Raw genomic sequence first — 113,109 nt, 5'->3', positions numbered from 1 at the left:
AGGGCGGGAAGGGCATCGGGGAGGTAGGCCTGCAGCACGATCCCGGCCTCGAGATCGGCCAGGCGGGGATCCTCGAGGATGCGGGTGAACACCGCGATCGTCAGATCGAGGTCGCGGTACTCCTCCATGTCGAGATTGAGGAACGTGGGGAGGGTCGACGACGCGGCGTCGAGGTACAGCGGGAGAAACCGCTCGACGACCCGGTCGACGACGTCGTCGAACGCCCACATCGAGATGTGCGAGGCGATGGCCGAGACCTTGACCGAGACGTAGTCGACGTCGGGCCGGCGGACGAGTTCGTGGATGCCCTTCAGCCGGCGCTCCGCCTCCGCCTCGCCGAGCACCGCCTCGCCCAGCAGGTTGAGGTTGAGCCGCGCGCCGTTCTCGCGGAGAGCGGCGATGGCCGGTCCGAGCTTGTCGGAGCGCGCGTCGACGACGAGGTGCCCGACCATCTCGCGGAGGGCCCGGCGCGCGATCGGTACGACCGGCGTCGGCAGCACCTGCGCGACCGCTCCCCCGACGTGCACGGCTCCGCGGAGGTACCAGGGGAGGAAGTCGGGCACGAGGGGCGCGATCCGGTGCAGCTGCGCCGCGGCGGCCGCGAGGCTCTCGGGGCGCATCACGCCGTCCACGAAGCCGATCGTGAAGGGGAGGCCCTGCGGGTCGCGCAGCACTCCGGCGAGACGCTCCGCCGCCGCATCCGTCGGCTCTTCGGCCGCCGCGGACACCCAACGCCCGGCAAGGGCGACCGCCCGATCGGCGAGGTCGCTGCCGGTCGCGGATTCGGTCGGAGTAGTCATGCGCACAGCCTAGGCTCGCCGGTTACGCGCGTTCCGGCGGCCCGCCGGGGCGATCCGCACAGTTCGCGCGGCCGTGCGCGGGCCACCCCGCCCTATGCTGTGCTCGTGACCGAGCCGTCATCCGCAACGACACCGCCTGAGGGCGCGATCGAGCCGGATGCTGCGGGCCGCCGTCGCTACCGATGGATCCACGCTGTGACGGACCGGGTTCCCACGGGGTGGTTCGCCGGCATCCTCACCGCGGCATTCCTCGGCGTCACCGCCGCCTTCGGCGGCCTGTCGGCCGTCGCGGCCCCTCCCGTCGCGCAGTTGCGCGCGGGAGACGCCCACGAGAACGACCAGTTCGCCATCACGATCGAACGCGCGGTGCTCATCGACGACCTGGCGGAGGCGGGGATCACCGTCGAACCCGGCGAGCGCGTGCTCGCCGTGATCCTGACGGCCGAGAACGTCTGGACGCGGGCCCTGCCTTCCACGGGCACCTCGGGCGTGCAGGCGGCCGTGCGGGCCCGGTCGATCGGGGAGGACGGCGCCGCCGCATCCGTCGCGCGCCTGGACGACGCGGTCGGCTCTCCCTGGCTCCAGCCGCGGGTCCCGGCCGAGCTCGTTCTGACCTGGGCCGTCGCCGACGACGCTCTCGCCGGCGGCGACGAGATCACCCTCGACCTGCGCGATCTGACGCTGCGGGAGGGGGCCCTCGTGATCGACGGCGAGTACTGGGACTCCCCGATCACCGCGGCGCACCTCACGGTCGAGGTGCGCGACGTCGGGTCGGGCGTGACCGACGAGACGGCGGGCGAACGATGAGGCCCTGGCTCGTCTGGACGGTCGGGCTCGCGCTCGTCGTCGTCGCCTGGGGGATCGTGCAGCTCACCCCCGATGAAGACATCGCGACGTCGCCCTTCGTCGTCACCGCACCGATCGGCGAGGAGGCCGCGCTGACCACCTTCACCGTGGCCGTGACGGACGCCCGGATCGGGGAGGCGGCCGTCGCCCGCGGGTGGCGGGCCGACGGCACGTGGCTCGTCGTCGACCTGGAGATGACGGGGCGCGGGCAGGAACGCGACGCGCTGATGCGCCCTGCCGCGCTCCTCAACGCGACGTTCATCGTCGACGGGCTGACCTACCGGGCGAGCGAGCGCCCCGCGTCGCTGATCGGCACCCAGCCGGTCGTGGACATCGCCCGCGTGGGCAGCCTGGCGTTCGAACTGCCCCCCGACGTGGTGGGGCAGACCGGGATGCTGCGGATCTCCGGCGATAGCGACACCCGTCTGGCACAGGTCGTCGAGGTGCCGATAGACCTCGCGTCGCTCGATGAGGAGCCGGAGGTCGAGCTGCTGCGCGACGGGTGGGCCGAGCGATGACCCGCCGATGGTGGCGCCGCAACGCGCTCGCCCTCGCCGTCGTCGCCGTGCTGGCCCCCGCGACGGGTCTCGTGATCATCGGGAACGAGTGGTGGGGCACCTATCAGGCGGCGCCCGTCTTCCCCACGACCGTCGACCCGGGAGAGGAGATCTCGCACGCCGGCGCGACCTGGGGGCCGGCGACCGTTCGCGTGCGACCGGGCGATCCCGACGTCGACCTCCCGGAGGGGACGACGGCGTACGTCGTGGAGGTCCCCGTCGACCCCGACTCCGCACCGGTGGCGTGCTCGACGCCGACGCTCCGGGAACTCCAGGGCCCCCGGAGGCAGTGGGACGACGCCGTCTCGTACGTCGACTGGGACTACGAACGGCCGACGCTATGCGATTCCGAGGCGGTCGGGCCGTTCACCATCGCCGTCCCGTTCCTCGTACCCGACGATGCCGTCGGTCCGTTCGGCGTCGACGTCGTGCTGGCGGACGAGCTCCTGGGCTTCCTCCGATTCGTCGTCTCGCCCTGACGCGACGACGGGCGCACCGATGAGGGCGCCGATCGTGGCATCGTAGGCGGAGGCGACCAGAGCCGCGCGCACCGTCTCCACGATGAGAACGACGACCGTGAACACGGTCGACGCGGCGATCACCCAGAAGGCGTCGAAGTCCTGGGGGCCGACCGCTCTGGTGATCCCGAACCGCAGCCAGCGCTCACCGAGGATGAGCACCGCGTAGGCGAGCACGTAGCCGCCGATGAGGATCGGACCGCTGCGCCACATCACCACGACCGCGCGCCAGAGCGGGCGGAAGCGGTCGCCGACCCCCGCCCCGATGTCGGTGAGACGCCGGCGCAGGCGCTGAGGCACCGTGACGTACCGCGTGCGCGCCCGCTCGATCAGTCGTCCCCGCCAGGCGATGCCCTGCGGAGAGACGGCCTGGCCGTAGATCACGCCCGCGATCGTGAGCCAGGCGAGCGGTACGAGCAGCACGGCCCCCGCCTGTCCGATCAGCCACTCGACGCCGTCCCAGGCCCAGCCGAGCGGCGCGAAGAGATCACCGAGCCACCCGCGCAGATCGCCGAGCCAGGCGATGGCCTGGCGCGAATCGACCCAGCCCGAGAACTGCGCCAGAGCCTCGCCCACGAAGTAGACGGCGAGGAACACCCACAGGGCCTCGAGGTACGCCGCCGCGACCGAGGTCCACCGCGGCAGCCTGTGCTGCCAGCGCTTCCATGCCCAGCGGGCCGCGAAGGCGGTCACGACGACCGCGATCGTCCACGGTTCCCACGTGAGCTGGTCGACCGTGCCGGAGGTGTCGACCTCGACCGCCGCCCCGGTGCCGAGCAACGATTCGGCGAGGCCGACCATCTCTCGTGAGCTCTTCACGGCGAGCGCCGATTGCAGATAGGTCGCGACGTCGTCGCGGAGGAACCCGAGCACCGCGTACACCGCGAAGAACGGCAGGATCGACGCCAGCAGCGCATCGCGGAACGATCTCAGCCGCGCCGCGCGCTCGACGGGTGCCGGGGCTATCGCGCCCAGCCGGGGCAGCCCGTCCCTGAGCACGAGGAACATCGCGACGACGCTGACGAGCTTGGCGAGGATGGCCACCGGCAGCAGCAGCAATCCGCCCAGGGCGCTGTATCCGCCGACGAAGCCGGCGACCTCGAGCCCGATGTAGCGCCCGAGCGTGCCGGCCAGGAACCAGGCGACCAGCGCCGGCCAGTGGGCGAGGAGGAGCCTCCCGGTGAGGACCACGACCTGGCGCACGGTCTCACCGTAGCCGTCAGGGAGGGTTCGGTCCCAGATGCGCGGGGCGGACGTTTCGTCACGGGGACGCGGTCGTCTCTATCCTGGGTCTCGGTTATCAGGTGTCGGGTGCCCGACGCCGCTCGAGGATTCTTCTTGGGGGTCGCGTGTTCGCGCTCGTTCTTTCGTGGGGCGGGGCCGTTCTGGCCCTCCTCGTCTTCATCGTCGCCGTCCTACTGCTGGTTCTCGGGTTTCGGCGCCTGCGCGCCCGCCGCGACCCGGATGCCTCGACGACTGCGGCAGACCCGGAGGTGCTCCCGAGCCCGGAGCACCCGCAGTACGACCCGGCGAACCCCCACTACCGCGACGGCCACCAGTACGTCGACGGCGCGTGGGTGCAGGTGCAGGCGTGGGATTCCGCATCCCGCCAGTGGTTCGTCCACGGCGTGGACAGCGCCGGCGCCCCCACCGCGCGGGCGGTGGGGGTGACCGCGGATGCTCCTTCTCGCGCCCACGGTCGCGGCGCCGTCGCGATGCTCACGATCGGCGGACTGCTCGCCGTCGCCGCCGTGCCCCTCGGGCTCGTCAGCGTGTCCCCACTCGTCGGATCCGTCGCCGCAGCGGGAGGACTCCCCACCGAGATCGTCCACGAGGACGCCGCCTACAGGTACACCGCCCCCACCGAGATCGACGCCGACCAATCCCTGCGTTACGAGTTCCGCGTCGACGACGACGCCTTCGCGGAGGAGGCGTACGAGAACAACGTCATCAACAACGGCATGGTGGCCGCCTTCTTCGACTCGGGCCTGACGTTGCTCGCCGACTACCGCGCCGACTCCGACTTCGTCGACAACTCGGTCACACTCGTCCCCAAGGAGCCCGGCAACATCGACGACAGCGCCACGCTCTTCGGAGGGGCGACCGGTTCCTGGGCCCCGCTGGACGCCCTCTACCTCGTCCAGTACATCGACCGCGACGGGAACGCCTACGACAAACCGATCGTGACACGCGCGCAGATCCGCAAGCACGACACCGCCCCCGCGACACCCGAGGTGCAGTACGCCCCCACGGCGGACGGCTACCTCGACCTGACCTGGACGGCGGTCCCCGGCGCGGAGTCGTACTCGATCGTCTTCACGCGGCAGAGCGACCGCGGCGGGAACACCTACACGGTGCTCGGCACGGTCGACGCGTCGGCCACGACCTGGTCCAGCCGCGGAGCGGTGCCGGAGGACTGCTACTTCGTCGGCGCCGCCGACACCGTGCAGAACTGCGCACTGGCCCCCGTGTACCAGGCCGCGAGCGAGGGTCTCGCAACCGGCTACGGGGTGGTCGCCCTCGCCGCCGACGGAACCCCCTCGTTCATGCAGCGGTTCGACGCCACGGCTCTGAACGACTCCCTCCCCGGCGAGGTGGCGATCGAGCGGCCCGTCGGCACGACGACGTGGTACAGCGGCGCCCCCGAGTCGTTCCCCACTCGCGCGCGGGCGGTGACGGTGGGCGGCACGCAGGCCCAGGTCCCGCTCCAGTTCGACCGAGCCGAGCGGAACGAGTCGGGGACGACCGGGTGGATCTACGCCCGCGCGGCCGGCACGGCGGCCACCGTGCGACTCGGCTGGGACGGCATCGACGGCTCGTGGGACGCATTCGTCGAGGGGGTGCGCTCCCGTCTGGACTCCGCGACGCCCGAGAAGGCGGGTCTCGTGAACGCGTCGTTCCTGGAGGTCGCCGAACCCCTCCCCGCCGACATCCCGATCTCGCGCGAGCGTCCGGTCGTCGACTTCCCGGTTCCGGACGAGTTCGGCGAGATCGGCGAGTACGTGGCAGCGAACCTCATCGCGGGGAACCGGCGCATCGACATGGACGCGGTCGCCAACCCGTTCTCGGACCGCGAGCTCGTGGAGGCCGTGATCTCGCAGACGCCGTACGCCTACGTCGGGCAGTACTCCTTCGCGTCGGTCGACGGCCGCACCGTGCTCGAGGTGAGTTACGACCTCGAGCCCGATGCGATGCGCGACCTGCAGGAACGCACGCGCGAGAAGGCGAGGGCCGTGGTGGCCGAGGTGGTCCGCGAGGGGATGAGCGAGCGCGACATCGCCCTCGCCCTGAACGACTGGATGACCGGGAACGCCGTCTACGATTACGCGGCGTTCGAGAACGTCGCTCCCAACCCGTCCCTGGCGCGCGATCCCGAGTACGCGCACGCATGGCGCCCGGACGGCGTACTCCTCGCGGGCACCGCGGTGTGCGGCGGGTACGCCGAGACGTTCAAGGTGCTCTCGGACGAAGCCGGCCTCGACACCGTCTACGTGCTGGGGATGGTCGGAACGGTCGGCCACGCGTGGAACAAGACGTACTGGGACGGGCAGTGGTGGGTCATCGACACGACCTGGAACGACACCACCCCGGCCAACGAGCTGTTCGCGATCTCCGACGCGGAAGCTCTGGACCGCTGGGAGCACGAACTGTCCCCGTCACGATGGACGATCCCCTCGATGGTCGCCCAGTACGCGACCCCGTAACCGGCGGCGGGGGTTCAGTCCCAGACGCTGGGGGCGGGGCGCTTCGTGGAGGGCAGAGCGGATGCTGCGGCCCACTCGTGCAGCCAGGGCGCGACCTCGGGGAGCCCCTCCGGGCGTCCGATGGCGGCGAACAGCTCCTCGTGGGGAACGGTGCCGCCCGAGCGACGCAGCATCCGTGCCCGGATGATCGCCTGCGCGTAGATCTCACCGTCGACGACCGCGCGGTGCTCGAGGAAGAAGGCACGGTCGTCGTGCCCGATGAAGCGGGTCTCGATGATGAAGCTCTGCCAGAGGTTCAGCGACTTCCGGAAGGTGATCGTCTCGTTCGACACGACCGCGTACCACCCCTGCGCGCGGGTCGCGTCGGCCAGGCCCGTGCGGATGAGGAGATCCCAGCGTCCGAGGTCGAACAGCGAGAGATAGCGGCCGTTGTTCATGTGGCGCAGCAGGTCGATGTCGGTCGGGAGCGTGCGTACGCGGATGCGGCTGATCGCCGTGGCGGCCAGGGGGCGCCGCAGCCGGTGCAGCCGCGCGCGGAGGATGACGATGAGGGTGCGCCAGAGGACATTCACGAGGCGCGATCGTACCGACCCGACGGCGATCTCGCGCTCTCGTTCGTGGATGACCTACAAAGCGCAGGCCTTTTCGTCGGCGAACTCCGCCAGGGCGCGCGGGCTTTCGATCGACGCGAGGGCCCCCGCGCGCACGAAGCCCGCGCCCGGACGGAAAGCCCGCGTCCGGCCGATTTCCGAGCCTTCGGGCTCACGCGTAGAGTCTGCTCATGGCACCCGAAACACCTATCGAGATCCAGCGCGACATCGTCGTCCGCCCGGTTCGCGACGTGGACGCCGAGGCCCTCGGGCGCGTCCACGCGACGTGCTGGCACGAGACCTACGACCACCTGATCAGCAAGGCCGCGCTCGAGCGCGTGTCGGCTCGCCGCATGGCCGAGCTCTGGACGCACTGGGCGTCGCAGGGCGAGGACTACCGCATGCGCGCAGCCCTCGTCGACGGCGTCATCGTCGGATTCGTCGGCTCCGGTCCGTCGCGCGACGAGGATGCACCCCGCGCCCGCGAGTTGTTCTTCATCTACCTGCTCGACGCCTGGCACGGCACCGGCATCGGACAGCAGCTGTTCGACGCCGCCGTCGAGCCCGGCGAGGAGCTCTACCTCTGGGTCGCCGAAGACAATCCCCGCGCCCACCGCTTCTGGGTCCGCAACGGCTTCACCCTCGACGGCGCCTCGCACACCGAGCCCTTCCTCGGCGAGACGCTCACCGAGGTGCGCTTCGTCCGCTGACGTGCTGCAGCTCTGGGCCCTCGACGGCATCGGCGAGATCACGCCGGGAGTCGACCTCGTCGACGTGATCGCCGCCGCCGCCGGCGGCGAGCTGCGCGACGGCGACATCCTCGTCGTGACGAGCAAGATCGTCTCGAAGGCGGAGGGCCGCATCATCGACGCCGACGATCGCGAAGACGCGATCACCGCCGAGACGGTCAGGGTCGTCGCGACCCGCACCTCGGCGACCGGGCACACCACCCGCATCGTCGAGAACCGCCTCGGCATGGTCTCGGCCGCGGCCGGGGTCGACGCGAGCAACACTCCCGCGGGCACGGTGCTGCTCCTCCCCGAAGATCCGGATGCGTCGGCCCGGCGTCTGGCCGAGGGACTGCGCGCACGCACCGGCGCGCTCGTCGGCGTGCTGGTCTCCGACACGCTCGGACGCGCGTGGCGGGAGGGGCAGACCGACTCCGCGATCGGCGCCGGCGGCGTGCACGTCTTCGAAGACCTCCGCGGACAGACGGATGCCGAGGGCCGGTCGCTCGTGGTGACGATGCCCTGCGTCGCCGACGAGATCGCCGCCGCCGCGGATCTCGTCAAGGGCAAGGCATCGCGCCGCCCCGTGGCCGTGGTGCGGGGGCGCGCCGATCTCGTGGGCGGGCTCGACCTCCCGGGCGCGCGGTCGATCGTGCGCCCCGGCGAACGCGACATGTTCCGCCAGGGCGCCGACGAGGCCTACGCCGACGGATTCGCCGCGGGCGCCGCATCCGTCCCGCAACCCTGAGCGCGAGACCGCTGCACCGCGGCGAGACCCCCGCAGAATGTCGGGGTCTCGGCGGGCGGATCGGGTCTCGCGGTCAGCTCAGCGCCCGGCGGCGTAGCCCTGCATGCCGCGCGGGTTCGCCGCGGCGATCAGCATGCCGTCCTCGCGGATGCCGGCGGCGCTGAGACGACCGAGCGACCACGGCCCCGACACGGTCACGTCGTGGCCGCGCTCGCGCAGCTCGGCCACCACGGCGTCGCCGACGCGGTCCTCGACCACGACACCGCGCGGCTCCGAGTCCCGCGGGTAGAACGACGACGGCATGTGCGTCGAGTGCCAGTTCGCCGCGTCGATCGACTCCTGGAGATTCATGCCGTGCACGAGGTGGTTCAGCAGGAACGCCACCGGCCACTGGTCCTGCTGGTCTCCGCCGGGGGTTCCGAACGCCAGGTACGGACGCCCGTCGCGCAGCAGCAGCCCGGGGCTCAGGGTCGTGCGCGGGCGCTTGCGCGGCGCGATGGAGTTCGCCAGACCCTGCTCGATCCAGAACATCTGGGCGCGTGTCGGCAACGAGAACCCGAGACCGGGGATGACCGGGGAGCTCTGCAGCCATCCCCCGCTCGGCGTCGCGGCGACGACGTTGCCCCACCGGTCGACGACGTCGAGGTGGCAGGTGTCGCCGCGGGTGAGGCCGTCGCGGGCGACGGTCGGCTCGCCGATACCGGCCGTTCCGGTCTGCGGGGCCGCCACCTCGCGCGGCAGAACCGGCGTGCGTCCGCCCGGCCTCCCCGGGTGCTGGCCGTCCGCCGCTCGTGGTCCGACGAGCCCGGCACGTTCACGGGCGTAGCCGTCGGAGAGGAGGGCGGCCAGCGGAACATCGACGAAGTCGGGGTCGCCGTAGTAGGCCTCGCGATCGGCGAACGCGAGCTTCGCCGTCTCGATCACCGCGTGCACCGTCTGCGCCGAACCGGGCGCGCCGAGGTCTTGGTGGGCGAGCATCGCGAGCTGCTGGAGCAGCACGGGGCCCTGCCCCCAGGGGCCTGTCTTCGCGACGGTGACGCCGGCGAACTCGATGGTCGCCGGGGCCTCCCAGGTCGGCTCCCACGATGCGAGGTCGTCGGCGCGAAGCAGGCCCGCGTGGTCGCGGCCGCTCGAATCGCGCACCGGGTGCCGCATCCAGGCGTCGACCGCGTCGGCGACGAAGCCTCGGTAGAACGTGTCGCGCGCTCGCGCGATCACGCGCTCGCGCGACCCGCCGCCGGCGCTCGCCTCGCGCACGATGCGTTCGAGCGTGTCGGCGAGAGCGGGATTGCGGAACCGGGCGCGCGGCGACGGGGGCATCCCGCCGGCAAGGTAGATCTCGGCCGACGTCGGCCAGTGCGCAGCGAACAGCTCGGCGACCGTGCCGATGGTGGCGACCGCCTGCGGGATGAGCGGGTACCCCTCGCGCGCGTAGCCGATCGCGAATCGCGTGATGCGCTCGAGGGGCAGCGATCCGTGGCGCTCGAGCATCGACATCCAGGCCCCGAACGCGCCGGGGACGACCGCCGCCAGGTGCCCGGTGCCCGGAACCACGCCGAGTCCGAGCGCGGTGAAGGCCGAGTGGTCGGCCGCCGCCGGCGCCGTGCCCTGCCCGCACAGCACCCAGGGTCGGCCGGAGGCGACGTCGAAGCCGATGATGGGCGCGTCGCCGCCGAGTCCGTTCAAGTGCGGCTCGACCACGTGCAGAACCAGGCCGGCCGCCGCGGCCGCGTCGAAGGCGTTGCCGCCCTCCTCGAGCACGGCCATGCCGGCCGCCGACGCCAGCCAGTGCGTCGAGGCCACCATGCCGAACGTGCCGACGAGCTCGGGCCGTGTCGTGAGCGTCATCGGGCGCGCCCCTGCGTCGGCACCGGCACGACCCGCACGTCGCCGAAGAGGCGAGCGATCGGAACGAGCACCGCCGGGCGGGCAGCGACCCACCCCGCTGCCAGCGCCACCAGGGATGCGACGAAGATCGCGAAGCCCGTCCAATTCACCGTGTCCTGTGACGCGTACATGTGGTTCAGGTTACGCAGCGCACCGGTGGCGAAGACCAGCGCGACGTGGACGGCGATGAAGATGAGGAAGTAGATCATCGTCCAGACGTGCACCCGCCGCGCCGCATCGAACGGGAGCAGCCGGTTCAGTCGATCGGCGGTGCGGGGCCAGAACATGCTCAGACGCGCCCCGGTGACGATGGCCGCGGGGGCGGCGATGAATACGGTCGTGAAGTAGAAGAGCTGCTGCAGGCTGTTGTAGTTCACCCAGCCGTTATGGGTCGGCCAGTCGAGGGCGGCGTACTGCAGGCCCGCGGCGAGCGCATTCGGGAAGACCTCCCACGAGGTCGGCACGATCTTCATCCACTGACCGGTGGCGAACAGGAGAACGACGTACAGCACGCCGTTGGCGATCCAGAGCACGTCGAGCGCGAGATGGAACCACACCGTCAGGCTCATCTTGCGCCGCTTCTCGCCGCGCGGCGACCAGAAGGCGATGGGCCGCTTCTGCCTGCGCACCTGCCAGCCCGAACGGATGATGAGCACGATCAGGAACGTGTTGAAGAAGTGCTGCCAGCCCAGCCAGGCCGGAATGCCGACCGGCGCGCCGTCGGGCAGTGGGTACTCGCCGGGATGCTGCGTCACGAACGCCCGCACGGGATCGAGCGAGACCAGCGCGCGGGCGCCGACGACGACCAGCGCCGCCAGCACGACGAGGCCGATGATCCCGACGACGCTCGCGCCGACCCACTGCCGCCGGGTGAAGCGCATCCGGCGCGCGCCGGGGGGAGCATTCACCCCCGGACGATCAGCCGCTGCCACAGTCCGATTCTAGGAAAGGTGGATGCTGCGCCCGACCGGATGCGCCCCCGATCGAACGACCGTCGCCGGCCGCGGACTACCGGCGGATGCCGTCCAGGGCGAGGCCGAGCAGCCTCTCGGCGTACTCGACGGGGTCGGGCGCGGTCCGGGAGCCGAGCGACAGGGAGTTCACGAGTGCGAGGAGGTCGAGAGCCGACACCGTGGCGGAGACCTCACCGCTCTCGAGCGCGCGCGCGTGCAGGGAACCGGCCGTGGAGATCAGCATCGTCTCGCACGCACTCGTCGCCGGGTCGGGTACGGTGCCGAGGATGAGGGCATCCGCGACGCCCCGGGTCGAAGCACTGAACCGCGCCAGTTCGCGAAGCCATGCTTCCAGCGCCTCGCCCGCCCCCATGCGGGCGCTGAGCACATCGGCGTGCTCGCAGATCGTCGTGATGCGGTCGACGAAGACGGCTTGGAGAAGCGCGCGGCGGGTGCGGAACCGCCGATGCAGGGTGGCCGATCCCACGCCGGCGTTACGGGCGATGTCCTCGAGCGAGGCGTCTGCACCGACGCGCTCCACCTCGACCGCGGCCGCTCGAACGATCGCGTCGTAGTTGCGTTGGGCGTCAGCTCGCATGGGGCTCCTTCGCGCCGTCCCGACGGAGACGTTGACAAGTGGGGGCATCCACCACTTATATTAATGGGGTGATACCCCATTTTAGCGATGACGACGAGACCGGCAAGACGCGCGGCGGCCCCGCGATCAGGATCGAGGTGTGGTCGGACGTGCAGTGCGTCTGGTGCTACGTCGGCGACGCCCGCCTCCGACGCGCCGTGGAGGCGTTCCCCGGAGAGGTCGAGATAGTGCATCGGTCCTTCGAACTCCAGCCCGGCTTCCCCTCCGAGGTCGACGCGACGGAGTATCTGCGAGAGAACCGCGGCATGGACGCGGCCGAACAGGAACGGGTCTTCTCGCAGATGAAAGCCGTCGCCGCCGCCGAGGGCCTGCGGTACGAGCCGCAGTCGATCCGGCCCACGAACTCGCACCTGGCTCTGGAGATGCTCCACTACGCACAGGCCCAGGGTGTCCGCCGACGAATGAGCGACCGCCTCTACCGCGCGTATTTCGTCGAGGGGCGCCACCTCGGGTCGGTCGATGCGCTCGTCGAGCTGGCCGGCGATGCGGGCCTGGACCCCGAGAGGGCGCGCGCTGCTCTGACGGCCGGCACCTACCGGGCCGCCGTCGACCTCGACGCCGAGACCGGGCGCGCACTCGGCGCCCGAGGCGTACCTTTCATGGTCGTCGACGACCGGTTCGCCGTCCCGGGCGCGCTCGGCACCGAGGAGCTCACGCAACTCCTCACCCGCGTCGCCGCGGCATGACCGGCTCGATCCCCCTCGCTCTCGTCCCGCAGGCCGCGGCCTGCGTCGATGGCGTCTGCAGAGTCCCCACCCCACCCGAAGACAGAACGGAACACCCTCTCATGAACACGATCACCCCCACCCCGCACGAACGGTTCGAGATCCTCGACCTCGTCCACCGCTATTCGACCGGGATCGACACTCGCGACTGGGCGCTCTTCGCGTCCACGTTCACCGACGACGCCCACGTGGACTTCGGTTTCGCGCAGTGGGAGGGCGCCTCGTCGTTCACCGCCTTCATGCGAGAGACCCACGACCCCGCCGGACGCACGCTCCACCGCATGACGAACACGGTGGTGACCGGGACCGACCCCCTGACCGTCCGCACCTACGGTGATGCCGTCGTCCTGCAACCCGACAACGTCCACGGCACGATCGCCAACGCCTGGTACGACGACGAGATCGTGCGCACCCCCGACGGCCTTCGAATCCGGCGCCGCGTCGTGCACATGATCTCGATGCGCGCCATCGGGCCCAATCTGGTCGCCGAGATGTGACCCGATCAGCGGTGACGGAAGCGCGCCTCGCGCTTCTCGCGGAACGCGGCCATCCCCTCCTTCTGGTCGTCGGTCGCGAACAACGCCGCGAACGCCTGCTTCTCGAAGCGGAGCCCCTCGGCGAGCGGTGTCTCCAGGGCCGCGTCGAGCGCCGCCGTCGCCGCGTACAGGGCGGGGAGGGGCTTGGCCGCGATGCCCTCGGCGATGCCGGCGACCTCGTCGAGCAGCCGGTCGGCCGGCAGCACGCGCGACACGATCCCCGCGCGCTCGGCCTCGGCAGCATCCATGGTCCGCCCGGTGAGGATCAGGTCGGCCGTCTTGTACGACCCAATCGCCCGCGCCAGTCGTTGCGACCCTCCCATGCCGGGAATGACCCCGAGCGTGATCTCGGGCTGGCCGAAGCGCGCGGAGTCGGCGGCGATGACGAGGTCGCACATGAGCGCGAGCTCGCAGCCGCCGCCGAGGGCGTAGCCGGCGACCGCGGCGATCGTGGGCGTGCGCACGGCGGCGAACCGGCTCCACGCCCCGAAGTGGTCGTCCACGATCATCTCGACGGAGGTCTTCGCCTCCATCTCCTTGATGTCGGCACCGGCGGCGAAGGCTTTCGCCGACCCGGTGACGACGATCGCACCGATCCCGGGGTCGGCGTCGAACGCCTCGGCCGCGTCGACGACCTCACGCATGAGCGTCGTGTTCAGGGCGTTGAGGGCGTGAGGACGGTTCAGCGTGATCCAGCCCACGCGTCCGCGGGTCTCGGTGAGGATCGTCTCGTACGTCATGGGGTCCCTTCCGAAGAGCGGATGCTGCGCGCCAGCCCTCCGATCCTCCCCCGGCGCGCTCGCGGAGTCGACCGTCGCCGGATGGTCGTCTCTCGTTCACCTCGCGGTCACCGCGACCGGCGAGGGTCGACGAGACCGGTCTGGAGTTCCACGGAACCGGTGCGTACCCCCGTCTCATCACCTACCCGAGGACACGCATGCCCACGCATTCCTTCCGCCGCGCCGTCGCGTTCACCGCGACCGCCGCAGCGGTGTGCGCGCTCGCCCTGTCGAGTGCCACCGCGGCTTCCGCCGCGATCGTCCCTGCTCCGATCACTCGCAGCGCCGACGGTGCCGCGCTCGCACTGAACCCGATCGGCACCTTCGAATCGGGCGTCTTCGACGAGTCGGCTGCCGAGATCGTGCAGACCTATCGCGACCGCGTCTTCGTCGTCAACGCGCAGGCGGGCTCGGTCAGCGTGCTCGACAACGCCGACCCGACGAAACCGGTCGAGCAGTTCGCTCTCACGTCGGAGGGTGTGGCCAACTCGCTCGCGATCCGTGACGACGGCCTCGGTGTCATCGCTTTCGAGGCGCCGGTGAAGACCGACCCGGGCCACGTCGTCTTCTTCGACGCGAATGCTGCGGATGCAGCATCCGCGGTCCTCGGTGAGATCACCGTCGGGGCCCTTCCCGACATGGTCACCATCTCGAAGGACGGCGCCTACGCCGTCGTCGCCAACGAGGGCGAGCCGGCCGACGACTTCACGACCGATCCCGAGGGATCCGTCGGAGTCATCAAGCTCCCCTCCACCGTCTCGCTGCCGTCGACCGCCGACGCGAAGACGGCGACCTTCCGCGCGTTCGAGCCCGGCGGCACCAAGTCCCTCGACCCGAAGGTGCGTGTCTTCGGCCCGGACGTCGCCGCTCCGGGCCAGGACCCGACGACGCTGTCGACCAACCGCGTGAGCCGCAACCTCGAGCCCGAGTACGTCGCCGTCTCCGGCACGACCGCGTATGTCGCGCTGCAGGAAGCCAACGCCATCGCGGTGGTCGACCTCACCAAGCCCGAGGTCACGAAGATCCTGCCGCTGGGCTTCAAGGACTACGCGAAGAACACCCTCGACGCGAGCGACCGCGACCCCGAAGGGGCCCCCACCTACAACCAGAAGAGCTATGCCGGCTTGTACGGCATGTACATGCCCGACGGCATCAGCTCGTACGTCGCCTCGGACGGCAAGACCTACCTGGTCACCGCCAACGAGGGCGACGGCCGCGAGTGGGGCGACTACAACGAGACCGTCCGGGTGAAGGACCTCGGCAAGAAGGGTCTCGCACCGGTCTGCGCCACCTCGCCCCTCGCATCGAAGCTCGGCGACGCCGATCTGGGTCGCTTGAACGTCACGACCTCGATGGGCCTGAACGCCGACGGCACCTGCTACTCCGAGCTCTATACCTTCGGAGGGCGCTCGTTCTCGGTCTGGTCGACCGACGGCGCGCTGGTCTTCGACTCGGGCAGCCAGTTCGAGCAGGTCACCCATGACGCGAACCCCGCCTTCTTCAACTCCAACCACACGGAGAACAACCTCGAGGGCCGCAGCGACGACAAGGGCCCCGAGCCCGAGAACCTGGTCGTCGGCGTCGTGGACGGCCGAACCTACGCCTTCGTCGGTCTTGAGCGCGTGGGCGGCGTGATGGTCTACGACATCACGACCGCGAGCGCCCCGACCTTCGTCACGTACGTCAACAACCGCGATTTCACCAAGACGCCGGGAACGCCCGGCGCGGGCGACCTCGGCCCCGAGGGTCTCGCCTTCACCTCGGCGCTGCGGTCTCCCACGGGCACGCCCCTGCTGACGATCGGCAACGAGGTCTCCGGAACGACGACGACCTTCGAGGTCGACACTCTCCTCACCGACGACGTGCAGCCCGACGTGCAGGTGCTCACGATCAATGACTTCCACGGCCGGATCGTGCAGGAGGCCGCCAACGGCTACGCCGGCGCGGCGGCACTCACCGGTGCCGTGGACGCGTACCGCGCGCAGAACCCGAACACGCTGTTCGTCTCCGCGGGGGACAACATCGGAGCCTCGGCCTTCGAGTCGTTCATCCAGGACGACCAGCCGACACTCGACGCGTTGAAGGCCGCGAAGCTCGACGTGAGCGCCGTGGGAAACCACGAGTTCGACCAGGGCTTCGATGACATCCAGCGCGTGATCGACACCCTCGGCGGCCCGCAGTACGCGCTCGGCGCCAACGTGTACGAGAAGGGCACCGACACCCCCGCGCTCGAGGAGTACACGGTCGAGACCACCGAGAGCGGCGCGCGCATCGCCTTCATCGGCGTCGTCACCCCGCAGACGCAGACGCTGGTCAACCCGGCCGGTATCGCCGACATCGAGTTCGGCGACATGGGAGAGGCCGTCGACCGTGTCACCGCCGAGATCGTCGCCGCCGATGCGGCCGACGTGGTCGTCGTGCTGGCGCACGACGGTGGAGCGAGCTCGAGCATCGAGGCGCTGCAGGCCGACACCACCTCCGACTTCGGCCGCCTGGTGCACAACCTGCCCGAGGGCGTCGATGCGGTGGTCTCGGGCCACACGCACCAGACGTACGCGGGCGAGGTCGACGGAGTCCCCGTCGTGCAGGCGAACCAGTACGGCACCCGCCTCGGAACCCTCGATATCGACCTCGCCGACGACAACACGCTGGTCTCGATCACTCCCGGCCTCGTGACGCTCTTCGACGCTCCGGTCTCGATGAGCGCTGCCTACCCGAACCTCGAGGTCAACGCGGTCGTCGCCGAGGCGAAAGCCGAAGCCGACATCCTCGGACGGGAGCAGGTCGGAACGATCACCGAGAGCATCAACCGCGCGAAGACGGCGGCCGGCGCCGAAGACCGCGGCGCGTACTCGACGCTCGGCAACACCGTCGCCGACGTGTACCTGTGGGCCACGAGCGAGAACCCCGAGTACGGCGGCACCGACGCCCAGATCGCGTTCATGAACCCGGGCGGCCTCCGCGCCGACCTGGTGCCGGGCGAGAACGGCGCCGTCACCTACCGCGCGGTCGCCAACGTGCAGCCTTTCGGCAACACCCTGGTGACCCTGGAGCTCACCGCCGCGCAGCTGAAGGCCGTGCTCGAAGAGCAGTGGCAGCCGGCGGACTCCAGTCGTCCGAAGCTCGCTCTCGGCGTCTCGGAGGGCTTCTCGTTCGAGTACCTCGAGACCGCGGAGCGCGGGTCGCACATCGGCGCCATCACGCTGAACGGCGAAGAGCTCGACGTGAAGGACACCGCCACGACCTACAAGATCGTGACCAACTCGTTCCTCGCGGCGGGCGGCGACAACTTCACCACGTTCAGGCAGGGCACGGGCGCGGCCGACTCCGGGCAGATCGACCTCGCCGCCACGGTGAACTTCTTCGAGGCGGCTGACGGCCCTGTCGCCCCGTCCCCGGCCGATCGCGCGGTGCTGGTCACCAGCATCGACCCGGTCGAGCCGACCGACCCCGGCACCGGCCCGGAGCTCCCGGGAACGGGCCCCGGCACCACGCCGCCGGCACCGACCAACCCGGGCGGCACTCCGCCCGCGACGGGAACGCAGGTCGGCGGCGACTGGGCCGACGTCACGCTGAGCAACGGCGGACGCGTCGAGCAGGGCCGCACCCTCACGGTGACGGTGTCGGGTCTCGAGCCCGGCCAGCAGATCGCGGCGACGCTGTTCAGCCAGCCGATCGTCGTCGCCGGCATCCCCGCCGCCAGCGCCCAGGGCGTCGCGACCTTCGCGGTCGCGATCCCGGCGGACTTCGACCTCGGGGCGCACCGCCTCGTGATCACGTCCGCGGGCCTGGCCGACATCTCCGTCGGCGTCACCGTCGTCGCACCCGGCGCCCTCGCGGCGACCGGTGCCGAGCTGCCGTGGGGCATCGCGCTGGGGGCGGGCTTCCTGCTGGTCGCCGGAGGCCTGGCCTTCGCCCTGCGTAAGCGCCGCACCGTCGTCGGCTGACACCGGCCGTCTGCCAAGAGGCCCTCACCCTTCGGGGTGGGGGCCTCTCGCGCAGCATCCGCATCGCCGAGGGTGCCCGAAACCGCCATCCGTGCCCGGAAAAGGAGGCACCCTTGGCCGTTTCTGGCACCTTCGGCGAGAGACGCGGGCTCAGCCGTCCCAGCGACGGAAGAGGGCGGCGAGCGCCTGGCCCCCGCCGATGCACATCGTCACCACCGCGTACTCGAGGTCGCGGCGGCGGAGGTCGATCGCCGCGCGCACCGACAGGATCGCGCCGGTCGCCCCGACCGGGTGGCCGAGCGCGATCGCCCCGCCGTACGGGTTCGTCTTCTCCGGGTCCAGGCCCGCATCGCGGATGACCGCGACCGCCTGGGCGGCGAACGCCTCGTTGAGCTCGACCACGTCGACGTCGGCGGGGGTGAGCCCGGTCTGCGCCCACAGCCGCTCGAGCGCGATCACCGGGGCGTAGCCCATGATCTCGGGGTCGACCCCGGCCGTGGCCACCGCTTCGAGCGTGGCGAGCCCCGCGAGACCCCGATCACGCGCGTCGGACTCCCGCATCAGCACGGTCGCGGCCGCCCCGTCGTTGATGCCCGAGGAGTTGCCCGCGGTGACCGATCCACCCTCGCGGAACGCGGCGCGCAGGCCCGCGAGCACCTCCAGGGAGGTGTCGGGGCGCGGATGCTGGTCGACCGCAACCTCGACGCCGGTGCGGCCCGGAGTCGTCACGGGCACGATCTCTTCCGCGAAGGCCGCCCGCGCAGCATCCGTCGCCGCCCGCCGCTGGCTCTCGAGCGCGAACTCGTCCTGTTCGCGTCGGGACACCCCGTAGCGCTCGGCGACGTTCTCGGCGGTCGTTCCCATGTGCTTGCCGCTGAAGGGGTCGGTCAGGATCGCGAGAGTGCCGTCGAGCAGCCGGCGGTCGCCGAGGCGCGCACCGTCGCGGGCGCCGAAGTCGAGGAACGGTGTGCGCGACATGCTCTCGTCGCCGCCCGCGACGACGACGTCGACCCCGCCCCACAGCAGCTCCTGCGCGCCCGACCAGATCGCCTGCAGCCCCGAGCCGCAGAGACGGTTGACGGTGAACGCGGGAACGCGGGTCGGCAGCCCTGCGGCGAGCGCCACCCGGCGGGCGTTGTAGGCGTCGGGTCCGTTCTGCGCGATGCAGCCCATAACGACCTCGTCGACGTCGGCGGGGGAAAGGCCCGCGCGCTCGAGAGCTGCGCCGACCGCCGCGGCGCCGAGCTCGTGAGCCGGAACCGTCGACAGCGACCCGGCGAAGCTCCCGATCGGCGTGCGCGCACCGGCGACGAGCACGACGCGCTCGCGGTCGGCCATCAGCCCGCCGCCTCCTCCGGGCGGTCGGCGGTATCGTCGGCGACGACGAAGTCCTCGTAGCCGTCGATGTGGCGCTCGTCGGGCCCGTTGTACTCCGACAGCGGACGGATGAGCGCGTTCGACGCCCGCTGCTCGCGGATGTGGGCGGTCCACCCCGTGACGCGCGCGGCGACGAACAGCGGGGTGAAGGTCTCGGTGTCGAAGCCCATCAGGTGGTACGCCGGGCCCGAGGGGTAGTCGAGGTTCGGGTAGATGCCCTTGCGGTCGACGAACTCCGTCTCGAGCGCGTCGTACAGGTCGAGCACGTCCCGCCGGTCGTAGTGCTCGACGAGCTCGACGAGAGCCGCGCGCATCGTCGGAACCCGGGAGTCGCCGCGCTTGTAGACGCGGTGCCCGAACCCCATGACCTTACGCTTCTCGGCGAGCGCGGCGTCGAGCCAGCGCGAGACGTTCGACGCGTCGCCGATCTCGTCGAAGACGTGCATGACCGCTTCGTTCGCGCCCCCGTGCAGGGGGCCCTTCAGCGCTCCGATGGCGCCCACGACGGCGGAGTACAGGTCGCTCAGGGTCGACGTGATCACCCGCGCGGTGAACGTGGAGGCGTTGAACGAGTGCTCGGCGTAGAGGATGAGCGAGACGTTGAACGCGTCGACAACGAGCGGCTCGGACTCCTCCTCGAACGTCATCCAGAGGAAGTTCGCGGCGTAATCGAGGTCGTCGCGGGGCTCGACCGGCTCGATCGGATCGTCGTCGCGACGACGGCGCTGGTCGTACGCGATGACGGCCGGAAGAGCGGAGAAGAGGCGGATGCTGCTGGCCAGCTCCGCCTCGGGGCTCGCGTCGTCGGCGTGCGGATCGGTCGCCCCGATCACGCTCACGGCCGTCCGCACGACGTCCATCGGGTGCGCGGTGGTCGGCACCAGGTCGATCGCCGCCCGTACGGCCGGCTGCAGCATCCGGTTCTCCCGCTCCGCGGCGCGCAGCTCGGCCAGCTGCTCGGAGGTGGGCAGCTCGCCGTGCCACAGGAGGTAGGCGACCGCCTCGAAAGGCTGGGAGGCGGCGAGCTCCTGCACGGGGTAGCCCCGGTAGAGGAGGCTGTTGGTGTCGGGGTTCACCTTGCTGATCGCGGTGTAGTCCACCACCACGCCGGCGAGGCCCTTCTTGATGTCGGTCATCTCTCTCCCTCGAGATCGGCGGATGCTGTGGTTCAGCGCTCCACGCGGAAGTCGAACACGTTCGTGTCGAAGCGGGTGTATCCCTCGTAGTCGATGAGGTCGTACAGGTCGGCGCGGTGCTGCATCTCGCCGAGTCTCGAGGTCAGGTGCCCCTCGTCGTCGAGCGTGTCGAGCGCGCGGTCGGCGGCGCCCATCGCGAGCCGCAGGAGCGAGACCGGCCAGATGACGATGTTCACGCCGGCGCTGCGCAGCTGCTCGGTGGAGAACAGCTCGCTCTTGCCGAACTCGGTCATGTTGGCCAGGATCGGCACGTCGAGCGCCGCGCGCATGGCCTCGAACTCGCCGAGGTCGCGCATCGCCTCGGGGAAGATCGCATCGGCGCCGGCGTCGACGAGCGCCTTCGCGCGGTCGATCGCCGCGTCGAGGCCGTCGATCGCGCGGATGTCGGTGCGCGCCATCACGAGGAAGTTGGGGTCACGCCGTGCGTCGACGGCGGCGCGGATGCGCTTGACGGCGGTGTCGCCGTCGACGACGCTCTTGCCGTCGAGGTGTCCGCAGCGCTTCGGGTTCACCTGGTCTTCGATGTGGGCGCCCGCGAGCCCCGCGTCTTCGAGGGTCTGGATCGTGCGAGCGACGTTCATCGGCTCGCCGAACCCGGTGTCGGCGTCGATGATCGCCGGGAGGTCGGTCATCCGCGCGATCTGCTGACCGCGCCCGGCGACCTCGGTGAGCGTCGTCAATCCGATGTCGGGGAGGCCGAGGTCTGCGGCCAGCACGGCACCGGAGATGTAGACCCCGTCGAAGCCCTTCCGCTCGATCAACCGCGCCGACAGCGGATTGAACGCGCCCGGGAAGCGCAGCAGCTCGCCCGATGCGAGGCGTTCGCGCAGCATCCGCCGCTTCTCGTGCGCCGGTGTCTGGGCGTACAGCATCAGCCGACCTCCGCCCCGCGTGCGCCCGTACTCAGGATGGATGCTGACGCCGCAGCCCGGCGGGGGCGTGTCGCGGCCGCCGCGGCGCAACCATCCTGAGTTCGTGCGCGAAGAGCGCGGGCACGCGCGGCGCGACCGAGCATCAGAACAGACCCTTGGGGGCCGGGGCGAGGGCGAGAACGCCGTGCTTGGCGACGATGTTGAGCTGCAGCACCTCCGCGGCCGTGAGCTCGGGCAGGCGCTCGGCGAGGTCGAGGAAGCGCTCGATCTCCTCCGGCAGCAGCACGGGCTCGGCCAGCAGGCGAAACTTGCGCACGTAATCCTCGCGCGCGAACGGGCGCGCGCCCAGCGGGTGGGCATCGGCGACGGCGATCTCGTCCTCGACGGTCGAGCCGTCGGCGAGGGTGATCACCACGCGGCCGCCGAAGGCCTTCTCGTTCGGGTCGTCGGAGTGGTAGCGGCGCGTCCACTCGGCGTCCTCCGCGGTGGTGACCTTGCGCCACAGCTCGACGGTGTCGGTACGGCCGGCGCGCTCGGGCGTATACGAGTCGACGTGGTGCCAGGCGCCGTCCTGCAGCGCGACGGCGAAGATGTACGGGATCGAGTGGTCGAGCGTCTCGCGCGAGGCCGTCGGGTCGTACTTCTGCGGGTCGTTCGCACCGGAGCCGATGACGAAGTGCGTGTGGTGACTCGTGTGCAGCACGATCGAGGCGATGTTCGCCGGGTCGCGCAGGTCGGGCCGCTCGGTGCCGAGACGACGGGCGAGGTCGATCCACGCCTGCGCCTGGTACTCGGCGGAGTGCTCCTTCGTGTACGAGTCGAGGATCGCGCGCTTGGACTCTCCGGCGGCCGGCAGCGGAACGTCGTACGAGGCCTCCTTGCCGTCGAGCATCCAGGCGACGACACCGTCCTCTCCCTCGTAGATCGGGGCGGGCGACGTCTCGCCGCGCATCGCGCGGTCGACCGCCTCGACGGCGAGCTTGCCCGCGAACGCCGGCGCGAACGCCTTCCACGTCGAGATCTCGCCCTTGCGCGACTGGCGCGTGGCGGTGGTGGTGTGCAGCGCCTGGCCGATCGCCTGCCGGATGGTCTCGGTGTCGAGGCCGAGCAGCGTGCCGATCCCCGCCGCGGCCGCGGGGCCGAGGTGGGCGACGTGGTCGATCTTGTGCTTGTGCAGCGAGATCGCCCGCACCAGGTCGATCTGGATCTCGTAGGCCGTGGCGAGCCCGCGCACGAGCGCCGCCCCGTCTCGGCCCGTGTGCTGGGCGACGGCCAGGATCGGGGGGATGTTGTCGCCCGGGTGGGAGTAATCGGCGGCGAGGAAGGTGTCGTGGTAGTCGAGCTCGCGCACCGCGACCCCGTTCGCCCATGCGGCCCACTCGGGGCTCGTGCGGCGTTCGAGGGCGCAGCCGAAGACCGTGGCGCCGGGGCCGCTGATCGAGACCGGGTGGTCGAGCGCCTGCTGACGGGCGGCGCTCACGGGGCGCCGGGTGAGGGATGCTGCTGCCACCGCGGCGTTGTCGATGACCCGGTTGACGATCATGTCGACGACGTCGTCGTCGACGCCCACCTGGTCGGTCGCGACCTCCGCGAGGTGCCACGCCAGCTCGCCTTCGCGGGGCAGGTGCTCGTCGCTGCGGTGGACTCGAAGATGATGGGAGATCGTCATGGGGGGCCTTTCGTGGGGCATTCCCTACCCATACTGCCTGCCCGGCGAGGCGAGGGTCTCCCCCTTCCGCTTTCGCCGGGCGTGCGGGTACCGGGGGTCAGCCGTGGACGGCGGACTGCCCGAGGTGGGTGACGAGTTCGTCGAGAGCGCTCGCCCAGCCGTCGTAGAAGCTGTCGTCGCCGGCCATGCCGTCGACGCCGCGCAGGTCGAAGGTGAGGCGGGTCAGGTCGCCCGCCGGTGCGATGGCGACGGTGACGACGGGGGTGTCATCGGGGTCGGCACCCGGCTCGCCCCAGGTGAAGACCAGACGCTCCTGCGGCACGACCTCCCGGTAGACGCCACCGGTGGGGTACTCCTCGCCGGAGGCGTCATCGACCATCGTGTAGGCGTAGCGACCGCCCTTCTTCGCGTCGATGGTCACCGTGTCGCGCGGTGTGGTCATGCCGACCGGGTGCCACCACCGGGCGGCGTCATCGGCGTCGGTCCACGCGTTCCAGATCTGCTCGGGGGTCGCATCGAGCAGGCGCTCGATGGTGAAGCCGCGGGAGGAATCGATCATGGAAGTACTCCTTGCCTGCCGCGGCGCGCGTCGTCGCGGTGTGAGCACCGTACGGCGCCGTCCGCGTTCCGTCGAGGCGGTTGCGCGAGCATCCGATCGCCGGTGTCGGGCCGGCAGCAGCTCACCGCCGCGGCCATCGGGCTCGGGGGCACCGGGAGGTCGTCGCCTACGGCACCGCCGTGAAGCCCACCTGAGCGACCGTCGGCTGCCAGGCCGCGAGAACGGCCGTGGCAGCATCCAGGCTCTCGGCGGCGGCCTCGTCGTCGGCGCGCGCCTGAGCCAGCGCGGCGAGCACGAGGGAGGAGCAGGTCACGGCGAGCGTGCGCTGCGATGCGTCGTCGAGGTCGGGTCGCCGCGCGGCGACACCCGCGCGCACCGCGCCGCGGATCTCGTCGGTGTACTCGGCGATGATCCTCCGCACGCCCTCGTCTTCGCTCGCCAGCGGCGTGCACGCCGCGTTCACCAGCAGACACCCCGACCTCGCCGAGGACGAGGGCGAGACGATCTCGGCCCGGAGCGCGCCCAGGTAGCGCTCCAGCGCCTCGGGGTCGGGGTCGCTCTGCCGCAGCGCCGCGAGGCGGGGGCGTGCCACGTGAGCGAGGTAGTCGACGACGACCGCCTCGAAGAGCCCCCGCTTGCTCCCGAAGGCGTGGTACAGGCTCGACCGCTTGAGAGAGGTCGCCTCCTCCAGCTCCCCGATCCCCGCTTCGGCGTACCCGCGCGACCAGAACAGGTCGCGCGCCGAGCGCACCACCTCGTCGTGGTCGAACGTTCGCTGTCGTCCCATCGGATTCCCTCCGTCGGGGTCTATATTAGACCAATCGTTACAAAATTTCGGAAGGACATCCCCATGCGCGCGATCACCCATCACGAGTTCGGCGACCCGGCGGCAGTGCTCACGGTCGAAGACGCCGAGACCCCCGCCCCCGGCGAGGGAGAGGTGCGCATCCGCACTCTGCTCTCCCCCATCCACAACCACGACCTCTGGACGATCCGCGGCACCTACGGCTACAAGCCCGCGCTGCCTGCCCGTGCCGGAACCGAGGCCGTCGGCGTCGTGGAAGAGGTGGGCCCCGGGGTCGAGTCGCTGACGGTGGGCCAGCGCGTCGCCACCGGCGGCACTCTCGGGGTCTGGGCCGAGCAGTTCATCGCGCGCGCGGCGGGTCTCGTCCCCGTCGCCGACGGCCTCCCCGACGAAGCCGCCGCCCAGCTCGTGTCGATGCCGTTCAGCGCGATCAGCCTGCTGGAGTTCCTCGACCTGAAGCCCGGCGACTGGATCGTGCAGAACGCCGCGAACGGAGCCGTCGGTCGCATGGTCGCCCAGATCGGCGCCGCGCGCGGCATCAACGTGGTGGGGCTCGTGCGCCGCGCGTCGGGCGTGCAGGAACTCGAGGATCAGGGCATCTCGCGCATCGTCGCGGTCGACAGCGACGGCTGGCAGCAGCGCGTCGCCGAGCTCACCGGCGGCGCCGACCTCGTGGCCGGCGTCGACTCCGTCGGCGGCCGCTCGAGCGGCGACGTGCTCTCGCTGCTGGCCGAGGGAGCGACCCTCGTCGCGTTCGGCGCGATGGACAGCCCGACGATGGAGCTCGCCTCGGGCGACGTCATCTTCAAGCAGGCCACGGTGAAAGGCTTCTGGGGCAGCAAGGTATCGACGAGCATGGATGCGGCGACGCGCACCGAGCTGTTCGGCGAGCTCTCACGGCATCTGTCATCGGGCGTGCTGACGCTTCCCGTCGCATCGATCCACGGGTTCGACGATGTCGCGACGGCCGTCACCGCCTCCGGCGAAGCGGGCCGCGTCGGCAAGGTGCTCCTGCGACCCTGACCGGTCTCGGGCCGGTCGTCGCGTCTCCTCGCGGCGCCCGGCCTACCCGGCGGCGAGCTCGACCATCCGCGCGAGCGCCTCGAGGGCCGGCCGCTGGCCCTTCACGAGGCGCTCGCGCGCATCATCGATCGCGACCCACTCGGCCCGGTCGACCTCGGGGAACCGCGCGGTCTCCCCCGACCGCGGCGGCCACTCCATCTCGAACTCGCCGAAGGTGAATCCGGATGCGTCGAAGCCCGCGCCGTCCGCGACGAACACCACGACGCGTTTCCCCGACGAGTACGCGAACGTGCCCAGCTCGGCGTAGTCGGCCGACGGCGCATCGACGCCGAGCTCTTCGCGGAACTCGCGGCGCGCAGCATCCATCGCCGACTCGGCGTCGGGATCGAACTCGCCCTTCGGGATCGACCAGGCGGCGGCATCTTTCGAGGCCCAGAACGGGCCTCCCATGTGGGCGATGAGCACCTGCACCCCGCCGCCGCCGAGGCGGTACAGCAGGATGCCGGCGCTCATCGCCACCATGCTCGAGCCTCAGGCCACTCGGGTCGCGGGCGACGTCTCGTACGTCTTCTGGCCGTCGCGCTCGACCGTGCCGCCCAGCGCCTCGTCGATCGCGGAGAGCGTGTCGGCGTCGAGGGTGACGCCAGAGGCCTTGACGGTGTCGGCGAGCTGCTCCGGACGCGAGGCTCCGACGAGCGCGGCGGCGACGTTCGGGTTCTGCAGCACCCAGGCGATCGCCATCTGCGGCATCGACAGGCCCGCCTGCTCGGCGATGGGCTTCAGTCGCTGCACCGCGGTGAGCGTGTCGTCGGCGAGGAAGCGCTTGATGAAGTTCGCGCCGCTCTTCTCGTCGGTCGCGCGCGACCCCTCGGGCACCGGCTGACCGGGCAGGTACTTGCCGCTGAGCACGCCCTGCGCCATCGGCGACCAGACGATCTGCGAGATGCCGAGCTCCTCGCTCGCGGGAACGACCTTGTCTTCGATGACGCGCCACAGCATCGAGTACTGGGGCTGGTTGGAGATGAGCTGAATGTTGAGCTCCTTCGCGAGTGCATGACCCTCGCGGAGCTGCTCGGCGGTCCACTCCGAGACGCCGATGTAGAGAACCTTGCCCTGGCGCACCAGGTCGGCGAACGTCTGGAAGGTCTCCTCGAGGGGTGTCTCGTAGTCGAAGCGGTGCGCCTGGTAGAGATCGACGTAGTCGGTGCCGAGGCGCTGGAGCGAACCGTTGATCGACTCGGTGATGTGCTTGCGGCTCAGGCCGGTGTCGTTGGGTCCGCCCGGTCCGGTGGGGAAGTACACCTTCGTGAAGATCTCGAGCGACTCGCGTCGCTGCCCCTCGAGCGCCTTCCCGAGGATGACCTCGGCGGCGGTGTTGGCGTAGGCGTCGGCGGTGTCGAACGTCGTGATCCCGGCGTCGAGCGCGGCGTGCACGGTCTTGACGGCGGCGTCGTCCTCGACCTGCGACGCGTGCGTCACCCAGTTGCCGTACGTGATCTCCGAGACCTTGAGACCACTGTTGCCCAGATAGCGATAGTTGACCATGCGTCAACGCTACTGTCGTCCGCGAACCTTGGCTCCGGGTTGCGCCGACGGGAAGAGAGGATGCGTCAACCACCCCCGTTCGCCGGCGAGCGTCGGTAGCGTTCCCGGGTGAACACCTCTCCGACCCGCGCCCGGATGACCGGGCAGATGCGCGCGGCGCGCACACTGGTGGCGCCGTCGCGCGTGCTGCTGGCGGCGAAGACCGCGGGCGCCGCCGTCCTGGCCTGGTATCTCGCGCCGCTCATCCCGTTCGCCGCCGACGAGTACTCGTACTACGCACCGCTCGGGGTCGTCGTGAGCATGTATCCGACGCTGGCCGATTCTGCGCGCTCGAGCGTGCAGACGGTGCTGGGCCTTGCGATCGGCATCGGTTTCGGTCTCGTCGCGGTCGGACTCGACGCCGCGGGGGTACCGGCCGCGGTCGCCCTCGCCGGCATCGTCGCGATCGGGGTGCTGCTGGGCGGTGCCCGCGCCCTCGGCCCCGGGCGCGAGTGGATCGTCATGGCGGCGCTGTTCGTGCTGCTGATCGGCGGGAGGGGCGATCCCGACCAGTTCTCGGTGTCCTACCTCGTCACGATGGCGTTCGGGATCGTGGTCGGCGTCGCGGTGAACGTCCTCATCGCACCTCCGGTGTTCCTGCCGTACGCCTCCCGCCGGCTCAGCGAACTCCGCGACACCCTCGCCGCGCGACTGGACGAGATGGCCGACGCCGTCAGCGCAGGAGGCGTCGACCACGACGCCCTGGCCGCGTCGATGGGCGAGCTGTCGACGATGCTCCTGACCGTCGCCGACGAGGTGCGCGAGGCCGACCGCAGCCTGCGGGGCAACCCGAGGGGCCGCCGCCAGGCGGCCGCCCAGGAGGAGAACACGCGTCGCCTGCGGGCGCTCGAGCACGTGACGTTCTTCGCGCGCGACCTGGCCGACATCCTCGGCCGCATCCCACCGGCGGGCGCTCCGCTGCGAGGCGACGCGCGCGCGCTGCTCGCCGAGGCGGTACGCGCATGCCGTGACGTCGTGGCCACCGCGCCGGGCGATCGCGACACCACGGCGCTCATCGAGACCGCCGGCGCGGCGGTCGAGGGCTACCTCGCGTCGCTGGAGCCCGTCGACACCGGCATCGCCGAGCTGGCGGAGACCGTGACGGCGGGAGTCAGCCTTCGCCGCATGATCGACGCCTGCCGCCCGCTGGCCTGAGGCTCTAGCTGTCCTTGCGGATCCAGCGGAAGGTGATGCGCACGAGGATCAGGCCGACCACGAGCCAGATGAGCGTCACCCCCAGGGTGAGTCCGTGCTGCCACGTGCCACCCGGCTCGTCGGCGGCGAACACCTCGGGCAGGAAGACCGATCGCATCCCCTGAGCCAGCCACTTCAAGGGGAAGATGCTCGCCACGTTCTGCAGCCACTCCGGCAGCACCGAGAACTGGATGAAGATGCCCGAGATGAACTGCAGCACGAGCACGATCGGGATGACCACCGCCGAGGCGCTGCGCCCGGTGCGCGGGAGGGCGCTGAGGCCGATGCCGAGGATCGCGCAGGTGGTGACCCCGAGCAGGAACACCCACGCGAAGGTCAGCCACCGTTGCGGGTCGGTCGGCAGCGCGACACCGAAGAAGATGCCGGCGATCGCGATGAGGAGCGCGGCCTGCAGGAAACCGGTGACGAGCACCTGGCCGAGCTTGCCCATGAAGTACGACACCGGTGACAGCGGCGTCCCGCCCAGACGCTTGAGCGACCCGTCGCTGCGCTCCATCGCGATGTCGATGGCGAGGTTCTGCAGACCCGAGAGGAGGAGACCGGCGGCGAGCATGCCCGGCAGGTAGTACGCAGCCGAGGAGATCTCGCCGTCGGGCGGCCCGAAGGTCGCCGAGCTGAAGGCCACCGCAAAGATGAGCAGGAACAGCACGGGGAACAGGAACGTGAAGAAGACCGAGTCGCCCTGCCGGAAGTACGAGCGCACCTCGTAGGCGACGCGCGAGAGCCCGAGGCGCAGAGTGCGCCCTATTCCGAACGAGCCGACGCCGGAGCGGTTCGGCGTCGAGAGCGCCGCGCTCATGCCGCGACCTCCTCGGTCGACGCGGCCGCCGGATCGACGAAGGAGAGGTAGATGTCTTCCAGGCTCGGGCGCACCACCTCGAGACTCTCGGGTTCGCGGCCCGATTCGGCCACGAGCCGCGCGACGAACTCGCCGGGGCTCGACGTGCGCTCCTGGTGCACGACGCCGTCATGGCGCCAGCGCACCACCGGCACACGTGACGCGGGCCCGCCGAGCTCGTCGATCGGCCCGATCGAGGCGAGTTCGCCGCCGACGAGAATGGCCGCGCGCTGCGACAGCTCGGCCGCTTCGTCGAGGTAATGGGTGGTGAGGAGGATCGTGGTGCCCTCCCCCTGGAGCCCCCGGATGAGATCCCAGAACTGTCGCCGCGCCTCGGGGTCGAACCCTGTCGTGGGCTCGTCGAGGAAGAGCAGATCGGGCTGTCCGATGATGCCGAGCGCGACGTCGACGCGTCGACGCTGGCCGCCCGAGAGCTTCCGGACGGCAGTCTTGGCCTTCTCGGTCAGACCGACCGCGGCGATCACCTCGTCGACACGGCGGGCGCGCGGGTAGAAACCCGCGAAGTGCGTGAGCAGCTCCTTCACCGAGGCGGTCGGGGCCTCGCCGGTGTTCTGCAGCACGATCCCCAGGCGGGATTTCCACTCGAGCGTGGCGTGGTGGGGGTCGACGCCGAGCACCGACACCGTGCCGCCGCTGCGATCACGGTATCCCTCGAGGATCTCGATGGCGGTGCTCTTGCCCGCCCCGTTCGGGCCGAGCAGCGCGAAGGTCTCGCCTGGATGGATCTCGAAGCTGATGCCCTTGAGCGCCTGGAACCCCCCGCGGTAGGTCTTGGTGAGGCCGGACACCTCGACGACGGATTCGCTCATGCCTTCGAGAATGCCCTGAACGGATGCTGCGCACCACTCCGACGGGCAGGTGCACAGCATCCGACGTGCGGAACCGACCCCGTTCGCGGTGGCGGGGGAAGGAGATCTCACCGGCGGAGGACGGATTCTCGCGGTTCCGTTCTCCCTTCGTGGCATTTCCTCCGCGCGTCACCGCACGAGGTCGGCGAGCGCGCCGTTCGGCAGCGCGATCCACCCCTCGCGGCGTGCGCGGTCCAGCTGCGCGGGTTCGGGACGTGCGTACCGGTCGAGGGCGGCGCCCCGCGCGGCGAGCGCCGCCACGACGGCGTCGAACGCGTCGCCCGAGCGCACGAGGGCGTCGGCGTGACCTCGCAGGTCGAGCCACGGGGCCGTCGCGACCAGCCGGGCGAGAAGTCGCTCCCGCGCGCGGGGATCCGTGCGGTACCCCGTCGTGTCGAACCCCCACAGGCGCAGGCTCGCCCCGGGGTAGACCTCGGCGACGTCTCCGGCTCCCGAGCGATCGACATCGCGCCCCGCGTCGCGCAGCCGGCCGAGCAGCCCCGCGCACCGCATCGCGGTGAGACCGAGCCGGTCGGTGGAGACGCTCAGCGGCCACCGCCCGGTGATCCGCCGCGCGACCCGATCGGTCTCGCGGTACGCCAGCGTGCGCCGCCAGTCCATGCCTCCGTCGGCGGACGGCGCCGTGGCGGGTTCGGAGTGTGCCGCGACGAACGCCACGAACTCGTCGGGCCAGCCGAACGCGCAGTCGATGCCGATCTTGTCGACGTCGGCGGACGCGTCGACGATGGCGTCGTCGGAGACTCCGACCGACAGCTGCGTCAGCGCAGCATCCGCGCCGCTCCAGTCCACGACCGCCAGCGCGGTCTTCGTGCTCTCGGCGGCGAGGTCGACCCCCGCGGTGCGCATCGGAGAAGGGGTCAGGCGACGGGGGTCGCGGAGGCTGCGACCTGGTCGTCCTCGGTGGCGACGAGCTGCCCGCAGGCTCCGTCGATCTCCTTGCCGCGGGTGTCACGGAGGGTCGTGGGGATGCCGGCGTCGTTGAGGCGCCGCACGAACTCGTTCTGCACGGGCACCTCCGACGCGGTCCAGATCGAACCGGGCGTGGGATTCAACGGGATCGGGTTCACGTGCACCCACCCGCGACCGCGGGCATTGAGCTTCTCGGCGAGGAGGTCGGCACGCCAGGCGTGGTCGTTCATGTCCTTGATGAGCGCGTACTCGATCGAGACGCGCCGCCCGGTCTTGTCGAAGTAGTCGCGCGCGGCGTCGAGCGCCTCGTCGACCTTCCAGCGCGAGTTCACCGGGATGAGCTCGTCGCGCAGCACGTCGTCGGGCGCGTGGAGCGAGAGCGCGAACGTGACGGGGATGTCTTCGTTCGAGAGCTTGGTGATCGCCGGCACCAGGCCGACGGTCGAGACCGTGATGCCGCGGGCGCTCATGCCGAGGCCGTGGTCCTTGTCGACCATGACGCGAACGGCCTGCATGACCCGGGCGTAGTTCGCCAGCGGCTCACCCATGCCCATGAAGACGATGTTCGAGACGCGATCGGCGGAGTGGTCGTCCTTCTTCTTGCCCCCGAGCCCGCCGTCGGCGATGAGCCGGTTGGCGCGCACGATCTGCTCGACGATCTCGGCGGCCGACATGTTTCGGGTGAGCCCCGCCTGGCCCGTCGCGCAGAACGGGCAGTTCATGCCGCATCCGGCCTGTGACGACACGCAGAGCGTGATGCGACCGGGGTAGCGCATGAGCACCGACTCGACGAGGGCGCCGTCGTGCAGCTTCCAGAGGAACTTGATCGTGTCGCCGCGGTCGGTCTCGAGGCGCTTCACCTCGGTCAGCAACGGCGGCAGCATGCCGGCGACGAGCTCGTCACGAGCGGCCGCGGGCAGGTCGGTCATGAGCGCGGGGTCGCTCGTGTAGTGCTGGAAGTAGTGCTTCTCGAGCTGCTTCGCGCGGAACCCGGGCATGCCCAGCTCCTTCACCTTCGCGACGCGCTCGTCGGCGGTCAGGTCGGCGAGGTGCACGGGGGGCTTGCCGCGCTTCGGGCTCGCGAACTGCAGCAGCGGACGACCGGTCTCGTCCTTCTTCTGCGACCAGCCTTCGGTGGCCGGGCGCACCTGACGGGGCTTCGTGGTGCGCACGGGGGGCTGCTCGATCATGTTCCCAGGGTACCGGCGAGCGCCTGCACGGAGGCTGGCCGCCCGGGGAGGGGGCGGCGAGGCGTCACCGGCACGGGGGACGACGGCGACACCTCGCCGGGTTCACGCCGCGTCGAGGTCGGTCTCCAGCAGGGCGCGCAGCTCGTCGGCCACGCGCTCGGCCTCGGCTCCGTCGACGTCGAGCAGCACCTCGTCGCCGCTGGACACGCCGAGGCCGAGAACGGCCAGGATGCTGCGTGCATCGGCGGACTTGCCCTTCGCCGACACGGTGACGGCGTGGCCGGATGAGGCCGCGGCCTTGGTGAAGACCGCCGCGGGGCGGGCGTGCAGGCCGGTCGCGGACGCGATGGTTGCGGTGCGTTGTGCCATGGGGGATGACCTTTCGTGAGGCGCCGTCACTCCGGGACGGCGCGGGCGATGTGGAGGGCCAAGTAGGCGACCTCCTCGTTCGGGATGCGCAGATCGTGCTCCTGCTCGACGAACGAGCGCACACGCTCGGCCGTGGCGACCGCTCGCGGGTACCGGGCACTCATGCTCGTGTACAGGAAGTCGTCCTCCGACACCGCCAGCGACCCCGCGAAGAGCCGCTCCGCGAAGAACTGCAGGTGCACGAGGAACCGCGATCCGTGCAGGTCGTCGCGACTCACGCTGGCGCCTCCCGCGTGGGTGACGATGGTGGTGATCGACGAGATCAGCTGGACGACGTGCATCGAATCGACGCCGGGCCGGCCCACCTCGGCATTGACGAGGTGGAAGGCGATGTTCGCCGCCTCGTCCTCCGGAAGCTCCTCCCCGATGCGGGCGCGCAGCATCCCGAGTCCGCGCACGCCGAGTTCGTACTCGCGGGGGTAGACCGTCCGCATCTCCCACGCCAGCCGGTTGGAGACGACCAGCCCCCGGCGCTGCCGATCCACGGCGAAATGCAGGTGATCGGTGAGCGTGAGGTAGATGTGGGGGTCGAGTTCGAGCCCGGCCTCCTCGGCGGCGACCACGATCGACCTGGTCAGGTCGACGAACTCCGCGGGGATCTGCGCCATCAGCTCGACGAGGTTTCGCTGATCGGCGTCCTCCAGGGCGACGAAGACCCGATCGGTGTCCTCGGGCGCGACGGCATCGCCGGGCTTCGCGCCGAATCCGATGCCCTTGCCGAGCAGCACGCGCTCCACCCCGCGCTCGTCCTCGACGAGCACGACGCTGGAGTTCAGCACCTTCTTGATGATCTGCATGAGAGTCTCCGTCGACCCCGGCGCGAACGCGGCTGTCGCCGTGCTCACCCCAGGTCCGCCCCGTTCGTCGCGATCACCCTCTGGTACCAGAAGAACGAGTCTTTCCGTCGCCGTTCGCCCGTGCCGTTGCCGAGGTCGTCCTGATCGACGTGGATGAAACCGTAGCGCTTAGAGATCTGAGACGAGGAGGCGCTGATGATGTCGATGGGCGCCCAGCTCGTGTACCCCATCAGCTCCACGCCCTCGTCGACCGCGCGGATCATCTCCGCGAAATGCGAGCGGAAGTAGTCGATGCGGTACGGATCGTGGATGCGGCCGTCCGCCGTGAGTTCGTCTCGCATCCCGAGTCCGTTCTCGACGATGAACAGCGGCTTGCCGTAGCGGTCGTACAGGTCGATCATCGAGATCCGCAGGCCGACGGGATCGATCTGCCATCCCCATTCGCTCGACTCGAGGAAGGGGTTCTTCACTCCGAGCACCGTGTTGCCCGGGGTGCGCTCGGCGTCCGGCCGCACCGACTCCGTCAGCGTCATGTAGTACGAGAACGAGATGAAGTCGACGGGGTGCTCGCGAAGCAGCTCGGCGTCGCCCTCTTCGAACGGGATCGTGACGCCCCGGCTCCGCAGGGCGGTCAGCGCGAGGCGCGGATAGGCGCCGCCCGCCTGCACGTCGGTGCAGAGATACAGCAGCCGCTCCTTCGCCTGGGTGGCGGCGACGTCGTCGGGGTGACACGTGTTCGGGTAGGTGGTCAGCATGGTGAGCATGCAGCCCATCTGCGACTCGGGCCAGAGTTCGTGCAGCATCCGGGTCACCGATGCCGACGCGACGAACTGGTGGTGGAGGGCCGTGAAGCACGCCTGCTCCAGGCCTCCCTCGACCGTCTCGTCGATGATGCCGCCCGAGGTGAACGGGTGGCGGAGGATCCCATCGATCTCGTTGAACGACAGCCACAGGTCGACGAGGTGACCGAAGCGCTCGAAGCAGGTGCGGGAGAACCGTTCGAACAGCGCGATGGTCTCGCGGGCCACCCAGGCGTTGTTCTTCAGCGCGAGCGCCAGCGGCGGGTCGTAGTGCGAGAGGGTCACCAGCGGGCGGATGCCGAGCCGGCGCATCTCGGTGAAGAGGGCCAGGTAGAAGGCGATGCCTTCCTCGTTCGGTTCGAGCTCCTCGCCCGTGGGGTACAGGCGGCTCCACGCGATCGAGACGCGCAGGGTCGAGAAGCCCATCTCGGCGAACAGCGCCAGGTCTTGCTCGTAGCGGTGATAGAAGTCGATGCCGCGACGCTTCGGGTAGTACGTCACGTCGTCGTCGGCCATGGCCGCCGTGATGCTCTCGATCGTGTGCTGGTGGTGCACCGCGTACTCGCGGGGGTCGACGTTCGGGCGGTACTTGGCGACGTCGGACACGGCCGGGCCGCGACCGCCGACGTTCCAGGCACCCTCGGCCTGGTTCGCGGCGAGGGCACCGCCCCAGAGGAAACCATCAGGCAGCGCCATGAGCGGCCTCCTTCGCGGTGGCACCGAGGAGATCGGCGCCGGCGGTGACGGAGCCCTTCGCCAGCACGGCGAGGTCGTAGCCCTCGGTGTTCAGCACGACCACCGGTGTGGTGATGTCGTATCCGAGCTCGGTGATGGCGGCGAGGTCGACCTGCAGCAGGGGCTGGCCGGCGACCACGCGATCGCCCTGCTCGATGAGGGCGGTGAACGGCTTCCCTTCGAGCTGGACCGTGTCCAGGCCCACGTGCACGAGCACCTCGATGCCGTCGTCGCCGACGATGCCGATCGCGTGTCGTGAGGGGAGCAGGCTCGTGACGACGCCCGCGATCGGGGCGCGCACCTCGCCGTCGGTGGGTCGGATGGCGACGCCTCCACCGAGGACACCCCCGGAGAAGACCGGGTCGTTCACCTGATCGAGCGGGACGACCTCGCCCGTCATCGGCGCGACCAGACGGAGCGAGCCGTCGGAGACGGCAGGCTCGGCGAGCACGTCGTCTCCGGCCTGCTCGGTGAGCATCCTCACCGTGGCGGAGTCGGAGTCCTTCCAGATGACCGCCGAGATCACGAACGAGATGACCATCGAGATGAGCGCGCCGATCACGGCGTTCAGGAGGTTCCACGGGTTGGCCACGTCGATGAACATCGAGATGCTCGCGGCACCGGGGCTGACGAGCGCGAACGAGGCGACCGCGGTGAGACCGAGGTAGGCGCCACCGACGAACGAGCCGGCGACGACCGAGAGCAGGGCGCGGCGGTTCTGCAGCGTGACGCCGTAGAGGGCGGGCTCGGTGATGCCGAAGAACGCCGAGACGCCCGACGAGATCGCGGTGCCGCGGAGGGTCTTGTTCTTGGTGCGCAGGGCCACCGCGAGCGTGGAACCGGCCTCGGCGAGGTTGTGCGCGAGGGAGGCGACGAGGTAGAACGATTCGCGTCCCTGGTCGGCCATCGTGGCGATCGTCGGCGGGATGAAGGCCTTGTGCATGCCGACCGAGACGATGAACGGCAGTGCTGCGGCCATGAGGGCGACGGCGAACCAGCCGAGCGTGCCGTAGAGCCAGAGCATGGCTCCGGTCAGCAGGGAGCCGATCCAGAAGCCGAGCGGTCCGAGGACGAACAGCGTGATCGGAGAGACCACGAGGAAGCAGATCAGCGGCACGAGGAACGTGCGGATGACGCTGGGGCTGATGCGGATCGCGAATCTCTCGACGACCGCGAGGAGCAGTACCGCGAGGATCGGCGGGAACACCTGCGCGTTGTAGGCGATCGCGGGGATCGTCAGGCCGAACAGCGCGAGTCCGCCCTCTTGGTTCAGCAGCGTGGTGAACGACGGGAAGACGAGGAGCGCCACGATTCCGAGCGCCAACGGGATGTTCACGTCGAGCTTCTTCGCCGCGGTGTAGGTGACCAGGAGCGGCAGGAAGAAGAAGACCGCGTCGGGGATGGCGGTGAGCACCTGGTAGGTCTGGTCGGTGGTCTGCAGCCAGCCCAGCGCGGTGGCCAGGATCAGCAGCGACTTGAAGATCCCCGCGCCGGCGATGGCGGGGATGATCGGGGTGAAGACGCCGACGACGAAGTCCATCGCGATCGATCCCGATCGCTTGACGGTCAGACGCTGACGGGCCGGTGCGCCGGAGGCGCGGCGACCCCCGCGCAGCTTCTCGATCTCGCGGAAGTAGTCGGAGACGCCCGACCCCACGATGATCTGGGTCTGCGGACCCCGCACCACGCCGATGACGCCCGGGGTGTTCTTCAGCGCGGCCTCGTCGGCCTTGGCGTCGTCGACGAGGTTGAAGCGCAGCCGTGTGGAGCAGTGCTGGAGCTGTGCCACGTTGGCGGCGCCGCCCACGTGGTCGAGGATGGCGCGAGCGCTCTCCTGAGTGGTCATCGGGTTCCTCCCTGGATTGAGACGGACATCCCGTCCGGCTTCACCGCCGTCGGCCCCGGGCAAACAAAAAAGGACCCGAAGGCGGTGCTCTCGCACTGCGTTCGGATCCTGCCTGCATGACCAGTCACATGTCCGCGACGATGATCGCACGCGCCGACGCGGTCTGGCAAACCGAGGCGTCCGTCGGCCCCCTGCGATCGGTCTAGCGTTGAGACGATGACTCCCACCCGCACCCGTATCGCATTCCTCGACGTCGACGGCACCCTGATCGACCACCAGCAGCGCCTCGCGCCCTCGGCCATCGAGGCGGTGCGCGGCGCCCGCGCGCGGGGCCACCTCGTCTACCTGTGCACGGGTCGCGCCCGGGCGGAGATCCCCGACCACGTCGCGGCGATCGGTTTCGACGGGGTGATCTCGGCCAGCGGCGGCTTCATCGATCGCGGCGACGAGCACGTCGCCCGACACCTCATGCCGCCCGCAGATCTGGCCGTGCTCACCGCCTTCTTCGAGGCCCACGACGTCGAATACATCCTTCAGGCCTACGACGACATCTACCCGAGCCGCGGTATCCTCGCCCGCGTTCGACCGATCTTCGACGGCGCGGAAGCGGGCGCCGATGACCCGGCGGCGGTTGCCGCGCTCGCCCGAGTCGAGAAGCGCATGGCGTACAAGGGGCCGGCACCCGTCGACGCGATCGCCAAGGCGACGTTCGCCGGAACGCACCCCGACACGTTCTCGGTGGTGCGCGACGGCCTCGGCGAGCGCTTCCACGTGATCACCGGCACGATCCCCTACCTCGGAGGATCCGGCGGAGAGGTCAGCCTGCACGGCGTCACCAAGGGCTCGGCGATCGTCGAACTCGTCGCGCTGCTCGGGATGAGCGTCGACGACGCGATCGGTATCGGAGACAGCTACAACGACCTGGAGATGCTGCAGGTGTGCGGCGTCGGGATCGCGATGGGCAACGCCGACGACACCGTGAAGGGCTACGCCGACGAGGTCACGACCAGCGTCCACGACGATGGCGTGCACACCGCCTTCGCCCGCCACGGCCTGATCTGACCCGCGACCCCTCCGACCGGGTGCGCGCTCAGGGCGCGTCGCGCGCTGTCGCGATGGCGGCACGCGCCCGCCAGGTGCGGGCGGTCACGCGGTCGAGCGCGACCTGCCGCCGCAACGCGTCGGCCTTCTCGTACACCGACGGATCGCCGAAGCTGGTGAGCACCTTCACCAGCACGGGCAGCAGCTCGATCATGAAGAACAGCCCGGCGATCAGCCAGTGGGCCCAGGCGAGAACCGGCTCGCGCTGGGAGAGCCTCTCGAGCGCTCCGATCTGGCTGAGGATCCCCTGCGCCTGGGCATTGCCTCCCGCCACGGCGGCCGCGCGCTCGTCGTAGGCGGCCAGGGCTGCGTCGTACTGCGTTCGCGCGGTGACCAGTTCGTCTTGGGCGCGCTGTTTGTTCGCCTCGGCCGACGCGGCCGCGGCGCTCGTCCCGGCCGCGTTCGCCGCACTCAGGGTGGCGGTGGCCTGCTGCAGTTCAGCGGCGAGACCGTCGTACGACGCCTGCGCACCCGCCAGCTGAGCCTCGGCGGCCTCCGAGCTGGCGCCGTCTCCGCTCACACCCGTGCACCCGGGAACGGTGCCCGCCCCCACGCCCGTCAGCTCGCACTGGTACAGGGCGCGGGCCTGGTCGATGACGGCCTGCTGCGCGGCGAGCTGGGCATTGAGCTGGTCGACGCTCTGCTGGGCCGCGGCCGCTTCGGCCGAGGTCGACGAGGTTCCCGCGACGATACCCGTGGCGGCCTGGTCCTCCAACGCGCTCACCCGTGCGGACGCCGCGTCGAGCGCCTGCTTCTCAGGACCGCCGGCCACCGCATCCTGGTCCGACAGCGCCTGCGAGACGTTGGTCGAGGTGACCTCGCGTGCGATGTCGTTCTGGAACACCTGCAGCACGAGCGGCTCGGCGACGACGATCCCGATGAGAGCGGCCATCACCACTCGGGGCACGGCGATCCCCAGCAACCTCCAGGGATTGCGGGTCGAACGCATGCTCGAGGTGAGGAACCGGTCGAGGTTGAGGATGATCAGCGCCCAGACGATGGCGAGGGGCGCGGCCAGCCACACCGAGATGCGCACCCCGGTGATGAGAGCGAACAGCATCGACAGCGCCGACACCAGAGCCGTGCCGGCCAGCACGAAGAACATCTGCACGAACCGCGGCGTCTCCTCCGGCACGTCGTCGAGCACCGCGCCGTCGGCACCGCCGAGCACGGCCAGCCGGCGGCCCCACGGCATGCGTCGCCGACGAAGCGTCAAGCGACGACGCGCTTCGGGTGCGGGCCCGCCCTCGACCGGAGGCGCCTCGGACTCGGGCTCCTCCTCGACCGCGACCGGCTCGGATCGGTCGGGTTGCTCGTCGTAGCGTCCGGGCGTCTCGCGCACATCGCCGAGGTATTGCGGCTCGCTGTCGTCGTGCGCGGCGAACTCGATTCGACCGTCGGAGCCGTAGCGGCCCGGTCGATGGGCGGAGAAAGACATCCGTACAGAGTAGGAGCACGTTCCTGGGCGGTGCCCGGGGACCGCGAGACGTCATCCCCGATACGAGACTGCACCGCCGGGCGGAAGTCTCGTATCCAGGTTGACGTCTCGCGGTCTTGCCGGGGTGGCCGGCGGGGTCAGTCGAGGAAGATGTCGGGGAACAGCGCCGAGTCGGGCGTCCCGGGAACCGCCGCGTACCGCGCGAAGTCGGTCACGCCGGCGGCTTCGAGCACGTCCTCGACGATCAGCGTCTGCCCGGTGCGCTCGCGCGCCGGAGTCGTCAGCACCTCGTACGCGGCGTCGGCGTAGATCTCGGGCGTGCGGCTGGCGGCCATGATCCGGTCGCCGCCGAGGATGTTCTGCACCGCGGCGGTCGCGATCGTCGTACGCGGCCAGAGGGTGTTCGCCGCGATTCCGGCCTCGGCGAACTCCGCCGCGATACCCAGGGTGGCCATCGTCATACCGAACTTCGCCATGCTGTAGCCGGTGTGCGCGCCGAGCCACTTCGCCGTGACGTTCAGCGGCGGCGACAGCGAGAGGATGTGCGGGTTCTCGGCGTCCCTCAGCACCGGGATCGCCGACCGCGACAGCAGGAACGTACCGCGGACGTTAACCCCCTGCATGAGGTCGTACTTCTTCGTGGCCAGGTCGAGCGACCCCGACAGGTCGATGACGCTCGCGTTGTTCACGACGATGTCGATGCCGCCGAACTCGCCCTGGGTCTTCAGCACCGCCTCGGTGACGTCGTCGTCGTTGCGCACGTCGCCGACGATCGGCAGCGCCTGACCGCCCGCTTCGCGGATCGCCGCGGCCGCGGTGTGCACCGTGCCCTCGAGCTTCGGGTGGGGGGTGTCGGTCTTCGCGAGCATCGCGATGTTCGCGCCGTCGCGCGCGGCGCGCAGGGCGATGGCGAGGCCGATGCCGCGGCTCCCGCCCGACATGAGGATGGTCTTGCCTGCGAGGGATGTCATGGGTCTCTCCCGGTTCAGCGCTGGGTCTTGGCGGATGCTGCGGCGAACGCGCCGACGCGAGCGCGCGCGTCTGCGGTGTCGAAGGCGGCGCCGATGGTGACCGCCTCGTCGTCGAGGTTCTCGGCGAAGGAGCGGCCGGCGCCGGTGCGGACGAGCCGCTTGGCCTGTCCGAACGCCCCCGTGGCGCCGCTGAGCCACGACCGCGCGACCGCCTCGGCCCGGGCGGCGAGGTCGGCCGCGGGAACGACCTCCGCCACGAGCCCCCATGCCTGCGCCTCGTGGGCGTCGAGCGTGCGGTCCTGCAGCAGCAGCTGGAGGGCGCGGCGCTGGCCGATCGCGGCGGGAAGGAGCGTCGAGACCCCGAGGTCGGGGGTCAGGCCGATGTTGGCGTACTTGCTGACGAATCTCGCGCCGTCGGCGGCGACGATGTAGTCGGCCGCCAGCATGAGTCCCAGTCCGCCCCCGGCGACCGCCCCCTGAACGGCGGCGACGATGGGCACCGGGATCTCCGAGAAGATGCGGATGCCCTCGTGGATAACGCCGGCGGCCGCGGTCACCGCGGTGCCGTCGGCCCCCGACGTCGACATCGCGACCACGTCTCCTCCGGCGCAGAAGGCCGGCCCCGCAGCATCCAGGATCACCGCCCCGATCTCGGGGTCGACCGCGACGGCACGGGCGACGTCGCGCCAGCGCTCGCCCATCTCGAAGTCCATCGCGTTGAGCGACGCGGGCCGGTTGAAGGTGACGCGGGCAAGCCCCGCGTCGACGGAGAAGAGGATGCTGTCGGACACGGTCGCTCCTTTGTCGGGGTACGCGCGGGGCAGATCGCCGCGGCGTCGCCGAACCGTGTGGGCTCGCGGCGCTGCGGAGTTCGGCACCAGCCTAACGGGGCGCGCCCCGACCGCCTGCGGGCGGGATCGGGCCTACTTCGGCGCCATCCGGATCGCGCCGTCGAGGCGGATCGTCTCGCCGTTGAGGTAGCCGTTGTCGACGATCGCCAGCACGAGGCGGGCGTACTCGTCGGGTGCGCCGAGCCGGGCGGGGTAGGGCACCTGCGCGCCGAGCGAGTCCTGCGCCGCCTGCGGCAGCCCCTTCAGCATCGGCGTCTCCATGATGCCCGGGGCGATCGTCACGACGCGGATCGCGTGGCGGGCGAGCTCGCGCGCGATCGGCAGCGTCATCGCCGCGACACCGCCCTTGCTCGCCGCGTACGCGGGCTGACCGATCTGCCCGTCGAAGGCGGCGACGCTCGCCGTGGTGACGATGACGCCACGGTCGCCCGCAGCATCCGGGGCGTTGCGGCTCATCACGGCCGACGCCTGGGCGATGACGTTGTACGTGCCGACGAGGTTCACGCGCAGCACGCGCTCGAAGAGCTCGAGCGGCGTCGGGGTGCCGTCGCGATCGAGCACCTTCGCCGGCGGAGCGATGCCCGCGCAGTTGACCACCACCCTGAGCGGCCCCGCCTCCGCGGCGAACGCCACGGCCGCGGCGATCTGCTCGGGGTCGGTGACGTCGGCCGGCACGAAGCGGGCGCCGAGGTCGGCGGCCACAGCGGCGCCGGGAGAGGTGGGTAGGTCGACGAGGGTCACGCGCGCCCCGGATGCGGCGAGCCGCCGCGCGGTGGCGAGTCCGAGCCCGCTGGCCCCGCCCGTGACGAGCGCGGCCGAACCGTCGATGTTCATGCGCCCACCCTAGCCACGTCGTGAGGTGCCGCAATCGGGGATCACCCGAGGGCTTCAGCCCCCGAATCGCGGCATCTCAACGGGTTCCACGGGGTTGCGGCGACCAGAACTGCTCCGGTGCGGTGTGCACGGCCTCCGCGACCGCTCGGCGGAACCAGTTCAGGGCGGCACTCTCGTGGCTCGTCGTCCGCGCGAAGAGCCGCACCTGGATCGGCGCGAGGTCCACCGGCAGCGGTCGAACGGTGAGCGGCCACGTGGGCATCCAGTTCTGCGCCAGGCTCGACGGCACGACGGTGACCCACGGCCCCGCGTGGAGCAGACCGGGCAGCGCGGAGGTGTGCCCGACGGTCAGACTCGGGACGATGCCGAGCCCCGCCCGCTCCAGTGCCGCGCCGACTCCCGGCGCTGCGGAGTCGCTGGAGGTCATGAGGTGCCGTGCGGCGAGGAACGCGTTGCGGGAGATCTGCGGACGTGCGGCGAGAGGATGCTCGCTCGACATGAGGAGCACGTAGCGCTCGGACTTCAGGATCGTTCCGACGAAATCGCCCGGCGGCGGCGTCGACGCGATGGCGAGGTCGACGAAGCCCCGGGCGAGCCACTCGGGAAGGGCGCGGACGTCGAGCGGTACGACCTCGATCTCGACACCGGGAGCCTCCGCCGCGAGCGAGGACAGGATCGTCGGGAGGAATCCGACCTCGCCGAGCTCCGACAGCGCGAGCCGGAACCGGTACCGCGCAACGGCGGGGTCGAAGTCGCGCAGGCCCGCCAGCGCCGATTCGACCTGGCTGAGGGCCCCGTGGAAGTCGGGGTAGAGCTGATGGGCGGCCGGCGTCGCGCGCAGGGCGCGACCGTCGCGGCCGAAGAGCTGATCGTCGACCTCCCGGCGCAGCCGCGTCAGGGATTGGCTCACCGCCGACTGCGTCACGAAGAGGCGCTCGGCGGCCGCGCTCACCGACCCCGTCTCATAGACGGCGACGAACACGCGGAGCAGGTTCAGGTCCATGCACGCACCGCCGATCCTCGGGTGGGAGGCCTCCCCATATCAGTGAGGCTAATTCCACACATGACGAATGTTAAGTGTTGCGACTGGATCGTCGGGCCCAGACTGGCGCTAGCCGTTGCGCGACGATGCCGACGGCCGACCACGTTCGATCAAGGAGGCTCGACAAATGGTTCATCGATCTCGGAATCCGCGCCGGACGGCATTCGCCGTCCTCGGCGCCATCGCCACTCTCGCCGTGGCGGGGTGCTCGACCTCGGCCGGCACCCCCTCGGGCGGGGGCGACGACGGCGGCCCGCGCACGGTCAACGTCGCTGTGCTGCCGACCTCGAACATGGCGGCCGTCTACCTCGGGGAGGCGCAGGGGTTCTTCGAAGACGAAGGCCTCCAGCTGAACATGACCACGGTGGGTGGCGGGGCGGAGATGATCGCCGGAATGCAGGCCGGGTCGTTCGACTTCATCGTCGTCGGATACGTGCCCCTTTTCGCCGCAGCGTCGAACGGCTTGGATCTGCAGATCATCTCGGCCAACGACGTGGGAGGAGCCACCCCCGACGAGGAGTGGCAGGCACTCGTCGTCGGCGCCGACTCGGACGCGCGATCCGCCGAGGACCTCGAGGGGGCGACCGTCGGCGTGAACGCCCTCAAGGGTGTCGCCGAGGCCACGATCCGCGCCTCGCTGCAGCAGCAGGGCGTGGACGACACGTCGGTGCAGTTCGTCGAGATCCCGTTCTCGGAGGTACCGGCCGCCCTGTCGAACGGGACCGTGGATGCTGCGTTCGGATCCGAACCGTTCATCACGGGCACCCTGGCGGACGGCGGAAGGATCGTCGACACCCCCTCGTACAACCTCGGCGCGAACTTCCCCAACGGCGCGTGGGCCACCTCGTCGAGACTCGTCGCCGACGACCCCGACCTCGTGGATCGCTTCGAGCGGGCGGTCACCGCCTCGGTCGACTACGCCGCGGAGAACGACGACGCCGTCCGGAAGATCCTCCCCGAGTTCACGGCCCTCACCCCCGAACTGGCCGAGCAGATCCGCCTTCCGATCTTCCGGTCCGGGCTCGATCGCGACCAGCTCGACACGCTCTCCCGGATCCTCGTCGATTTCGGCGTCATCGATCGGGCGCCCGATCTGGATCAGATGATCTCCGGGTGATCCGATGACCGTCTCCTCCCCTGTCCGCACGCCGAGCGCCGCGTCGGCACGCGCGCTCGGCGTGCACGGCGGCGGACTCCTCCGCAGCACGTGGCACCACGTGGGCTCGCTCGGCGGGGCCGTGATCGTCGTGCTGGTCCTGGAACTCGTGACGAGGCTCGAGATCCTCCCCTCGCGCTACCTCCCGCCGCCGACGGTCGTGATCGCCCGCCTCCTCGCGCTGCTCACCGACGCCGTCGCGTGGCAGGCGATCGGCCTCACCTTCATCGCCTGGTTCTTCGGTTTGCTGATCGCGACCGCCGTCTCGGTGCCCCTGGGCCTGCTGCTCGGCACGAACGAGCTGGCGTACCGAGCGACGCGACCCATCGTGGAGTTCCTGCGCCCGGTGCCCTCCGTCGCACTCATCCCGGTGGTGTTCCTCGTCTTCCGGCCGGGCTCGCTCGAAGGCACCGTGTTCCTCGCGGCATTCGCGGCGACGTGGCCGCTCCTGGTGCAGATGATCTACGGAGTGCGAGCGATCAACCCCGTCCAGATGGCCACGGCGCGCTCGTTCCAGATCGGGGCGGCCCGCCGGTTCACCCGGGTGATGATGCCGGCCGCGACCCCCTATCTGGCCACCGGGCTCCGGATCTCGTCGTCGGTCGCGTTGATCCTGGTCGTCACCGGTCAGATCATCATGGGGGCGCCCGGCATCGGCCTGCAGATCAACCGGGCGCGAGAAGGCGCGGACGTGCCGCTCATGTACGCGTACGTCATCATCGCCGGGGTGCTGGGGCTGATCCTCAACACCGTCTTCACCAGGCTCGAGCGGCGGGCGCTCCATTGGCACCCGTCACAGCGAACGGGTGCGCGATGAAGCGGCCGGTCGTCTACGCCTCGGCGGAGATCCTCGTCCCCGTACTCGTCGTGCTCCTCATCCTGTGGTTCACCAATACCGGGTCGAGCTTCTTCCTGCCCCCGCTGCAGGACGTGTTCGTCGCCTTCGCCGGCAATTGGCTGTTCGCCCTCGTTCCGACCGAGCTCCTGCCCAGCGTGTCCCGGCTGCTGTCCGGGTACGTCATCGCGATCGTGATCGGCGTCGGAGCGGGCATCGTCATCGGAAAGAGCCCCCGGATCCGCCGTCAGGCGGCGCCCGTGATCGAGTTCGCGCGTGCGATCCCGCCACCGGCCCTGCTGCCCTTCACCCTGATCGCCTTCGGCACGGGAGACGAGGCGAAGATCATCCTCATCGCCCTCGTCTGCGTCTGGCCCATCCTGCTCAACACCGTCGACGGGATCACCGGTGTGGACTCCACCCTGAAGGAGACCGGCGCCAGCTACCGCATCACGCGGTGGGACACCCTGCTGCACGTCGACCTGCGCGCGGCCAGCCCGCAGATCTTCGCCGGAATGCGGGCCGCCCTCCCCCTCGCCCTGATCATCATGGTGATCAGCGAGATGGTCGGCGCCACCAACGGGGTCGGATTTTTCATCATCCAGGCCCAGCGCACCTTCGCGATCGCCGACATGTGGTCGGGGATCATCCTGCTGGGCCTTCTCGGCTACCTGCTCAACCTGCTTTTCACCCTCGTCGAGCGACGCGCCCTCGCCTGGCATCACGGCGCTCGAGCCACTGTCCGCTGACTTACGGAGTCGTCACCATGCTCACTTTGAAGAACGTCTCACGACGCTACGGCGATGCCCGCACCGGGACGCTCGCGGTCAGCGATCTCAGTTTCGAGATCGGATCGAACGAGGTCGTGACCATGGTCGGGCCATCGGGATGCGGCAAGACCACCGTGCTGAAACTGATGGCGGGCCTGCTGTCCCCGACCGACGGATCGATCGAGATCGACGGCCGGCCCGTCGTGCGTCCGCCCGAGGAGATCGCGCTCGTCTTCCAGGACTACGTGAACTCGCTCTACCCCTGGATGACGGTCGCGCAGAACGTCGAGTTCCCGCTCCGGCGCAAAGCACCCGACCGCGCGATCCGTCGCGAACGCGTGAAGACCGCCATCGATTCGGTGGGGCTCGGCGGATTCGAGGACCACTACCCGTGGCAGCTGTCGGGCGGTATGCAGCAGCGGGTGGCGATCGCCCGCGGTCTCGCCTATCAGCCGAAGATGCTGCTGATGGACGAACCGTTCGGCGCCCTCGACGCGCAGACCCGAGCCGACCTGGAGGATCTGGTCCTGCGCGTGCGCGACGCCTTCGGGGTCACCGTCGTCTTCGTCACCCACGACATCGACGAGAGCGTCTACCTCGCCGACCGGGTGCTCGTCATGGGGCCGCGACCCACCTTCATCGAAGCCGACCTCCCGGTCGTCCTGCCGTCGCCGCGGGATCAGATCGAGACGAAGGAACTCGCCGAGTTCGCCCGGGTGCGCGGAGACGTCTACCGACGCATCCGACGGTCCAGCGAGGCGATGCGTACCGAAGCCACGCGGACGGTGACGGCGTGAGCGGCGTCGACACCCTCGAGACCACAGCGGCGACCGCCGACGGAGAGGGCGAGCAGATGACGATGACGGTGGCGGAGGCCGTGGGTCGCGCGTTGGCCGAGCGAGGTGTCGCCCACGTGTTCGGCGTCGTGGGGAGCGGCAACTTCATGGTCACGCACGGTCTCGTCAGCTCGGGCGTGCCGTTCACCGCCGCCCGGCACGAGATGGGCGCGGCGTGCATGGCCGACTCGTATTCGCGACTCACCGACCGCGTCGCGGCGGTGAGCCTCCACCAGGGCTGCGGCTTGACCAACGCCATGACGGGCATCGGCGAGGCGACCAAATCGAACACGCCCCTCCTCGTCATCACGGGCGACACCGCCGTCGGCCAGGAGCAGGGCAACTTCGTCATCGACCAGGACGCGCTCGTCGCAGCGGTCGGTGCGGTACCCCGCCGCATCCACTCGTCGGCGACGGCCGTGGCCGACGCGGTCGCCGCCTACGACATCGCCGTTCGCGACCGCACGACCGTCGTGCTCTCGCTCCCCGTCGACCTCCAGGAGGAGATCTGGCCCGAGCAGCCGGCACCCGCCCCCGCACCTCGGGTGATCCCCGCGGGGGCCTCGGCCGAGGCCCTTGCGGAGCTCGCCCGGATCCTCACCGCCGCACAGCGCCCGGTCATCCTGGGCGGGCGCGGCGCACGGCGGGCCGCCGCCGAGCTCCGTGCCCTCGGGGAGCAGACCGGGGCGATCCTCGTTCCGTCCGCGGGTGCGCGCGGACTCTTCACCGACGAGGAGTGGGCGCTCGACGTGATGGGCGGATTCGCCACGCCCGGGGCCCGGGAGCTGATCCAGGAGGCCGACGTGCTGGTGGCGTTCGGAGCCGCGCTCAATCAATGGACGGCGCACCACGGCACCCTCACCGCCCAGCCCACCCTCGTGCAGGTCGACGATCGACGCGAGGCGTTCGGGAAGCACCGCGGCGTATCGCTCGGAATCGTCGGCGATACGGCATCGGTGGCGTCGGCCGTCACGGGCATGCTCGCGGCGCAGGAGGCCCCCCGGACCGGGCTCCGCACCCCCGAGACCCGGGCGCGTATCCGACGCATCCGTCACTGGGTCGACGACCTCCCGGCCGAGCGGCATTCCCCCGGCCACATCGGAGCGGGGGCGCTCACCGCGGCCCTCGACGCGATGCTGCCGATCGAGCGCGTCGTCGTTCCCGACGGAGGCAACGTCAACATGTACCCCGGCGCGTTCCTGCGCGTGCCCGACGAGCGCGGTTTCGTCATGCCGCTGTCGTTCCAATCGATCGGCCTCGGACTCGCCAACGGCATCGGCGCCGCGATCGCCCGACCCGACCGGATGGCCGTGGTCGGAACCGGCGACGGCTCGTTCCTGATGAATGCGGTCGAACTCGACACCGCCGTCAAAGCCGGCCTGGGCATGATCATCGTCGTCTACAACGACGAGGCCTACGGCGCCGAGGTGCATCTCTTCGCCGATCATCCGGAGAAACAGGCCATCGTCCGCTTCCCGGAGACCGACATCGCCTCGATCGCCCGCGGATACGGATGCGCCGGCGTGACCGTGCGCTCGCTCGACGACCTCACCGGGGTGCGGGCATGGCTCGACGGCCCCCGTGACCGGCCGCTCGTCGTCGACGCGAAGATCACCGGCGACGCGTCGCCGCTGATGCGCGAGAACCTCGCCCACTGAGCCCGCCCGGTCCCCGCCCGGCCCCGCCCCGCGCGGCACCGGGCGGGAGGCAGGATGGGGGGATGGTCGACGACGAGTACGCGGCGTGGGTGCGCACCTTCACGCCCGGCCCGGAGACCGCCGTCCCCGACCGCGTCGCCCGCCTCGCGGGCGGCGCGACGCTCGAGCCGGTGTGGCGCAACGGCATCGGCGGGCTGACGTTCCGGGCGACGGAGGCGGGCAGCATCCGCTACATCAAGTACGCGCCGCGCACGCTCGAATCGTCGATGGGGGCGGAGGCGGAACGTATGCGGTGGGCTGCCCCGTTCACGCCGGTGCCCCGGGTGCTCTCCCACGGATGCGATGACGAGCACGAGTGGCTCGTGACGGCGGCCCTGCACGGACGGTCGGCGGTCGACCCGCTCTGGGTGGAGAGACCGGGCGACGCCGTCCGGGCCATCGGGGCGGGACTCCGCGCGCTGCATGACGCCCTCCCCGTCGACACGTGCCCGTTCGACTGGGGCGTCGAGGCCCGCGTCGCCACCGCGGCGGCCCGGGGCATCGAGGTGCCGCCGTCGCTGCGGACGGCGCCGACGGCCGACCGCCTCGTGGTCTGCCACGGCGACGCGTGCGCGCCGAACACCCTCATCGGCGACGACGGCTCGTGGTCGGGGCACGTCGACCTCGGCGCGCTCGGGGTCGCCGACCGGTGGGCCGACATCGCCGTCGCGGCGATGAGCACGGTGTGGAACTACGGCCCCGGCTGGACCGACGAGCTGCTCGCCGCGTATGGCGTCGAGCCCGACCCCGCCCGCCTGGAGTTCTACCGCGACCTCTGGAACGCGACCTGACGCGCTGAGTTGCCGCGATCGGGGGTCACCCGGAAGCCGGAGGCCCCGCATCGCGGCAACTCGAGGCCCGCGCGGCGCGCGTCAGAGGCCGAAGATGGGGCGCCAGGCCCCGGAACCCACCGAGATGACGACGGATGCTGCGGCTATGGCGAACGCGAGCGCGAGGAGCACCGCGTCCCGCCTGTGCAGGCGCGACGGGCGCGCCCAGGTGCGGGCTCCGGGGGCGCCGAAGCCGCGCGACTCCATCGCGGTGGCGAGCTTCGACCCGCGCCGGATCGCGAGCACCAGGAGCGCGAACGTCTGACCCAGCAGCCGGCGCACCCGGCCGGCGTCGGCGACGCCCCTCGCGCGGCGGGCGAGGGCGAGCTCGCGCCAGTCCTCGATGAGCAGGCCGACGAGGCGCAGGCCCGCGAGTCCGCCGAGCACGAACCGCGCCGGCAGGCGCAGGATCTGGCCGAGGCCGTCGGCGAGATCGGTCGGGTCGGTCGTGGCGAACAGCACCACGCTGGGGACGGCGATGGCCAGGACACGCAGCAGGATGGCGAGCGCCAGCGCGATCGAGCCGTCGCTGACGCGCAGCACGCCCCACTCGACGTACACGTCGCCGGCGGGCCGGCCGTAGAGCACGGTGGCGGTCGATGCCACGACGGCGCCCGCCGCGATCGGCCAGAGCCGCAACCACAGGTCGCGGATCGGCAGCCGAGCGAACGGCAGGAGCACCAGCGTCGCGACGAGCGTGACCCCCGCCGAGACGGGGTCGATCGAGGCGAGCAGCGCGCCGGTGAGCACGAGTGTCGCGGCGAGCTTCGCCACGGGATTGAGGCGGGCGAGCGGTCCGTCTGCAGGACCGAGCGTCGTCAGACTCATGAGCGCCCCACCTCGAGCTCGGCGTCGGCGAGCGCGGCCACGAGCTCCCGGTCGTGGGTGACGAAGGCCACGGCCGTTCCGTCGGCGCGGAGGCCATCGAGCAGGCCCGCGATCTCGCGCCACGTGCGGGCATCCTGCCCGAACGTGGGCTCGTCGAGCACGAGCACGCGCGGGGCGGTGGCGATCGCCGCCGCCACCGTGAGGCGCCGCTTCTCGCCGCCCGAGAGCGTGAATGGATTGACGTCGGCGAGCCGGGTCAACCGCAACCGCTCCAGCAGCTCGTCGACCGTGCGCGCGATCTCGTCGGGATCGCGGCGGAGGGCGCGCAGGCCGACGGCGAGCTCGTCGCGCACGCGGGTGGCGAGCAACTGATGCTCGGGCTCCTGGAACACCATGCCGATCCGCGTGAGCAGCTCCCGGGATCGCCAGCGCGAGGGCGTCGTCGCCAGCCCTCCCGCGAGGCCCGCCGTCGCTCCCAGGTCGCCCCCGGCGGGCGGGAGAAGCCCCGCGAGAGTCAGCGCGAGCGTGGACTTGCCCGCCCCGTTGGGTCCGGTGACGGCGAGCGCTCGTCCGGCGAGGAGGTCGACCGAGATGCCCGATGCGACGACCGTCGCCGAGCGCGCGGCGAACGCCCGACGGCCCACCGCCAGATCGGACGCGGTCAGGAGGATCTCGGATGCGGCGGACCTGGGCCGCCGATCGATCTCGACCGGGACGCCCGGCACCCACACGCCCGCTTCGGTCAGCGATCGGCCGTGCGCGGCGAAGACGGCGGCGGGCGCGCCGTCGGCGACCACCCCGCCGCCGTCTCCGCCCTCGAGCACGATCACCCGGTCGACCGCGTCGGCCCACAGCGCCACCCGATGCTCGACGACGATGAGTGTCGCGCCGGTCATCCGTGCCGCCGCGATGACGGCATCGCGCACGAGCTCGGCGCCCTCGGGGTCGATGTTCGCCGTCGGCTCGTCGAAGAGCATGAGGCCGGGTCGCATCGCCAGGATCCCCGCCACGGCGAGGCGCTGCTTCTGCCCACCGGACAGCCGGGCCGTCGGGTGGTCGCGACCGATTCCGAGACCCACGGCCTCGAGCGCCGCATCCACCCTCGACCAGATCTCCTCACGGGGAACACCGAGGTTCTCGCAGGCGAAGGCGACGTCGTCGCCGGCCCGCGCGAGCACCACCTGCGCGTCGGGGTCTTGGAGCACCAGTCCCGCGCGACCGCGTGCGGCGGAGGGAGCAGCACCGTCGAGCATCAGCTCGCCGGTGCTCTCCCCGTCGTCGAGGTCGCCGAGCACGCCCGCGAGGCCGCGCAGCAGCGTGCTCTTGCCCGAGCCGCTCGCCCCGAGCAGGAGCACGCGCTCGCCCGGGGCGATGTCGAGATCGAGCTCGCGCACGGCCCAGCGCCGGCGCCCGGCGTGGCGCCACCCCCAGGAGCGGGCGCGGACGGCGGCAGGCGCCGATCTCACGCGGCGTCGGCTGCGGTGGTCTCGCGAGAGCGGTAGGCGCGGCCCGACGCGAAGCGGTCGAGCGCGCCGGTCGCGGCGAGCGCCCGGGCGAGCACCCACGACACGAGACCGGCGATGACCACACCCGAGACGATCGCCGAGACGAAGTAGACCGCCCGCGCCTCGAACGCGAGCGCGGCGACCGAGGAGAAGGTCGTGTCGAGCAGTGCCACCGCGAGCCCGGTGAGGGCGCCCGAGAGCAGGGCGACGCCGAGGCGCCAGTTGGCGTAGGCGAACAGCGCGAACGCGAGCTCGGCACCGAGGCCCTGCACCACGCCCCAGATCAGGGTCGTGAAGCCCCACTGCGTGCCGATCGCCATGGAGACGACCGCGGCCACGATCTCGGTGTACAGCGCGGCGCCCGGCTTGCGGATGATGAGACCGCCGAGCACGCCGGCGAAGAGCCAGCCCCCGGCGAGGAGCCCCGACAGGCCGGGCGTGAACGCCAGGGCCGTGTCGAGCACCGGCCAGGCCTGGCCCCACAGCCAGAAGACCAGCCCGGCGGCGACACCGATGACGCTGGCCACGACGATGTCGACGACGCGCCACGAAAAGCGGTGAGTCCCGGTGGATGGGGACGCGGAAGTGTGCATTTTCTCTCCTCCCTGCGCTGGCATGACCCAGATCAGGTTCGACGGTCGAAGCGTGGATCGCTTCCTCTCAGCCCGGCTCACCGGACTCCCGTGGTTCCAGGCGAGTATAGACCCGCCCGCGAGGTACGTTAGGCGCATGGGACCCGACGCCACCGCGCCGCCGTCGCGGCGTGCGTCGCGCGAGAGCGCCACCGCGCCGCATCCGGTCGAAGACGGCTTCGCGCAGACGCCGGTCGAGGCCGCAGGCAGCCCGCCGCACCCAGAGCCCTCCGAGCCCGTGCTCGACGACGCGCCCGCGGAGGTCGTCGCAGCGCAGTCCTCCGGCTACCCCGCGCTGACCTGGGTCGACGAGAGCCGTGTCTCGTCCACCGCCGCCCCGGCCTCTCTCGCGGTCGACGCGGCCCCCGTGGCGACGGGCACCGACCTGCTCGCCGGCGCGCCCCGCCGTTCCATCTTCCGGCCCGCGGTGCTCACGCCGCTCTTCGTGATCCTCGCGGTGACCGGTGCCTACATCGCGACGACCCTGCTCTGGCCGCTCTACGCGGTCGCGCCGCAGATCGAGGCGGTCGCCGTGCAGCCGGTCGCCGCCGCCGCCGCGACCCCCGCGTGGCCGACCGAGGGCGGAGCCGCGATCACCGTCGCCGGAGCCGGGGCAGTCCTTTCGTCGTCGACGGAGGCCGAGTCGATCGCGAGCATCACCAAGGTCGTCACCGCGCTCGTCGTTCTCGACGAGATGCCGCTGGCCGCCGGCGAGGCCGGTCCTGATTTCGCGTTCACCGCGGCCGACCGGCGGCAGTACTGGGCCGACCGCGCCGCCGGCGAATCGGCGCTCGACGTGCCCGTCGGCGGAACGCTCAGCGAATACCAGATGCTCGAGGGGCTGCTGGTGGGTTCGGCGAACAACTACGCCGACCGCCTCGCGGGCAACCTCTACCCCTCCGACGCGGTCTTCGCGAGTGCGGCGCGCTCATGGCTCACCGCCCACGGCATCTCTGGCGTGACGATCGAGGACCCCTCGGGCATCGTCGCCGGCAACGCCGCCACCCCCGAGGCGCTCATCCCCCTCGCGATGAAGGCGCTCGAGAACCCCGTCATCGCCGAGATCGTCGCCAAGCCCGAGGTCGACCTGCCCGGCGCCGGCCGCGTCGAGAACACGAACGACCTGCTGAACGACCCAGGGGTGGTCGGGCTCAAGACCGGCACGCTCGACGCGTACAACCTGCTCGCAGCGAAAGACATCATGGTCGGCGGCACCACCGTGCGCGTGTTCGGCTCGGTGCTCGGCCAGCCCGATCGCGCGACGCGGGATGCGGCGATGCGCAGCCTCTTCGCGCAGATCGAGACGGAATTGCAGCCCGAGCCCTCCGTGCCCGCGGGCACCCGCGTCGGCAAGATCGAGACGGCGTGGGGCGAGTCGGTCGACGTCGTGACCGCCGACGACGCGGCCGTCGTGCTCTGGAACGGCGGTGCGGCCACCCCCGCCACCGATTTCTCGCTCGGCGACGCCGTCGACGAGGGCGCCGCCGTGGGGACGCTCGTGGTCACCGGCCCGCTCGATGCGGACTCCGTGGAGGTGCGCCTCACCGGAGACATCGAGCCCCCGTCGGCCTGGTGGCGCCTCACCCACCCGCTCGAACTGCTCGGCCTCGCCGGCTGACGCGGGTTTCCGCCGGGCATCTCGTCCATAACGTAGGACGAACATCCCCTCCGGGAACCCCAGAGCGCCCCAGCCCGCCGCTACTCCTGCGTTCCGCGCGGCTCAGACGTGTCGGACGCGCTGCTGCAGTCGGGTTCGGATGTCGAACAGCTCGGTGCCGCCGATGTCGCGAGCCCCGGTCACGCCCTGCCGCAGCAGGGTCGACAGCCCCGACCGCGACACCACGGCGACGGGGACCCCCCGCACCTTGCCCAGGTCGGTGACCGCGCCGAGCACGTCGCCGTCGGGGAGCACCACGATCGCGCCGCTGAAGCGCACTCCGGCGGCGCGGGCGATCACGCGCTGCCGCGAGACGAGCTCGGTGACGGGGGCGCCGGAGACGTGGGCGCCGACGATCTCGCCGCGGCGGAAGCCGATCGGGCCGCCGAAGTCTTCCGAGAGCACCGCGTAGAGCCCGCTCGGACCGAGCACGATGTGGTCGAGCTTGTCTTCGGGGTCGCCGTCGCGCGACGCGTCGACGTCGTGCCACACCGTGTAGCCCATGCCGAGATCGGCGACGATGCGGGCGGTCGCCTCCTCGGCGAGCGCGTCGGCGAGCATGCGGCGAAGCTCGTGCGGCGCCGACCGGACGAGCTGCGGATCGTACGGATCGGGCAGCTCGACCCCGCGGCCGACCCACTCGCGCACGAGGGTCAGGTAGCGCTCGCGCCGCCACCCGCCGGGCTGGCCGTGCGTGCGGGCGCGCGGACGCGTGTCGGCGCGAGGCGCACTCGCCCGCGGCGCCGACCACTCGGGCGCCTGCGTGCCGCGGCCGCGGTCGTACGACGCGCGCGCGTCGGGGGTTCCGATGAGCTCCCAGGCGCGCTGCACCTGCACGAAGACGGCGGCGTCACCACCGGTGTCGGGGTGGGTCTGCCGCAGACGCAGACGGTAGGCGCGACGAAGGGCCTCGTCGTCGACGTCGGCGGTCACGCCGAGCACCTCGTACGCCGACGCGGACACCGGGCTGTCGAACACCTCACCCTCCTCTGCCGCGCGCACACGCAGCATCCGACAGGCTAACCCGGCGCGGGTGTGCGGGGGCTGTCAGTCGCGCCGGCGGCGGTGGGCGTACGTGGCGGCGCTGCGGCTGGACAGCGCCAGCAGGATGAGGATGTCGAGCGCCAGGGTCACCAGCGTGGTGTTCACCCGGATGTCCTGCCCCTGGGCCCACCACCCGGTGAACGCCGTCGAGATCGACAGCACCGCGAAGACCATCACGACCACGCGGGGGAAGTTGCGCCCGCGGAGGATCAGCAGCCCGAAGACGGCCTCGCCGAGCAGGAACCCGCCGCAGACGACGATGAAGGCCGCGAGCGTCACACCGAGCAGCTCGGGGGTGAGGTCGGTCGGATCGTCATCGAAGACGCCCACCCACGACGACCAGTCGAGCGCGACGATCGTGACCCAGAAGAATCCGGCCGCGACGCGCAGCAGCACGAGCGCCGCCCCCGCGGTGGTCGAGATCGGGCGTTTCATCGACGCGTCGGCGCGCGGTCTCTCGAGGGCGGCGGGCAGTTCGAACGCCACCCGCTTCTCGGGGGCCCGTTCTCCGCGGGAGGTCACGCCGCCACCGCCGTCTCGACCGCGCTGACATCGAGGATGGGCAGGTCTCCGTCCGTACGGATGCTGTCGCCCCCGCCGTTGCGCGAGTGGTACCCGGTGGAGAAGTCGCGGATCACGTCGACCTTCACGCGGGGCTCCGCCGCCGTGAGGGAATCGACGATGTGGTCGCGCTCGATGTCGGTGTCGGCGTCGATGCGGTGGGTGACCTGGAGGGTGAACAGCGACAGGCCCACCGCGGTGTCGAAGGTTCCCGCCGCGACCCATTCGACGCGATAGCCGCCCGGCAGCAGCCAGCCGTCGGGGCATCGCCAGAAGCGCACGTGATGGCGCTGAGACGGATTGCCGGCGAACTCCTGCTGGTACGCGAAGTCCTGCTGCCGCCCGAACAGGAAGAGCGGGCTCACCGGCGCCTCGTCGTAGCTGCGGCGCGTCACGGTGGACGTGATGATGCGCCACGACGACCGCAGGGTCACCGGGTCGGCCGGCCGCCACGAGGCCGACGAGAGCGCCGCCTCGATCTGCTCGCGCGAGCCCATGAAGGCCAGGTTCACCGGGTCGCCGAGCAGTCCGTCGCTCGTGCGGGCGCGTCCGATGAAGTAGTCGGGCACGTAGACGGCCGTGAGGATGCGGTGCAGGCGCGGCAGCACGAGGTAGGCCAGCAGCACCCAGAACGCGATCGCCATGGGGATGCCCCACCAGCCGACCACGAAGGTCTCGGTGAAGCCCAGGTAGGCGAGCCAGACCGACGCGAGACCCGCGAAGACGAAGAAGAACCAGTCGAGCGCGGCCGAGAAGGTGCGCGGGCGTCGCTTCGTCGTCGTGGCCATCTCAGCTCCAGAGCGGGGTGGCGGGTCGATGCGCGAACGCCTCGGCGAGCGTGGTCGGCGCGATCTCGTCGAGCGACGCCGGAGCCCATCGGGGCGAGCGGTCCTTGTCGACGAGCTGCGCGCGGATGCCCTCGAGCAGATCGGGCTGGGTCGCGGCGAACCACAGCACGAGGCCGTACTCCTGCTCGAGGGCGGCCCGCAGGTGCGGGAGCGCGCGGGCGCGGCGGACGGCCTCGAGCGTCACGACCATCGCCGTGGGTGAGAGCTCACCGAGAGTGTCGGCGGTGGCGGATGCTTCGGGCTCCGGCCGCGCGCGCAGACGATCGACGATCTCGCCCACACTGTCGGCGGCGAACGCATCGTCGATCCATACCCGAGCGGCCTCGAGCGGGGACGGCGGCGGAGTCTCGTCGAAGAGCAGCACCATCTCCGCCGGGGTGGACGGATCGGCCCGCGTCTCGAGGGCGTCTCGCAGCGCATCGAGGTTCTCACTCGGCACGACGTGGTCGGCGAAGCCGGCGTAGACGGCGTCTGCGCCGTTCATCGACGCGCCCGTCAGCGCGAGGTACTCGCCGAGACGGCCGGGCGCCCGGCCGAGCAGCCAGCTGCCGCCGACGTCGGGGGTGAGGCCGATGCGGGTCTCGGGCATCGCGAGCACCGATCGCTCGGTGACGACGCGCACGGTCGCGTGCCCGGCCAGGCCGATGCCCCCGCCCATGGTGATGCCGTCGGCGATGACGACGATCGGGGTCGGGTACTCGGCGATGCGGGCGTTCAGGGCGTACTCGTCGCGGAAGAAGACGCCCGCGGCGTCGGCATCGCCGGAGCGGATCTGGTCGGCGAGCCCGCGCACGTCGCCACCGGCGCAGAACCCGCGGTCACCGGCTCCGTCGATCAGCACGATCCCGACGTCGGGCTCGTGCTCCCACTCGTCGAGTGCCGCTCGCAGACTCCTCACCATGCCGAGGTCGAGTGCGTTGAGCGCCCGGGGGCGATTGAGAGTGAGGCGCCCGAGCCCGCTCGCGGCTCGAGCGATCACACGGGGTTCGGTCGCAGCATCCACCCCGTCACGGTAGCGCGCCGGGCGCAGCACGGTCAGAGAACCAAGGAAATACGGGATCGGGGGGTGTTTCCGCCAAGATGGAAGGAACGCACGCATGAACGGGAGGTGTCGGCATGCCAGACGGACAGGTGCTGGAATTCTGCGGGCTGGTCAAGCGCTTCGGCCCGGTCACCGCGGTCGACGGCCTCACGGCGCGCGTCGAGCCGGGTCTGGTCACCGGGTTCCTCGGGCCGAACGGCGCCGGCAAGACGACGTCGCTGCGGATGCTGCTCGGACTCGTGCGTCCGACGGAGGGCACCGCCACGATCGGCGGGCGCACCTACGACAAGCTCGACCGACCGCTGCAGAGCGTGGGCGCGGCCCTCGAAGCATCCAGCTTCCACCCCGGGCGCACGGCTGCGAACCACCTCAGGGTCTACGCCGATGCCGGGGGCATCCCCCGCGCCCGTGTCGACGAGGTGCTCGGCCTCGTCGGGCTCGCCGACGTCGGCGGACGCAAAGTGGGCGGCTACTCGCTCGGCATGCGTCAACGGCTCGGACTCGCCTCGGCGCTGCTCGGCGACCCCGGCGTGCTCGTGCTCGACGAGCCCACGAACGGCCTCGACCCCGAGGGGATCCGCTGGATGCGGGGACTGCTGCGCACCCTCGCAGCCGAAGGTCGCACCGTGCTCATCTCGTCGCACCTGCTCGCCGAGGTGCAGCAGACCGTCGACGCCCTGCTCATCATCGCCTCGGGGAAGCTCGTCTTCCAGGGCGGCATCGAAGACCTCGCCGAGCGCAGCGAGCACGCGACGATCGTCGACGCGCCCGACCGCGCGGCCCTCATCGCCGCCATCGAGGCCGCCGGACTCGAGTACGCGGTGCTGCGCAACGGCCTGACCGTGCACCGGGTCGAGCCGGTGGAGGTCGGCGCGATCGCCGGCGCGGCAGGCGTCGTGCTGTCGAGCCTGCAACGCCGCGGGGCCGGCCTCGAGGAGATCTTCCTCGACCTCGTCAACGGCGCGGTCGTCGTGCCCCCGGCCGACGCATCGACGAGCCCGGCGGCCGACTCCCCCGAGCCCCGGCCGGAGCCCGCCCCTGGGCAGGGGACGGATGCTGAGCCGGATGCTGAGACGGAGCCCGCCCCCGAGTCCGAGCCGGATGCTGAGCCCGAACCGGCCCCGCAGCCGGCGCCGGTTCCCGAGTCCGCGCCCGTTCGCGAGCCCGAGCCGGCCTCCGAGCCCGAGCCGTCGACCGCGGCCTTCACCGTCGCCTCCACCGGCGTGATCGACATCGTGCCGCCCGCCGACCCCGCCGAGGAGGAGCAGCGATGAGCCTCGCAACCGCCACCCGCTCCGAGCTGACCAAGCAGTTCACCACCTCCATCTGGTGGATCCTCGCCCTGGTGCTCGCCGTCTACGTCGCCGTCGTGGCGGCCGGTTTCGGGTGGGCCCTCGCCGCGGTCGCCACCGGAGCCCTCCCCGGCAGCACCGGCCCCGCTGTCGCGCTCGACACCCTCCCGCCGGTGATCTACAGCGTCGCCACCTCGTTCGGCTACGTCTTCCCGCTGCTCATCGGCACCCTGATGGTCACGTCGGAGTTCCGGCACAAGACGCTCACCCCCTCGTTCCTCGCCACCCCGCGCCGCGGCACGGTGCTCGCCGGCAAGGTCGTGGTGGCGCTGGCGATCGGCGCCCTCTACGGAGTGATCGGAACGATCGCCGCCGTCGGTCCGGGCGCGCTCGTACTCGCCGCATCCGACGTTCCGACCCTGCTCGGCGAGAGCGACACCTGGGCCATGCTCGCCCGCATGGTTCTCGCCTTCGCGCTCTGGGCCCTCGTGGGACTCGGCGTCGGAACGGTCGTGCGCAACCAGGTCGTGGCCATCGTGCTCGTGCTGGCGTTCACCCAGTTCATCGAGCCGATCGCCCGGGTCGCGGGCGCGTTCGTCGAGGGGATCGAGCCGATCGTCCGCCTGCTTCCCGGCGCCGCGGGCGACGCGCTGGTGGGCAGCAGCGCCCTGTCGGTCGCGGCGGCGAGCGCCTCCGCACCGCTCGAATGGTGGGTCGGCGGTCTCGTGCTGCTCGGCTACGCGGTCGTGTTCCTGGTCATCGGGCAGTTCACGACCTGGCGTCGCGACGTCGACTGACCCGGATCAGCCCCGCCGTCGGGGCTTCTTCTTCGCGATCGCGGCGACGTCTTCGGGTTCGCCGTCGACCTCCAGACGCAGGGCCTGGAGGAGCGAGGCGCCGTGCTGCGTCGTGAGGATCAGCCGCTCGAACTCGTCGTGACCCTCGAGGTCGATGACGACGCTCGATCGGCGTCGGCGGATGAGCACCAGATCGTTGCCTCCGGCCGACTTCCACGTGCCCATCGCGACCGCGACGGGCAGGTAGATGCCGGGGTTCGGCACACCCCGCAACCACGTCCACGCGTCGTCGGTGAGCTGGGCGCGCACGATCGTCTCGCGCGGCACGCGCAGGTTGCCTCGTCGGAACGTCATGGCCTTCTCGGTCGGCGACAGCACGACCTCGAGCTGTGTCGAATCGAGCAGGAGCGAGACCATGCCTCCATCCTGCCAGCGGTCGACGTGTCATTCCGAGCCGGATGCTCACAGGACGACAACGATCCGCCCCGCGGCCGTCGGCCCCGGCGCGCGGGAGGCGGGATAGCCTGAATCCATGAGCGTCGGCAGCACCGTATCTCCCGTCGCCGACCGGCTCGACGCACTCCGCGGGGGCGCGGCTCTCGACGCCGACGCAGCCGAGGTGCTGCTCGCCGCGACCGGCACCGACCTCGAGGCGCTCCTCGACCTCGCGGCGACGACCCGCGACGAAGGACTCGCCGCCGCCGGGCAACCCGGCGTCATCACCTACTCGCGCAAGGTGTTCGTGCCGCTGACGACCCTCTGCCGCGATCGCTGCCACTACTGCGTCTTCGTCGACACCCCCGGGCAGCTGCTGAAGAAGCGCAAGCCCGCGTTCATGTCGCCCGAGCAGGTGCTCGCGGTCGTGCGGCAGGGCCAGGCGATGGGCTGCAAAGAGGTGCTGCTCACCCTGGGCGACCGGCCCGAAGACCGCTGGCCCGAGGCCCGGGCCTGGCTCGACGAGCACGGCTACGCCTCGACCCTCGACTACGTGGCCGCGATCGCGCGGCTGGTCACCGCCGAGACGGGGCTGCTCGCCCACGCGAACCCCGGCGTGATGCACGCCGACGAGTTGCGGATGCTGCGCCCCACCGCCCCGTCGATGGGCATGATGCTCGAGACCACCTCGCGCCGGCTCTTCGAGGAGCCCGGGCAGGTGCACTTCGGCTCGCCCGACAAAGACCCCGACCTGCGGCTGAAGGTGATCGACGAGGCCGGCGCGGCGGGCATCCCGTTCACCACGGGCATCCTCGTCGGGATCGGCGAGACGCTCCGCGATCGAGCCGAGTCGCTCATCGCGATGCGAGAGCTGCACGAGCGTCACGGCCACGTGCAGGAGATCATCGTCCAGAACTTCCGGGCGAAGCCGCGCACCGCCATGCAGGACGCCCCCGACGCCGATCTGCTCGAGTACGTCGCCGCGGTCGCGGTCGCCCGACTCGTCTTCGGACCCCACATGCGCATCCAGGTGCCGCCGAACCTCTCCGACGCGGCCGAGTTCGCGCTCCTCGTGCGCGCGGGCGCCGACGACTGGGGCGGCATCTCGCCGCTGACGGCCGACCACGTCAACCCCGAGCGCCCGTGGCCGCACCTCGACGACCTCGCACGCATGACGGCCGACCTCGGCTTCACCCTGCGCGAGCGCCTGACCGCCCAGCCCCCGTTCGTCCGTGACGCCGCCCGGTGGATCGACCCGGCCCTCCACTCCGCCGTCGCCACCCTCGCCGACCCCGCGACCGGGTTGGCCGCGGACGTGACGGCAGCACCCCTCCGACCGTACTCAGGCTCATCGGCATCGTCGCCGTCGCCCGCCCCCGGAATCACGGGCGTGCCCGCGTTCGGCGACGCGCCCATCCTGAGTACGGGCGGAAGCCGCGCCGACAGCGCCGGGAACACCTCGCGCGACCGACGGCCCACCAGCGATACCCGGCGGTTGGCGGAGGCCGCCGCGGCCGATCCGCTGGCGCTCGACGACGCCGAGTGGGTGGCGCTGCTGCAGGCGACGGGCACCGACCTCGACACGCTCGCGGCCACGGCCGACGACGTGCGCCGGTACACCGTCGGCGAGACCGTCAGCCTCGTCGTCAACCGCAATCTGTCGTCCTCCGGTTTCCACGCCGCCGGTCGCCGCGGCCCGGGCACGTTCGGCCTCGACGACGTCGCGCAGATCGCCGCCGACGCGGCCGACCTCGGCGCCACCGAGGTGTGCGTGCAGGGCCGGCTCGACGCGACGGAGGATCCCCGCGCCTACCTCGAGATCGCGCGAGCTGTGAAGGCCGGAGCCCCCGGCATCCACCTGCACGCCTATCGCCCGCAGGACGTGTGGGATCTCGCCGACCGGGGCGGGTTCGGCCTCGACGGCGCCCTCGCCGCCCTCCGCGACGCGGGCGTCGACACCGTCCCCGGCACCGGCGTCAAGGTGCTGAGCGAGCGGGTGCGTGCCCTCGTCGCCCCCGGCGACGTCGAGATCGACCGCTGGGTCGCGGCGATCACCGCTGCCCACCGCGCGGGCTTCCACTCGACGTCGGTGCTGTTCTACGGACACGTCGAGACGGCCGCCGAGCGCATCGCGCACCTGCGCGACCTGCGCCGCATCCAGGGCGAGACGAACGGGTTCACGGAGTTCGTGCCCATACCCCTGCCGGGCCACGGCATCCCACTCGTCGCGGGCCGCGCTCCGCTCGACGAGCACCGCGCGATGGTGGCGGTCTCACGCCTCCTGCTCTCCGGCAGCATCCCGCACGTGCAGATCCCGTGGACCCGGGTCGGGAGGGATGCTGCGGCCGAGCTGCTGCGCTCGGGCGGCGACGACCTCGGGGGCGCGCTCCTCGACGGACGCGTGCTCCCCGACGCCGGGGTCGAGCAGGGGCTCGAGCTGCCCGTCGCCGACGCCTCGCGGATCGCCGCACGCCTGTTCCGCCCGTTCCGCCTCCGCACCACCGACTACGGCACCCCGACCCGAGGGCCGGGCATCCCGTGACCCGGGTCGACGTCGCCATCGTCGGTGCGGGGTTCGCCGGCCTCGGTATGGCGATGGCCCTGCGTCGCGCGGGCCGCGACGACTTCGTCGTGCTCGAACGCGGCGAGACGGTCGGCGGCACCTGGCGCGACAACACCTACCCCGGGGTTGCCTGCGACGTGCCGTCGCACCTCTACGGTTTCGCCGCGCACCCGCACCCGGCGTGGTCGGCCACCTTCGCGCCCGGGCCCGAGATCCACGCCTACCTCGAAGCCGTCGCCGAGCACGAGCGGCTCGGCGACCGCCTGCGCCTGCGCACACCCGTGCTGGGCGCCGAGTGGGATGCTGCGGCCGCCCTCTGGCGGATCGACGCGGGCGGGGAGACCATCGAAGCGTCCTCGCTCGTGCTGGCGTGCGGGCGCCTGACCGAACCCCACGTGCCGTCGATCCCCGGTCTCGAATCGTTCCCCGGCGCGATCTTCCACTCCGCGCGCTGGGACCACTCCGTCGAGCTCGCCGGCGCGCGCGTCGCGGTCGTCGGCACCGGCGCCAGCGCCGTGCAGCTCGTGCCCGAGCTCGCCCGCACCGCCGAGGTCACGCTGTTCCAGCGCACCCCCGCGTGGATCGTGCCGCGCGGCGGCCGCGACTACAGCGCCGAGGAGCGGGAGAGGTTCGCCACCCACCCCGATGAGCTCGCGCGGCTGCGCGCCGAGCTCTACGTCGAGGGCGAGGCGCGCTTCGCGTCGCGCTCGGGCGATGCCGCCGCCTCGGCCGCCGCCCGCGCGGTCGCCCACTCCCACCTCGAGCGTCAGGTCGCCGATCCCGCGCTCCGACGGGCGCTCACCCCCGACTACGCCTTCGGTTGCAAGCGGGTACTGCTCTCCGACGAGTTCTATCCGGCGGTCGCGTCCGACGCGGTCGCCCTCGAAGCATCCGCCCTCGCGTCGGTGGACGGCAGCACCCTCGTCGCCGGGAGCGGTGCACGGTACGAGGCCGACGTCATCGTGCTGGCCACCGGATTCGCCGCCTCGCAGCAGCCCTACGCCGAGCTGGTGCGCGGCGAGGGCGGCATTACGCTCGCGGAGCACTGGGCCGACGGCATGACGTCGTTCGCCTCGACCGTCGTGCCGGGCTTCCCCAACCTGTTCGTGCTCAACGGGCCGAACGCGAGCCTCGGCCACAACTCCTCGGTACTGATGAGCGAGGAGCAGGCGGCGTACGTCGTGCGTGCCCTCGTCGAGCGCGACCGACGCGCCGACGGGGTGCTGCGCACACGGCCCGAGGCCGAGGCGGCGTACACCGACGAGATCGCGACCGCCGCCGCATCCACCCCGTGGCTCACCGGGTGCGGCAACTGGTACGTCGACGATCGTTCGGGGCGGCTCACGCTCCTGTGGCCCGGAACCGTGCAGGCTTTCCGCGAGCGACTCGCCGCCGCGGACGGAAGCGAATTCGAACCCGCGCACGCGCCCTCGCGTCACGGCCAGACCAGAGGAGAGACGACATGACTATCCCGTTGCGCTTCGGATACAAGGCCTCCAGCGAGCAGTTCGGTCCGTCCGAGCTGCTGGAGTTCGCCGTGCTCGCGGAGGAGATGGGGTTCGACTCCGTCTTCCTCTCCGACCACCTGCAGCCCTGGATGCACGAGGGGGGCCACGCCCCCGCCGCGCTCCCGTGGCTCGGAGCGCTCGGCGCCCGCACCTCGACCATCGTGATGGGCACGTCGGTGCTCACGCCCACCTTCCGCTACCACCCGGGCGTCGTCGCGCAGGCCTTCGCGACCCTCGGTGTGATGTACCCGGGGCGGGTCATCCTCGGCGTCGGCACGGGTGAGGCGCTCAACGAGGTCACCCTCGGGCTCGAGTGGCCCGAGCCGCCCGAGCGGTTCCAGCGCCTCAAGGAGGCGATCATCCTCATCGAGAAGCTGTGGGCCGATGAGCGCGTCACCTACGAGGGGAAGTACTACTCGGTCAAGGACGCCACGATCTACGACCGCCCGCCGGCCGACCACACCGTGCCGATCTACATCGGCGCGTCGGGGCCGGCCGCCACGCGCCTGGCCGGACGCATCGCCGACGGCTACATCACCACGAGCGGCAAAGACCCGGCGCTCTACACCGACACGCTGCTCCCCGCCCTCGCCGAGGGTCTGGAGAAGGCCGGGCGCGAGGCCGACGCCATCGACACGATGATCGAGGTCAAGGTCTCGTACCACCCCGACCACGACACCGCGATGGAGAAGACCCGCTTCTGGGCGCCCCTGGCCCTCTCGCCCGAGGAGAAGCGCGACGTGCACGACCCGCTCGAGATGCAGCGGCTCGCCTCCGAGCTGCCGCTGGAGCGCGCGGCATCGCGGTTCATCGTCTCGACCGACCCCGACGAGCACGTCGAGAAGATCGCGCGCTACGTCGAGCTGGGGTTCCGTCACCTCGTGTTCCACGACCCGGGGCACGACCAGGCCGAGTTCCTGCGCATGTACGGGGCCGAGATCCTGCCGCGCCTGCGCGCGCGCTTCGCCGACTGAACCCTTCGCGGCCTCGCGGCAAGCCCGCCCCCGATCTCCGCTCCCTCGGGCAGAATTGTCTGGATGTCTCTGACTGACCGCTTCTCGCCGCGCTCCTCGCCCGCGCCGGCCGAACACGGAAGCCCCGGGTGGGTCGTCGTCGTGCCGGTGAAGTCGTCGGACATCGGCAAGTCCCGGTTGTCGGATGCCGCGCCCGACCGCGCGGCGCTGGCCCGCGCGCTCGCGCTCGACACCATCGCGGCCGCGGCGGCAGCGACGGCGGTCGAACGGGTCATCGTCGTGACCGAGGACGCCGACATCGCGGCCGCGGTCCGCCGGATGCGGACGGTCGACGTCGTCCGCGAGGGCGACACCCGCGGACTCGACGCAGCCATCGCGACCGGTGTGTCGGCCGCCGGGTCCGACGTGCCGCGCGCGGCCCTGCTCGGCGACCTGCCGGCGCTGCGCCCGTTCGATCTCGACACCGCCCTGGAGGCCGCGCAGGCCGTGGAGCGCGGCGTCGTCGCCGACGCCGAGGGAGAGGGGTCGACGCTCGTGACCGCCCGGGCCGGCGCGACCTGGCTCTCGGCCTTCGGCGAAGACTCCTTCTCGCGCCACAAGCTGCTGGGCTGCACGCCCCTCGACGTGCCCGCCGACTCGACCCTGCGCCGCGACGTCGACACCGCCGAACAGCTGGCCGCAGCATCCGCCCTGGGTCTGGGCGAGCGCACGACCGCCGTGCTGTCGTCGTCTGCGGCCTAGCCCCGGTGCACTGAGCGCACGAGTTCTGCACGAGCACACGGGTCGGGCGCAGCCAGAGGTCGTGCGCTCGTGCGCAAGCCGTGACGTCGCGGGCGCATCAGACGCCGGCGGCGGCGAGCGCCGACGCGGCGATCGCGGCGGACGCGTCGACGTCGCTCATCCACAGCGGGGTGACGATGGGGCGGATGCCGGCCGCCTCGACCGCCGCGGCGGCGTCGGCGTCTTCGGTCGCGACGAGCCAGGCGTCGAGCAGGCCGCCCCTCGACCGGGCGCCGTAGTGGGCCCCGACGTCGGCCGCGGAGGTCTCGACGCCGATCGCGGTGAGGCAGACGTCGGCCATACCGCGCACCACCCTGCCGCCGATGATCGGCGAGACGCCCACGACGGGCGCGGATGCTGCGGCCAGCGCCTCGCGGATGCCCGGCACCCGCAGGATCGGACCGATCGACACCACGGGGTTCGACGGCGCGACCAGCACCACGTCGGCGGCGGCGATCGCCTCCGTCACGCCGGGCGCGGGTAGGGCCGCCCCGACCCCGGGGTTGTCGAATCGGGCGGGGGCGAGGGTGGCGCGATAGCGCGTCCACCACTCCTGGAAGTGCAGGTCGCGGCCGTCCTCGAGCACCACGCGGGTGTCGACCTCGGCGTCGGTCATCGGCAGCATCCTCGCCCCGAGCGGCCAGCGGGCCGACAGCCGCTCGACGACCTGCGCGGGGGTCGCTCCGTCGCGCAGCCACCCCGTGCGGGCGAGGTGCGTGCCGAGGTCGAGGTCGCCGAGGGTGAACCAGGGCCAGCCGGCGCCCCACGCCTGCAGCTCCTCGTTGACGCGCTCCGTGTCTCCCTGCCGCCCCCACCCGCGCTGGGTGTCGTTGACCCCGGCGAGCGCGTAGAGGATCGAGTCGATGTCGGGCTGCAACCGCACGCCCGAGAGCCACAGGTCATCACCCGTGTTGACGACGACCGTCGCCTCGGGCCCGCCGCGGCGTGCGAGCGCCTCGCGCACACCGAGCGTGAATTTCGCCCCACCGACCCCGCCGGCGAGCACGACGACGCGGGTCATCGGGAGCCCGCCGCCGCCGAGGGTGCCGGCTTCTGCCGATGGAGGTCGAAAACTCGGCCTGGTTCAGCGGGAACGGGCACCTTCGGCGAAGGTGCGACGCCGGTCACGAGCCCAGCGGAGGCTGAGGGGCGGATGCTGCGGCGCGGGCCGCGGCCGGAAGCGCCGACACGATGCGCTCGAGGGCGGCCTCGTCGTGCGCGGCGGTGAGGAACCACGCCTCGTACACGCTCGGCGGGAGCGAGACGCCCGCGTCGAGCATCGCGTGGAAGAACGGCGGGTAGCGCCAGGCGTCCTGCGTGAGCGCGGTGGCGTAGTCGCGGGGTGCGTCGGGGAGGAACGCGACACCGAACAGCGAGCCCGCGCGAGGCACGGCGTGCACCACGCCCTCGGCGGTGAGCGCCGACGACAGGGCGTCGGCGACGACCGCCGCGGCCTCGTCGACCCGGGCGTAGACCTCCGGGGTCGCCAGGCGCAGGGTCGCGATGCCGGCCGCGACCGACAGCGGATTGCCCGAGAGGGTGCCCGCCTGGTAGACCGGGCCGAGCGGGGCGAGGGCGTCCATGACGTCGGCGCGACCGCCGAGGGCGGCCAGCGGCATCCCTCCTCCGACCACCTTGCCGAACGTGAACAGGTCGGGCGTGAAGGCCTCGCCGGCGGCGGCCTGCAGGCCCCAGTAGCCCGCGGGGTGCACGCGGAAGCCGGTGAGCACCTCGTCGATGATGAGGAGCGCGCCGTTGTCATGGGCGATGTCGGCGAGCGCGGCGTTGTACCCGGGAAGCGGAGCGACGACGCCCATGTTCGCCGCCGCGGCCTCGACGATCACGGCGGCGATCCGGTCGCCGTGCAGCGCGAAGGCCTCGCGCACCGCATCGAGGTCGTTGTAGGGCAGCACGAGCGTCTGCGCCGCGATCGGGGCGGGGACACCGGCCGATCCGGGCAGGGCGAGCGTCGCCACGCCGGAGCCCGCGGCGGCCAGCAGCCCGTCGGAGTGGCCGTGGTAGTGCCCGGCGAACTTGATGAGGAGGTCGCGGCCCGTGACGCCGCGCGCGAGGCGGATCGCGGTCATCGTCGCCTCGGTGCCGGTCGAGACCAGCCGCACCTTCTCGACCGGCTTCGCATCGCCGACGGCCACCCGCTCGGAGATGAGGGAGGCGAGCTCGACCTCCGCACCGGTCGGCGCGCCGAACGAGAGGCCGCGGGCGGCCGCGGTCTGCACGGCCTCCACGATCTCGGGGTGCGCGTGCCCGAGGAGGGCAGGCCCCCAGGAGGCCACGAGGTCGACGAATTCGCGCCCCGCAGCATCCGTCACCGTCGCGCCTCGCGCCGACGCGAGGAACCGCGGCGTGCCGCCGACCGACCCGTAGGCGCGCACGGGCGAGTTCACCCCGCCCGGGATCACCTCGCGCGCGAGGTCGAACAGCTCGTCGTTGCGATCGGTCATGGTCGGGTTCCGTCCCTAACTCAGGATGAATGGTGGTTGTCTCGCCCTGGAGCCGTTGCCGATCCCGATTCAGCCTGAGTTCGTGCTGGGGCGGGAGCGAAGCCGGCGGAGGTGGGTGAGGCGGCTCAGGGGGTGTCGCGCAGCCAGCGGGCCGCTTCGACGGCCCAATACGTCAGGATGGCGTCGGCGCCGGCACGACGGATGCCGAGCAGGCTCTCCTCGATCGCGCGACGGCGGTCGATCCATCCGTGAGCTGCGGCGGCCTCGATCATCGCGTACTCGCCCGACACCTGGTACGCCCAGACGGGGATGTCGACCGAGGCCCGCACCTCGGCGAGCACGTCGAGGTAGGGCATCGCGGGCTTGACCATGACGATGTCGGCGCCCTCTTCGGCGTCGAGCAGGGCCTCGCGCACGCCCTCGCGGCCGTTGGCGGGGTCGAGCTGGTATGTGCGGCGATCGCCGACGAGCTGCGAGTCGACCGCCTCGCGGAACGGGCCGTAGAAGGCCCCCGCGTACTTCGCCGAGTAGGCGAGGATCATCGTGTCGGTGAAGCCCTCGGCGTCGAGGGCGGCGCGCACGTGAGCGGTCTGGCCGTCCATCATCCCCGACAGGCCCAGCAGGGCGGAGCCCGCCCGCGCCTGCGCGAGAGCCATCGACGCGTACCGCTCGAGGGTGGCGTCGTTGTCGACCCGGCCTCTCGCGTCGAGCACGCCGCAGTGCCCGTGATCGGTGAACTCGTCGAGGCAGAGATCGGTCTGCACCACGAGCGCATCGCCGACCTCGGCGACGAGCGCCTCGGTCGCCACGTTCAGGATGCCGCGGGGGTCGTCGGCTCCGGATCCCCGGGCGTCGCGCACCTCCGGCACGCCGAAGAGCATGAGTCCGCCGACGCCGGCGTCCGCCGCGTCCGTCGCCGCGCGACGGAGCGAGTCGAGCGAGTGCTGCACGACCCCGGGCATCGACGAGATGGGCGAGGGCTCGGTGATTCCCTCGCGCACGAACATCGGCAGCACGAGCTGCGACGGGGCGAGGTGGGTCTCGCGGACGAGACGGCGGATGGCGGGCGATTGCCGCAGCCTGCGCGGCCGGTGCTGAGGAAAGGTCATGGCGTGAACTCGTCGGCCGACTGCGGGAGGGGGAAGCGCGCGACCGAGGCGATGAGCGAATCGACCGTCTGCTGTTCGGCGATCACGTCGACGGCGAGCCCGGCGCGACGCGCGTCCTTCGCGGTGCGCGGGCCGATCGCGGCGATGACGGTCGACTCGGGGATCTGCGGGAACTGCGCCTGCACCTGCTCGGCGACCGATCCGCTGGTGACGAGGATCGCGTTGATACGGCCGGAGGTCACATCGCGGGCGATCTTGTCGGTGACGGGGACGCCGACCGTGCGGTAGGCCACGACGCTGCGCACGTCGTGCCCGGCCTCGATGAGCATGCGCGTGAGCACCGGTTTGGCGATCTCGCTGCGCAGCGCGAGCACCCGGCGGGAGTCGGGTTCGAGGGAGATCATCTGCTCGGCCATGCCCGCGGCGGAGTTGTCGCGCTCGGGCACGAGGTCGACGCGATAGCCGGCGGCCTGGAGGGCGGCGGCGGTCGTCTCTCCGACCGCGGCGACCTTGGTGGTGGCCGGGAGCACGGCGCGATAGGCGTAGAGCACGTCGACCGTCGTCGCACTGGTCACGGTCAGCCAGTCGAACGCCCCGGCGGCGAGATCACTGAGGGCGGCTTCGAGCGAGGCCTGATCGTTCGTCGGAGCGAAGTTGATCAGCGGCGCGATGACGGGGGTCGCTCCCTGGTTGCGAAGGGTCGCGGCGACACCGTCGCCCCAGGGGCCGCCGCGCGGCACGAGCACGCGCCAGCCGGCCAGGGGCCGGTCGGGCGTCGGGGTGTGCCGTGGGCTGGAATTCATGGGGTCGACTCTCGTGGGACAAGATCGGCCGCCCCACGTTCGAGCAACCGATGTGCGACATCTTCCCCGGTGCGCGCAGCTCGCGCGATCGGGTCCGCGCCATCGGCAGCAATCGCACCATCGCCGCTGCCTGATGTCCGAGCATACCCCGGCTCGAGGCGCACGGTTCGGTCCATTCCGATGCGGTGCGCCCCGTCGAGCGCGTAGACGAGGGCGCGGATGCGCAGATCGCCGTCCGAGACGGAGGCGTGGGCCCCGACCGGTGCGTGGCATCCGGCGTCGAGGGTGGCGAGCACGGCGCGCTCGGCCGTGATCTCGATGCGGGTCTGCAGATCGTCGAGTCGTCCGAGCGCGTCGAGCAGGTCGGATGCGGCGTCGGTGCGCGTCTCGACGGCGAGCGATCCCTGCCCCGGCGCGGTCGGCCACTCGTCGAGGCCCATGGGTTCGGCGACGAGTCCGCCGAGGTCTCCGCCGAGTCTCGACACACCGGCGGCCGCGAGCACCACGGCGTCGAGATCGCCGTCGCGCACGCGCGACAGCCGCGAGTCGACGTTGCCCCGCAGGTCGCGCACCTGCACGCGGTGGTTGCGACGCAGCACCTGCGCGATGCGGCGGGGCGACCCGGTGCCCACGACCGCCCCCTGCGGGAGTTCGGACAGCGGCGTGCCGTCACGGGTGATCACGATGTCCCTGGCGTCTTCGCGGGCCGGGGTGGCGGCGATCACGAGACCCTCGGGCTGCGCCGTCGGCAGATCCTTGAGCGAGTGGACGAGCAGGTCGCACTCGCCCGCGGCGAGCGCCTCGCGCAGTCCGTTCGCGAAGACGCCGCGCCCACCGAGCTGCGACAGCGACGCGCGGTTGATGTCGCCCTCGGAGACGATCGGGACGAGCAGCACCTCACGGCCGGACGTGCGGGTCAGCGCGTCGGCGAGCTGCTGCGATTGGGCGAGGGCCAGAGCGCTGCGTCGGGTGCCGAGGCGGAGGGGCGCGCTCATCGCGCCCGACTCACTGCAAGACCTCGGGGATCTCGGCGAGGTCGAGGAGACGCCCGGTGTAGAAGGGCACCTCTTCGCGCACGTGCCGGCGCGCCTCGGTGTAGCGCAGCTCCCGCATCATGTCGACGAGGTCGGTGAGCTCGTCGGCCTCCATGGGCAGCAGCCACTCGTAGTCGCCCAGCGCGAACGACGCGACGGTGTTCGCGATGACGCCCGTGAAGGCGGCGCCCTTGCGTCCGTGATCCATGAGCATCGCGCGGCGCTCCTCCTCGGGCAGGAGGTACCACTCGTAGCTGCGCACGAACGGGTAGAGGCACAGCCACTCACGCGCGTGCTCGCCCCGCAGGAAGCCGGGCACGTGGGAACGGTTGAACTCGGCGTCGCGGTGCACGCCCATGGCGTTCCACGTCGGCAGCAGGGTGCGCAGCAGCTCGGTGCGGCGGAGCCGGCGCAGCGCCCGCTGCAGCGATTCCGCGTCGGGGCCGTGCAGCCAGACCATCAGGTCGGCGTCGGCCCGCAGACCGCTGACGTCGTAGAAGCCGCGGACGGTGACCGCCCCGCCCTGCTCGATCAGCGCGACGATGTCGGCGAGCTCGGTGCTGTCGGCCTCGCCGACCGGATTGTGCGGGTCGCGGCGGAAGACCGCCCACAGGGTGAAGGCGGATGCTGCGGAGTCATCGGGCATGATTCCAGTCTCTCTCTGCGCGCCGAGCGCGCCAAACGCCGACCGCCGGAACCTGTCGACGACGAGCTACCGGCGCCGATCGGACCCGGACGCGGTCATCGCCCCCACGGGAGCGGCGCCCGACGACCTCAGCGGGCGTAGGTGCGGACGGCGAACCAGACGATGCCGCCGACGGCGACCGCGACACCGACGACAGCTGCAGCCGCACCGGCGGGGTTCTTGCGCCGGAAGTCGCGCGCCTGGGCCGTCACGCGCGTCACGCCGTGCTCGAGCCGGCGCGGCACATTGGCCTTGATCTCGATCGCGGCCAGGGCCGCCTTGAGTTCGGCGCGTGCGCTCTCCACGGGGTCGGTCAGACCCAGGGCGACGCCGGTGCGGGGTACGGGAACAGGGGAACGATCAACGCTCATCGCCGGCCTCCTTGACGATCCGGATGTCTTCGGCCACGGCCGAGCCGGGGTTGGTGCGCTTGCTCAGCTTGCGGAATCGCAGGATGCCGAGCAGCGCCAGGACGGCGACGATGACGAGCATGCCGCCGAAGACGACGAGGGCCGAGAGCCAGACCGGCCACCACGACGACAGCCCGGCGATGACGAACGCGAAGAACACCGGCAGCGACCAGAAGAGCACGAACAGGGCGCCGACGAACCATCCGGCGCCGATACCGGCGTCTTTCGCCGTCTTCGACAGCCACGCCTTGGCGGCGTTGATCTCGGCGACGACGAGATTGCGAACGAGTTCGGGGATGTCGCCGAGAAGGGTGAAGAGGCTGTCGTCCGCGCGATCGCGGAATCCGCGGGGCGTGGTCACCTCAGCTCCCGGACGACGCGGCGGGCTTCGAGGTCGACCGCGAACTCGTGGTGGAGGTCGAGGGCGCCGCCTTCTTGGCGTCGGCGACCGACTCCTCGACGGCGTCGGCGACCTTCTTGGCCGACGACTTCGCCGCAGAACCCGCGCGCTGGGCGCGCTCCTGGGCGGTGCCCGACTCGGATGCCGCGTGCGTGACCTTCTTCGCGCCGTTCCACAGCGCGCTGGGAACCGCCTTCAGAGCGGTGGCGCCGAAAGCCTGAACACGGGTCACCTGCGTCTGGACGGGGTCGAGTTCCCAGACCTTGATCGCCTGGGTCTTGATCTGCTCGTAACGCTCGCGCCCCGCACGCGTGCCGAGCACATATCCGGCCGCGAGGCCGATAACGAGTCCTGCTTTGCCCTTCATAAGGGCCTCCTCACGCTCGGTGGAGCCTGTTGTCTGCCCCCAGGCTAGCCAGATATTCCGCCAGAGGCATCCACCCTTGACATCCCACGGCGCGCGGGGCACTCCGCCGCTAGAGCGGTGTTCCGCCGTTCCAGAGCAGTGCGCTGCGCAGGCGGTCGGCCTCCAGCTGCGCGTCGGGCACCACCTGGGCGAGCCCCGTGCCCGCCAACCACGCTCCCGCCGCGCCGATCCCCGGGACGGCGCGGATCGCGTCGCGCGCCTCGCGGGTGCTCTCCCCGCGCCCGATGAAGGCTCCCGGCTGCGACTGCGTGTACCGCTCCCGTCGTGCCGCTCGCAGGTGCGCGGGCTCGAGGGCGACACCGAGAAGAGCGGATGCTTCCGCCACGGCCAGGTGCGCCGCATCCGCGTCGTTCAGACCCGCCGTCGCGGGCTCCTCTCCCTGCGCACCGAACGAGACGCGCACGACGTGCACACCGGGCTCGGCCTGCTCCGCCAGCCACGACCACTTCGCCGTGGAGTGCGTGAGGGCCTTGGCGGCTCGCGCGCCGGGAACGACCAGCACGCCCGACCCGCGGGGGTGGCGGTCGAGGCCGGGCGCGTCGACGACGAGGGTCACGACCTCGACGACCGGCGACTCCCCGACCTCCGGATCGAGGTCGGGAACGTGCGGTGCGAGCAGCCGTCGCGCCGACGCCTCGGGCAGGGCGACGAGGACGGCCCCGGCGGCGAGCTCGGTTCCGTCGCGCAAGACGACGCTCCATCCGTCGACCCCGTCGCCCGGCTCCGCGGCCACGCGGCGCAGTCCCGACACCTCGGCGCCGGCCCGCAGCTCGACGTCGAGGTCGATCAGCCGTGACACGAGGGCGTCGACGAGGCGGCCCATGCCCCCCACGATCCCCTCGACGGCGCTGCCGGGGGCGGTGGTGCGACCCGCGGTGAGATCGGCGACCGCACCCGAGAGCGAGCCCGTGCGGGTGAGGGCGGCGTTGAGCCCGGGCGCTGCGATGTCGACGTCGATGTCATCGGGGCGGGCGCTGTAGACCCCACCGATGACCGGTGCCACGAGCCGGTCGAGCACGCGCTCGCCCATGCGCGAGCGCACGAGCGTGCCCAGACTGCGCTCGTGCCCGATCGTCAGAGGAGGCCGGATGCGGTCGACGAATGCGCGCCACACTCCTCGCCGACCGATGATGCGGCGTACCTCGGGCGACCACGGGTTGCCGGGGATGCCGAGCACTCCGCCGCGCGGCAGGGGTGCGGCGAGTCCTCCGGGGAGTCCGGCGACCCACGCTCCCGCCGGGTTCGGGGTCGTGACCGCGTCGCCCAGGCCGAGCTCGTCGACGAGCGCGCGCACCGTGCCGCCCCGGGTCGCGTAGCTCTCCGCGCCGACGTCGAGGGTGAACCCGCCGACCTCGGCCGACCTCAGCACACCGCCGAAACGGTCGCCCGCCTCGAGCACGGTGACCCGCAGCCCGACCTTGGCGAACTCGAGCGCGGCGGCGAGTCCCGCCATACCGCCGCCGACGACCACCGCGTGAGACTCGGCCGCGTGGGCGGCGAGCCGGTCGAGCGGCTCGCTCACGCGTCGAGCCCGTGGGCGCGCTCGACGATCCTCGTGAGAACACCGGGGTCGGCGTCGGGGGGCACGCCGTGGCCGAGGTTCAGCACGTGGGCGCGCGCGGCGCGGCCTCGAGCGATGACGTCGTCGACGTGCGCGGCGAGGACGGGCCACGGGGCCCCGAGGAGTGCGGGGTCGATGTTGCCCTGCACGGTGGTGTCGGGTCCGAGCACGGCGGCGGCCGCATCGAGGGGGGTGCGCCAATCGACGCCGACCGCGTCGGCGAGCCCGCCGAGGCGCATGTCGTCGAGGATGCCGCCGGTTCCCACACCGAAGTGGATGCGCGGCACGGCGATGCCCTCGAGCGCGGCGGCGGAGTGCGGCGCCACGAACTCGAGGTAGTCGGAGCGCGAGAGCGAGCCCGCCCACGAGTCGAACAGCTGCACCGCCGAGGCGCCGCCGTCGATCTGGGCGTCGAGGAAGGCGCGCGAGACGCCCGAGAGCCACCCGGCGAGCCGGTGCCAGGCGTCGGGGTCGGCGTGCATCATGCCGCGGGCGCGGAGGTGCTCCTTCGAGGGGCCGCCTTCGACGAGGTAGGCGGCGAGGGTGAAGGGCGCCCCGGCGAAGCCGATGAGCGGCTTGTCGCCGAGCTCCGCCGTGACGATGCCGACGGCCTGACGCACCGGCTCGGCCGCCGCTGCGACCTCGGCGGGGTCGATGGCGGTGATGCGTGCGACGTCGTCGGACGAGCGCACGGGGTCGGCGAAGACCGGCCCTCGGCCGGGTTCGATCTCCACGTCGATCCCGGCGAGGCGCAGCGGCACGACGATGTCGCTGAAGAAGATGCCGGCGTCGACGTCGTGCCGGCGCACCGGCTGCAGCGTGATCTCCGCGGCAAGGTCGGGGGTGAGGCAGGCGTCCAGCATCCGCGTCCCGACCCGCAGCTCGCGGTACTCGGGGAGGGAGCGCCCCGCCTGCCGCATGAACCACACCGGCGGCCGGTCGGGGCGGTCGCCGCGCAGCGCGCGCAGCAGGGGTGCGTCAGGTGTTGCCATGGCAGCCATTCTCCCACCGGCGCCTGAGCACTCACCGCCCGCGGGGGCCCGCGGATGTCTCGTCGTCGAGACACCTCGGCCCTCGCAGCCGCCCCGACCGACACGGTGGGTAGAATCGAGGACGTGCTGCTGTGCGTCAGCGCGAGTCACAAGACCGCGTCCTTCGATCTCCTCGAGCGCCTCAGCGTCCCCTCCACACCCGTCGCCCCGTTGATCGCGGCGCACGCGGAGTGCGTGCAGGGAGCGGTGGTCGTGGCCACCTGCAACCGCTTCGAGGCGTACGTCGACATGGACGAGCCGCTCACCGCGTCGGGTGCCGTCGGCCTTGAGGCCACGCTGTCCGCGATCGAGGCCGCCACCGGCGTGCCCGCGTCCGAACTCGACGGCTCGTACCGTCTCATGGGCGGCGACGAGGTCGCCGAGCACCTGTTCGCCGTCGCGTCGGGTCTCGAATCCGTCGTCGTCGGCGAAGGAGAGATCGCCGGCCAGGTGCGTCGCGCGCTCACCGAGTCGCGCCGTCTCGGAACCACCTCCGCCGAGCTCGAGCGCCTGTTCCAGCGGGCGTCGGAAGCCCAGCGCGGCGTGAAGAACGCCACCGCCATCGGCCGTGCCGGGCGCTCGCTCGTGCGACTCGCCCTCGACCTGGCCGACAGCCGCATCACCGACTGGTCGAAGCTGCGGGTGCTGCTGATCGGCACGGGCTCCTACGCGGCGGTCACCCTCGCCGCCCTCCGCGACCACGGCGCCGACGACATCTCGGTGCACTCCCCCTCGGGTCGCGCGACGCCGTTCGCCGCGAAGCACGGCATCCGCGCCGTCGCACCCGAGCGCTTCCCGTCGGCCGTCACCCACGCCGACCTCATCATCACGTGCACGAGCGCCGAGCACCACGTGCTCAGCGCGGCCACGTTCGCCGCCGGCCGCGGCGCGTACGACACCGCGATCGAGGGCCAGCCCGCAGCATCCGCCTGCCCCATCGCGACCCCCGACCGGCGTCTCGTCATCGACCTCGGCCTGCCGCGCAACGTCGACCCCGATGTGGCGGGCGTCGCCGGCGTCGACCTGCTCGACCTCGAGACGATCCGCATCCATGCGCCCCTCGACGAGCTGCAGGCGACGGATGCGGCGCGCCAGGTCGTGCGCGACGCCGCCCGCCGGTTCGCGACCGTCGGCGAGCGCAAGAGCATCACGCCGGCCGTCGTCGCCCTGCGCACGCACATCTTCGGACTCATGGAGTCGGAGATCTCGCGTGCCCGCGCCCGCGGCGACGACGACGGCCGCACCGAACAGGCCCTCCGCCACCTCGTCGGCGTGCTGCTGCACACCCCCACCTCGCGCGCGCACCAGCTCGCCGAAGATGGCCGCACCGACGACTACATCACCGCGCTCTCGACGCTCTACGGCCTGGAGGTCGCCGAGCCCGACGCGACCGTCGCCGATGCCGAGCCCGGCGTCGCGTGACGCCCCGCCCCTGACCGCGAGACCGCTTCCCGCCGACGAGACCGCGACATTCGACCCGGGTCTCGGCGCGCGGTCGCGGACTCGCGGGCGCGCCGGCCGGGTCGGGCCGGGCCATCTCGGCACGCCGCGGGGCGGGCCTAGGGTGGGAGCGTGAAGCTGCGGTTCTTCGGGGGGCTCGTCGCGGGGGACGCATCGGCGGTCGTCGCCGGGCGGGGCCAGCAGTCGCTGCTCCTCCGCCTCGCCGTCGACACCGGCACGACCGTGGGGTATCGCGCCCTGACGGAGGACATCTGGGGACAGGACCCTCCGACCGACCCCCGCGCCTCGCTGCACTCCCTGGCCTCCCGCCTGCGTCGCGTACTGCCGCCGGATGCCCTCGTCGCCGCGCCCGGCGGCTACCGCCTCGCCTTCTCGCGCGAGGACGTCGACATCACCCGCTTCGCCGACCTCGTGGCCCGCGCCCGCGCCGCCGCCGAGCCGAGAGACGCCGCGTCTCTTGCGCGCGAGGCGCTGTCACTGTGGAGCGGCGACCCGTGGACCCCCGGCGACGGCTTCGACTGGCTGGTGCGCGATCTGCTCGAGGACCGAGCCCACGCCGAGCGCCTGGCCGGAGCTCGAACCGTCGCCGCCGGCGACGTCCCGCGCGAGAGCACCGTGCCGGCGGCCATCGCGAGCCTGGTCGGGCGGGAGTCCGAGCTCGCCCTCATCGAGCAGCAGCTCTCCTCCGAGCGTCTCGTCACGGTCGTCGGCCCCGGCGGCGCGGGGAAGACCACGCTCGCGTTCGAGACGGCGCGCCTCCGGGCCGGCGCGATCATCGTCGAACTCGCCCCCGTCGCCGCCGGCGACGTGTGGAGCGCGCTCGCCGGCGCCGTGGGGCGCAGCGTGCGCCTGCCCGATGCGACGAACACCCCCATCGGGGTGCGCGACGGGGTCGTCGAGGCCCTCACCGGGCGCCGCGTGCTGATCGTGCTCGACAACTGCGAGCACGTCTCCCGCGAGGCCGCCGACGTCGCCGTCGACGTGCTGCAGGCCCTGCCCGAATCGCGCGTGCTCGCCACCAGCCGCGAGCCCCTCGGCGTGCCGGGTGAGGCGTTCGTCGACCTGGGCCCGCTCCCCCTCCCCGACGCGGTCGAGCTGTTCGGCCTCCGGGCTCGCGCGGCCTCCGGGTCGGTTCCCGATCCCGCCGATGCAGCGACGATCGAGGGGATCGTCCGCCGGCTGGACGGGCTGCCGTTGGCCGTGGAGCTGGCCGCGGCGAAGACCCGCACGCTGTCGCTGATCGAGATCGCGGCGGGCCTCGACGACCGCTTCGGCCTGCTCGCGGCGGGTCCTCGGGCGACGGCGCCCCGCCATCAGACGCTCCGGGCGCTCATCGACTGGAGCTGGGACACGCTGACCCCCACCGAGCGCATCGCACTCCTCGCGGCGGCCGTCTTCCCCGACGGGATCGCGGCGACGGATGCGGCGCTGATCGGTGCGCGGTACGACCTACCGGCGGCGGCCTTCGACGAGCTGGTCGACAGATCGCTCCTGAGCCGGCGGCACGGACGCTTCCGGATGCTGGAAACGGTGCGCGAATACGGTCTCGAGCGCCTCCGCGCCCAGGGCCTCGACGACCGGTTCCGCGCGTCGCAGGCGGAGTCGATGGCCGAGCTCGCCGCCGCCCGCGACGCGACGCTGCGCGGCCCGCAGGTGCGGGCGGGCCTGGCGTGGTTCGACGCCAACGAGGAGAACCTCTCGAGCGCCCTCCGCTTCTGCGCGGAGACGGCGAGGCGCCCCACGGGGGTCCGCCTCGTTCGGGCGATGCTCTGGCCGTGGATCCTCCGCGAGCGCACCGCCGATCTCGCCGGCAACGCCGCGGTCTTCGCCGCGACGGACGGAGCGCTCGACTCCGAGCCCGAGGTCGTCGTGGCCGGCGTCCGGCTCCTCGCCGACTCGTTCTCGCTCGTCATGGACAGCGCCGTGCTGACGCCGGCCGCGGGCGGGCGCGGCGACGTACCGCGCTACGCCGAGCGAGCGGCCGAGATCGCCGCGGCCTCGGCGCAGCATCCGTCCGAGCTGGCCGCCGCGCTCCCCGCTCTTCTTCGCGGCATCGCCGAGGCGATGACCAACCTCGATCGTGACCTGAGCTGGTCGCACGGGGTCACCTTCGCCGAAGCACCGACCGACGACGTGCCGCCGTGGACGCGGGCGTTCCTCGGCGTGCTCCGCGCCGGGGCGGCCGCGAACTCGGGCGACGTCGAGACGCTCGGCGAGCAGAGTTCGCTGGCGCTGCGCACGTTCAGCGAGATCGGCGACCCGTGGGGCATCGCGTTCGCCGGGCAGCTGCAGTCGGAGTGGCTCATGCTGGAGGGCCGCCTGGAGGAGGCGCTGGAGATCGCCGACCGATCGACCGACGCCTTCTCCGGCCTCACGTCGGCCAGCGACGCGGTGCAGCAGCGATCGCAGAGCGTCGGGCTGCTCATCCGCCTGGGCCGCATCGACGCCGCCCGCTCGCGGATCGACGAGCTCGACGACTTCGCCCGGCAGGACGGCTCGGAGCGCGCCCTGGTGCAGGTGCGGATGGGCCGGGCCCTCGTCGAGATCGCGGCGGGCCACCCGGAGGCGGCGCTGCGCGAACTCGCCGTGCTCGACCGGGGCCTTCCGGCGGGGTTCCCCTCGCAACTGACCGCCTGGTGGGGATCGAAGCGGGCCCAGGCGCTGACCCTGCTGCACCGCGCCGACGAGGCACGCGCGGCGCTGCGCGACGCCGTGCCCGTCGCGATCCGCAGCGGTGACCAGCCCATCATGGCCGACGTCGCGCTGTCGTTGGCCGGGTGGCTGGTCGAGACGGGCCAGGATGCGGCGGCCCACCGCGCCCTCGCGACCGCCTCGGCGTTGCGCGGCAGCCACGACGAGCACGATCCGTACCGCACCGGCCTGGTGACGCGGATGGCCGCGGCGCCGGAGGAACCCGTCCTCGACGCCGCGGCCGAATTCGCCCGGCTCGCCGCCCTGCTGGACGACGACGCCGGCTAGGCCTTGCGCATGTAGGTGCGCACGGTCAGCGGTGCGAAGATCGCGACGATCACGGCCGCGCCGATCAGCGTGATCACCACGTCGGAGCCCACCGTGCCGTAGTTGACGAGATCACGCACCGCGGTCACCAGGTGCGAGACGGGGTTGATGTCGACGAACCACTGCAGCCACCCGGGCATCGTGTCGGCGGGGACGAAGGCGTTGGAGAGGAACGTCAGCGGGAACAGGATCACCAGCGACACCCCCTGCACGCTCGAGGCGGTCCGCGCCACCACCCCGAAGAACGCGAAGATCCAGCTGACCGCCCACGAGCAGACCACGACGAGCACACCGGCGGCGACCACGGCACCGAAGCCGCCGGCCGGACGGAAGCCCATGATGAAGCCCATCGTGAAGGTGAGCGTGGTGGCGATCGCGTAGCGGACCGTATCGGCCAGCAGTGCCCCCGACAGCGGCGCGATGCGGGCGATCGGGAGCGATCTGAACCTGTCGAACACCCCCTTGTCCATGTCTTCGCGCAGCTGCACGCCGGTGACGACCGAGGTGGTGATGACCGTCTGCACGAGGATGCCCGGGATGATGATCGGCAGGTAGCTCTGCACGTCGCCGGCGATCGCGCCGCCGAAGATGTACGTGAACATCAGCGTGAACAGGATCGGCTGCACCGTCACGTCGATGAGCTGCTCGGGAGTGCGGCGGATCTTGAGCAGTCCTCGCCAGGCCATCGTCAGCGTATTCCGCACGGTCTGCGCGACGCCCGCGTGGTTGCGGAGGTCGCGGTCGGCGACCGGTGTGAGGGGTGCGGTCAGGGTAGTCATGCGCGTGCTCCTTCGAGATCGGGGATGTCGGCGGTATCGGCGTCGGACGACGGTCCCGTGCCGGTCAGCGTGAGGAAGACCTCGTCGAGGGTCGGTTGCTGGACGCTGAACTCGCTCAGGTGCACCCCGCCCTCCCGGAAGGCGACGAGGAGGTCGGTCACCCGGTCGGGGTCGCTCATCGGCACCGTGAGCCGGGCCGCCTCCGGGGAGACGATCGCCGACACGCCCAGCACCCGGTCGACGGTCTCTCGAGCCAGGCTCAGCTCGGCGCCCTCGCGCAGGCGGAGCACGAGAGAGGCCTGCCCGACGGATGCCTTCAGCTCGGGCGCCGTTCCTTCGGCGACGACCCGACCGCGGTCGATGACGGCGATGCGGTCGGCGAGCTGATCGGCCTCGTCGAGGTATTGCGTGGTGAGGAGCACGGTGGAGCCGTTGGCGACCAGCCGGCGGATCGTGTCCCACATCTGCCCGCGCGTGCGGGGGTCGAGGCCCGTCGTGGGCTCGTCGAGGAAGATCAGCGGCGGCTGGGCGATGAGCGACGCCGCGAGATCGAGGCGGCGCCGCATCCCTCCCGAGAACTTCGCCAGCGGACGACGAGCGGCCTCGGTGAGGCCGAACTCCTCGAGCAGCTCCCCCGCCTTCCGACGGGAGTCGGCCCGCGACAGCCCGAGCAGGCGCCCGAAGATGACGAGGTTCTCGGTGGCCGACAGCGTCTCGTCGACGGAGGCGAACTGCCCCGTGAGGCCGATGAGCTGGCGCACGACCTGCGCCTCGCGCACGACGTCGCGGCCGAAGATCTCGGCGCGGCCCGCGTCGGGACGCAGCAGCGTCGCCAGCATGCCGATCGTGGTGGTCTTGCCGGCGCCGTTGGGGCCGAGCACACCGTAGACCGTGCCGGCGTCCACGATCAGGTCGACCCCGTCGACGGCGCGGTTGGTGCCGAAGGTCTTCACCAGGCCTTCGGCACGGACGGCGGGGACGCGCCCCGAGGGAGCGGATGAGCTCATGGGATATCTGCCTTTCTGTGGGCTGACACCAGAGTGCGCCGGGGGCGCTGTCACGGCGCGGTCGCCGTCGAGCCGCCGCTGTCACCGCGCTGTCAGCGACACGCGGTCGCACGCGCGAGACGGCGCGCGCCGCCTCTCGTGCGTCGGGGGACGTCTCATGGCCCGCGGTCGGCGGGCTGCGGCACACTGGAGGCATGAGCCTGCACATCACCGACGACCCCACTGCCGACGACCTGCTCTCGAGCAATCCGCTGGCGTTGCTGATCGGGATGCTGCTCGACCAGCAGGTCGCGATGGAGACCGCCTTCGCGGGGCCGCTGAAGGTGCGCGAGCGCATCGGATCGCTCGACGCTTCTACGCTGGCCCACTACGACGCCGATGCTTTCGCCGAGGCCTTCAAGACCGCGCCGGCGGTGCACCGCTATCCCGGGTCGATGGCCGGACGCGTGCAGGCGCTGTCGGCCGCGGTGGAGCAGGACTGGGCCGGCGACGCCGCCGCGATCTGGACGCGGGACGAGCCGACCGGCGCCGAGGTGCTGAAGCGACTGAAGGCCCTCCCCGGCTTCGGCGAGCAGAAGGCGAAGATCTTCCTCGCCCTCCTCGGCAAGCAGCGAGGCTTCACGGGCGAGGGGTGGCGCGAAGCATCCGCCCCCTACGGCGAGGAGGGGTCGTTCCGCTCCGTCGCCGACATCACCAGCCCCGACTCCCTCACGAAGGTGCGCGAGCACAAGCGCGCGATGAAGGCCGCCGCGAAGGAGAAGTAGGAGAAGGAGCCGGCGGGGGCGGGCGCTTATGCGCCGCGGAGGCGCTCGGCGAGGTAGCCGTGCAGTGCGTCGAGCGGCACGCGCTCCTGCGACATGGTGTCGCGGTCGCGCACGGTCACGGCGCGGTCGTCGAGCGAGTCGAAGTCGATCGTGACGCAGAACGGGGTGCCGATCTCGTCCTGGCGGCGGTAACGACGGCCGATCGCGCCGGCGTCGTCGAAGTCGACGTTCCACTCCGAGCGCAGGTCGTCGGCGACCTCGCGGGCCAGCGGCGACAGGCGCTCGTTGCGCGACAGCGGCAGCACGCCGACCTTGACGGGCGCGAGGCGCGGGTCGAGCTTGAGCACCGTGCGGGTGTCGGTGCCGCCCTTGGCGTTCGGCACCTCTTCCTCGCGGTACGCGTCGACGAGGAAGGCCATCATCGCGCGGGTGAGCCCGAACGAGGGCTCGATCACGTACGGGGTGTACGTGGTTCCGCTCGTCTGGTCGAAGAACGTGAGCTTCGCACCGGATGCTTCGGAGTGGCTCGTGAGGTCGTAGTCGGTGCGGTTGGCGACACCCATCAGCTCGCCCCACTCCTTGCCCGGGAAGCCGAAGCGGTACTCGACGTCGATGGTTCCGGCCGAGTAGTGCGCGCGGTCCTCTTCGGGCACGTCGAGGCGGCGCATGTTGTCGGCGTCGACGCCGAGGTCGATGAACCAGTCCCAGCACGCTTCGACCCAGTGGTCGAACCATTCCTGCGCCTCGTCGGGAGCGGTGAAGTACTCGATCTCCATCTGCTCGAACTCGCGGGTGCGGAAGATGAAGTTGCCGGGCGTGATCTCGTTGCGGAACGCCTTGCCAACCTGACCGATGCCGAACGGCGGCTTCTTGCGGGAGGCGGTGAGCACGTTGTTGAAGTTGACGAAGATGCCCTGGGCGGTCTCGGGACGCAGGTAGAACAGGCCGCTCTCGTCGTCGACGACGCCGAGGTAGGTCTTCACCAGGCCGGAGAACGAGCGCGGTTCGGTGTATTGCCCCTTCGTGCCGCAGTTCGGGCATGGCACGTCGAGCAGGCCGTTCTCGGCGGCACGGCCCTTGCGCGCCTCGAAGTCCTCGATGAGCGTGTCGGCGCGGAAGCGCTTGTGGCAGTGCAGGCACTCCACGAGCGGGTCGGTGAAGGTGGCGACGTGGCCGGATGCCTCCCACACGCGCTTGGGCAGGATGATCGAGGAGTCCAGGCCCACCATGTCGCCGCGCCCCCGCACGAACGTCTGCCACCACTGGCGGCGGATGTTCTCCTTCAGCTCGGTGCCGAGCGGGCCGTAGTCCCACGCCGAGCGAGAACCGCCGTAGATCTCGCCCGCCTGGAAGACGAACCCGCGGTGGCGGGCGAGGGCGATGACCTTATCAAGGCGGGACTGTTCGGCCACGGTGGCTCCAGGGGTCGAATGCGACGCGGGGTTCGGCAGCCGAATGGCCGCCTCCCCCATCCTAGTTCCGGGGCGCGATCACGCTCAGCCCGTCGAGCACTCGCGTCGATGAAGGTCGGAGAGGAACCCGAGCGAGTCCTCGACGGCCATGCGCGCGATGGAGTCGGCGGCTCCCAGCGTGAACTTCACCTCGAGCATCGTGGTGCCCTCGTCGGCGGCGTCGCAGTTCACCGCCGGCAGGTGCACGCGGATGTCGACCGTGCGCCCGGGGGCGATGTCGGTCTCGCCGGCGACGACCCGTTCGGCGAGCCCGTCGAGCCGGTCGTCCTCGAGCTCGACCTTGCCGATGACGAGGGTGTCATCGGCCGCGTTGTGGATCTGCACCTGGGCCTGACGGGTGGCGACGTCTCCGGCGAGCTGTACGACCGAGGCGGTGATCCCGATCGGGAGGGCCGTCGCCGACGGCGAGGGGTGCGGGGCTTCCGCGCAGCCCGCGAGCGCGAGCATCGCGAGGGCTCCGGCGAGGAGGGCAGCGCCGCGCTGCCTGATGGTGCGTCGTCTCACCGGGCGATCGTCTCCCGCTGCACCGTGAAGCGCTCCAGCGCCTCGTGATCGATCTCGATGCCGAGGCCGTCGCCGGTGGGAACCCGCACGTGGCCGTCGTCGAGCGTGATCGGCTCGGTGACGATGTCGCGCGCGTAGAACCGCGACGAGGCCGAGACGTCGCCGGGGAGCGTGAAGCCGGGGAGGGCGGCGAGCGCCGCGTTCGCGGCCCTGCCGATTCCCGTCTCGAGCATGCCGCCGCACCACACCGGGAGCCCCGCAGCCCGGCACAGGTCGTGGATGGCGACGGCCTCGAGATAGCCCCCGACGCGACCGGCCTTGATGTTCACGACGGATGCGGCGCGCAGCGCGATCGCGTCGGCCGCGGCCTTCGCCGACACGATCGATTCGTCGAGGCAGAGCGGAGTGCGAAGACGGCGGGCAAGGGTGGCGTGATCGACGAGGTCGTCCTCCTGGAGCGGCTGCTCGATGAGGAGCAGGTCGAAGGGGTCGAGATCGGCGAGCAGCTCGGCGTCGGCGATCGTGTAGGCCGAGTTGGCGTCGACCTGCAGCGGGATCGACCCGAAGGCCTCGCGCACGGCGGCGGTGTCGCCGATGTCGCGGCCCGGCTTGATCTTGATCTTGATCCGCGCGTAGCCCTCGTCGAGGTAACCGCCCACCGCGTCGACGAGCGCGGCAGGGTCGCGCTGGATGCCGACCGAGACCCCCGACGGCACGCGATCGCGCACCGCGCCCAGGTACGAGGCCAGCGAGCGTCCTTCCGCCCGGAGCGCGGCGTCGAGCACGGCCGTCTCGAGGCCCGCCTTGGCCATGCGGTGGCCGACGAAGGGCGACAGCACGCCCGCGACCTCTTCGGCCGAGACGGCGGGGCGCTTCAGGAGCGCGGGGATCAACCAGCGGCGCAGCACGTCCCACGCATCGTGGGTGTACTCGCTCGAGTAGAGCGGCGCGTGCTGGGTGACGACCTCGCCCCAGCCGTCGCCGGCGTCGGTGAGCGCACGCACGACGATGACCTCGCGCACGTCCTCCGTGCCGAACGACGTGGTGAACGGCGAGACCAGCGGCAGGTGCAGCACGCGCAGCTCGACCGCCGACAGGCGCACCGGGGCCGTGGAACGCGCGGGAGACATGCGTTCAGGGTAACGGCGGCAGCCTGGGCAACCGCCCCCGGCGTGCGGGGCCGCCGAGACGACATCGTGTCGCCGAGACGGCATCCTTGCTGCGCGAATGCGCTGTCGGCTCACCGAGACGCTATCGACTCGGCGGGCGAGGGAGGGCGCGGGCAGGCGCGGGCACGGTAGTGACCGGGTGCCTTGCTGGCAAGGGTGGGGCGGGTGGGGGGCGACCGACCTAGCCTGGAGCCATGCCTACCGACTTCTCCCCCCGCCACGCGATCGTGACCGCCTCGGACTCCGGAATCGGGGCCGCCACCGCCGTCGCCCTCGCCGAGGCCGGACTCGACGTGGGCATCACGTGGCACTCCGACGAGGAGGGCGCCCAGGGCACCGCCGATGAGGTGCGCGCCCGCGGCGGACGAGCCGTGGTCGCGCAGTTCGACGCCACCGACTTCGACGCGGCAGGGCGCGTGATCGACGGTCTCGCCGACGAACTGGGCGGGGTGGACGTCTTCGTCAACAACGCCGGCGGCGGCTCGGGCGGCCCCTTCCTCGACATGGATCTCGACGCGTGGCGCCAAGACATCGCGCTCAACCTCGACGGGGCGTTCATCGGTCTGCAGGTCGCCGCCCGGCGCATGGTGGCCGCCGGTCGCGGCGGGCGCCTCATCGCCGTCTCGAGCGTGCACGAGCACCAGCCGCGCGTCGGCAGTGCCGCCTACGTCGCCGCCAAGCACGGCCTCGGCGGACTCATCAAGACCATGGCCCTCGAGCTGGGGCGCTACGGCATCACGGCGAACTCGGTGGCGCCGGGCGAGATTGCCACGCCGATCAACGACATGGACGCCTCCGACGCGGAGTCGACGCACCGCGGCGGCATCCCGCTCGGGCGCCCCGGTACCCCCGACGAGATCGCCGGGGTCGTGGCGTTCCTGGCCTCGCCCGCCGCCGCGTACGTCTCGGGGGCGAGCTGGGTCGTCGACGGCGGGATGCTGAACATGGGCCCGCAGGCGGGATCCCACCTCGAGAGCGACGCCTGGCGCGACGCCGGGAAGTAAGGGGAGCACCATGACCGACACGGATCCGAGCGACGCCGGGATGAGCGACGCCGAGAAGCGCCACGACCAACTGACGAGCGCCCCCGATTCGACCGAGGCCGACGCCGCGCCCCGCATCGATGTCACCGAGCACGACGGCGTGAAGCGGATCGACGTGCGCGACGATGCCGCGGTGCGCCCCGGGCCCGGCCCCGGCACCCCCGAGGCCGATGGCGCCTGACCCCCGAGACACGCGAATCGGCCGAGACGCGCCGCCTGGCGGGGCGTCTCGGCCGATGGTGGTGTCTCGAGAGCGGATGCGGCGCGCTCAGCGCCGGGCGAAGAGGTAGCCCCGCGCGGGGTCGAACCCGCTGACGCGCAGGCCCGCGGCGGTCAGCGCGAGGAAACGCTCGCGCACGTCGAGGCGCCACCGCGCAGCATCCGCCGGCGACTCCCGGCGCAGCGCCGCGATGTCGCGCGGGATCGCGACCGCCTCGACGACCTCGCTCGCCGGAGTCCCCACCGGGGTGACCGCCCACGACACGAGGATGCGGTCGGACGCATCGCCGCGGTTCACGTCGTCGTGCATCGGCCCGTACTGATCGACGAGATACTCGGCGACGTCGGCGCCGAGGACGCCCAGGTTGAACCGCGCGTTGCGGGCGACGAGCGGGTCGAAGGTCCACGTGATGCGCTCCACCCCGCGCTCGCGGGCCCACGCGCGCTGGTGCCGTTTCACCGCGCGGCCGATCCCCCGCCCCTGCGCCGCCGGCAGCACGCCGGTGATGTGCGAGTGCAGCGTGCGCTCGGCGGGAGGGCCGAAGAACGCGGCCGAGGCGGCCAGCATCCGCTCGCCCTCGAAGACCCCGACGACGTAGTTGCCGGCGTGCTCGAGCGCGCGCAGGATGTTCGCCGGCATCGTCGAGCGCTCGCCCGTCCACACCTCGTCGAAGAGGCGGGATGCGGCGTGCACCCCCTCGACCGACGAGAGCGCGCGGATGTCGAGACCGGCCGATTCGGGCATGCGCCCAGTGTCGCATCGCGCGCGACGACCCCTCGCCCTCCCGCGCGCGGCTAACCTGGGGCCAGTGGGCCGAGACGAGAACGCACGGAGACGATTGACGCGAAGCTCGCCGCAGTGGGCCGTGATCGCCGTCCTGGCCGTCGCCGGGCTCTGCTCGTCGTTCATGTTCACGCTGGTCGTGCCGATCCAGACGCAGCTGCCCGAACTGCTCGACGCCTCGCGTGACGACACCGCCTGGGTCGTGACCTCCACGCTGCTCGCCGCCGCCGTCACCACCCCGATCGCGGGGCGCCTCGGCGACATGTACGGCAAGCGACGGATCGTGCTCGTGCTGCTCGCCGTGCTGGTGCTCGGCTCGGTGATCGCCGCCCTGTCGACGGGCATCGGCAGCATGATCGTGGGCCGCACCCTGCAGGGCGCCGTGGTCGGGGTCGTTCCGCTGGGCGTGTCGATCCTCCGTGACGTGCTGCACGAGAAGCGCGTCGACAGCGCGATCGCTCTCATCAGCGCGACCCTCGGCGTCGGGGGCGCGCTGGGCCTTCCGATCAGCGCCCTCGTGTCGCAGTACAGCGACTGGCACGTTCTGTTCTGGATCGCCGGGGGCCTGGGCGCGGTCGTCTTCGTGCTGGTGCTCCTGGTGGTGCCGGTGAGCGTGCTGCGCACCCCCGGGCGGTTCGACGTCGTGGGCGCCGCGGGGCTCGCCATCGGCCTCATCGGGGTGCTCCTCGCCGTCTCGCGCGGCAACACGTGGGGATGGCTCTCGCCTCTCACGCTCTCGCTCGGCATCGGCGGCATCCTGGTGCTGCTCGTCTGGGGCTGGTACGAGCTGCGCGTCGACAATCCCCTGCTCGACCTGCGCGTCGCCGCCCGTCGACCGGTGCTGCTGACGAACCTCGCCTCGGTCGCCATGGGCTTCGCGCTGTTCGCCTCGAACGTCGTCTACCCGCAGATCCTCGAGCTCCCGGTCGAGACGGGTTCCGGCTTCGGCCTGTCGCTTCTCGCCGCGAGTCTCGTCGTGATGCCGTCGGGCCTGGTGATGATGGTGCTCTCACCGATCTCGGGGCGCCTGGCCCGCACGATCGGCCCGCGCGTGCTGCTGGTCGCCGGCGCGATCTCGCTCATCGCCGCGTACGGCTTCACGCTGCTGTTCGCCAGCGAGGTCTGGCACCTCGTCGTTGCGAACATCCTCATCGGCTTCGGCATCGGGTTCGGCTACGCCGCGATGCCGATGCTCATCATGCGCTCGGTGCCGCCGAGTGAGACCGGCGCCTCGAACGGACTGAACGCGCTCGCACGTTCGCTCGGCACGAGCACCGCCGCCGCCATCGTCGGCGTCGTGCTGGCGTCGATGTCGACGATGCAGAACGGCTCGCAGGTGCCCACCCCCGAGGCCTTCCAGGTGTCGTTCCTCCTGGGTGGCGGGGCCGCCGTCGTCGCGCTGGTGCTGGCCCTGTTCATCCCCACGCGCTCGGTCGAGAAGCATCCGTCGCTCCCCTAGGCCGCCCGTGAGGTGCCCCGATACGGGGCATCGGAGCGCCGGGATGCCCCGGATCGGCGCAACTCGTCGCGCCCGGATGAGGGGCGGATGCTGCGGGTCAGCCCGCGCGTCGAGCCGCGGCGCCGACGTGCTCGGCGAAGCGGCCGGCCCAGCCGAGCACCTCGTGCGGCGAGCGGGCGACCGACAGGATGCTGCCGGGGATGATCTCGCGCAGCTTCTCGGCCGTGGAGAGCGGATGCGCCGGATCGCCCGCCCACGCCAGCACCAGCGTCGGGGTCGAGATCGCGCGGAGCGTGCCGACCGAGGGGAAGTCGGTCTCGGCCGCCCCGCGCAGCACCGTCGGCAGCAGACCCGCGTCGACGGCCGGGTAGCTCTCCGGCGCATCGGCGAGCGCCGGAGGAACGGGGGCGGAGCTGCCGAGCTCGACCAGCGCATCGACGCCCTCGCGCTCGACGAAACGGGCGTTGCGCCGGTAGGTCTCGGCCTGGGCGGTGCGGGTGGTCCACGCGGTGGGCGGCACGACCAGGGTCAGGCTCGCGAACCGGTCGGGGTCGCGGACGGCGGCGTGCAGCAGCGTTCCGGTGCCCATGGACGGACCGACGCCGTGCACGCGCTCGCCCGGGGCGACCTCGTCGAGCAGACGGAGGAGGTCGTCGGCGAGGCGGTCCCACCCGTACGAGGCGGGATCGGCGTCGCCCGTGGAGCGGCCGTGGCCGCGGGCGTCGTAGCGCAGCACGCGCGCGGCGTGGAGCGCACGGCCCAGATCGAGCCCGAGCTGCGCGTCGCGCGAACGGCTCGACGTCAGCCCGTGCAGCTGCACCGCCAGCGGTCCCGCGTCGCCGGTGACGTCATAAGAGATCGCTGCTCCACCCAGGTCGAGCAACCCCACCGTCATCCTCCGTCACCAGCGCGAGATATCGTCCGCCTAGACTACGGCGCCATGCGGTTGACCACAGTCACACGGATGACCCTCCCCCCGGGACGGTTGTCCAGTTTCGTCGTCCGCACGGGCGAGACGCCCGGGAGGCGCCTGCCGGTCTCGTTCGATCAGAAGCGCCACGTCGGGGAGGGGCAGCGCCCCGGCTCGTGGATGGCGGTGTCGTTTCGTCTGCCGCTCGGCGTCGACCGCGAGCGGCTCGCATCGGCCTGGATGCGGGTGATCGCGCGGCACGGCACCTTCCGCACCGCCTTCCGACCCGGCGACGACGGTCCGGCCCTGCACGAGGTCGTCGTCGAAGCGGGCGCGTGGACGCAGCATCCGGTCGCCCCCGGGCGCACGGCGCGCGAGGTGGTGCGCGACGTCTTCGACGAGGCCTGCGCGCCGTACCAGGCACCGTCGTACCGGCTCTGCCTGCTCGAACCGCACGACAAGACTGAGGGCGGGGTCGTCGTGATCGGCGCCGACCACTCGCACGTCGACATGTGGTCATGGCACGTCGTCATCCGCGATCTGCTCGCCGCGATCGACGCGCCCGGCGTCGCCGACGAGCCCGCCGCGCCCTTCGCCGAGCACACCGACCTGCTCGAGCGGATGCCCCCGGCGCCCTCCCACGTCTCGGAGCGGTGGGAGGCGATCCTGGCGGCGGAGGCCGGCGCGATGCCGATGTTCCCCCTGCCGCTCGGCGACGTGTCGCGCCCGCGACGGGCCGTGGTCGAGGTGCGCGACGTGCTCGATTCGGCCGAGCTCCGCCGGTTCGACGCCGCGGCGTCGGCGCTGTCGGTGCGCGCGATCGCGCTGGCGATCAGCGTGCTCACCCGGGTGACGCGGACATTGGCCGATGCACCGCTGCGCGCGGTGTTCCCCGTGCACAGCCGTCACGACCATCGCTGGCACGACGCGGTCGGCTGGTTCATCACGAACGCGGTGATCGAGAGCGACGACGACGATCCGGCGGCCTGCGCCGCATCCGTCAAAGAGGCCGTGGCGCTGGGGTCGTACCCGCTCGCGCCGATCCTCGCGCCGTACGGGGGCATGCCCGTGCGGCCGGGGATGTTCGCGCTGTCGTGGCTCGACGTGCGACGGATGACCATGCCGACCGACCCCGAACTCGAGATCCAGCACGTGTCGGCGGCGATCGACGTCGACGGCGTCATGATCTGGTTCACCGCCACCCGCAACGGCCTGCAGCTGCGCTCGCGCTACCCCGACACCCCCGAGGCGCGCGCGAACGTGGGCGCGTGGCTCGATGCCCTCGAGGCCGGGCTGGAGGATGCTGCGGCCCGCTGACCCGGGCACCGCGCGCGGCGGACTCGCCCGTCGCATCCGGCGATCCGCGCCCGCCGTCCGCGACAGGGGGAGCTTGCGGGACTACCGCGGTGCGCGCACGAAGAGCTGCCGCACGACGCGGAGGAGCCCGAGGAACCCGAACAGGCCGATCGCGGCGCCGAGCAGGTCGAACAGCCCCCATCCGCCCGGATACTGGGGGCCGGTGTCGGCTACCGTCAGCACGATCGCGACCACCACGGCCGTGATCGACACCAGGGCGCCCACGACCTGCGCCGCGATCGAGCGGACGAACCCCTCCTGCGCCTCGCCGGGGATCGCGCGCACGCGCAGCCCCGCGGTGCCGTTCTCGATGCCGGCCATCAGGGTCTCGAGCCGCTGGGGCAGCGCCTTCGCCCGCACCGCCGCCAGGGCAGCACTCGCCTGCGCGTCGAGGGCGAGACGCTGCGGCGACACCATGCGGCGCGCCAGGCCGGGCACCACCGGCAGCGCGCGGGCGATCATGTCGAAGTCGGGCACGAGCACCCGCAGGCACCCCTCGAGCGTCGCGAAACTGCGGAACGCCGATGCGAGGTCGCCCGGGAGGGCGATGCGATGGTCGCGGATGACGTCGACCATGCGGGAGAAGATCGACCCGTCGCCCGCGGGGCGGTAGCGCTCGGAGGTGAGCACGATGCCGATGTCGTGGCGGAACGCGTCGATGTCGGCATCGGCCGGCACGTCGACGATGAGCAGCAGTGCGTCGCTGGCGATCACGTCGTCCTCCGTGAGCGCTCCGAGCAGGAGCGCCGTCATGTGCTCGCGCTGGCTCCGCTCGATCACCCCGATGGCGCCGAAATCGATGAGGCCGAGCGACCCGTCGTCGCGCAGGATCACGTTGCCCGGGTGGAGGTCGGCGTGGAAGACGCCGTACAGCAGGATCTGCTGGATGACCGAGGTCATCAGTCCGATCGCGAGGGCGTCGCGGTCGGCGTCCGACATCGCGTCGAGTCGGTCATGCGCGCGGCTGAGCGGCTCTCCGGCGACGAGATCCATCGTGAGCAGCCGCTTCGTCGACGCGTGCGCGTGCACGGCCGGGATCGACAGCAGCGGACGCTCGTCGCCATCGGCCTCGGCGATGAGGTCGAGAGCGGTGCGGATCATCTCCATGTTGCGCGCTTCGATGCGATAGTCGAGCTCGTCGAGGAGGGTGGAGGTGAACCCGCGCGCGACCGATTCCAGCCGCAGGTCCTTGCCGGCGCGGGTCTGCCGCTCGGCGCGCTGCGCCAGGCGCAGGATGATGTCGACGTCGGCCTCCACCTGCGCGCGTGCCGCCGGCCGCTGCACCTTCACCACGACCGGCGTGCCGTCGAGGAGCGTGCCGGTGTACACCTGCGCGACCGACGCGGCGGCCAGCGGGGCGGGGTCGATCGACGCGAAGACCTCGTCGATGGGGCGGTCCAGCTCGCCCTGGATCACGGTCTCGACGACGTCCCACGCGAGGGTGTTCGCGCTGGACTGCAGGGTCGACAGCGCGGAGATGTAGGGCTCGGGGATCAGGTCGCGGCGGGTGGAGAGCACCTGGCCGAGCTTGACGAAGGTGACGCCGGAGTCGTTGATGGTCGACACCAGCGCCTGTGCCCGCTGCTGGCTGGTCGTCAGCTCCCGCTGCACGCGCGACGTGCCGTGGACCAGCCAGCCCGCGCCGTGCTGCGACGCGATGGCGAGGATCTGGAGGTAACGGCGCGTGCGCTTGCGCTGGCGGATTCCCGCGCGGGCCACGTCGATCGGATTCGGCAGCGGTCTCGTGGGGAAGATGGCCTCGAGCGCGACGAGCACCGCGAGCCCCAGGGCGAAGATCCACGCGAGAGACACGACCACGACCGCCAGCGCCAGGAGGGCCGTCGGCACGTCGTCGGTGCGCCGGTCCACCAGCAGGCCCGACTGGTCCAGCATCCAGTTCGAGAACGGCAGCCCGACGCTGAAGACGAGGAGTCCGACGAGGATGCTGCGCGGCCAGCCGACCGGGGTCTCGAGGATGCGTCGCGCGACGAAGCCGACCAGCACCGCCGAGGCGATCGCGAAGAGCGCCGTGAGGATATCGGCGAGCACGGGGGCACCTCCCTCTCACCGGCCGTGATGCCGGCTGGTGCACACACTAACAACGCCGCGCCGATCGACCCACGGTGGGATTGCGCCGCCGCGGTCGGAGACAATGCAGGGATGGATCTCTCCGCCGGGCCGATCGTGCTCGACGGCGGGCTGGGCACGCTCCTCGAGGCGCACGGGCACGACCTGTCCGACCCGCTGTGGAGCGCGCGGCTGCTCGTCGACGACCCCGACGCGATCCGCGCCGCGCACGCGGAGTACTTCGCCGCCGGCGCGCAGGTCGCGATCACCGCGTCGTACCAGGTGGGCTTCTCGACGCTCGCGCGGCGCGGGTTCTCGGCCGGCGATACCGAGCGGATGCTGCGCGCGAGCGTGGGTCTCGCCGCATCCGCGCGTTCTGCCGTCGGCGATGGCACGCCTCGCTGGATCGCCGCATCCATCGGCCCCTACGGCGCGACGCTCGGCGACGGCTCGGAGTACCGCGGCGCGTCGGGGTTGACCCGCGACGAGCTGCGCCGCTGGCACGAACCGCGGTTCGCGGTGCTCGCCGACGCGGGGGCCGACCTGCTCGCGATCGAGACCATCCCGACGCTCGACGAAGCCGCGGCTCTCGTCGATCTCGCGCGCGGCTCCGGGCGCCCCGCGTGGCTGTCGTTCACGGTCGAGGGCGGGCGGCTGCGATCGGGGCAGCCGATGACCCACGGCTTCGCCCTGGCGAACACCGCCGACGAGATCGTCGCGGTGGGGATCAACTGCTCGCACCCCGACGAGGTTCCCGGTGCGATCGCCGCCGCCCGGTCGGTGACCGATCGCCCCGTCGTGGCCTATCCGAACTCCGGCGAGCGCTGGGACGCCGCCGCCCGGGTGTGGCGCGGCGCTGCGGGACTCCCCGCAGACGACTGGGCGGCCGGTGCGAGCCTGGTCGGCGGATGCTGCCGGGTGGGGCCCGCCGAGATCGTCCGGCTGCGGTCGGGGGTGCGCGCCGGTGGACCGATCCGTCGTCTTCGATAGCGTGGAGGCATGCAGCGGCGCAGACGTTCCTGGGTGATCGGCGGTACGGCTCTCATCGTCTGCGGGGTGCTGTCGATGCTGTCGTCGTCGTTCCTCGGCACCCCCGCTGCCCGGGCGATCGCGATCACCGGCGACGTGGCGTGGGCGGTCGGCGTGCTGATGTTCGCGATCGGGCTCACGCGCGAGCAGAGCCTCGTCGCCCGCAAGCCCCTCGGAACGATCGCGATGATCATCGTCGCGCTGTGGCCCGTGACGTCGGCGGCGATCGGGGCGGTGCTCGATGCGCAGCGCACGACCGATCCCGCCGTGTGGAGCGCGCTCGGGTACGTCGGCATCCTGGTGCCGATCGGGGCGGGCCTGATCGCCACCGTGCAGATCGGACGCACCGGTGTCGCACCCTACCCGTGGCGGTGGGCGCCGCTGTGGGTGCTCGCCGGGCAGGCGGCGCTCTGGGTGCTCATGCAGGTCGCATACCTCGTCGTCCCCGGCGACGAGGTGCAGCTGATCGCGGGGCCGCTCGCCGCGCTGGGCACGCTCGCGGTGCTCGCCGCCACGCTCGGCCTCGGGATCCTCGCCCTCGTTCTCGCCGCTCGGATCAGGCCGGAGTCGGTGGAGGTCTACGCGCCGGGCGCACCGTAGTCGACGCCACCGGTCGCCCTCGCAGCATCCGCTCGGCAGATGCAGAACGACCCCCGCAGGAACTCTCACCGCAGGGGTCGCCGCGCACCAGCAGGATCCGTCTCGATCGAACCGTGACCGACCCTTGTACCGCACGCGTTGCAGGAATGACACTGCCACCCGCGTCACCCGCCCGACCCGCCCTTGACAGACCGGGTGGGAGTGCTAGGGCGAGACCCCATCTCTTCGACGAGCCGTCGGCTTTCGGCGCACCGAACGAAAAACCGGTCGGAGAATTGCCATGATGAATGCCTGAGAGGGAGTAGTTCCCGCAGAGCGCGTCGACATGCTGGTGAGATCGACCTCACCCGGTGCGCCGCCCGGATTCCGGGTGAACGAGACTCTCGACACCATCGACGTGTCGGGCGTTCGCCTGTCCGCGCGCCGAGAAAGGCGCCCCGTGTCCTTCTTCAACCTCCTTGTCGTCTCGGTCGGCGTCTCCGCCGATGCCTTCGCGGTCTCGCTCTCGCAGGGGGTGCGCGTCAAGACCCGGGTCTACCGCGACGCCCTCGTCGTCGCGCTGACCTTCGGCCTCTTCCAGGCGGCCATGCCGCTCGTCGGATACCTGCTCGGCGCGCAGTTCAGCTTCCTCATCGCGCCCGTCGATCACTGGATCGCGTTCGGCCTGCTCGCCCTCATCGGCGGAAAGATGCTGTGGGAGGCCTTTCGCGCTCACCCCGACGCCGCGCCGACCGGCCGCATCCGCCCGCGCGAGCTGCTGCTGCTCGGTATCGCGACCAGCATCGACGCTCTCGCCGTCGGTATCAGCTTCGCGTTCCTCGACGTCGACATCGTGCCGGCTGTCGTGCTCATCGGCCTCATCACGTTCGCCGTCTCGTTCATCGGCGTGGCGCTCGGCCACCGCGTCGGCACCCGCTTCCAGAAGCCGGCCGAGATCGGCGGCGGCCTCGTGCTGATCGGCATCGGCACGAAGATCCTGCTCGAGCACCTCCTCGCCTGAGCACCGGCGAGGAATAGCGGCGCGCCGCATCCCGTTGGGCCGGGGGTCGGCCATCCACGATGCGTCGGCCCCTCCCCCGAAAGGACCCCCGTGGATCTGTTCTCCCCCCTCGCCGTCGGCGACCTCGCGCTCCCGAACCGCGTCGTGATGGCGCCCCTCACGCGCATGCGCTCCGGTGCCGCCGGCGTGCCCGGCGACATCGTCGTCGAGCACTACTCCCAGCGCGCCGGCCTCGGGCTCATCATCACCGAGGGCGTGTACCCGAGCGACGAGTCACGGGCCTACCCCGGTCAGCCCGGCATCGTCACCGACGAGCAGGCCGCCGGGTGGAGAGCGGTCGCCGAGGCGGTGCACGCCGAGGGCGGACGCATCGTCATGCAGCTCATGAACGGCGGCCGCGTCTCGCACACCGACATCACCGGCACCGATCGCATCGTCGCCCCCAGCGCCGTCGCGATCGACGGCGAAGTGCACACCCCCGAGGGCAAGAAGCCCTTCCCCGTGCCGCACGCCCTGACGACGGCGGAGCTCGACGACGTGCGCGCGGAGTTCGTCGCGGCAGCCCGCCGCGCGGTCGACGCCGGCATGGACGGCGTCGAGGTGCACAGCGCGAACGGCTACCTGCTGCACCAGTTCCTCTCCCCCGTGTCGAACCAGCGCACCGACGCCTACGGCGGGTCGCCGCAGGCCCGTGCGCGGTTCGTCGTCGAGGTGACCGCAGCCGTGGCGGCCGAGGTCGGGGCCGGTCGCGTCGGCATCCGCCTGTCCCCCGCGCACAACATCCAGGACGTCGTCGAGACCGACCCGGCCGACGTCCGCGCCACCTACGAGGCGCTCGTCGACGGCCTCGCCCCCCTCGGCCTCGCCTACCTCAGCGTGCTGCACGCCGAACCCGCCGGCGATCTCGTGCAAGACCTCCGCTCGCGCTTCGGCGGCGTGTTCATCGCCAACAGCGGGTTCGGGAAGCTCACCACGAAAGACGAGGCGTCCGAGTTCGTCGCCCGCGGGGCAGCGGATGCCGTCGCGGTCGGGCGCCTCGCGATCGCCAACCCCGACCTCGTCGAGCGGTGGCAGGGCGGACACCCCGAGAACGAGCCGAACCCGGCGACGTTCTACGGCGAAGGCGCCGAGGGCTACACCGACTACCCGCGCCTGGCGGGCTGACCCCCTCAGAATCCGCGAGACCGCTCCTGCGCGGCGAGACCACGGCTTTAAGTCGCGGTCTCGTCGCGCAGACGTCGTCTCGTGTTCATCGCGACGCGGCATGCTGGGGCGATGAGACGACGGTTGAGCCCGCTGGTCCTCGCCCTCATCGCGATCACCGCGGCGCTGGCGATACCCGTGGTCTTCGTTGCGGGCGCCGCATACGGCATCGAGTCCGAGGTCTGGGATGCGGCCCGATCGACGTATGTGTACGAGGAGCGACCGGGTGGCGGGTTCGCCGTCATCGCGGCCCTCGTCGCCTGCGCCGCGCTCGCGGCCCTCGCCATCGTCGCGGGGATGGCGGCGGCCGATCGGCGCCGAGGCCCGCAGCATCCCCTCGCGCCCCGCTGACCCCGCCCGCACCCGCACCCGCGAGACCGCATCCGCGCGGCGAGAACCCGGCCCGATGTCAGGGTCTCGTCGCGCAGGAGCGGTCTGGCGGTGAGGACTGCGCTCAGGGACGGCGCGGGCGATCGAGACCGAGATGGATGCGGGTGCGCTTGCGCTCGACGACGATGAAGGTCGCCCCGATCAGCCAGAGCGGCACCTGGGTGAGGAAGGCGATGCGGAAGGCGTTGAGCGAGTAGGTGTCGGGAGACCCCGCGCCCTGCACGTCCATCGCGATGCCGATGAAGAGGATCGCCAGCAGCCCCGCGAGGAACCCGCCGCCGTTGACGATGCCTGTCGCGGTGCTGAGGCGGTGACTCGGATTGTGCGCGCGGGCGTGATCGAACGCGATCATCGACGCCGGGCCCCCGGTGCCCATGGCGAAGGCCAGCACCAGCAGGAGCCAGAGAGGCGCCGGGCCCGGCCAGGCCGCCACGGTGATCCACGCGGCGGCCTGCAGTCCGATCGACGGGAGGACGAGCCACCGTGAGCGCCGCATCGGATGCCTGCTCGAGAGGGCGCCCATGACCGGCCCGACGGTGATCCCGAACAGCACGAACGCCGTCAGCACCAGCGAGGCCTCGGCCGGCTGCAGCCCCTCTCCCGCGGTGAGGAAGGGGAACCCCCAGAGGATGACGAAGGCGTTCCCCGCGAACGGTGTGGTGAAGTGCGACCAGAAGGCGAGCCGGGTGCCGGGGTGCTTCCACGCCTCGCTGAACCCCTGCCGCAGGTCGGCCGATGACCGCACCACGGTGATCGTGCCGGTGTCGGTGTCGACCGCGACATCGGCGGAGCGCGTGGGCGGACGGTTGCGCACGATCGCGAAGATGAGCACCGAGAACAGCATCCCGAGACCGGCGAGGCTGCCGAACGCCACGCTCCACGAGGTGGCGTGCAGCAGGGCGGCGAGCGGGATGACCGAGACGATCTGCCCGAGCTGGCCGATGATGCCCGTCAGCTGCACCAGCACGGGCGCTCGTTGCGCCGGGAACCAGGTGGCGATCACCCGCAGCACGCTCGGGAAGATCGCCGCGTCGCCGGCGCCGAGCAGCACGCGCGCGAGGATGCCGATGCCGACGTCGCTGGCGAAGGCCATGACGAGCTGGCCGGCGGCCATCACCACCATGCCGATCGTCATGACCGGCCGTGCGCCGAAGCGGTCGAGGAGGAGTCCGACGGGGATCTGCATTCCGCCGTAGACCGCCAGCTGGATCACGGCGAACATCGACAGCGCCGACGCATCCGCGTTGAAGCGGGTCGCCGCATCCACACCGACCGCCGAGAGCGACGTGCGGTTGGTGATCGACAGCACGTAGCCGGCGAGGCCGACGGCCCACACCAGCCACATGCGCCAACCCGGAGCGGGGGCGATCACGGGAGCAGTCACGGGTCTTCTCTGTCGACGGAAGGGACCCTCCCAGCGTAGGCCGGGTCGGAGCGCGTCAGCGCACGGGCGCCTTCCGCACCGCGCTCACGTGACGCGCGGGCTCGGGGCGCATTCTTCGGGTCGGGGCGCGAAATCCCGTGCCCCGACCCGAGAACTGCGCCCCGATCCGGCCGTATGCCGGGGCGGGGGCGTCAGCGCTCGAGCACGACCGCGAGGCCCTGCCCCACGCCGATGCAGATCGCGACCACCGCGACCCCGCCGCCGCGGCGCGCCAGCTCGTGTGCGGCGCGGCCGACGACGCGGCCGCCCGACGCGCCCAGCGGGTGCCCGATCGCGAGGGCCCCGCCGTGCACGTTCAGCTTCGCCGGGTCGAGCTCGGTCCACAGCTTCGCGCACGCGAGCGACTGCGAGGCGAACGCCTCGTTGAGCTCGACGAAGTCCACGTCGGCCCACGTGCGCCCCGCTCGCGCGAGGGCCCGGTTCGCCGCCTCGACCGGGGCGATCCCGAACACGTCGGGGTCGTTGCCGAACACCCCGCGCCCGGCGATGCGCGCGAGGGGCTCGGCATCGAGCGCGCCCTCGGCACCGATGAGCACCGCCGAGGCGCCGTCGTTGATCGGAGAGGAGTTGCCGGCCGTGACGGAGCCGTCCGCGGCGAACAGCGTCTTGAGCCCGGCGAGCTTGTCGAGGGTGGTGTCCTCGCGGATGCTCTCGTCGCGGGCGAGCTCGTGACCGTCGACCTGCACGATCTCCCCGTCGAAGACGCCCGCCGCCCAGGCGTCGGCCGCGGCCCGGTGGCTGCGCAGGGCGAAGGCGTCCTGCTCCTCGCGGCTGATCCCGTAGATCCCGGCGAGCTTCTCTGCCGACTCGCCGTTGGAGATCGTCCAGTCCTTGCGCAGGCGCGGGTTCGTCATGCGCCACCCGATCGAGGTGTTCCACATGGTCTGATTGCCGACGGCGGGCCACGGCTTGGGCGACTTCTCGACGACGAACGGGGCACGGCTCATCGACTCGACCCCGCCGGTCAGCACGATGTCGGCGTCGCCGGCCTCGATCGCCCGCGAGCCCTGGATCACGGCCTCGAGCGACGACCCGCAGAGACGGTTGACCGTCACACCCGGCACGCTCGACGGGAACCCCGCGAGCAGCGCGCCGAACCGCGCGACGTCGCGGTTGTCCTCGCCCGCCTGATTGGCGTCGCCGAAGATCACGTCGTCGATCCGGGCCGGGTCGAGTCCGGTGCGGGCGACGGATGCTGCCATCACGGTCGCTGCGAGGTCATCGGGGCGGACGCCCGAGAGCGCTCCGCCGGCGCGGCCGAACGGAGTGCGGACGGCGTCGTAGATCCAGGTGCTCGGCATGTCAGTCCTTCGGAGTGAGAGAGAGCCCGAGGGCGGCCTCGAGCGAGGCGACGGTGTTGTCGCCGAAGAGCTCGCGCACGACGAACCCGTCGGGGGTGACGTCGAAGATCGCGTGGTCGGTGTAGACCCGCGAGACGCAGCCCACACCGGTGAGCGGGTAGGCGCAGGTCTCGACCAGTTTCGGCTCCCCCGACTTCGTCAGGAGGTCGGTCATGACGTAAACGTCCTTCGCGCCGATCGCCAGATCCATCGCGCCGCCGACGGCCGGGATCGCCCCGGGCTCGCCCGTCGACCAGTTCGCGAGGTCGCCGTTCTGCGAGACCTGGAAGGCGCCCAGCACGCACACGTCGAGGTGGCCGCCGCGCATCATCGCGAACGAGTCGGCGTGGTGGAAGTAGGCCGCGCCGGGCAGGGCGGTGACCGCCTGCTTGCCGGCGTTGATGAGGTCGGGGTCCACCGCGCCCGCCTGCGGCGCGGGGCCCATGCCGAGCAGCCCGTTCTCGGTGTGGAGGAGGATCTCCTCGCCTTCGGGGAGGAAGTTCGCCACGAGGGTCGGCGCCCCGATGCCGAGGTTCACCACGGCGCCCTCGGGGATGTCGGCGGCGATGCGCGCCGCGAGGTCGTTGCGCGAGATGCGGGTGGTCATGACGCCTCCTCGGCGGATGCGGCGAGGGGCGACCCCTCGAGGTCGACGCCGCCGACGAAGGCGCCGTCGCGCAGCCACGGGCGCTCGCCCACCGCGACGACGCGGTCGACGAAGATGCCGGGTGTGACGACCGTCTCGGGGTCGAGGTGGCCGAGGCCGACGACCTCGTCGACCTGCACGATGGTCGTGGTGGCGGCCGTCGCCATGATCGGGCCGAAGTTGCGCGCGGTCTCGCGGTAGACGAGGTTGCCCCAGCGATCGGCCCGGTAGGCCGAGATCAGGGCGAAGTCGGCGCGGATCGGATACTCGAGCACGTAGCGACGCCCGTCGATCTCGCGCTCCTCCTTGCCCTCGGCCAGGAGCGTACCGACGCCGGTGGGCGAGAAGAACGCGCCGATGCCGGCACCCGCCGCGCGGATGCGCTCGGCGAGGTTCCCCTGGGGGACCAGCTCGAGCTCGATCTCGCCGGCGCGGTAGAGCCCGTCGAAGACCCACGAATCCGACTGGCGCGGGAACGAGCACACGATCTTGCGCACCTGCCCGGCAGCCAGGAGCGCCGCGAGCCCGGTGTCGCCGTTGCCGGCGTTGTTGTTGACGATCGTGAGCTCCCGCGCCCCCGACGCGATGAGCGCGTCGATGAGCTCGACGGGCTGCCCGGCACGGCCGAAGCCGCCGATCATGACCGTCGCGCCGTCGGGGATCCCCGCGACCGCGGCCGCAGCATCCGGAACCTGCTTGTCGATCATGCGTCCCCCTCTGCGAAGACCTCGGTGGCGATGCGGAAGGCCGTGTTGGCGGCCGGCACGCCGCAGTAGATCGCCGACTGCAGGATGACCTCGGAGATCTCCGCGGTCGTGAGTCCGTTGCGAAGGGCCGCGCGCAGGTGCATCGCGAGCTCCTCGTGGTGGCCGAGTGCGATGAGCGCCGTCAGCACCGCGATCGACCGCGACCGGCGATCGAGGGCGGGGCGCGACCAGATGTCGCCCCAGGCGTACCGCGTGATGAGGTCCTGGAAATCGGCGGTCAACGCGGTCGTGCGCTCGACGGCGCGGTCGACGTGCGCGTCGGAGAGCACCTCCCGCCGCACGCGCATGCCCTGCGCGTGCCGTTCGGCGTCGGTCGATCCGTGATCCGGGGTCGTCATGCGGCCTCCTCATCGATGCGGCGGAAGAAGTCGTCGAGCGCGGTCGCGACCGCGGCGGGCTGCTCGGCGGGAGGCAGGTGCGCGGCATCGGAGACACGGATGCTGCGCCCGCGGCGGACGCCGCGTGCGATCTCGTCGGCCTTCGCCTCCGGGGCGACCTGGTCGAACTCGCCCCACATCGCCAGCACCGGGGTGGCGATCTCGCCCAGGCGGTCTCGCACGTCATACGCGGCGAGCGCCTCGCAGCAGGCGGCGTAGCTCTCGTCGTCGGCGTCCTGCAGTGCGTGGAGCAGGCGTCCGGTGAGCTCGGGTTCGCGGGCGAGGGAGTCGGGGGCGAACCACCGGCCGGCCGAGGCGGTGATGAGCGCCGACGTCGACTGCGCCCTCACCTGGGCCGCGCGGGCTCGCCAGGAGTCGGGGTCGCCGAGGAGTGCGCCCGAGGCGACCGCGGCGGTCGCCTCGACGAGGTCGGGGTGACGGAGGGTCAGCTCCAGCCCGGTGGCGCCGCCGAGCGAGACGCCGGCGTAGCGGACGGGGCCGTCGGAGAGGCCGCGCGCGAGGTCGGCGACCGCGTCGGCGAGGTCGGCGACCGTGAAGGGCGACGTCGACGCGGGTGAGGCACCGTGGCCCGGGAGGTCCCACGCCACGACGCGGTGGGAGCGCGCGAGGACGGGGATGACGCGTTCCCAGAGGATCGTCGAGGTGCCCAGTGACGGCCCGAGCAGAAGCAGGGGCGCGTCGGCGGATCCGACCGGGGCGGTGTGGGCCAACGTGGGAGCGGTCATCGGTTCTCTCCTTCGCCGAGGCGGTCGACGAACGTCGTGGCGAGGCCCGTGTACCGGGCGGGGTCGAGGAGGTCGTCGACGTCGAGCTCGGACGCCTCGGGGAGCGCGCGCACGAGGTCGGCGAGGTCGGTGTCGGCGGCCTGTCGGATCAGCGCGGCGAAGCGCTCGCGTCCGATCAGGGGGACGAGTACGAGGCCGAGGCGCTCACTGACGATCAGCCCGTCGGTGAGGGCGAGGTTGCGCGCGACGGCCTCGCGATCGACGGTGAGCCCGGCGGCGAGCGATGCCGCGTGCGCGGCTGCGCCGAGCGCGAGGCGGAGGAGTTCGCGCAGGGTCGGCCATTCGGCGTGCCAGGCGCCGTCGGGCCGCTCGTCGACGGCGAGCGCCGCGGCCAGATGCAGGGTGGCGCCGAGCTGCGGCGCGCGGAGGGCGGCCGAGCGGATGAGCACCGAGGCGACGGGGTTCGCCTTCTGGGGCATCGCCGACGACCCGCCGCCGGCGGCCTCGGCGAGTTCGCCGATCTCGGTGCGGGTGAGGGTGGCGACGTCGGCGGCGAAGACCCCCACCGCGTCGATCGCCTGCACGAGCGCGTCGCCGAGCTCGGTGACGGGCCAGCGTTCGGTGTGCCAGGGGGCGTCGGCGGGTCGCAGGCCCAGTTCGGCCGCGTACGCCGCCGGAAGCTCGGCGGCGCGTTCGGCGCCGAGGTCGGCGACGAACGCCGCCAGGGTGCCCGCGGCGCCCCCGAGCTGCACGGGCAGTTCTGCGCGCGCCGCGTCGAGCCGCACGATGGCACGACGGATGCTGCGCGCCCACCCCGCGGCGCGCGCCCCGACGGTCGTCGGCACGGCGTGCTGCGTGAGGGTGCGGGCGGCCGCGACGACGTCGCGATTCGCCGCGGCGAGAGCGGTGAGCGCCGCCTCGACCCGGTGGAGGTCGTCGCGCACCCGCTCGGCCGTCGAGCGGGCCAGGAGCACCAGGGCGTTGTCGAGGATGTCCTGGCTGGTCGCCCCCCGGTGCACCCACGATCGTGCGGCCTCGGGAACGCGCTGCCTCAGCATCCCCGCCAGGGCGACCACGGGGTTGCCCGCGGCGACGGCGGCGACGGCGAGGTCGGCGGCATCGAGGCCGTGGCCCCGGCAGCCCTCTCCGACCCCGGTCCATCCGAGCGCCGCCGAGACACTGTCGGCGATCTCGGCGGGAGCCGCTCCCACCGACGCGAGCGCGCGGACCAGCGCGACCTCCGCCGCGACGAGGGCGTCGAGCACCGCAGCATCCGAGACCGCCGCATCGTGCCCCGCGCTGACGGGCGAGAGCAGTCCGACGTCGAGGTGATGCGGGTCAGAAGGCAAGGAAGACGGTCTCCTTCTCGCCCTGCAGCCGGATGTCGTGCTGGAGGTGACCCTCGGGCGTGCGGGTCGCGACGAGCGTAGCGCGCTCGTCGGCATCGAGGGAGGACAGCAGGGCGTCGGCAGCCAGCGCGTCGGCGTCCTCGGGGAGGTAGATGCGCGTGTGCAGCTTGTCGGGGAGCCCGCGGGCGAAGACGACGACCGCGAAGAACGGCGCCTTGCCGTCGACCGCACCGGGGTTGCGGGTCCAGAACTCGAACCGCCCCTCGTCGGTCGTGAACGCGCGGCCGAATCCGGTGAAGGTGTGGTCGTCGCGGCGACGAGACCCGCGCCCGCGCGAAACGGTGCCGTCGCTGTCGGCACCCCAGATCTCGATGCAGGCGTCGGGGATCGGCGCCCCCGCGCCGTCGCGGAGGATGCCGCCGACGACGATCGCGCCCGGGGAGTGCGGGAAGACGACCTCGTGCATCTTCGGATACTGCAGCCCGAACGCGAAGAAGGGGCCGATCGTCTGCCCGGCGGTGGGCGGGAGCGGCTGGGCGCCGCCCGCCTTCACGAGGCGCTGGCGACGGGTCTCGGTGGTCTCGCTCATGTCAGTGCTCTCCCTCGGGCTCGAACCACGTCGCATCCGGACCGTCGACGACGATGTCCCAGCGGTAGCCCATCGAGAATTCGGGCACCGTCAGGTCGTGGTCGTAGGTCGAGATCAGTCGGTCGCGATCGCTCTGCCGCGCGATCGTGTTGTAGATGGGATCGAGGGCGAACAGCGGGTCGCCCGGGAAGTACATCTGCGTGATGATGCGCTGCGTGAACCCCGTGCCGAACAGCGAGAAGTGGATGTGGGCGGGGCGCCAGGCGTTGACGTGGTTCTTCCAGGGGTAGGGCCCCGGCTTGATCGTGGTGAAGAAGTACTCGCCGTTGTCGTCCGTGATCATGCGCCCGGCTCCCGTGAAGTTCGGGTCGAGCGGGGCGGGGTGCTGATCGCGCTGGTGGATGTAGCGGCCCGCGGCGTTCGCCTGCCACACCTCGATGAGCTGGTTCGCGACGGGGCGGCCCCAGCTGTCGACGACCCGGCCGGTCACCGTGATGCGCTCGCCCTGCGGCTCCCCGGTGTGCTGCAGGGTCAGGTCGGACTCGATCGCGGCGACGTCGCGCTGGCCGTAGGCGGGCGAGAAGAGCTCGATCGTCTCCGGGTCGACCAGGCGCGGGTTCTTCGTCGGGTGCCGCAGCACGCTGGAGCGGTAGGGCGAGAAGTCGATCAGCGTGCGGGGCAGGCTCTCACCGGCCTCCTCGCGCTCGGCGGCGGCACGGTGCAGATCACCGATCTCGGCGGTGATCTCGCGCTGCGACGGCATGTCGGGCGACGCCAGGAGCGACTCGGGCGCGGCGGCCGTCTGCTCGAGCACGACGCTCGAGCCGAACGCCTCCTCGCCGCGCGGGTCGGCGTCCGCCGCGTTCTCCAAAGCGGTCATGGGGTCTCCTTCGACGGTCCATTCGGGTGGGCTGTCTACAGAGTCGCACCGGGGATGGCGGGCGCCGCATCCCCGTTCCCACTCAGTGGGAATCGGGGTGTCGAACGGCGCGCGTGAGGTCTTTCGCGGTCTGCATCACCAGGGGCGCGAGCCTGCGCTCGTCGAGCGCCTCGCCCAGGTGCGCCACGATGCCGATGGCTGCCGGGGGCAGCCCCGGAAGCGAGCCCAGGGCCGCGGCCACCGAGAAGTTCCCGAGCGTCATCTCCTCGCGGGTCGTGGCGTAGCCCCGGCCCCGCGCGCGCTCGATGTCGGCGCGGAGGCGCTCGGGGTCGGTGATCGAGAGCCGGGTCTCGAGTTCGAGCGGGGCGGAGAGGTAGTCGTCGAGCCAGACGTCATCGCGCGTGGCGAGCAGCGCCTTGCCGACGCCGGTCGCGTGCAGCGGGTGCCTCCCGCCGCTGCGGCTGATGGTCGGCACCGACGAGCGCCCGGTGATGCGTCCGACGAAGATGGCGGATGCTGCGGCAGGGGTGGGGTCGTCGAGCACTGCGAGGTGCACGTTCTCACCCGTCGCCTCGTACAGCCGCACCATGTGCGGAAGCGCGGTCTCGCGCAGCTGCGCCGCGAGGGGCGACAGCTCGCCGATCTCCCAGAGCTGCGCGCCCACCGCGTACCGGTGACCCGTGGTGCGCGCCAGCATCCCCTCGGCCAGCATCATGGCGATCAGGCGGTGCACCGTCGACAGCGCGAGCCCCGACCGCGCGGCGAGCTCGCTCGCGGTGAGCTGCGGGTCGTCCTCGGTGAAGGCGCGCAGCAGCCCCATCGCCCGCTGCAGCACCCCGTCGCCCACTCTCGCCTCCTCCGGCGAGATTACCGGGCTGGTTAGTCTGGAGCCCCCGAACGCGCGCCACGGGTGGACGCTGCCAGAGAGGACATCGCATGGGCACCGCACGAAGAGGTACGCGCCGCACGACCGTCGCTCGGCACGGCCGGCTGACGTCGCCGCGCGCGGCCATGCAGCTGCTGACTCTGCTCGGGGTGGCGGCATCGGTGATGGTGGTCTCGCTTGTGGCGGTCTCGTCGTTCACGCTCTTCTCATCGGTGGCCGCGGTCGCCGACAAGGCGATCGTGCTCGAGGGCGATCCCGCCGCGCCGCCGGCCATCGGAGCCATCGAGGGCGGCACGAACGTGCTGCTCGTCGGAACGGACTCGTGCGAGGGGCAGGACCTCGCGACCTTCGCCCGTTGCGGCATCGACGACGACGGGCTCGAACGCAACGACGTGACGATCCTGGTGAACATCAGCGACAACCCGCGTCGCGTGACCGTCGTGTCCTTCCCGCGGGACATGCTCGTGGGCATCCCCTCGTGCCCCGACGGCGACGGCGGCCGTCATCCGGCGATGAGTCAGATGCCGATGAACGCCTCCTACGTCTACGGCGGGCTCGCGTGCACGGCCTTGACGGTCGAGGAGCTCACGGGCGGCGACGTGCAGTTCGCCGCCGCCATCCGCTGGACGGGTGTGATCGCCATGTCGGACGCGATCGGCGGCGTCGACGTCTGCGTCGCGGGAGACATCTCCGACCCCCACACGGGACTGCAGCTCACGGCGGGCGACCACACGCTCCAGGGCACGCAGGCCCTTCAGTTCCTCCGCATCCGGCACGGCATCGGCGACGGCTCTGACCTCGGCCGCATCTCGAACCAGCAGCAGTTCATGTCATCGCTCGTGCGTCGCATGCAGTCCGACGAGACGTTCACCAATCCCGCCATCCTGATCGACCTCGCCACGACCGCTCTGCGGCAGGTGAACCAGGGGCAGTTGGTGCTCGATCAGAATCTCGCGAACCCCACCCTGATGGTGCAGCTCGCGATGGCCCTGAAAGGCGTGCCGCAGAACGACATCGTGTTCGTGCAGTACCCCACGCGGTACGCCCCGGGCGCCACCCCCGACAACAACCTGGTGCTTCCGGTCGACACGGCCGGCGACGCGTTGTTCGCCGCGATCGCCGCGAACGAGCCTCTCGAGCTCACCGGCGCCCCCTCGCAGGGGTACGGGGTCGAGGTCGTGGAGCCGGCTCCCGATGAGCCCCCCGCGGTGGAGGGAGACCCGCCGCCGTCGGACGAGCCTGCCGTCGACGCGACGGCGGTGCCCCTCCCGTCGCAGATCGCCGGCACGACCGCCGAGCAGGTGACCTGCACGGTGCCCGAGGGACGCTTCTGAGCCCCGCGTCGGGCGGAGGAGAAGTCACAGGCGGAGGACGATAGGGCGCCCCAGCGTCCTCCGCTCGTGAGATGTCCTCCGTTCGTTGCGCGACGGTGGTCACGAGGGGCGATTCCCACCGAGTGGGAATGGCGGGCGGCGAGAGCCGAGCCCGCGCGGCAGAGTGGTCGGCAGCATCCGTGCACCCCCGCCCCGCCCTCGTCGAAGGAGACGTCATGACCCGAGTCGAGCGCACCCGAGTCGCGATCGTGGGGGCCGGCCCCGCCGGCCTGCTGCTGTCGCACCTTCTCGCCGCCTCCGGCATCGAGTCGATCGTGCTCGACCGGCGCTCGCGCGAGGAGATTGAGAACACGATACGCGCGGGCATCCTCGAGCAGGGCACGGTCGACCTCCTCGTCGAGACCGGGGCATCGACGCGGGTGCTGACCGACGGCAACCGCCACGACGGCATCGAGCTGCGCTTCGCCGGCGAGGGGCACCGCATCGACTTCCCGGCACTCGTCGGACGCAGCGTCTGGCTCTACCCGCAGCACGAGGTGCTGCGCGACCTCGTCGCCGCGCGCCTCGCGGCCGGACAGGACCTCCGACTCGAGGCGACCGTCGACCGCGTCGACGACGCGGGCACGACGCGCCCGCGCGTGATCGGAACGGATGCTGCGGGCCGGCCCTTCGAGATCGAGGCGGATTTCGTCGTCGGCTCCGACGGATCGCGGTCGGTCGTACGGTCGGCGGTCACCGGCGGCGCGCGCGGCGACCTCTTCCGCGAGTACCCCTTCGCGTGGTTCGGCATCCTCTGCGAGGCGCCGCCCAGCTCGGAGGAGCTCATCTACAGCAACTCCCCCGACGGGTTCGCCCTCATCAGCCAGCGCAGCGCGACCGTGCAGCGGATGTACTTCCAGTGCGACCCCGAGGCCGACCCCGACGCCCTCACCGAGGAGCAGATCTGGGAGGAGCTGCGCATCCGCGTGCCGGGCACCGAGCTGCACGAGGGGCACATCTTCCAGCGCGACGTGCTGCGCTTCCGCAGCTTCGTCGCCCCGGAGCTGCGTCACGGCCGCGTCGCGCTCGTCGGCGATGCCGCCCACACGGTGCCGCCCACGGGCGCCAAGGGCATGAACCTCGCCGTCGCCGACGTCGTGCTGCTGCACACCGCCCTCGTCGCCCTCCTGCAGGACGACGACGAACGCCCGCTCGACGCCTACCAGGAGGTCGCGCTGCGTCGCATCTGGAAGGCGCAGCACTTCTCCTGGTGGATGACGACGATGCTGCACTCCACCCCCGACGCGAGCGAGTTCGACCACCGCCGGCAGCTCGGCGAACTGCGTTCGGTGGTCGAGTCCGAGGCCGGGCGCACCTACCTCGCCGAGGCGTACACGGGCTGGCCGCTCGAGACGCGGCTCGTGTGACGACGACAGGGTCGCGCGCAGCGTCCGTTGCGCTCCGGAGGAGAGTCCGGCAATCGTGACCCCTCCCCCCACCCGGCGCGGCCCCGGCATCGCGCTCCTCGTCTGCGCGGTCTGCGTGATCGCGGCGAACATGCGCACCACCATCACCGGCGTGGGGCCGCTCCTCGACCAGATCGCCGCCGACCAGGGCACGAGCACGGCAGCACTCGGCGCGCTGGCCTCGGTGCCGCTGGTGACCTGGGGCCTCGTCTCGCCGGCGGCCCACGCCCTGTCGTCGCGGTTCGGCATGTCGCGAGTGGTGCTGATCTCGCTCATCGCCCTCGGCGTCGGCACCGCGTGGCGATCATGGCCCGGAGCGGGTGCGAACCTCTGGCTCGGCACGATCTTCATCGGCGCCGCCCTCGCCGTGGCGAACGTTCTCATGCCGGCGGTGATCAAGCGCGACTTCGGCACCCGCGTGCCGCTGATGATGGGGCTGTACACGGCGCTGCTCGGCGGCTTCGGCGCGATCGCCTCGGGGGTCGTCGTGCCCATCTCGATCGCGGCGGGCGGCGGGGCGGACGGCTGGCGCGTGGCGCTGGCGAGCACCTCGGCGCTGCTGCCGATCGCGATCGCGCTGTGGATGTGGGCGATGGCGCAGGCTCGCCGTCGCGACGGGTACGCGGCACCGGTCCGTGGTCCGCGGGCGAGTGTCGGCACGAAGCTCCGGGGCACGGGGATCTGGCGCGACCCCGTCGCCTGGCTCGTGGCGGGATACATGGCGCTGCAGTCCGCGTACTTCTACATGCTGGTGACCTGGCTCGCCCCCTTCGCCGTCTCGCAGGGGCGGTCGGCGGTGACCGCCGGTTTCGACACGATGATCTTCCAGATCATGACCATCGTCGGCTCGCTCATCGTCCCCCTGCTGCTTCGGGGGCGCGCCCGCCGATGGATTCCCGCGGTGCTCCCCGTCGCGAGCATCGTCGGGGTCTTCGGGCTGCTCGTGGCCCCGGGCGCCCTCACCGTCTGGGCGCTCTGCGCGGGCCTGGGCGCCGGGGCCTCGCTGAACATGTCGCTCACCCTCATGGCCGAGCGGGCGCGCGATTCCGTCGCCTCCTCGGCCCTGTCGGGCATGTCGCAGTCGGTCGGCTATCTGTTCGCGGCCGTCTTCCCGCCGGTCTTCGGCGCCCTTCACGGGATCGACGGACGATGGATGCTGTCGCTGCTCGTCCTGCTGGCCGTACCCGTCGCCCAGGTCGCCGTGGGCGCGGCGGTCGGCCGCGACCGTTTCGTGCTCGACCGGACCTGACGCGACGGCGCGTTCCGCGGCGAGGGTGCCCGTTTCCGCCGAGATAGCCCGAATAAAGAGGGCAGTTCGGCGGAAACGGGCACTCTCGGCGAGCGCGGCGCTCCGGAGTCAGAGCGGGTACTGGCCGGGCTCGCGCCGCATCGTGATCCAGCGGGTCTCGGTGAACGCGTCGATGTTCGCCTCGGCCCCGCCGTGACGCGAGCCGGTGCCCGATGCCCCGACCCCGCCGAACGGTGCGTTGGCCTCGTCGTTGACGGTCTGGTCGTTGATGTGCACGATGCCGGTCGGGATGCGCTGCGCGAGCTCGAGGGCCGCCGCGGTGTCGCGACTGACGATGCCGAGCGAGAGTCCGTAGTCGGTCTCGGAGGCCAGGGCCACCGCCTCGTCGTCTGTGGAGAACGACACGACCGACGCCACGGGCCCGAAGACCTCGTCGCAGTACGCGGCCGCATCGCGCGGGGTGTTCGCGAGCACCGTGGGGCGGTAGAAGAGCCCCTCGTACGTCCCGCCCGCCGCGAGGGTCGCGCCCTGCGCCACCGCGTCCTGCACCAGCGTGTGCACGCGGTCGCGCTGCACCTCGTCGATGAGCGGGCCGAGGTGCACCTGCCCGGCGGCCGGATCGCCGACCACCATCGAGTCGGCCTTCGCCGCGAGCTTGGCCACGTACTCGTCGAAGAGCGACTCGTGCACGATGTGGCGTCCGACGGTCATGCAGATCTGGCCCTGGTGCAGGAATGCGCCCCACGTCGCGAGGTTCACCGCCTGGTCGACGTCGGCGTCGGCGCGCACGAGGAAGGCGGAGTTGCCTCCCAGCTCGAGGTGAGCGCGCTTGAGGTGACGACCGGCGAGCTCGCCGACGATGCGCCCCGCACGGGTGGAGCCCGTGAACGCGATGACCCGCACGCGGGGATCGGTGACCAGCGCCTCGCCGACGTCGGCGCCGCCCGGCACGAGCTGGAGGAGCCCTGCGGGCAGACCCGCCTCCTCGAAGATGCGCACCATCGCCACGCCGCCGGTCATGATCGTGCGCGGGTCGGGCTTGAGCAGTACCGCGTTGCCGAGGGCCAGGGCCGGCGCCACCGCGCGGATGCCGAGGATGAGCGGCACGTTGAACGGCGAGATCACCGCGACGACGCCCACCGGCACGCGCTGGGCGAGCGACAGGCGCGGCTCGGCGCTCGAGAGGATCGATCCGAGCGGCGCCGACGGCAGCGACGACGCCTCGTAGCACTCCTCGGCGGTGACGTGCAGTGCGAAGCCCGCGAGCGGCGGGATGGCCCCGACCTCACGGATGTTCCACCCCATGATCTCGTCGGCGTGCTGCTCCCACAGCTGCCCGGCCCGCCGCAGCACCGCGGCGCGCACGGGGTGCGGGGTCGCGGCCCATTCCTTCTGCGCGCGGGCGGCCGACTCGGCGGCCCGCGCGACATCATCGGGCGAGGCGAGTCCGACGGTGGCGATCGTCTCCCCCGTGGCCGGGGCGACGGATGCTGCGGTACCGCCGCCGCCCGGCACCCAGGCGCCGTCGAGGTAGATCTTCCCCTCGGTGGCGGTCTCGTCGATGAGGCGGTTCTCGGCCTCCGTGATGGTGGACATCGTGGTTCCCTTCGTCGTCGATCGGGTGGTGTGCTCAGATGGTCGCGCCGCGGGAGAGGCGCTGCGCACGTCGGCCGGCGACGCTCGTCGACCAGCCGCGGCGGATCACTCGCAGAGCGTCTTCGGCGAGCACCCTGCCATCATCGAACGGCGACCGCCAGATCGCCAGTGCGTCGGCTACGGGTTCGATGAGTCCGCGCCGCGAGAACGCCTCCACGCCCCAGCGCCCGGCGTACCCGTCGTCGATGGCGCGGCCGACGACCTCGGGGAGGTCGACCGCGCCGCCGCTGAGAAGGCCGCGACCGGACTGCCCCAGTTCGAGGTAAGCGAGCTTCGGCAGTGCGAGCCGGATGGCGGCTCCGAGGTCGGCCTCCTCGACCGCCATGTGGAAGGTGTCGAGGTGGATGCGGAGGTGATCGGATCCACTGCGCTCGACGAAGTCCATCGCCTGCGCCGCGGTGTTCACCAGCGACGTCTCGTAACGGTTGAGCACCTCGAAGGTCATCGAGACACCGCGCTCGTGGGCGTAGTCGGCGACCCGACCCACCGCGTGGGCCGAGCGGTTGCGCCGACGCTCCGGCACCGGCGCCGTGGGGTGGGAGAACAGCCCGTAGGGCACGCCGTTCATCTGATCTCCCCCCAGAGCGACCGTGAGATCGACGGCCGCGCGCAGCATCGCGACACCAGCCGCCGCCTCGTCGGGATCGTCGGAGGAGACGTCGGCTCCCGGCGCCTGTCCCGCGATCGTGATGGGCGCGAGGCCGCTCT

The 113,109-nt window shown here is 71.7% G+C and carries 106 protein-coding genes and 1 riboswitch (2 of these 107 cut by a window edge); of the genes, 39 read left to right on the top strand and 67 right to left on the bottom strand.

The features are described from left to right. On the bottom strand, positions 1–800 hold the start of the coding sequence (locus DEU34_RS00810; protein WP_121147945.1) for a bifunctional proline dehydrogenase/L-glutamate gamma-semialdehyde dehydrogenase. The gene continues 2,896 nt to the left of window position 1, outside the view; 800 of the gene's 3,696 nt are visible here — the first part of the coding sequence; its start codon is at positions 798–800; its stop codon lies beyond the left edge, outside the window. Positions 801–905: 105 nt separating this feature from the next. Between DEU34_RS00810 and DEU34_RS16065 the strand changes: the two genes are divergently transcribed. Beyond that, positions 906–1,607 carry a hypothetical protein gene (locus tag DEU34_RS16065; RefSeq protein ID WP_147423977.1) on the top strand — a complete coding sequence of 234 codons (702 nt, stop codon included), beginning with the start codon at positions 906–908 and terminating at the stop codon, positions 1,605–1,607. Continuing rightward, the gene (locus tag DEU34_RS00795; protein WP_121147938.1) at positions 1,604–2,164 is read left to right on the top strand and encodes a hypothetical protein; all 561 of its coding nucleotides are present in this window, start codon (positions 1,604–1,606) and stop codon (positions 2,162–2,164) included. Before DEU34_RS16065 ends, DEU34_RS00795 begins: the two co-directional genes overlap by 4 nt. Positions 2,165–2,541: 377 nt before the next feature. Here DEU34_RS00795 and DEU34_RS00790 read toward each other — a convergent pair whose 3' ends face one another. After that, positions 2,542–3,924: a hypothetical protein gene (locus DEU34_RS00790; RefSeq protein WP_259459986.1), complete on the bottom strand. Its 1,383-nt coding sequence runs from the start codon at positions 3,922–3,924 to the stop codon at positions 2,542–2,544. Positions 3,925–4,070: 146 nt separating this feature from the next. Between DEU34_RS00790 and DEU34_RS00785 the strand changes: the two genes are divergently transcribed. Continuing rightward, positions 4,071–6,425: a transglutaminase domain-containing protein gene (locus DEU34_RS00785; RefSeq protein ID WP_121147936.1), complete on the top strand. Its 2,355-nt coding sequence runs from the start codon at positions 4,071–4,073 to the stop codon at positions 6,423–6,425. Between the two features lie 14 nt (positions 6,426–6,439). Here DEU34_RS00785 and DEU34_RS00780 read toward each other — a convergent pair whose 3' ends face one another. Next, the gene (locus DEU34_RS00780; RefSeq protein WP_121147934.1) at positions 6,440–6,997 is read right to left on the bottom strand and encodes an acyl-CoA thioesterase; all 558 of its coding nucleotides are present in this window, start codon (positions 6,995–6,997) and stop codon (positions 6,440–6,442) included. A gap of 209 nt (positions 6,998–7,206) precedes the next feature. On the opposite strand from DEU34_RS00780, the gene DEU34_RS00775 reads away from it, so the two are divergent. After that, positions 7,207–7,725, top strand: a complete 519-nt coding sequence (locus DEU34_RS00775) for a GNAT family N-acetyltransferase (RefSeq protein ID WP_116648059.1) — start codon at positions 7,207–7,209, stop codon at positions 7,723–7,725. Between the two features lies 1 nt (position 7,726). After that, positions 7,727–8,491 carry a coenzyme F420-0:L-glutamate ligase gene (gene cofE / locus DEU34_RS00770; RefSeq protein WP_121147932.1) on the top strand — a complete coding sequence of 255 codons (765 nt, stop codon included), beginning with the start codon at positions 7,727–7,729 and terminating at the stop codon, positions 8,489–8,491. A 78-nt stretch (positions 8,492–8,569) separates the two neighbouring features. Here cofE and DEU34_RS00765 read toward each other — a convergent pair whose 3' ends face one another. The 3 genes from DEU34_RS00765 to DEU34_RS00755 form a co-directional block, all read right to left on the bottom strand. Next, a complete protein-coding gene (locus tag DEU34_RS00765; protein ID WP_121147930.1) occupies positions 8,570–10,339 on the bottom strand; it encodes a gamma-glutamyltransferase family protein in 1,770 nt (589 codons plus the stop codon). Further along, positions 10,336–11,286, bottom strand: coding sequence for a cytochrome b/b6 domain-containing protein (locus DEU34_RS00760; RefSeq protein WP_259459985.1), 951 nt, complete (start codon positions 11,284–11,286; stop codon positions 10,336–10,338). The genes DEU34_RS00765 and DEU34_RS00760 overlap by 4 nt, the downstream gene beginning before the upstream one ends. Before the next feature lie 100 nt (positions 11,287–11,386). After that, positions 11,387–11,929: a TetR/AcrR family transcriptional regulator gene (locus DEU34_RS00755; RefSeq protein WP_220659906.1), complete on the bottom strand. Its 543-nt coding sequence runs from the start codon at positions 11,927–11,929 to the stop codon at positions 11,387–11,389. Positions 11,930–11,997: 68 nt separating this feature from the next. Here DEU34_RS00755 and DEU34_RS00750 point away from each other — a divergent pair, with 68 nt between their 5' ends. Both DEU34_RS00750 and DEU34_RS00745 read left to right on the top strand, forming a co-directional pair. Beyond that, positions 11,998–12,675, top strand: a complete 678-nt coding sequence (locus DEU34_RS00750) for a DsbA family protein (RefSeq protein WP_183042292.1) — start codon at positions 11,998–12,000, stop codon at positions 12,673–12,675. 101 nt (positions 12,676–12,776) lie between these two features. Continuing rightward, the gene (locus DEU34_RS00745; RefSeq protein ID WP_121147921.1) at positions 12,777–13,211 is read left to right on the top strand and encodes a nuclear transport factor 2 family protein; all 435 of its coding nucleotides are present in this window, start codon (positions 12,777–12,779) and stop codon (positions 13,209–13,211) included. Positions 13,212–13,216: 5 nt separating this feature from the next. On the opposite strand, the gene DEU34_RS00740 is transcribed toward DEU34_RS00745, so the two are convergent. Next, positions 13,217–13,990 carry an enoyl-CoA hydratase-related protein gene (locus DEU34_RS00740; RefSeq protein WP_121147919.1) on the bottom strand — a complete coding sequence of 258 codons (774 nt, stop codon included), beginning with the start codon at positions 13,988–13,990 and terminating at the stop codon, positions 13,217–13,219. 197 nt (positions 13,991–14,187) lie between these two features. Here DEU34_RS00740 and DEU34_RS00735 point away from each other — a divergent pair, with 197 nt between their 5' ends. After that, entirely contained in the window at positions 14,188–17,976 is a 3,789-nt protein-coding gene (locus tag DEU34_RS00735) for a choice-of-anchor I family protein (RefSeq protein WP_121147916.1), read from the top strand. 150 nt (positions 17,977–18,126) lie between these two features. Here the strand turns inward: DEU34_RS00735 and DEU34_RS00730 are convergent, their stop codons facing one another. From DEU34_RS00730 to DEU34_RS00705, 6 genes are all read right to left on the bottom strand, one after another. Continuing rightward, positions 18,127–19,314 (bottom strand): thiolase family protein, encoded by a 1,188-nt coding sequence (locus tag DEU34_RS00730; RefSeq protein ID WP_121147913.1) that lies wholly within the window; start codon positions 19,312–19,314, stop codon positions 18,127–18,129. After that, positions 19,314–20,489 (bottom strand): bifunctional 2-methylcitrate synthase/citrate synthase, encoded by a 1,176-nt coding sequence (locus DEU34_RS00725; RefSeq protein ID WP_121147911.1) that lies wholly within the window; start codon positions 20,487–20,489, stop codon positions 19,314–19,316. Before DEU34_RS00725 ends, DEU34_RS00730 begins: the two co-directional genes overlap by 1 nt. A gap of 32 nt (positions 20,490–20,521) precedes the next feature. Next, positions 20,522–21,421 (bottom strand): methylisocitrate lyase, encoded by a 900-nt coding sequence (gene prpB, locus DEU34_RS00720; RefSeq protein WP_121147908.1) that lies wholly within the window; start codon positions 21,419–21,421, stop codon positions 20,522–20,524. A gap of 142 nt (positions 21,422–21,563) precedes the next feature. Beyond that, the gene (locus DEU34_RS00715; RefSeq protein WP_121147905.1) at positions 21,564–23,090 is read right to left on the bottom strand and encodes an MmgE/PrpD family protein; all 1,527 of its coding nucleotides are present in this window, start codon (positions 23,088–23,090) and stop codon (positions 21,564–21,566) included. 97 nt (positions 23,091–23,187) lie between these two features. Continuing rightward, positions 23,188–23,649, bottom strand: coding sequence for an SRPBCC domain-containing protein (locus tag DEU34_RS00710; RefSeq protein ID WP_121147903.1), 462 nt, complete (start codon positions 23,647–23,649; stop codon positions 23,188–23,190). Positions 23,650–23,815: 166 nt separating this feature from the next. After that, positions 23,816–24,436 (bottom strand): TetR/AcrR family transcriptional regulator, encoded by a 621-nt coding sequence (locus tag DEU34_RS00705; protein ID WP_121147900.1) that lies wholly within the window; start codon positions 24,434–24,436, stop codon positions 23,816–23,818. Positions 24,437–24,499: 63 nt separating this feature from the next. On the opposite strand from DEU34_RS00705, the gene DEU34_RS00700 reads away from it, so the two are divergent. Beyond that, positions 24,500–25,477: a zinc-binding dehydrogenase gene (locus DEU34_RS00700; protein WP_121147898.1), complete on the top strand. Its 978-nt coding sequence runs from the start codon at positions 24,500–24,502 to the stop codon at positions 25,475–25,477. Positions 25,478–25,519: 42 nt separating this feature from the next. Here DEU34_RS00700 and DEU34_RS00695 read toward each other — a convergent pair whose 3' ends face one another. Continuing rightward, complete coding sequence (locus tag DEU34_RS00695; RefSeq protein ID WP_121147895.1) at positions 25,520–25,999, bottom strand: NUDIX domain-containing protein; 480 nt, start codon at positions 25,997–25,999, stop codon at positions 25,520–25,522. A 9-nt stretch (positions 26,000–26,008) separates the two neighbouring features. Further along, a complete protein-coding gene (locus DEU34_RS00690) occupies positions 26,009–27,022 on the bottom strand; it encodes an aldo/keto reductase family protein (protein ID WP_121147893.1) in 1,014 nt (337 codons plus the stop codon). Between the two features lie 108 nt (positions 27,023–27,130). On the opposite strand from DEU34_RS00690, the gene DEU34_RS00685 reads away from it, so the two are divergent. Beyond that, positions 27,131–28,216, top strand: coding sequence for an aromatic acid exporter family protein (locus DEU34_RS00685; protein ID WP_147423976.1), 1,086 nt, complete (start codon positions 27,131–27,133; stop codon positions 28,214–28,216). A 4-nt stretch (positions 28,217–28,220) separates the two neighbouring features. Here DEU34_RS00685 and DEU34_RS00680 read toward each other — a convergent pair whose 3' ends face one another. The 8 genes from DEU34_RS00680 to DEU34_RS00645 form a co-directional block, all read right to left on the bottom strand. Continuing rightward, entirely contained in the window at positions 28,221–29,075 is an 855-nt protein-coding gene (locus DEU34_RS00680; protein ID WP_121147888.1) for an ABC transporter permease, read from the bottom strand. Beyond that, a complete protein-coding gene (locus tag DEU34_RS00675; RefSeq protein WP_121147885.1) occupies positions 29,072–29,944 on the bottom strand; it encodes an ABC transporter ATP-binding protein in 873 nt (290 codons plus the stop codon). The genes DEU34_RS00680 and DEU34_RS00675 overlap by 4 nt, the downstream gene beginning before the upstream one ends. Before the next feature lie 168 nt (positions 29,945–30,112). After that, positions 30,113–30,850, bottom strand: a complete 738-nt coding sequence (locus tag DEU34_RS00670; protein ID WP_121147883.1) for a DUF429 domain-containing protein — start codon at positions 30,848–30,850, stop codon at positions 30,113–30,115. 11 nt (positions 30,851–30,861) lie between these two features. Continuing rightward, positions 30,862–32,103 carry a 23S rRNA (adenine(2503)-C(2))-methyltransferase RlmN gene (gene rlmN, locus DEU34_RS00665; protein WP_121147880.1) on the bottom strand — a complete coding sequence of 414 codons (1,242 nt, stop codon included), beginning with the start codon at positions 32,101–32,103 and terminating at the stop codon, positions 30,862–30,864. A gap of 102 nt (positions 32,104–32,205) precedes the next feature. After that, positions 32,206–32,472, bottom strand: coding sequence for an HPr family phosphocarrier protein (locus DEU34_RS00660; RefSeq protein WP_121147877.1), 267 nt, complete (start codon positions 32,470–32,472; stop codon positions 32,206–32,208). Positions 32,473–32,498: 26 nt separating this feature from the next. Next, entirely contained in the window at positions 32,499–33,329 is an 831-nt protein-coding gene (locus DEU34_RS00655) for a PRD domain-containing protein (protein ID WP_121149647.1), read from the bottom strand. A gap of 44 nt (positions 33,330–33,373) precedes the next feature. Then, positions 33,374–34,825, bottom strand: coding sequence for a family 1 glycosylhydrolase (locus DEU34_RS00650; protein WP_121147875.1), 1,452 nt, complete (start codon positions 34,823–34,825; stop codon positions 33,374–33,376). Then, positions 34,812–36,710, bottom strand: coding sequence for a beta-glucoside-specific PTS transporter subunit IIABC (locus DEU34_RS00645; RefSeq protein WP_121147872.1), 1,899 nt, complete (start codon positions 36,708–36,710; stop codon positions 34,812–34,814). Before DEU34_RS00645 ends, DEU34_RS00650 begins: the two co-directional genes overlap by 14 nt. A 216-nt stretch (positions 36,711–36,926) precedes the next feature. Between DEU34_RS00645 and DEU34_RS00640 the strand changes: the two genes are divergently transcribed. Then, positions 36,927–37,772, top strand: a complete 846-nt coding sequence (locus DEU34_RS00640) for an HAD-IIB family hydrolase (RefSeq protein WP_121147870.1) — start codon at positions 36,927–36,929, stop codon at positions 37,770–37,772. Positions 37,773–37,800: 28 nt separating this feature from the next. On the opposite strand, the gene DEU34_RS00635 is transcribed toward DEU34_RS00640, so the two are convergent. The 5 genes from DEU34_RS00635 to DEU34_RS00615 all read right to left on the bottom strand — a co-directional run bounded on the left by DEU34_RS00635 (position 37,801) and on the right by DEU34_RS00615 (position 42,908). Next, entirely contained in the window at positions 37,801–39,249 is a 1,449-nt protein-coding gene (locus DEU34_RS00635) for a DUF4407 domain-containing protein (RefSeq protein ID WP_121147867.1), read from the bottom strand. 137 nt (positions 39,250–39,386) lie between these two features. Beyond that, positions 39,387–40,220: an NAD(P)-dependent oxidoreductase gene (locus tag DEU34_RS00630; RefSeq protein ID WP_121147865.1), complete on the bottom strand. Its 834-nt coding sequence runs from the start codon at positions 40,218–40,220 to the stop codon at positions 39,387–39,389. A gap of 14 nt (positions 40,221–40,234) precedes the next feature. Beyond that, a complete protein-coding gene (locus tag DEU34_RS00625) occupies positions 40,235–41,011 on the bottom strand; it encodes an enoyl-CoA hydratase/isomerase family protein (RefSeq protein WP_121147862.1) in 777 nt (258 codons plus the stop codon). A gap of 132 nt (positions 41,012–41,143) precedes the next feature. Further along, the gene (locus DEU34_RS00620) at positions 41,144–41,905 is read right to left on the bottom strand and encodes an SDR family NAD(P)-dependent oxidoreductase (protein WP_121147859.1); all 762 of its coding nucleotides are present in this window, start codon (positions 41,903–41,905) and stop codon (positions 41,144–41,146) included. Between the two features lie 76 nt (positions 41,906–41,981). Further along, positions 41,982–42,908: a LysR family transcriptional regulator gene (locus DEU34_RS00615; RefSeq protein ID WP_121147855.1), complete on the bottom strand. Its 927-nt coding sequence runs from the start codon at positions 42,906–42,908 to the stop codon at positions 41,982–41,984. A 166-nt stretch (positions 42,909–43,074) separates the two neighbouring features. Between DEU34_RS00615 and DEU34_RS00610 the strand changes: the two genes are divergently transcribed. The 6 genes from DEU34_RS00610 (at position 43,075) to DEU34_RS00585 (ending at position 49,032) form a co-directional block, all read left to right on the top strand. Continuing rightward, positions 43,075–44,064, top strand: coding sequence for an ABC transporter substrate-binding protein (locus tag DEU34_RS00610; RefSeq protein ID WP_121147853.1), 990 nt, complete (start codon positions 43,075–43,077; stop codon positions 44,062–44,064). Positions 44,065–44,068: 4 nt separating this feature from the next. Beyond that, positions 44,069–44,920 (top strand): ABC transporter permease, encoded by an 852-nt coding sequence (locus DEU34_RS00605; protein WP_121147850.1) that lies wholly within the window; start codon positions 44,069–44,071, stop codon positions 44,918–44,920. After that, positions 44,917–45,687, top strand: coding sequence for an ABC transporter permease (locus DEU34_RS00600; protein ID WP_121147848.1), 771 nt, complete (start codon positions 44,917–44,919; stop codon positions 45,685–45,687). The genes DEU34_RS00605 and DEU34_RS00600 overlap by 4 nt, the downstream gene beginning before the upstream one ends. A 17-nt stretch (positions 45,688–45,704) precedes the next feature. Then, the gene (locus DEU34_RS00595; protein WP_121147845.1) at positions 45,705–46,505 is read left to right on the top strand and encodes an ABC transporter ATP-binding protein; all 801 of its coding nucleotides are present in this window, start codon (positions 45,705–45,707) and stop codon (positions 46,503–46,505) included. Then, complete coding sequence (locus DEU34_RS00590) at positions 46,502–48,202, top strand: thiamine pyrophosphate-binding protein (protein WP_259459984.1); 1,701 nt, start codon at positions 46,502–46,504, stop codon at positions 48,200–48,202. The genes DEU34_RS00595 and DEU34_RS00590 overlap by 4 nt, the downstream gene beginning before the upstream one ends. 62 nt (positions 48,203–48,264) lie before the next feature. Then, positions 48,265–49,032 carry an aminoglycoside 3'-phosphotransferase gene (locus DEU34_RS00585; RefSeq protein WP_121147842.1) on the top strand — a complete coding sequence of 256 codons (768 nt, stop codon included), beginning with the start codon at positions 48,265–48,267 and terminating at the stop codon, positions 49,030–49,032. Between the two features lie 81 nt (positions 49,033–49,113). Here DEU34_RS00585 and DEU34_RS00580 read toward each other — a convergent pair whose 3' ends face one another. The 3 genes from DEU34_RS00580 to DEU34_RS00570 form a co-directional block, all read right to left on the bottom strand. Next, positions 49,114–49,899 (bottom strand): energy-coupling factor transporter transmembrane protein EcfT, encoded by a 786-nt coding sequence (locus DEU34_RS00580; protein ID WP_121147840.1) that lies wholly within the window; start codon positions 49,897–49,899, stop codon positions 49,114–49,116. After that, a complete protein-coding gene (locus tag DEU34_RS00575; protein ID WP_259459983.1) occupies positions 49,896–51,365 on the bottom strand; it encodes an ABC transporter ATP-binding protein in 1,470 nt (489 codons plus the stop codon). The genes DEU34_RS00580 and DEU34_RS00575 overlap by 4 nt, the downstream gene beginning before the upstream one ends. Beyond that, the gene (locus tag DEU34_RS00570) at positions 51,362–51,997 is read right to left on the bottom strand and encodes an ECF transporter S component (RefSeq protein WP_121147835.1); all 636 of its coding nucleotides are present in this window, start codon (positions 51,995–51,997) and stop codon (positions 51,362–51,364) included. The genes DEU34_RS00575 and DEU34_RS00570 overlap by 4 nt, the downstream gene beginning before the upstream one ends. After that, positions 51,990–52,099, bottom strand: a riboswitch (TPP riboswitch). (Overlaps the previous gene by 8 nt.) Before the next feature lie 34 nt (positions 52,100–52,133). Between DEU34_RS00570 and DEU34_RS00565 the strand changes: the two genes are divergently transcribed. Beyond that, positions 52,134–53,654, top strand: a complete 1,521-nt coding sequence (locus tag DEU34_RS00565; RefSeq protein ID WP_121147833.1) for a D-alanyl-D-alanine carboxypeptidase family protein — start codon at positions 52,134–52,136, stop codon at positions 53,652–53,654. Positions 53,655–53,756: 102 nt separating this feature from the next. On the opposite strand, the gene DEU34_RS00560 is transcribed toward DEU34_RS00565, so the two are convergent. The 4 genes from DEU34_RS00560 to DEU34_RS00545 all read right to left on the bottom strand — a co-directional run bounded on the left by DEU34_RS00560 (position 53,757) and on the right by DEU34_RS00545 (position 57,149). Further along, positions 53,757–54,671 (bottom strand): nuclease-related domain-containing protein, encoded by a 915-nt coding sequence (locus DEU34_RS00560; RefSeq protein ID WP_121147831.1) that lies wholly within the window; start codon positions 54,669–54,671, stop codon positions 53,757–53,759. Between the two features lie 69 nt (positions 54,672–54,740). Then, complete coding sequence (locus DEU34_RS00555) at positions 54,741–55,259, bottom strand: hypothetical protein (RefSeq protein WP_121147829.1); 519 nt, start codon at positions 55,257–55,259, stop codon at positions 54,741–54,743. Beyond that, entirely contained in the window at positions 55,256–56,086 is an 831-nt protein-coding gene (locus DEU34_RS00550) for an LssY C-terminal domain-containing protein (RefSeq protein WP_121147826.1), read from the bottom strand. Before DEU34_RS00550 ends, DEU34_RS00555 begins: the two co-directional genes overlap by 4 nt. A gap of 1 nt (position 56,087) precedes the next feature. Beyond that, positions 56,088–57,149, bottom strand: coding sequence for an enoyl-CoA hydratase/isomerase family protein (locus DEU34_RS00545; RefSeq protein WP_259459982.1), 1,062 nt, complete (start codon positions 57,147–57,149; stop codon positions 56,088–56,090). Between the two features lie 113 nt (positions 57,150–57,262). Between DEU34_RS00545 and DEU34_RS00540 the strand changes: the two genes are divergently transcribed. After that, positions 57,263–58,462 carry an ABC transporter ATP-binding protein gene (locus tag DEU34_RS00540; protein ID WP_121147821.1) on the top strand — a complete coding sequence of 400 codons (1,200 nt, stop codon included), beginning with the start codon at positions 57,263–57,265 and terminating at the stop codon, positions 58,460–58,462. Beyond that, positions 58,459–59,277 carry an ABC transporter permease gene (locus tag DEU34_RS00535; protein WP_121147819.1) on the top strand — a complete coding sequence of 273 codons (819 nt, stop codon included), beginning with the start codon at positions 58,459–58,461 and terminating at the stop codon, positions 59,275–59,277. Before DEU34_RS00540 ends, DEU34_RS00535 begins: the two co-directional genes overlap by 4 nt. 6 nt (positions 59,278–59,283) lie before the next feature. On the opposite strand, the gene DEU34_RS00530 is transcribed toward DEU34_RS00535, so the two are convergent. Then, positions 59,284–59,694 carry a hypothetical protein gene (locus DEU34_RS00530; RefSeq protein WP_121147817.1) on the bottom strand — a complete coding sequence of 137 codons (411 nt, stop codon included), beginning with the start codon at positions 59,692–59,694 and terminating at the stop codon, positions 59,284–59,286. Positions 59,695–59,809: 115 nt separating this feature from the next. Between DEU34_RS00530 and cofG the strand changes: the two genes are divergently transcribed. The 4 genes from cofG to cofC all read left to right on the top strand — a co-directional run bounded on the left by cofG (position 59,810) and on the right by cofC (position 65,498). Continuing rightward, positions 59,810–62,254, top strand: a complete 2,445-nt coding sequence (gene cofG / locus DEU34_RS00525; RefSeq protein WP_121147815.1) for a 7,8-didemethyl-8-hydroxy-5-deazariboflavin synthase CofG — start codon at positions 59,810–59,812, stop codon at positions 62,252–62,254. After that, positions 62,251–63,741, top strand: a complete 1,491-nt coding sequence (locus tag DEU34_RS00520; RefSeq protein WP_121147813.1) for an NAD(P)/FAD-dependent oxidoreductase — start codon at positions 62,251–62,253, stop codon at positions 63,739–63,741. Before cofG ends, DEU34_RS00520 begins: the two co-directional genes overlap by 4 nt. Continuing rightward, positions 63,738–64,757 carry a glucose-6-phosphate dehydrogenase (coenzyme-F420) gene (fgd, locus tag DEU34_RS00515; RefSeq protein ID WP_121147811.1) on the top strand — a complete coding sequence of 340 codons (1,020 nt, stop codon included), beginning with the start codon at positions 63,738–63,740 and terminating at the stop codon, positions 64,755–64,757. The genes DEU34_RS00520 and fgd overlap by 4 nt, the downstream gene beginning before the upstream one ends. Positions 64,758–64,820: 63 nt before the next feature. Further along, positions 64,821–65,498, top strand: coding sequence for a 2-phospho-L-lactate guanylyltransferase (cofC, locus tag DEU34_RS00510; RefSeq protein WP_121147809.1), 678 nt, complete (start codon positions 64,821–64,823; stop codon positions 65,496–65,498). A 97-nt stretch (positions 65,499–65,595) separates the two neighbouring features. Here cofC and cofD read toward each other — a convergent pair whose 3' ends face one another. The 11 genes from cofD to hemE all read right to left on the bottom strand — a co-directional run bounded on the left by cofD (position 65,596) and on the right by hemE (position 75,420). Next, positions 65,596–66,558, bottom strand: coding sequence for a 2-phospho-L-lactate transferase (gene cofD / locus DEU34_RS00505; RefSeq protein WP_121147806.1), 963 nt, complete (start codon positions 66,556–66,558; stop codon positions 65,596–65,598). A 103-nt stretch (positions 66,559–66,661) separates the two neighbouring features. Next, positions 66,662–67,999 (bottom strand): glutamate-1-semialdehyde 2,1-aminomutase, encoded by a 1,338-nt coding sequence (hemL, locus tag DEU34_RS00500; RefSeq protein ID WP_121147804.1) that lies wholly within the window; start codon positions 67,997–67,999, stop codon positions 66,662–66,664. 125 nt (positions 68,000–68,124) lie between these two features. Continuing rightward, entirely contained in the window at positions 68,125–69,108 is a 984-nt protein-coding gene (gene hemB, locus DEU34_RS00495; protein WP_121147801.1) for a porphobilinogen synthase, read from the bottom strand. Continuing rightward, positions 69,105–69,911 (bottom strand): uroporphyrinogen-III synthase, encoded by an 807-nt coding sequence (locus DEU34_RS00490; protein WP_121147799.1) that lies wholly within the window; start codon positions 69,909–69,911, stop codon positions 69,105–69,107. Before DEU34_RS00490 ends, hemB begins: the two co-directional genes overlap by 4 nt. Beyond that, positions 69,908–70,906 (bottom strand): hydroxymethylbilane synthase, encoded by a 999-nt coding sequence (hemC, locus tag DEU34_RS00485; protein ID WP_121147796.1) that lies wholly within the window; start codon positions 70,904–70,906, stop codon positions 69,908–69,910. Before hemC ends, DEU34_RS00490 begins: the two co-directional genes overlap by 4 nt. A 10-nt stretch (positions 70,907–70,916) precedes the next feature. Further along, positions 70,917–71,591: a hydrogen peroxide-dependent heme synthase gene (gene hemQ / locus DEU34_RS00480; protein WP_183042291.1), complete on the bottom strand. Its 675-nt coding sequence runs from the start codon at positions 71,589–71,591 to the stop codon at positions 70,917–70,919. A 128-nt stretch (positions 71,592–71,719) separates the two neighbouring features. Then, entirely contained in the window at positions 71,720–72,001 is a 282-nt protein-coding gene (locus DEU34_RS00475; protein WP_121147792.1) for a hypothetical protein, read from the bottom strand. Beyond that, positions 71,991–72,401 (bottom strand): phage holin family protein, encoded by a 411-nt coding sequence (locus tag DEU34_RS00470; RefSeq protein ID WP_121147790.1) that lies wholly within the window; start codon positions 72,399–72,401, stop codon positions 71,991–71,993. The genes DEU34_RS00475 and DEU34_RS00470 overlap by 11 nt, the downstream gene beginning before the upstream one ends. 1 nt (position 72,402) lies before the next feature. Continuing rightward, positions 72,403–72,807, bottom strand: a complete 405-nt coding sequence (locus DEU34_RS00465) for a hypothetical protein (RefSeq protein WP_121147787.1) — start codon at positions 72,805–72,807, stop codon at positions 72,403–72,405. Between the two features lie 109 nt (positions 72,808–72,916). After that, a complete protein-coding gene (locus DEU34_RS00460) occupies positions 72,917–74,389 on the bottom strand; it encodes an NAD(P)/FAD-dependent oxidoreductase (protein WP_121147785.1) in 1,473 nt (490 codons plus the stop codon). Beyond that, positions 74,386–75,420, bottom strand: coding sequence for a uroporphyrinogen decarboxylase (hemE, locus tag DEU34_RS00455; RefSeq protein ID WP_121147782.1), 1,035 nt, complete (start codon positions 75,418–75,420; stop codon positions 74,386–74,388). Before hemE ends, DEU34_RS00460 begins: the two co-directional genes overlap by 4 nt. Before the next feature lie 123 nt (positions 75,421–75,543). Between hemE and DEU34_RS00450 the strand changes: the two genes are divergently transcribed. Both DEU34_RS00450 and DEU34_RS00445 read left to right on the top strand, forming a co-directional pair. Further along, positions 75,544–76,881: a glutamyl-tRNA reductase gene (locus tag DEU34_RS00450; RefSeq protein ID WP_121147780.1), complete on the top strand. Its 1,338-nt coding sequence runs from the start codon at positions 75,544–75,546 to the stop codon at positions 76,879–76,881. A gap of 150 nt (positions 76,882–77,031) precedes the next feature. Continuing rightward, positions 77,032–79,899: an ATPase gene (locus DEU34_RS00445; protein WP_121147777.1), complete on the top strand. Its 2,868-nt coding sequence runs from the start codon at positions 77,032–77,034 to the stop codon at positions 79,897–79,899. Here DEU34_RS00445 and DEU34_RS00440 read toward each other — a convergent pair. Continuing rightward, positions 79,896–80,717: an ABC transporter permease gene (locus DEU34_RS00440; RefSeq protein WP_121147775.1), complete on the bottom strand. Its 822-nt coding sequence runs from the start codon at positions 80,715–80,717 to the stop codon at positions 79,896–79,898. The two genes, DEU34_RS00445 and DEU34_RS00440, sit on opposite strands and share 4 nt — an antisense overlap. Further along, positions 80,714–81,724: an ATP-binding cassette domain-containing protein gene (locus DEU34_RS00435; protein ID WP_121147773.1), complete on the bottom strand. Its 1,011-nt coding sequence runs from the start codon at positions 81,722–81,724 to the stop codon at positions 80,714–80,716. Before DEU34_RS00435 ends, DEU34_RS00440 begins: the two co-directional genes overlap by 4 nt. 194 nt (positions 81,725–81,918) lie before the next feature. Between DEU34_RS00435 and DEU34_RS00430 the strand changes: the two genes are divergently transcribed. After that, positions 81,919–82,488, top strand: coding sequence for an HhH-GPD-type base excision DNA repair protein (locus tag DEU34_RS00430; RefSeq protein WP_121147771.1), 570 nt, complete (start codon positions 81,919–81,921; stop codon positions 82,486–82,488). 26 nt (positions 82,489–82,514) lie between these two features. On the opposite strand, the gene DEU34_RS00425 is transcribed toward DEU34_RS00430, so the two are convergent. From DEU34_RS00425 to menC, 3 genes are all read right to left on the bottom strand, one after another. Then, complete coding sequence (locus DEU34_RS00425) at positions 82,515–83,900, bottom strand: glycine--tRNA ligase (RefSeq protein ID WP_121147768.1); 1,386 nt, start codon at positions 83,898–83,900, stop codon at positions 82,515–82,517. Between the two features lie 84 nt (positions 83,901–83,984). After that, complete coding sequence (locus DEU34_RS00420; RefSeq protein ID WP_121147766.1) at positions 83,985–84,464, bottom strand: hypothetical protein; 480 nt, start codon at positions 84,462–84,464, stop codon at positions 83,985–83,987. Next, positions 84,461–85,594, bottom strand: a complete 1,134-nt coding sequence (menC, locus tag DEU34_RS00415) for an o-succinylbenzoate synthase (RefSeq protein ID WP_121147763.1) — start codon at positions 85,592–85,594, stop codon at positions 84,461–84,463. The genes DEU34_RS00420 and menC overlap by 4 nt, the downstream gene beginning before the upstream one ends. Before the next feature lie 233 nt (positions 85,595–85,827). Here menC and DEU34_RS00410 point away from each other — a divergent pair, with 233 nt between their 5' ends. Continuing rightward, entirely contained in the window at positions 85,828–86,637 is an 810-nt protein-coding gene (locus DEU34_RS00410) for an SDR family oxidoreductase (RefSeq protein WP_121147761.1), read from the top strand. Positions 86,638–86,647: 10 nt separating this feature from the next. Continuing rightward, on the top strand, positions 86,648–86,857 hold the full coding sequence (locus DEU34_RS00405; protein ID WP_259459981.1) for a multidrug transporter: 210 nt from the start codon (positions 86,648–86,650) through the stop codon (positions 86,855–86,857). Between the two features lie 87 nt (positions 86,858–86,944). Here the strand turns inward: DEU34_RS00405 and DEU34_RS00400 are convergent, their stop codons facing one another. Next, positions 86,945–87,640 (bottom strand): GNAT family N-acetyltransferase, encoded by a 696-nt coding sequence (locus tag DEU34_RS00400; protein ID WP_121147759.1) that lies wholly within the window; start codon positions 87,638–87,640, stop codon positions 86,945–86,947. A gap of 64 nt (positions 87,641–87,704) precedes the next feature. Here DEU34_RS00400 and DEU34_RS00395 point away from each other — a divergent pair, with 64 nt between their 5' ends. Next, on the top strand, positions 87,705–89,138 hold the full coding sequence (locus DEU34_RS00395) for an MFS transporter (RefSeq protein ID WP_396652095.1): 1,434 nt from the start codon (positions 87,705–87,707) through the stop codon (positions 89,136–89,138). A 97-nt stretch (positions 89,139–89,235) separates the two neighbouring features. On the opposite strand, the gene DEU34_RS00390 is transcribed toward DEU34_RS00395, so the two are convergent. Beyond that, positions 89,236–90,027, bottom strand: a complete 792-nt coding sequence (locus DEU34_RS00390; protein ID WP_259459979.1) for an alpha/beta fold hydrolase — start codon at positions 90,025–90,027, stop codon at positions 89,236–89,238. Between the two features lie 75 nt (positions 90,028–90,102). Between DEU34_RS00390 and DEU34_RS00385 the strand changes: the two genes are divergently transcribed. Further along, positions 90,103–91,365: a peptide synthetase gene (locus tag DEU34_RS00385; RefSeq protein WP_183042290.1), complete on the top strand. Its 1,263-nt coding sequence runs from the start codon at positions 90,103–90,105 to the stop codon at positions 91,363–91,365. A gap of 81 nt (positions 91,366–91,446) precedes the next feature. Here DEU34_RS00385 and DEU34_RS00380 read toward each other — a convergent pair whose 3' ends face one another. Continuing rightward, positions 91,447–93,453, bottom strand: coding sequence for an AarF/ABC1/UbiB kinase family protein (locus DEU34_RS00380; protein WP_121147751.1), 2,007 nt, complete (start codon positions 93,451–93,453; stop codon positions 91,447–91,449). Between the two features lie 111 nt (positions 93,454–93,564). Here DEU34_RS00380 and mmuM point away from each other — a divergent pair, with 111 nt between their 5' ends. From mmuM to DEU34_RS00355, 5 genes are all read left to right on the top strand, one after another. Further along, complete coding sequence (gene mmuM / locus DEU34_RS00375) at positions 93,565–94,461, top strand: homocysteine S-methyltransferase (protein ID WP_121147749.1); 897 nt, start codon at positions 93,565–93,567, stop codon at positions 94,459–94,461. A gap of 9 nt (positions 94,462–94,470) precedes the next feature. Beyond that, positions 94,471–95,100 carry a hypothetical protein gene (locus tag DEU34_RS00370; RefSeq protein ID WP_147423975.1) on the top strand — a complete coding sequence of 210 codons (630 nt, stop codon included), beginning with the start codon at positions 94,471–94,473 and terminating at the stop codon, positions 95,098–95,100. Between the two features lie 439 nt (positions 95,101–95,539). Then, positions 95,540–96,100 carry a manganese efflux pump MntP family protein gene (locus DEU34_RS00365; protein WP_183042289.1) on the top strand — a complete coding sequence of 187 codons (561 nt, stop codon included), beginning with the start codon at positions 95,540–95,542 and terminating at the stop codon, positions 96,098–96,100. A 90-nt stretch (positions 96,101–96,190) separates the two neighbouring features. Further along, entirely contained in the window at positions 96,191–97,264 is a 1,074-nt protein-coding gene (locus tag DEU34_RS00360) for an alkene reductase (RefSeq protein WP_121147741.1), read from the top strand. A 111-nt stretch (positions 97,265–97,375) separates the two neighbouring features. Then, positions 97,376–97,654 (top strand): hypothetical protein, encoded by a 279-nt coding sequence (locus DEU34_RS00355; RefSeq protein ID WP_147423974.1) that lies wholly within the window; start codon positions 97,376–97,378, stop codon positions 97,652–97,654. Positions 97,655–97,757: 103 nt separating this feature from the next. On the opposite strand, the gene DEU34_RS00350 is transcribed toward DEU34_RS00355, so the two are convergent. From DEU34_RS00350 to DEU34_RS00305, 10 genes are all read right to left on the bottom strand, one after another. Then, on the bottom strand, positions 97,758–99,077 hold the full coding sequence (locus DEU34_RS00350; RefSeq protein WP_396652094.1) for a nitrate/nitrite transporter: 1,320 nt from the start codon (positions 99,075–99,077) through the stop codon (positions 97,758–97,760). A 191-nt stretch (positions 99,078–99,268) separates the two neighbouring features. Continuing rightward, the gene (locus DEU34_RS00345; protein ID WP_121147737.1) at positions 99,269–100,438 is read right to left on the bottom strand and encodes a thiolase family protein; all 1,170 of its coding nucleotides are present in this window, start codon (positions 100,436–100,438) and stop codon (positions 99,269–99,271) included. Position 100,439: 1 nt separating this feature from the next. Continuing rightward, on the bottom strand, positions 100,440–101,084 hold the full coding sequence (locus DEU34_RS00340; RefSeq protein ID WP_121147735.1) for a 3-oxoacid CoA-transferase subunit B: 645 nt from the start codon (positions 101,082–101,084) through the stop codon (positions 100,440–100,442). Continuing rightward, the gene (locus tag DEU34_RS00335) at positions 101,081–101,830 is read right to left on the bottom strand and encodes a 3-oxoacid CoA-transferase subunit A (RefSeq protein ID WP_121147732.1); all 750 of its coding nucleotides are present in this window, start codon (positions 101,828–101,830) and stop codon (positions 101,081–101,083) included. Before DEU34_RS00335 ends, DEU34_RS00340 begins: the two co-directional genes overlap by 4 nt. Then, the gene (gene pcaC, locus DEU34_RS00330) at positions 101,827–102,228 is read right to left on the bottom strand and encodes a 4-carboxymuconolactone decarboxylase (protein WP_121147731.1); all 402 of its coding nucleotides are present in this window, start codon (positions 102,226–102,228) and stop codon (positions 101,827–101,829) included. Before pcaC ends, DEU34_RS00335 begins: the two co-directional genes overlap by 4 nt. Next, positions 102,225–103,013, bottom strand: a complete 789-nt coding sequence (locus tag DEU34_RS00325; RefSeq protein WP_121147729.1) for an alpha/beta fold hydrolase — start codon at positions 103,011–103,013, stop codon at positions 102,225–102,227. Before DEU34_RS00325 ends, pcaC begins: the two co-directional genes overlap by 4 nt. Beyond that, positions 103,010–104,362 carry a lyase family protein gene (locus DEU34_RS00320; RefSeq protein ID WP_259459978.1) on the bottom strand — a complete coding sequence of 451 codons (1,353 nt, stop codon included), beginning with the start codon at positions 104,360–104,362 and terminating at the stop codon, positions 103,010–103,012. Before DEU34_RS00320 ends, DEU34_RS00325 begins: the two co-directional genes overlap by 4 nt. Next, complete coding sequence (gene pcaG / locus DEU34_RS00315) at positions 104,352–104,951, bottom strand: protocatechuate 3,4-dioxygenase subunit alpha (RefSeq protein WP_121147724.1); 600 nt, start codon at positions 104,949–104,951, stop codon at positions 104,352–104,354. The genes DEU34_RS00320 and pcaG overlap by 11 nt, the downstream gene beginning before the upstream one ends. A gap of 1 nt (position 104,952) precedes the next feature. Further along, complete coding sequence (gene pcaH, locus DEU34_RS00310; RefSeq protein WP_121147721.1) at positions 104,953–105,831, bottom strand: protocatechuate 3,4-dioxygenase subunit beta; 879 nt, start codon at positions 105,829–105,831, stop codon at positions 104,953–104,955. Positions 105,832–105,913: 82 nt separating this feature from the next. Next, entirely contained in the window at positions 105,914–106,678 is a 765-nt protein-coding gene (locus DEU34_RS00305; protein WP_259459977.1) for an IclR family transcriptional regulator, read from the bottom strand. Between the two features lie 89 nt (positions 106,679–106,767). Between DEU34_RS00305 and DEU34_RS00300 the strand changes: the two genes are divergently transcribed. The 3 genes from DEU34_RS00300 (at position 106,768) to DEU34_RS00290 (ending at position 110,745) form a co-directional block, all read left to right on the top strand. Next, entirely contained in the window at positions 106,768–108,051 is a 1,284-nt protein-coding gene (locus DEU34_RS00300) for an LCP family protein (protein ID WP_121147718.1), read from the top strand. Between the two features lie 215 nt (positions 108,052–108,266). Beyond that, complete coding sequence (locus DEU34_RS00295; protein ID WP_121149641.1) at positions 108,267–109,457, top strand: 4-hydroxybenzoate 3-monooxygenase; 1,191 nt, start codon at positions 108,267–108,269, stop codon at positions 109,455–109,457. 55 nt (positions 109,458–109,512) lie between these two features. Beyond that, positions 109,513–110,745: an MFS transporter gene (locus tag DEU34_RS00290; RefSeq protein WP_259459976.1), complete on the top strand. Its 1,233-nt coding sequence runs from the start codon at positions 109,513–109,515 to the stop codon at positions 110,743–110,745. Positions 110,746–110,853: 108 nt separating this feature from the next. On the opposite strand, the gene DEU34_RS00285 is transcribed toward DEU34_RS00290, so the two are convergent. Next, on the bottom strand, positions 110,854–112,341 hold the full coding sequence (locus DEU34_RS00285) for a benzaldehyde dehydrogenase (protein WP_121149639.1): 1,488 nt from the start codon (positions 112,339–112,341) through the stop codon (positions 110,854–110,856). A gap of 34 nt (positions 112,342–112,375) precedes the next feature. After that, positions 112,376–113,109, bottom strand: partial view of a sugar phosphate isomerase/epimerase gene (locus tag DEU34_RS00280; protein WP_121147716.1) — the 3' portion only. Its footprint extends 187 nt past the window's final position; the window shows 734 of its 921 coding nt (coding positions 188–921); its start codon lies off the right edge, out of view — the gene reads right to left on this strand; its stop codon occupies positions 112,376–112,378.

Origin of the sequence: Microbacterium sp. AG1240, from assembly GCF_003635115.1 — a bacterium.
Lineage (GTDB): Bacteria > Actinomycetota > Actinomycetes > Actinomycetales > Microbacteriaceae > Microbacterium.
The sequence above is the reverse complement of the archived record's forward strand: the minus strand, read 5'-3'. Positions and strand labels throughout refer to the sequence as shown.

Bases quoted from the DNA above. Each gene is read 5' to 3' on its own strand.
- DEU34_RS00530 (WP_121147817.1), bottom strand. From the start codon at position 59,694: ATGGTCTCGCTCCTGCTCGATTCGACACAGCTCGAGGTCGTGCTGTCG.
- cofG (WP_121147815.1), top strand. From the start codon at position 59,810: ATGAGCGTCGGCAGCACCGTATCTCCCGTCGCCGACCGGCTCGACGCA.
- DEU34_RS00580 (WP_121147840.1), bottom strand. From the start codon at position 49,899: ATGAGTCTGACGACGCTCGGTCCTGCAGACGGACCGCTCGCCCGCCTC.
- DEU34_RS00735 (WP_121147916.1), top strand. From the start codon at position 14,188: ATGCCCACGCATTCCTTCCGCCGCGCCGTCGCGTTCACCGCGACCGCC.
- pcaH (WP_121147721.1), bottom strand. From the start codon at position 105,831: ATGACCGCTTTGGAGAACGCGGCGGACGCCGACCCGCGCGGCGAGGAG.
- DEU34_RS00535 (WP_121147819.1), top strand. From the start codon at position 58,459: ATGAGCCTCGCAACCGCCACCCGCTCCGAGCTGACCAAGCAGTTCACC.
- DEU34_RS00325 (WP_121147729.1), bottom strand. From the start codon at position 103,013: ATGACCGCTCCCACGTTGGCCCACACCGCCCCGGTCGGATCCGCCGAC.
- rlmN (WP_121147880.1), bottom strand. From the start codon at position 32,103: ATGATCGAGCAGCCCCCCGTGCGCACCACGAAGCCCCGTCAGGTGCGC.
- DEU34_RS00345 (WP_121147737.1), bottom strand. From the start codon at position 100,438: ATGCCGAGCACCTGGATCTACGACGCCGTCCGCACTCCGTTCGGCCGC.
- DEU34_RS00405 (WP_259459981.1), top strand. From the start codon at position 86,648: ATGACCGACACGGATCCGAGCGACGCCGGGATGAGCGACGCCGAGAAG.
- DEU34_RS00400 (WP_121147759.1), bottom strand. From the start codon at position 87,640: ATGCCCGAATCGGCCGGTCTCGACATCCGCGCGCTCTCGTCGGTCGAG.
- DEU34_RS00775 (WP_116648059.1), top strand. From the start codon at position 7,207: ATGGCACCCGAAACACCTATCGAGATCCAGCGCGACATCGTCGTCCGC.
- DEU34_RS00700 (WP_121147898.1), top strand. From the start codon at position 24,500: ATGCGCGCGATCACCCATCACGAGTTCGGCGACCCGGCGGCAGTGCTC.
- DEU34_RS00300 (WP_121147718.1), top strand. From the start codon at position 106,768: ATGGGCACCGCACGAAGAGGTACGCGCCGCACGACCGTCGCTCGGCAC.
- cofD (WP_121147806.1), bottom strand. From the start codon at position 66,558: ATGACCCGCGTCGTCGTGCTCGCCGGCGGGGTCGGTGGGGCGAAATTC.
- DEU34_RS00680 (WP_121147888.1), bottom strand. From the start codon at position 29,075: ATGAGCGCGGCGCTCTCGACGCCGAACCGCTCCGGCGTCGGCTCGTTC.
- DEU34_RS00645 (WP_121147872.1), bottom strand. From the start codon at position 36,710: ATGACCACTCAGGAGAGCGCTCGCGCCATCCTCGACCACGTGGGCGGC.
- DEU34_RS00475 (WP_121147792.1), bottom strand. From the start codon at position 72,001: ATGAGCGTTGATCGTTCCCCTGTTCCCGTACCCCGCACCGGCGTCGCC.
- DEU34_RS00610 (WP_121147853.1), top strand. From the start codon at position 43,075: ATGGTTCATCGATCTCGGAATCCGCGCCGGACGGCATTCGCCGTCCTC.
- DEU34_RS00285 (WP_121149639.1), bottom strand. From the start codon at position 112,341: ATGTCCACCATCACGGAGGCCGAGAACCGCCTCATCGACGAGACCGCC.
- DEU34_RS00605 (WP_121147850.1), top strand. From the start codon at position 44,069: ATGACCGTCTCCTCCCCTGTCCGCACGCCGAGCGCCGCGTCGGCACGC.
- DEU34_RS00675 (WP_121147885.1), bottom strand. From the start codon at position 29,944: ATGAGCGAATCCGTCGTCGAGGTGTCCGGCCTCACCAAGACCTACCGC.
- DEU34_RS00295 (WP_121149641.1), top strand. From the start codon at position 108,267: ATGACCCGAGTCGAGCGCACCCGAGTCGCGATCGTGGGGGCCGGCCCC.
- DEU34_RS00655 (WP_121149647.1), bottom strand. From the start codon at position 33,329: ATGCAGATCATCAAGAAGGTGCTGAACTCCAGCGTCGTGCTCGTCGAG.
- DEU34_RS00795 (WP_121147938.1), top strand. From the start codon at position 1,604: ATGAGGCCCTGGCTCGTCTGGACGGTCGGGCTCGCGCTCGTCGTCGTC.
- cofC (WP_121147809.1), top strand. From the start codon at position 64,821: ATGTCTCTGACTGACCGCTTCTCGCCGCGCTCCTCGCCCGCGCCGGCC.
- DEU34_RS00670 (WP_121147883.1), bottom strand. From the start codon at position 30,850: ATGCGCACCGCGGGGGTCGACCTCGCCGCCGAGAGCACGAAGACCGCG.
- DEU34_RS00370 (WP_147423975.1), top strand. From the start codon at position 94,471: ATGCAGCGGCGCAGACGTTCCTGGGTGATCGGCGGTACGGCTCTCATC.
- DEU34_RS00440 (WP_121147775.1), bottom strand. From the start codon at position 80,717: ATGACTACCCTGACCGCACCCCTCACACCGGTCGCCGACCGCGACCTC.
- DEU34_RS00585 (WP_121147842.1), top strand. From the start codon at position 48,265: ATGGTCGACGACGAGTACGCGGCGTGGGTGCGCACCTTCACGCCCGGC.
- DEU34_RS00540 (WP_121147821.1), top strand. From the start codon at position 57,263: ATGCCAGACGGACAGGTGCTGGAATTCTGCGGGCTGGTCAAGCGCTTC.
- DEU34_RS00695 (WP_121147895.1), bottom strand. From the start codon at position 25,999: ATGGTGGCGATGAGCGCCGGCATCCTGCTGTACCGCCTCGGCGGCGGC.
- DEU34_RS00570 (WP_121147835.1), bottom strand. From the start codon at position 51,997: ATGCACACTTCCGCGTCCCCATCCACCGGGACTCACCGCTTTTCGTGG.
- DEU34_RS00630 (WP_121147865.1), bottom strand. From the start codon at position 40,220: ATGACATCCCTCGCAGGCAAGACCATCCTCATGTCGGGCGGGAGCCGC.
- prpB (WP_121147908.1), bottom strand. From the start codon at position 21,421: ATGCTGTACGCCCAGACACCGGCGCACGAGAAGCGGCGGATGCTGCGC.
- hemC (WP_121147796.1), bottom strand. From the start codon at position 70,906: ATGAGCGCGCCCCTCCGCCTCGGCACCCGACGCAGCGCTCTGGCCCTC.
- menC (WP_121147763.1), bottom strand. From the start codon at position 85,594: ATGTCTCCCGCGCGTTCCACGGCCCCGGTGCGCCTGTCGGCGGTCGAG.
- DEU34_RS00550 (WP_121147826.1), bottom strand. From the start codon at position 56,086: ATGGCCACGACGACGAAGCGACGCCCGCGCACCTTCTCGGCCGCGCTC.
- DEU34_RS00740 (WP_121147919.1), bottom strand. From the start codon at position 13,990: ATGACGTACGAGACGATCCTCACCGAGACCCGCGGACGCGTGGGCTGG.
- fgd (WP_121147811.1), top strand. From the start codon at position 63,738: ATGACTATCCCGTTGCGCTTCGGATACAAGGCCTCCAGCGAGCAGTTC.
- DEU34_RS00565 (WP_121147833.1), top strand. From the start codon at position 52,134: ATGGGACCCGACGCCACCGCGCCGCCGTCGCGGCGTGCGTCGCGCGAG.
- pcaG (WP_121147724.1), bottom strand. From the start codon at position 104,951: ATGAGCGAGACCACCGAGACCCGTCGCCAGCGCCTCGTGAAGGCGGGC.
- DEU34_RS00660 (WP_121147877.1), bottom strand. From the start codon at position 32,472: ATGGCACAACGCACCGCAACCATCGCGTCCGCGACCGGCCTGCACGCC.
- DEU34_RS00385 (WP_183042290.1), top strand. From the start codon at position 90,103: ATGACCCTCCCCCCGGGACGGTTGTCCAGTTTCGTCGTCCGCACGGGC.
- DEU34_RS00635 (WP_121147867.1), bottom strand. From the start codon at position 39,249: ATGTCTTTCTCCGCCCATCGACCGGGCCGCTACGGCTCCGACGGTCGA.
- DEU34_RS00765 (WP_121147930.1), bottom strand. From the start codon at position 10,339: ATGACGCTCACGACACGGCCCGAGCTCGTCGGCACGTTCGGCATGGTG.
- hemL (WP_121147804.1), bottom strand. From the start codon at position 67,999: ATGACCGATCGCAACGACGAGCTGTTCGACCTCGCGCGCGAGGTGATC.
- hemE (WP_121147782.1), bottom strand. From the start codon at position 75,420: ATGGCAACACCTGACGCACCCCTGCTGCGCGCGCTGCGCGGCGACCGC.
- DEU34_RS00615 (WP_121147855.1), bottom strand. From the start codon at position 42,908: ATGGACCTGAACCTGCTCCGCGTGTTCGTCGCCGTCTATGAGACGGGG.
- DEU34_RS00595 (WP_121147845.1), top strand. From the start codon at position 45,705: ATGCTCACTTTGAAGAACGTCTCACGACGCTACGGCGATGCCCGCACC.
- DEU34_RS00355 (WP_147423974.1), top strand. From the start codon at position 97,376: ATGAGACGACGGTTGAGCCCGCTGGTCCTCGCCCTCATCGCGATCACC.
- DEU34_RS00620 (WP_121147859.1), bottom strand. From the start codon at position 41,905: ATGAACATCGACGGTTCGGCCGCGCTCGTCACGGGCGGGGCCAGCGGG.
- DEU34_RS00435 (WP_121147773.1), bottom strand. From the start codon at position 81,724: ATGAGCTCATCCGCTCCCTCGGGGCGCGTCCCCGCCGTCCGTGCCGAA.
- DEU34_RS00690 (WP_121147893.1), bottom strand. From the start codon at position 27,022: ATGGTCAACTATCGCTATCTGGGCAACAGTGGTCTCAAGGTCTCGGAG.
- DEU34_RS00490 (WP_121147799.1), bottom strand. From the start codon at position 69,911: ATGAATTCCAGCCCACGGCACACCCCGACGCCCGACCGGCCCCTGGCC.
- DEU34_RS00600 (WP_121147848.1), top strand. From the start codon at position 44,917: ATGAAGCGGCCGGTCGTCTACGCCTCGGCGGAGATCCTCGTCCCCGTA.
- DEU34_RS00710 (WP_121147903.1), bottom strand. From the start codon at position 23,649: ATGATCGATTCCTCCCGCGGCTTCACCATCGAGCGCCTGCTCGATGCG.
- DEU34_RS00730 (WP_121147913.1), bottom strand. From the start codon at position 19,314: ATGGCCGACCGCGAGCGCGTCGTGCTCGTCGCCGGTGCGCGCACGCCG.
- DEU34_RS00430 (WP_121147771.1), top strand. From the start codon at position 81,919: ATGAGCCTGCACATCACCGACGACCCCACTGCCGACGACCTGCTCTCG.
- DEU34_RS00705 (WP_121147900.1), bottom strand. From the start codon at position 24,436: ATGGGACGACAGCGAACGTTCGACCACGACGAGGTGGTGCGCTCGGCG.
- DEU34_RS00755 (WP_220659906.1), bottom strand. From the start codon at position 11,929: ATGCGAGCTGACGCCCAACGCAACTACGACGCGATCGTTCGAGCGGCC.
- DEU34_RS00745 (WP_121147921.1), top strand. From the start codon at position 12,777: ATGAACACGATCACCCCCACCCCGCACGAACGGTTCGAGATCCTCGAC.
- DEU34_RS00410 (WP_121147761.1), top strand. From the start codon at position 85,828: ATGCCTACCGACTTCTCCCCCCGCCACGCGATCGTGACCGCCTCGGAC.
- DEU34_RS00650 (WP_121147875.1), bottom strand. From the start codon at position 34,825: ATGGCGCTGCCTGATGGTTTCCTCTGGGGCGGTGCCCTCGCCGCGAAC.
- DEU34_RS00715 (WP_121147905.1), bottom strand. From the start codon at position 23,090: ATGACGATCTCCCATCATCTTCGAGTCCACCGCAGCGACGAGCACCTG.
- DEU34_RS00640 (WP_121147870.1), top strand. From the start codon at position 36,927: ATGACTCCCACCCGCACCCGTATCGCATTCCTCGACGTCGACGGCACC.
- hemQ (WP_183042291.1), bottom strand. From the start codon at position 71,591: ATGCCCGATGACTCCGCAGCATCCGCCTTCACCCTGTGGGCGGTCTTC.
- mmuM (WP_121147749.1), top strand. From the start codon at position 93,565: ATGGATCTCTCCGCCGGGCCGATCGTGCTCGACGGCGGGCTGGGCACG.
- hemB (WP_121147801.1), bottom strand. From the start codon at position 69,108: ATGACCTTTCCTCAGCACCGGCCGCGCAGGCTGCGGCAATCGCCCGCC.
- DEU34_RS00340 (WP_121147735.1), bottom strand. From the start codon at position 101,084: ATGACCACCCGCATCTCGCGCAACGACCTCGCGGCGCGCATCGCCGCC.
- DEU34_RS00725 (WP_121147911.1), bottom strand. From the start codon at position 20,489: ATGACCGACATCAAGAAGGGCCTCGCCGGCGTGGTGGTGGACTACACC.
- pcaC (WP_121147731.1), bottom strand. From the start codon at position 102,228: ATGACGACCCCGGATCACGGATCGACCGACGCCGAACGGCACGCGCAG.
- DEU34_RS00335 (WP_121147732.1), bottom strand. From the start codon at position 101,830: ATGATCGACAAGCAGGTTCCGGATGCTGCGGCCGCGGTCGCGGGGATC.
- DEU34_RS00465 (WP_121147787.1), bottom strand. From the start codon at position 72,807: ATGAAGGGCAAAGCAGGACTCGTTATCGGCCTCGCGGCCGGATATGTG.